Below are 110,668 nucleotides of genomic sequence, written 5' to 3' on the forward strand. Positions count from 1 at the left end.
CGGCGCCGTGCCGGCGCCGCAGCAAAACCAGGAGTAATCTCCTTCAACCCAGCGGATTCCTCAAATCGACTGGTACGGGTTCTTGGGGCAGGTCAACCTGGCCGGCGCCCTGGTGATCGGCGGCATCCACCAGAACGACCACCCCGCCCCCCAGCACCGACCCCAACACGACCGTCACCGTCTACCCGGACGGCGCCACGGTCAGCCACGACCACGCCGCGCACGCCCTGGCCATCACCGTGCCCGCCAGCGGCACGGCCGACATCACCGTCCCCGACCGCATCACCGTCCACTGCACGACGGCCGACGTGACGGCCAGCGACAGCGCCACGGTGCACTCCCAGCAGATCACCCTCGACGCGCCGCAGACCACCACCACCGGCCACCTCACGGTCATGGGCCTGACCACCATGCTGGGCGGTTTCAGCGCTTCCGGCACCTCGGCCGTGCCCGGCGCGCAGAGCGTGGGCCGCATGAGCATCCCACTGCTCTCCAACCGCGAGATCGAGACCACCAGCACCGTGCAGGCCGACACCGACGTGCGCAGCGGCCCCATCAGCCTGCGCGGCCATACCCACGACAAGGTGCAGGAAGGCGCCGACCTGTACGGCCTGCCGCATTGATGTCCGTCAGCGCGAGCGAAGCGCAAGCCAATCGACTGCGCTTTATCGCGGCCAAGGTTGGCCATCATGGGGTGGGAGCCGCGCGCACAGGCGGGCGAGATCGGCGTACCAAACCCAGGTCCTGCTGGGGCACGCGACGGAGGGGATGACGGCGACCTACATGCGGCGCGAGGCGGGCCGGCGCGTGATGCCGATTCGGTGATTTGCGGAACAGTGTTCCGCAAACATCACCTTTGAGGGGTGCAGCTTGCTACAACGAATGTAGCGCTAAAGCGTTGTGGCAGCTGTAGAAATGGGTGGTAGGACGTGCAGGATTCGAACCTGCGACCAACGGATTAAAAGTCCGCTGCTCTACCAACTGAGCTAACGTCCCGCTTCACGTTCGCACTGCGGTGCGATGTGCAGCAAAGCCTATGAGTATAGCGTGGATTTCTGTGAAATCCTGTCGATCAGCCACCCAGCTGCGCACAGACCGAAGGTGGCGGTGACGCTGACCATCGAGCCGTAGCCGTGGCAGTTGAGCGAGCCGTCGCCCTCGATGGCGCAGGACGCATCGGGCGGCGCCACCGGCTCGCGGCTGAAGACACAGGTCAAGCCGATCGGCTTGCCGTCGCGCCGCGCACCGTGATGCTTGCGCAGCCGCTGCCGCAACTGCGCCATCAGCGGATCGTGGGTGGCCAGGGCGAGGTCCTCGACCTCGACGCGCTGCGCGTGCCGCTTGCCGCCGGCCGCGCCGACGGTGATGAACAACACCCGCCGCCCCTGAGCCAGGGCCCACGCCGCCATGCTCGTCTTGGCCGACATCTGGTCGCAGGCGTCCAGCACGGCGGTGACGGGGCCGAGCGCCTGCCCGGCCTGCTCGATCAGCGGCAACCAGTTGTCCGCCGTCACGAACTCATCCACGGGCGCCACGCGGCAATGCGGATGGATGTGACGGATGCGATCCTGCATGGCCAGCACCTTGGCTTGGCCGACGGTGTCGTCGAGCGCATGGATCTGGCGGTTGATGTTGGACTCGGCCACATGGTCCATGTCGATGAGCGTCAGCGCACCGACGCCGCTTCGGGCAAGCGCCTCAGCCGCCCAGGAGCCAACGCCGCCGATGCCAACCACCACCACATGGGCCTGGCGCACCGCCGCGGCGCCCTGGACGCCGTAGAGCCGCTCCATGCCGCCAAAGCGCCGGGCAATGTCCGGCTCGGGCACCATGGTGTCCTCTGTCAGGGACGGCGGCGGAGTCACAACCCCGCTCAACGCAGGCGCGACAGGCGTTCGCGTGCCGCCGTGGCTGCTTCCGACTGCGGATAGGCCTTGACCAGGTCTTCCAGCGTGCGGCGAGCAGCGCGCGTGTCCTTCAGCTCGATCTGGCAATTGGCGATGGACAGCACGGCCTCCGGGGCCTTGGCGTGGTCCGGTGCCAGCGAGAGCATGGAGCGGAAGTTGGCCACGGCCTCGGTGTAGTTGCGGGTCGCGTACTGCGCGTTGCCGAGCCAAAAGAGCGCGGACGGGTTGTAGCCGCTGCGCGGATAGCGCTTCACGAAGTCGGCAAAGGCCGTCTGGGCCTGGGCGAATTGCCCGGAGCGGAAGACGCCCAGCGCGGCTTCGAAGTCGGCCTTCTCGCGCGGATCGGCCATGAACTCCTTGCCGTCGACCGACACCTGCTGCGGCTCGTTCTGCTTCAGGCGGTCGTCGATGGTGGTCTGGCGCTGCTGCAGCTCGGTCAGCGTGCGAGTGAGCTGCTCGTTCTGGCCCGTCATGCGCGCCAGGTCGCCGCGCAGGTTGTCGATCTGCTGCTGCAGGTCGACGAGGCTGCGACGCAGCTGGCCGTTCTCGTCGGCCAGGCGCTGCGTGGTGTTCTCGGACTGCTGGCGCACGGTTTCGACACGCTGGCGCAGGTCGAGGATGGCGCGGCGCGCCTCGTCATCCTCGAACAGCGCCGCGTGGGACGCCGCAGACACGCACAGAAAAGCGGCCGCAAGGGCCGCCGGACGCACGAGGTGCTGCAGTCGCTGCATCAGCGGTACACGATTTCAGCGCGACGGTTCTGGGCGCGGGCGTCTTCGCTCGTGCCTTGGACCGCAGGCTTTTCCTTGCCGAAGCTGACGGCCTCGATCTGGCTGTCGTTCACGCCCAGCAGCGTGAGCGCACGGCGCACAGCCTCGGAACGCTTCTGACCCAGGGCCAGGTTGTACTCGCTGCCGCCGAGGTCATCGGTGTGACCTTCGATGGAGATGCGGCGCGAGGGATTGGCCTTCAGGAAGCGCGCATGACCATCGATGAGTTGCTGGAACTCAGGCTTGATCGTGTAGCTGTCGAAGTCGAAGTAGATGACCCGGGCCACGCCCACCGGACCCTGGCGCGTCTGCGCGTTCGGGTCGATGGTGACAGGCGCCACGCCGCTGGCCGCGCCGGAACCTGCGCCACCGCCGGTTCCGCCAGCGGTGCTGACCGGCGTTTCATTCAGCTTGGTACCCGACGAGCAACCCGCCACCAGGGCGACGAAGGCAAGGGCAAAAATCGATTTCTTCAACATACGAACACTCCTCAGTGCGGACAAAAAATCATTGCTTCTGGAAGGGACCCCAATCCGGTTCCCGGATGTCCCCCGCCTTCCCCGCCAGTCGCGCCTTGATCTTTCCGTCAAGGGTCGTGGTCATCAGCGCTTCTCTTCCCTGAATCTGGGTGGAATAGACGATCAGCTTGCCGTTGGGAGCGAAGCTGGGGCTTTCGTCTGCCGCGGTGTCGGTGATGGCCGTGGCATTGCCAGTGGCGAGTTCCATCACGTGGAGCTTGAAGGCTCCGCCGACGCGCGAGATGTAGGCCAACCACCGCCCGTCGGGGCTGATGGCCGGAGAAATGTTGTAGGACCCCGAGAAGGTCACCCGCACTGGTGCGCCGCCGCTGGCGGGCATCTTGTAGATCTGCGGTGCGCCGCCGCGGTCGCTCACGAAGTAGATGGAACTGCCGTCGGCGGTGTATGTCGGCTCGGTGTCGATGCTGCTGCTCTGCGTGAGCCGGCGGGGTTCGCCCCCGGTGGCCGGAATGGTGTAGAGCTGCGAGCCGCCATCGCGGCTGAGCGTCACGGCCAGGCTGCGGCCGTCGGGCGACCAGGCAGGCGCGCTGTTGGAGCCGCGGAAGTTGGCCACCAGGCGGCGCTGGCCGGTGGCGACGGTGTGCACGTAGACCACGGGCTTGCGCGACTCGAAGGACACGTAGGCCAGCTCGCCGCCGCTGGGCGACCACACGGGGGAGATGATCGGCTCGGGGCTGGCGAGTGCCGCCTGCGCGTTCTCGCCGTCTGCGTCGGCCACCCACAGCGTGTAGCGGCCCGAGGCCCGCGTGACATAGGCGATGCGGGTCGAGAACACCCCCTTGTCGCCCGTCAGCTTCTCGTAGACGTAGTCGGCGATCCGGTGGGAGGCAAGGCGGAGGTCGGCCTCGGGCACGGTGTAGCTCTGGCCACCCAGGTCCTGGCCGCGCACCACGTCCCACAGACGGAAGCGCACATCCCAGCGGCCATCGGCCAGCCGGGTGACGCTGCCCGCCACGAGCGAGTCGGCCGTGCGCTGGCGCCACAGGGCCAGGTCGGGACGGCTGTTCTCGTCGAGGGATTGGCCGGATGCATCGACGCCGCGGAATTGCCCGCTACGCTCGAGATCGGCCTGGACGATGGCGGAAATCTTCTGGGGAGAGGCATCTTCGCCGCGGAAGGGCACCAGTGCGATGGGCAACTGGGTGAGTCCCACACCGGAGACTTCGACGCGGAACTGGGCCAGGGCGGGAAGGACCGGGGCCGCGGCAAACGCGGTGATCAGCGTACGGCGGGCCAGGGTCGGGAACACGGAGGAAGACTGCGACGGCGACGAAGTATTCATGCAGCTCGGAGAAATTTACGCCTGGAAAGTTTCAGATCCGGGTCGCTCTTCCAGGCGCGGAGCCGGCGATGTTACACCTTGCCTCTACGCGCAAACCCGGGCTTGCGTTCCGATTTCGCCGCTGTCCTACAGCCGCCAGAGGCGCGCCAGGCGGCACCCGTAGAATCCGCCGCCATGTCGACCTCCCCTGCCGACGCGCCTGCGCGAGCGCCCTTGACTCGCCGGCTCGCCCGGCTCATGACGTGGTTCGGCGGTTCGCGTCGCTGGTGGGTTCTGGCCCTGGTGATGTCCGTCGTGGCCGCCGTCACCGAACCCCTGATGCCCGCCCTACTCAAGCCCCTGCTCGACCGGGGCTTCGCGCGTGGCCAGCTCGCGCTGTGGATGGTGCCCACGGCCATCATCCTGCTCTTCGCGGTGCGCGGCGTGGCGCAGTTCGTGTCGCAGTACGCGCTGGCGCGTATCGCCAACGAAGGCATGCAGCGCATGCGCAGCGTGCTGTTCGAGCGCATGCTGGCGGCGGACCTGGGGCTGTTCTCGCGCCAGTCGGCGAGCACGCTGTCCAACACCATCGTCTACGAGGTGCAGACCGGTGCCATGCTGCTCGTGCAGGCGTTGCTCAGCATCTCGCGCGACGGCTTCACCGTGGTGGCGCTGCTGTTCTACCTGCTCTACCTGAACTGGAAGCTCACTCTGGTCGTCGCCGTGCTGGTGCCCGGGGTCTCCTGGATCATGAAGGCGCTGTCGCGCCGCCTGTACAGCCTGACGCTGATGGGCCAGCAGGCCACCGACGAACTGGCCTATGTGGTGGAAGAGAACGTGCTCGCCCACCGCATGGTTCGGCTGCACGGTGCGCAGGCCGGCCAGTCGGCGCGCTTCGACCGGCTCAGCCACAGCCTGAACCGGCTGGCGGTCAAGTCCACCATCGCCTCGGCTGCGATGACGCCGCTGACGCAACTCTTCGCGGCGGTGGCCCTGTCGGTCGTGGTGATGATCGCCCTCTGGCAAAGCGGCGACCGCGGCCTGACGGTCGGCAGCTTCGTGGCGTACATCACGGCCATGCTGATGCTGATCGCGCCCATACGGCGCCTGGCCGACATGGCCAATCCCATCACCCGCGGGCTCGCGGCGCTCGAACGGGGATTGGGCCTGATGGACGGCACGCAGGTCGAGGCCGAAGGCCGCTTCGAGATGGCCCGCGCCGAGGGCCGCGTGGAACTGCGCGGCGTGCAGGTGCGCTACCGCGAGGACGCGGGCATGGCGCTGGAGGACATCGATCTGCGCATCGCCCCCGGCGAGATCGTGGCGCTGGTGGGCCCTTCCGGCTCCGGCAAGACGACGCTGGTCAACCTGCTGCCCCGCTTCGTGCGGCCCACTGCCGGGCAGGTGATGCTGGACGGCCACGACGTGGCCGACTGGACGCTGGAGAGCCTTCGCCAGCAGTTCGCCCTGGTGAGCCAGGACGTGGTCATGCTCAACGACACGCTCGCGGCCAACGTCGCACTGGGCACCGCGCAGATCGACCGGGCGCGCGTGCTGCGGTGCGTGGAGGCCGCCAACCTCGCGCCCCATGTGGAGCGCCTGCCCCAGGGCATCGACACCGTGCTGGGCCACAACGCGACCGAGCTCTCCGGCGGCCAGCGCCAGCGCCTGGCCATCGCGCGCGCGCTCTATCGCGACGCACCGGTACTGCTGCTGGACGAAGCCACGTCCGCGCTGGACACGGAGTCGGAGCGACTGGTGCAGGATGCCCTGCAACGCCTGATGCAGGGGCGCACGACCCTGATCGTCGCGCACCGGCTGTCGACCATTCAACACGCCGATCGCATCGTGGTGATGGATCGGGGCTGCATCGTCGAGCAAGGCAGCCATGCGGAGTTGATGGCCCGGGACGGTCTCTACGCCCGTTTGCAGGCACCACGGGTAGCGCCGGCCGATGCATGAGGGATCCAGGGGCCACCCCTTCCTGGGTCCGTGCCTGGCCTGATCGCCTTTTGCTCAAGCCGCTGACGCGCGCCGGATTCACGCGCAGGCTGAAGAACTGAGCCGGCTGCAGGCCGCTTCCGGCCGTTGCGCCACTGCCGCATGCACTGCGGAGTTGTCCTACAGCTCCGCCAAACGGTTGAGCGCGAACGCTCAGGTGATCTACGAAGTGCCCGAAACTTAACAGAATGTTAATCTGAGATATCAGCAACAGCCGCTCAGCACGGGCGAACGAAGAGAGACGAAGGATTGGCAATGCAGCTCCCAGCAGCAGCACCTGCCGGTGACTCGACGGCCCTCGGCGGGGCAAGCGAACAGGACGAAGGTGCAGAGGGGATCCAGGGCGTTCTGACGGCGGTGCGTCGACACCTGGGCATGGACGTGGCGTTCATCTCGCACTTCGAGACGAGTGAGAGAGTCTTCGAGTACGTGGACTGCGCGCCGGGCGGGCCGCTGCGCCCCTTGCAGCGCCTGTCCATGAACGAAGGCTACTGCCTCAAGGTCGTGCGCGGCGAACTGCCGGAATGCATTCCCGACACCTCCAAGCTGGAGGCTGCGCGCCAGATCCCGCAGACCACGGCGGTGCCCATCGGCTCGCACCTGAGCGTTCCGGTGCGGCTCAGGGACGGCAGCATCTACGGCACGCTGTGCTGCTTCAGCTATCTGCCGAATCCCGCGCTCGGTGAACGCGAGATGCGGCTCATGCACGCTTTTGCCGAAGTGGTCGGCCTGCGCATGGACGAGCGCTCCGCCGGCCAGCGGGCCCGGGAGAGCGCCGCCCGCGAGGTTCACGCTGCCATGGCGAAGGGGGCCCCGCGCATCGTCTTCCAGCCGGTCTACAGCATCACGCAACGTGCGGTGCGAAGCTTTGAATGCCTCTCGCGCTTCGACGTCGCGCCGCAGCGGCCACCGGACGAATGGTTCCGCATCGCCGACGAGGCCGGCGTGGGCCTGCCGCTGGAGCTGTGCGCCATCGAGAAGGCCTTGCAGAGCCTCGACGCCTTTCCCGCGACCTGCTCGCTCAGCGTCAACTGCTCGCCCAGCCTGATCCTTTCGGGCCGGCTGGAGCCGGTCCTCTCGGCGGTCCGCGCTCCTTCCCGCGTAACGCTGGAGATCACCGAGCACGCCATCGTGCAGGACTACGCGGCGCTCGCCGCCTCCTTGGCGCCGCTGCGGGCGCTGGGCGCGGGGCTGGCGGTGGACGACGCCGGCGCCGGCTATGCCAGCATGCGGCACATCCTCAATCTGGCGCCGGACATCATCAAGCTCGACATGAGCCTGACCCGCAACATCCACGAGGACGGCAAGCGCCGTGCACTGGCCAAGGGCCTGACCAGCTTCGCGCACGAGATCGACAGCCTGGTGATCGCCGAAGGCGTGGAGTCCGGCGACGAACTCGAGATGCTGCAGCGGCTCGACGTGGACTGCGCGCAGGGCTACTTCCTGGCCAGGCCGCTGGGCCTGAAGGAAGCCCTGGCCTTCAGCGCGACCCACTAGGGTCGTGCGCTCGACGCCGGGACACCCGCCGGCGTCACAGCAGCACGATGTCGTACTGCCCCTGCCCCATGGCCGACTCGGCCTGCAGCGAGATCGGCTTGCCGATGAAGTCCGACAGCCCCGCCAGGTGCTGGCTCTCCTCGTCGAGGAAAAGCTCGATCACCGCCGGCGAGGAGACGATGCGGAACTCGCGGGGCGTGAACTGACGGGCCTCGCGCAGGATTTCGCGCAGCACCTCGTACGCCACCGTGCGCGCGGTCTTGACGATGCCCTGGCCGCCGCAGGCCACGCACGGCTCGCACAGCATGTGCGCCAGCGATTCGCGCGTGCGCTTGCGCGTCATCTCCACCAGGCCGAGCTGCGAGAAGCCGCTGGCCGTCGTCTTGACCCGGTCGCGGCCCAACTGCTTGCGCAGTTCGGCCAGCACCTGTTCCCGGTGGTCGGTGCGGCTCATGTCGATGAAGTCGACGATCACGATGCCGCCCATGTTGCGCAAGCGCAGCTGTCTTGCGATGGCCAGGGCCGCTTCCAGGTTGGTCTTGAAGACCGTGTCGTCGAAGTTGCGCGCCCCGACGAAGGCGCCGGTGTTGACATCGATGGTCGTCAGCGCCTCGGTCTGGTCGATCACCAGGTAGCCGCCGGACTTGAGGTCCACCCGCCGGCCGAGCGCGCGCACGATGTCCTCGTCGATGTTGAACAGGTCGAAGATCGGGCGCTCGCCCGTGTACAGGGCCAGCTTCTCGGCCGCCTTGGGCATGAACTCGCGGCCGAAGCTCAGCAGCTTGTCGAACTGCTCGCGCGAATCGATGCGGATGGTGGTCGTGTGGTCGTCCACCAGGTCGCGCAGCACGCGCTGCAGCAGGCTCAGGTCCTGGTGCAGCAGCGACACCGGCGGCATCTTGCCGGCGCGCTCGTGGATGCGGGTCCAGGTCTTGCGCAGGTAGGCGATGTCGTCGGCCAGTTCGGCGTCGCTGGCGTCCTCGCCGTTCGTGCGCAGGATGTAGCCCCCGTGATCGCGCGACGGGGCGCCCTGCCCTGCAGTCGCCTGGATGGCGGCCTCCGCCAGCGTCTGCACACGGCGGCGCAGCGTATCCCGCTGCTCGGGCGGGATCTTCTGCGAGACGCCGATGTGGTTGTCCTGCGGCAGGAAGACGAGCATGCGCCCCGCAATGCTGATCTGCGTGGACAGCCGCGCTCCCTTGGAGCCGATCGGGTCCTTGATGACCTGAACCAGAAGCGACTGGCCTTCGAACACCTGGCGCTCGATGGGCACCACGGGCTGCTGGGAGCGGCCCCCCTCCCCGCCGGCCGCCGCGCGTGCCTCGGGCATCGGCGCGGCCCGCGAGCCAGGCGTGAATGGCGCCACCAGGTCGGCGACGTGCAGGAAGGCCGTGCGCTCCAGCCCGATGTCGATGAAGGCCGACTGCATGCCCGGCAGCACGCGCGACACCTTGCCCAGGTAGACGTTGCCGACGAGGCCGCGTTCCAGCGTGCGCTCCACGTGCAGTTCCTGCACGGCGCCGTGCTCGACCACCGCGACACGCGTCTCCTGGGGAGCCCAGTTGATGAGGATTTCTTGCATGGACTTGGCCGTTCAGGGGATATGCCAGCCCGCCTGGCGCAGCAGTTGCGCCGTCTCGAACACCGGCAGGCCCATGATGCCCGAATGGCTGCCCGCGATGTGCGCGACCAGGGCGCTGCCCAGTCCCTGGATGGCATAGGCGCCGGCTTTGCCCATGGGCTCGCCCGTGGCCACGTAGGCCTCGATCTGCCTGCGGGTGAGTTCGGCAAAGCGCACCCGCGAGACGCTGAGCGCCTGCAACCGGCGGCGTCCCGCCTGCACGGCCACGGCCGTCATCACGCGGTGCGTGCGCCCTGACAGCGCAGCCAGCATGGCGTGCGCATCGGCCGCGTCGGCCGGCTTGCCGAGGATGCGGCCGCCCAGCGCCACGGTGGTGTCCGCGCACAGCACCGGCGCTGCGGGCAATCCGCGCCGGCGCAGGCGGGCGACGGCCGCGTCGAGCTTGAGCCCGGTCACACGCTGCACATAGGTGGCGGCAGCCTCGCGCGGCAGCGTCACCTCCAGCGCCTCGGCGTCCTCGTCGGCCTCGGCCAGCAACGGCTGGTGACGGACTTGGAGCAGGTCGAGCAACTGGGCCCGGCGCGGGCTCTGCGAGGCCAGATAGACGAAGTCCGGGCGAGGTTTATTCACGGTGGTAAGGATGGCCGGCGTTGACCGACCACGCCCTGTAGAGCTGTTCGACCAGCAGCACGCGCGCCATGGCATGCGGCAGCGTCAGGTCGGAGAGGCGGATGCGCTCGTGCGCGGCCGCCTTGAATGCCGGCTCCAGCCCGTCGGGCCCGCCGATGACCAGCGCCACGTCGTCGCCCTCCCCCTGCCAGTAGGACAGGCGGGCGGCCAGCGCCTTGGTGGTCAGCGCGGTGCCGCGCTCGTCGAGGGCGACGACGCGGGTACCGCGGGGAATGGCCGCCTCGATGCGCTCGCGCTCGGCCGCATACAGCGTCTCGAGCGACTTGGAGCCGCGGGGTTCGGTCTTGACGGCCTTGAGCTCGAGCTTGAGCTCCGGCGGGAAGCGCTTGGCGTAGTCGTCCCAGGCGGTCTGCGCCCAGTCGGGCATGCGCTGCCCGACGGCGACCACCAGCAACTTCATGCCTTCTTGCGGGCCGGCGCCTTCTTGACTGCCACCTTGCGGGCCGGCGTGCCGACCACGACCTTCTTGGGCGCAGCCTTTTTCGCAGCGGGCTTGCGGGCGGGCTTGGCCGCCGCGCTGCCGGCGGCCTTGCGTGCGGGCGCCTTGGGCGCAGCGGGCTTGGCGGCTGCCTTCTTGGCTGCAGGTTTGCGGGCCGGGGGCGCGGCCGATTCGGCAGGGGCACCGGCACGCTTGCGCGGCGCCTTCTTGGCCGGTGCCGCGGGTTCGTCGGAAGAGACGCGGGCCGAAGGCTTGGGCGCACCGAACTTCACGCGCACCGGCTTGTCGCCCCAGATCTCTTCGAGGTGGTAGTAGGCGCGGATGTTGGGCTGCATGATGTGGGCCACGGCGGGGCCGCAGTCCACGATGATCCATTCGCCGTTGTCCTCGCCTTCGATGCGCGGCTTGTTGAAGCCGGCCTCCTTGACGGCCTCGCGCACGCTGGCGGCGAGTGCCTTGGTCTGGCGGTTGGAGGAGCCGGAGGCAACGATCACCCGCTCGAACAGCGGGGACAGGTGCTCCGTGTTGAAGACCTGGATGTCCTGGGCCTTGACGTCCTCCAGGCCATCGACGATGGCCCGCTGGAGTTTCTGGATGTCTTTCTTGGCGGAGGCGTCAGTGCTCATCAGGCGGGCTGTAGAGGTGGTGTTGTTCAATATAGCGTGCAACGGCAGGAGGAACCAGCGCCGCCACCTCCAGCCCCTGCGCGGCGCGCTGGCGGATCAGGGTGGCACTGGTGTCCTCCGGCGCAATGCGAAGGGATTCGAAACGGGCTTCGGCCGGCAGCCCAGGGAGGCTGCGCGGATCGAAGACGATGGGCTGGCCCGCATCGTCGATGCGTTCGGCCACCACCACCGTGGCGATCTGCAGGATCTGCTGCCAGCCATGCCAGGTGGGCAGTGCCGCCGCCTGGTCGGTGCCGAGCATCAGCACCCACTCGACTTCGGGCTGTTCGAGCCGCAATTCTCGCAGGGTATCGAGCGTGTAGGTCGGACCACTGCGAAGTGTCTCCCGCGCATCGACCATCACGGCACCCAGCGGCTCGAAAGCGAGCCGTGCCATGGCCACCCGATCGGCAGCGTCGCTGAGCGTACGCGCCTTGTGCCAGGCATGGCCGGTGGGCAGCACGCGCAACTCGCGCAGACGCAACTGCGAGAGGGCCGCGCGCGCCAACGCCACATGTGTGTTGTGCGGTGGATCGAAGGCACCGCCGAACACGCCCACGCGGGGTTTCAGAGCCATTCGCGGCGGGGCAGGAAGTCGGTGTAGAGCCGCGCCTCGGCCGAGCCGGGTGCTTCTTCGCGCCGATAGGCCCAACTGGCCTGCGGCGGCATCGACAGCAGGATGGATTCGGTGCGACCGCCCGACTGCAGGCCGAAGTGCGTGCCGCGGTCCCACACCAGGTTGAACTCGACGTAGCGCCCCCGGCGGTACAACTGGAAGTCGCGCTCTCGTTCGCCCCAGGGCAGACTGCGGCGACGCTCCACGATGGGCATGTAGGCCGACAGGAAGGCATCGCCGACCGACTGCAGCATGCAGAAGCTGCGCTCGAAGCCCAACTCTGAGAAGTCGTCGAAGAAGATGCCGCCGATGCCGCGCTGTTCGCCCCGGTGCTTCAGACAGAAATACTCGTCGCACCAGGCCTTGAAGCGGGGGTATTTGTCCTCACCGAACGGGGCAAGCGCATCGCGGCAACTGCGGTGGAAATGCACCGCGTCGTCCTCGAAGCCGTAGTAGGGCGTGAGGTCCATGCCGCCGCCGAACCAGCACACCGGTTCGGCGTCCGCAGGGAGCGCCGCGATCATGCGCACGTTCATGTGCACGGTCGGCACGTAGGGATTGCGCGGGTGGAAGACCAGCGAGACCCCCATGGCCTCGAAGGGCGCGCCGGCCAGTTCGGGGCGGTGCTGCGTCGCGGACGGCGGCAGCCGAGGCCCCCTCACCTGCGAGAAGCCGCAGCCTGCGCGCTCGAACAGATCGCCGCCTTCCAGGATGCAGGTCAGTCCCTCGCCCTGCAACGGCTCGCCAGGCGCCTTGTGCCAGGCGTCGCGCACGGCGCGCGCGCCGTCGGCGCCCTCGACCGCTTCGACGATGCGCGCCTGCAAGCCGCGTAGCCAGTCGCCGACCGCCTGCGGCTGCGCCTGCATCAGGCGCCCTGCCCGCGCGCAGGCATCGCGCGATGGCCGATGTCCTTGCGGTACTGGACCCCATCGAAGCGCACCTGCGCCGCCACTTCGTAGGCGCGCTGCTGGGCCAGCTTGACGTTGTCGGCCAGCACCGTCACGCACATCACGCGGCCGCCGCTGGTGAGCAGCTTGCCGTCCTGCAGCGTGGTGCCGGCATGGAAGACCACGGCATCGGCAGCCTCTGCCGGTACGCCGCTGATGGCGTCGCCCTTGCGCGGATCCAGCGGATAGCCGTGCGCAGCCAGGACCACGCCGAGCGCGGTACGCCGGTCCCATTCGAGTTCCACCTGGTCCAGGGTGCCATCCGTGGCGTGCCAGAGCAGATCGAACAGGTCGGACTTCAGGCGCATCATGATCGGCTGCGTCTCGGGGTCACCCATGCGGCAGTTGAATTCGAGCGTCTTGGGATGGCCGGCCGCGTCGATCATCAGTCCGGCGTAGAGGAAGCCGGTGTAGGGAATGCCGTCGCGCTCCATGCCGCGGATCGTCGGCAGGATGATCTCGCGCATCACGCGGGCATGCACCTCGGCCGTCACCACGGGCGCCGGCGAATAGGCGCCCATGCCGCCGGTGTTCGGGCCCTGGTCGCCATCGAGCAGACGCTTGTGGTCCTGGCTGGTGGCGAGGGCCGCGACGTTCTTGCCATCGCACAGCACGATGAAGCTCGCTTCCTCACCCGCCAGGAACTCCTCGATCACCACGCGGGCACCGCCCTCGTTGTGGCTGATGCCCAGCTTGTTGTCGAGCAGCATGAAGTCGATGGCCTCGTGCGCCTCGGCCAGCGATGTCGCCACGACCACGCCCTTGCCCGCCGCCAGACCATCGGCCTTGATGACGATGGGCGCGCCCTTGGCGTCCACATAGGCATGGGCGGCCGAGGCATCGGTGAAGGTCTCGTATTCCGCGGTGGGAATCTTGTGCCGCTTCATGAAGGCCTTGGAGAAGGCCTTGGAGCTTTCGAGCTGCGCGGCCGCCTTGGTGGGACCGAAGATGCGCAGGCCGTGGTCGCGGAATTCGTCGACCACGCCCGCCGCCAGCGGGCCTTCCGGGCCGACCACGGTCAGCGCGACTTTTTCCTGCTGCGCCCATTCGCGCACCGCTGCGGGATCGGTGTGGGGGACTTGCACGAATCGCTTGTCCAGCGCCGTGCCGCCGTTGCCGGGCGCCACGTAGACCCGCGTGACGCGCTCGGAATGCGCCAGGCGCCACGCCAGCGCGTGCTCGCGGCCACCCCCGCCGATGACCAGGACCTTCATCAGGAGGCCTCCGCGATGGACGCGTTGTGGTAGACCTCCTGAACGTCGTCCAGGTCCTCGATCATGTCCAGCAGCTTCTGCATGCGGGCGCCGTCCTCCCCACCGAGTTCGATGGTGTTCTCGGCACGCATCGTGACCTCGGCCAGTTCGGCCTTCAGGCCGGCAGCCTCCAGCGCGTTCTTGACGGCTTCGAAATCGCCGGGCGCGGTGATCACCTCGATGGCCCCGTCGTCGTCCGTCACCACGTCCTCGGCGCCGGCTTCCAGTGCCACTTCCATGACCTTGTCCTCGTCCGTGCCCGGCGCGAACAGGATCTGGCCGCAATGCTTGAACTGGAAGGCCACCGAGCCCTCGGTGCCCATGTTGCCGCCGTACTTGGAGAACACGTGCCGCACTTCGGCGACCGTGCGCACACGGTTGTCGGTCATGGTGTCCACGATGATGGCCGCGCCGCCGATGCCGTAGCCCTCGTAGCGGATTTCCTCGTACTGCACGCCTTCGAGGTTGCCGGTGGCCTTGTCGATGTTGCGCTTGATGGTGTCGGCCGGCATGTTGGCGGCCTTGGCCTTGTCGACCGCCAGGCGCAGGCGGGGGTTGGCCGTGAGGTCACCGCCACCCGTGCGCGCGGCCACCATGATTTCGCGGATGACGCGCGTCCAGATCTTGCCGCGCTTCTCGTCCTGCCGGCCTTTTCTGTGTTGAATGTTTGCCCACTTGCTGTGTCCGGCCATGACCTGATGCTCGCGTTTCTTGTCTGTCGTTACGGGTGGGCAATTTTACCGTCCGCAACGAAGCTTCCCCTCGGCGGGACGGCATACTCCGCCTTTTTCACAATCCTCCACCGTCCCATGACCCCCGATTCCTCCAGCGCCGGCATGTCGACCCCAGACTCGGACAGCTGCGATGTCTTCGTGATCGGCGGCGGCCCGGCCGGGGCCACGGCCGCCGCGTTGCTGGCGCGCCAGGGCCGGCGGGTGGTGATGGCCGAGAAGGCGCATCACCCGCGCTTCCACATCGGCGAATCCCTGCTGCCTGCCAATGTGGAGCTGTTCGACCGGCTGGGCGTTCGCGAACAGGTCGAGCGCGTCGGCATGGCCAAGTGGGGCGCCGAGTTCGTCTCGCAGGAGCACGGACGCAGTGTCCGCCTCGGCTTTGGCGAGGGATGGGACAAGAAGCTCACCCACGCTTGGCAGGTTCGCCGGTCCGACCTGGATGAGATCCTGTTCCGCCATGCGGCGAAGGAAGGCGCGACCGCACTCGAAGGCTGCCGGGTACGCGAGGTCGCCTTCGACGATCAGGGCGCGACCATCCATGCCACGCTCGACGACGGCAGTTCGCGCCAGTGGCGCGCGCGCTTCGTGGTCGACGCCTCCGGCCGCGACACCTTCATGGCCAACCGCCTGAAGTCCAAGCTCAAGAACCCGCGCCACAACAGTTCGGCTCTGTTCGGCCACTTCCGCAACGCGTGGCGGGCAGAAGGCATGTACGAGGGCTACATCACCATCTTCTGGTTCAAGCACGGCTGGTTCTGGTACATCCCGCTGGCGGACGGCACGGTGAGCGTGGGCGCAGTGTGCTGGCCCTATTACCTGAAGTCGCGCGACAAGCCACTCAAGGAGTTCTTCGCCGACACCATCGCCATGAGCCCCGAGCTTGCCGAGCGGCTCAAGGGCGCGGAACTGGTCGACGACGCGGTATATGCCACCGGCAACTATTCCTACAGCGGCACACATTGCACCGGCCAGCGCTACCTGATGCTGGGCGATGCCTTCGCCTTCATCGATCCGGTGTTCTCGTCGGGTGTGTACCTGGCCATGCACAGTGCCTTCGAGGGTGCCGAACTCGTGGCCACCACGCTGGACCAGCCCAGCCGCGCCCCCGCCGCGCGGCGCGCCTTCGAGCGGTACATGCGCAAGGGCCCGAAGGAGTTCTCCTGGTTCATCTTCCGCGTCACCAACCCGACGATGCGCGAGTTCTTCATGTACCCGCAGAACCCCTTCCGCGTGAAGGAGGCGCTGATGTCGCTGCTCGCGGGGGACATCCACAACGGCACGCCGATCTGGCGCTCGCTGCGCATCCTCAAGACCATCTACTACGCGGTGTCCGCGGCCAATCCACGGCGAACCTGGCATGCCTGGCAGCGGCGCCGGCGCAACATCCGAGACCTGGGACCGCTGGCCGGCGAGAACGTGCTCGAGCGGCAATGAGTGCAGCCTCGCCCATCACCACCGGCGCCCGCGCCGCGGACGCTGCCGCCGTCGTACCCGCTTCGACCTTTCAGCGCTGGCCCCTGAGCGATGCCGCCCGGGTCGAATCCGGACGCATCCTGGGTGGACTGGTCTATGGCTGGATGGAGGACGGCGCGGCGCTGCCTGACGGCCTGACTGCAGTGCCGGCCCCGATGCTTGTGCAGCAGCAGGTGCGCGCCGATGTGTGGCTTGCCAGCGGGCCGGTCGAGGCCGGCCAGACCGGCAATGTGCGCTGGCGCCACGACGGCCGGCACCTGTTCGGCGCCATCGACCTGCCGGAAGACGGCTCCGGCCTGGAGGCGCTTGCCCGGCGGGCCTATGGCGACCTCTTCGCCTGCCTCGCCCGGACGGGCTTTGCCCATTTGCACAGGCTCTGGAACTACCTGCCGCGCATCAACGAGGATGGCGGCGGGCTGGAACGGTACCGCCAGTTCAATGCCGGGCGGCAGCAGGCATTCCTCGATGCCGGCCAGGCCGCGTTCGAAGGCGCCCCCGCAGCCTGCGCGCTCGGCCTGCACAGGGGTGGCCTGATCCTGCGCTTCCTCGCCGCCAGGGTGCCGCCACAGCCCATCGAGAACCCGCGCCAGACGCCAGCCTGGCGCTACCCGGCCGACTACGGCCCACGCGCGCCGACCTTCTCGCGGGCGGCCGTGGTGTGCCAGCCTGACGGAACGAAGCATCTGTTCGTCTCGGGCACGGCCAGCATCGTCGGCCATGCGACCGTCCATGTGGACGACCTGCAGGCCCAACTCGAAGAGACACTGCGCAACCTCGACGCCGTGCTGGCCGAGGCGAACCACCACGGTGGCGGCGGATTCACCCTTGGCGGGAGCGACGCCGTGGTTTACGTCCGCCGTCCCGAGGACGCGCCGGTGCTGCGCGACCAGTTGGCCGCGGCATTGGGCGCGCAGAGTCCTTTCCTCCGTCGCGCACTGTTCCTGCACGCTGACATCTGCCGTCGCGATCTGCTGCTAGAAATCGAAACCCACATGAGCATTGCCGACCGTCCTGCAGCCGCTGTCGCGCCGCCTCCCGAGGCCGCCGAAACGCGCCGCACCACGTCGCTCCCGGATCTGGATGACCTCACGCGCTGACCGCCACCGCCCCCAACCTCGCCTGGATTGCGCGCAGCCATGAGGCCGATCCTGCGGTTCGCCAAGGCGGTTCTTCTTGCGCCGCCGCTCTACCTGCTGCTGTTGGGGCTGGGGCTCATGTCGCTGGCATGGAACATGGCCGCCATGGTGCTTTATCCCTTGCTGCCCCCGGACAGGGGGCGTGACGTAGGGCGAGGAGCCATCGCGCATGGCTATCGCCTCTTCTGGACCGTGGCCAGCGCCTGCGGAATGATGCGCATCGATGCCCGCTGCCTGTCCGCCCTGCGCGACGAGCGGGGACTCGTGATCATCGCCAACCACCCGACGATGCTCGACGCCCTGGTGCTGGTGGCGCACCTGCCGCACAGCGCCTGCATCATGAAGGCATCGCTGATGAGGAACGTGTTCCTGGGTGCAGGCGCCCGGCTGGCGCGCTACATACGCAATGATTCGGCCCGGACCATGGTGCGGCTTGCGGTCGACGACCTGCGCGATGGCGGCCAGCTCGTCGTCTTCCCAGAAGGCACCCGCACGACCGGCGGGCGGCTCAATGCCTTCCGCCCCGGCGTCACGTTGATCGCGCGGCTGGCGCAGGCCCCGATCCAGACCGTGTTCATCGACACCGACTCGCCGTACCTCGGCAAGGGCTGGCCGATCTGGCGGGTCCCCCCGCTGCCGATCGTGTTCCAGCTGCGGCTGGGCGAACGCTTCACACCAATGGCGGACAGCAACGCCCTCACGGCACGCCTCGAACAATACTTCCAACAACATCTGACGCCCGGGCCCGCGCCCGAGGCGGCCGCTGCCGAATGCCAGAGTCCTCGCGCACCCACCTTGTCCTGATCCCCAGCTACAACACCGGGCCGAAAGTCTTCGAGACGGTGCGCGAAGCCCGGGCCCAGTGGAACCCCGTGTGGGTGGTGGTGGACGGCAGCACCGACGGCACGGCCGAGCAACTTCAGCAGATGGCGCGGGCGGACGCCGGCCTGCGCGTGTGGGTGCTGCCCCAGAACCGGGGCAAGGGCGCCGCCGTGATGCAGGGTTTGGGAACCGCCGCCGCCGAAGGATTCACGCACGCGCTCACGATGGATTCCGACGGGCAGCATCCTTCGGCGCTCATCCCCGCGTTCATGGCAGCGTCGATCCAGCGGCCGGAGACGATGGTGCTCGGCCGGCCGGTGTTCGACGCCAGTGCCCCGCTGCTGCGTGTGCGCGGGCGCCGTGTCTCCAACGGATGGACCCAACTGGAGACCCTGTTCGCCGGGATCGGCGACTCGCTGTATGGCTTCCGGGTCTACCCCATCGACGACCTGCTCGCGATCATGGACCGGCAACCCTGGATGCGACGCTTCGATTTCGACACCGAGGCGGTGGTGCGACTGGCCTGGCGCGGCGTGAAGCCCGTCAACATCGACGCGCCCGTCAAGTACCTGAGCGCCGACGAAGGCGGCGTCTCCCATTTCCGTTATGGCCGCGACAACGTGCTGCTGACGTGGATGCACACGCGGCTGATGATCGAGTTCGTCCTGCGCCTGCCTTCCCTGGCCTGGCGACGTCTGCGGGGAGCGCCACCCTTCCAGCGCTGAATTCAGGCCGCGGGCAGTGCGATGCCCGCCGAGCGGGACCGCAGGAAGGCGGGGATCACCCGTGCGACGCGCTGCATCATGGCGAATTCGCCGTCGCTCAATTCTTTGCTGTCCTGATCGAAGTGGCACAGCGAGCCGAAGAGCTGGCCGGCGTCGTCCAGCACCGGGACGCCGTGATAGCTCAGCAACACGCCTTGGTAGACATGGCCGTCGAGGCGACGGTCAGCGCCGGTGTCTCCACTTTGGAAGCCGCCGTCGCGCAGCACGTACTGGCAGAAGCTGTCCTTGAAGGGCACCGCGGCCAGATGCTCGGGCCGCGCTTCACCCGCCTTGTCCACCAGCGCAAGGTTGCGCATGAGGTCGCCCTCGAAGCGGTAGACGCCGGTATAGCGGTGGGGAACACGGGCGTTGAGCTCGCGCAGAGCCGCTTCGAGGCCATCGATCTGGCAGACACGCACGAACCACTGGATCTCGTTCATCAGGACACTTTCGCAGAAGGTGCGATTGTCGTGGAGCCCGCCGCGGGCCCACCAGGGTGAGCGGACATTCAGGGCTCCGGCCACCGCTGCGGCACGCGCCGCAGCTTGGTGGTGTCGTAGCCCAGCGACCGCAGACGGGCGACGGCCGCGTCGTAGCGTTGTTCCGGGATGGCGGGTTGCCTCGCCATGATCCAGGCGTAGTCCCGGGCGCTGCGACCGATGATGGTCAGCGAATAGGCCGGGTCCACGTCGACGATCACGTACTCGGCCTTGATCGGCCAGATGAACTGCATCCCCCAGACGGCATTGCCCGTGCCTTCCACCACGGTACCCACCGGGTTCATCGTCCGCAGAGGCCCGTCGAAGGCACCCTCGCGGTACCGAAAGCGCGTGCGGATGCGGCCCTCGTCGTCCAGCCGGTAGGACTCGACGGCGTTGTAGGCATCGCGCTCGGGCGGGGTGGGGATGTTGCCGATGACATACCAATCGCCCATGAATCGGCGCAGGTCGACCGCTGCCTCGCGTTCGATGGTGGGGGTGGAGACCGCGCATCCGGACACTGCGGATCCAGCGAGCACGACGCCGCCCACGATCAAGGATCGGCGCGAGAGGGAAACCGAGGACGATGCAGGTCTCACGATGGCATTCCAGACGTGGGTAGAGGTACGAGAAAGTACCTCAGCGGCTTTGAGGGCAACGTCGGACAAGAACGACAGCGCTGTGCATGGTCGACCAGCTACCCGAGCGGGTCACCGCGCTTGCGGACGAACAGCGGGAAGGCGCGCTGAAGCAGCGGGCAGCGGGCACTCGTGGGCGCCGCCGGCCTCTCGGCAGGCTTGAAGCGGGCCAAGGGTAGTTGGTAGGCGATGCGCGCACCCTGCCCGCGCAGCCCGAGCCTTCAGGGACGCTTGAGGCCGAAGGCGCCAAGCACCTGGTCTGCGTTCTTCTGCATCTGCTCCTGCATCTGCTGGAAGGCGGATTTGGACTGTTCGACGTAGCTTCCCATCAACCCCTGAAGCACGGGCGACTGCATCGTCATGAAGCGGGACCACATCTCGGGCGTGAAGCTCTGGGCCTTGTCGGCCATCTGGGTCTGCACCTCGACCATGGCCTGGATGTTCTTCTCGAGGTAGGGCGCCATGAAGCCCTGCATGGCGTGGCCGTAGAAGCGGATGATGCTGGCCAGCACCTGCTCGGTGAACATTGGCGCGCCACCGGCCTCTTCTTCCAGGATGATCTGCAGAAGGATGCTGCGGGTGATGTCTTCGCCCGTCTTGGCATCGCGGACCACGAAGGTCGCCTGGTCCATCACCAGTTGCTTGACGTCCGCAAGTGTGATGTAGGCCGAAGAGTCGGTGTCGTAGAGCCTGCGGTTCGGGTACTTCTTGATCACCCGTTCAGACGACTTGGCCGCCGCCTTCTTGCCCTGCACTGGAGATTCCTTCAAACCACACACCTCGCATTCCACGAGCAACCCATTCTAGGGAGGCGACTGGAAGCGCATTCCAAGGTTTACCCTGCCCAGCCGCCAAGCCTCAGGGATTGGGGTACTCGGCACCGCAACTGCCGCAGCGTGCGAGTTCATGGCCCTCCTCCATGCGCTGGAACGAGAGAGGCGTGCGCGTGCTGGCGAAAACCCAGCATCGCGGGCAATGCTCGCGGCCTTCCATCGGCAGGTAGGAGCGGGCACGCTGCTGGACGCGCTCCCGGGTCACCAGCACACCCATGCCTTCGGCGCGCGCCACGTCCTGCGCCGCCATCGTGCCGACGCGCCCACTGGCCCGGTCATTGATGCCATAGACGGCACGAGCAAATTCCAGCGGGGCCTGATGCAGCAGCATGGCAATGCGGCGCCGCGAAGCAAGGTCATCAGGAAGGACGGAAGTCGAGTTCATCAGGATTCCCCGAAGGCGCAAAGTGATTGTTATGTGCGAGCCAAGTTATCACACGCCGCAACCAATTGCATCTGACGTTCAGCCAGGAAGGTCAGCCGGCGTGCTGCCTGAAGACAGGGCGAACCGACATCGAGGCGGAGGAATGATTCGACGGCTTGCGGCCCAGCGAGTCGGACTGTTTCCGCAAGATTCGGCAGGGGGCTTCCCAACTCCGAAAGTACCGTGCTATACTCTACCCTCTCGAACAAACACAGGCGCGTAGCTCAGCTGGTTAGAGCACCACCTTGACATGGTGGGGGTCGTTGGTTCGAGTCCAATCGCGCCTACCAAACGCTGTGTGTCAACCAGGCACACACCAAAAATAGCCCCGTAAGGGGCTATTTTTTTGCCTGTTCGTGGGTTACGCAAGGCAAAGAGTTCCATTCGTCGAACGACTTTGCCTTGGAACGAGCAGCACGGAAAGCCGGAGGCTCCGCGCGCCGCCCCTTGGGCGAAAGCTCAGCGGCGCCGGGCCGAGCGCACGCCAGACACCGAGGCCACGATGCCCAGCACGTGGGTCAGCCGCGCTGCATCGGCGATCTCGATGGTGAAGGTCATCCAGGCCGTCCCCCGCACCGACTGGGTCTGGACGCCGATCACGTTCATCTTCTCGCGCGCGAAGACGTCCGAGATGTCGCGAAGCAATCCCTGGCGGTCGGCCGCCTCCACCGCCACGTCCACGGCATAGACCATGTCGCTGCCGCTCCGCGGCGTTCCCCATTCCACGTCGATCACGCGGCCGGTGTCCTTCGCCGCCATCATCCTGAAGTTGCTGCAGTCCGCGCGGTGCACGCTCACGCCGTGGCCGCGTGTCACGAAACCCCGGATCGCATCTGGCGGCGCAGGTCGGCAGCACTTGGCCAGCTGGGTCATGAGCGAGGAGACGCCCACCACCAGCACGCCGCCCTTGCCGGAACCATCGGTGGCCCGGGGCTTGCGGATGAGCGGCGCTTCGTCGGCCGCGGGCTGAGCCTCCTGCGGTCGCAACAGGTTCTCGATGTTGCGCAGGGAGAACTCGTCCTTGCCCACCACTTCGAACAGATGGTCGGCGCTGCGAAAGCCCAGCTGGGTGGCCAGGTCCTCCAGGCGCAATGCCGTCTTGCCCTCGCGCTGAAGCAGCTTCTCGACCGCCTCGCGACCCCGCGCCACGGTCTCGTGCGTGGCCTGGGCATTGAACCAGGCACGCACCTTCGCACGCGCCCGATGGCTGGCGAGATAACCGAGATCGGTGTTGAGCCAGTCACGCGAGGGCCCGCCTTCCTTCGTGGCGATCACCTCGACGGTCTGGCCGTTCTGCAGCGGCGTGTTGAGCGGCACCATGGCGCCGTCCACGCGCGCGCCCCGGCACCGGTGGCCCAGCTGCGTGTGCACCGTGTACGCGAAATCCACTGGTGTGGAGCCCTGGGGCAGCTCCACGATGGCGGCATCGGGCGTCAGCACGTAGATGCGGTCGTCGAAGAGGCCGCTGCCCTGGTCACCACCGGACAGGTCGCGCTCCCAGGCCAGCAACTGCCGCAGCACCGCGATCTTCGCGTCGTACTCGCCGCCGGCCCACACACCGGCATAGCCCTTGGGGCCGGCTTCCTTGTAGGCCCAGTGCGCCGCCACGCCGTGCTCGGCATGCTCGTGCATCTGCGCGGTGCGGATCTGGATCTCGATGGGCTTGTCGGGCCGGCCGCCCGCCACGTCGCGCACCACCGTGTGCAGTGACTGGTAGCCATTGGGCTTGGGCCGGGCGATGTAGTCGTCGAACTCCTCCACGATCGGCTGGAAGTGCGAATGCACCCAGGCCAGCACCGCATAGCAGTCCTTCACGTCACCCACGATCACGCGCAGGGCCAGGATGTCGAACACCTGGCCGAAGTCGAGCGACTTGCCGCGCATCTTCTTGACGATGCTGTAGATGTTCTTGGGCCGACCCTGCACCTTCGCCTCGATGCCCTGGCTGGCAAGGTCCCGCTCGAGCCGCGCGCGCAGTTGCTCGACATAGACCTCGCGCTCCGCCCGCTTCTCATCGAGCAGCTGGGCAATCAGCTTGTAGGTGTCCGGCTCCAGGAAACGGAAAGAGAGGTCCTCGATCTCCCACTTGACCTGCCAGATGCCGAGCCGGTTGGCCAGCGGCGCGAACACCTGGAGCGACTCGCGCGCCATGCTCTCGGGCACCGGCTGCTTGACGGCCGCCGCATGCCGAAGCGTCTGCAGCCGCGAGGCCAGGCGCAGCATCACCACCCGCAGGTCCCGCGAGAAGGCGAGCAGCATCTTGCGCACCGTCTCGGTCTGCGCGCCGCTGCCGTCGGCCATCTGCACGACGCCGCGCGTCTGCTTCTGGACCTGGACCAGCTTGGTCGTCTCCAGCGCGAGGGAGGCGTAGTTGTCGCCGAAGACCTTGGAAATGACCTCGTGCGGCCGGTTGAGGTGCGGGCAGGCGTAGACGAGATAGCTGGCTGCCTGCATGGCCTCGGAGCCGCCCATCGAGGCCACGATGGCGGCTACCGCATCGGCGTGCGCCAGCGTGTTCTCGCCGGTGTCGAGCGTCTCGCCCTCGATCAGCGGTGCTGCGAAGGCGCGGGCGCGGGCCAGCATGTCCTCCATGCCCGGCGCCACCTGGGCAGTGGCGGCGGACAGGGCATGTTCAACGACGGCTGGCTCTGACACTGACAACTCTCAATCGCAAATTCTGGATGTGCACTCAACGCGCGAACAGGAAGGACGCCACGACGGACGACTGCGCCGGATCGACCAGCGTGGGCGCATGCCCGACGTTGGCGAACTCGACGAGCGAAGCCCTGGGCCCCCGCTGCGTCATCGCCTGCGCCGTGCTGCGCGACAGCAGATCGGAATCCGCGCCGCGCAGCAGCAAGGTCGGCGCCGTCACGGCATCGTAGGCCGCCCACACCACCGCTTCGCCCTGCGCCGCCTGCTCGCGCGTCAGCGCCCGCAGGCCCACGGACAAGGCCGGGTCGTAATGCAGCCGGTAAGGGCCGACATCGGTGCTGCCCTGCGTCGGCGCCTGCCGTTGCCGGCCGTCGGCGCTGCGTTCGCTGGCCGGGACCAGCATCGGCACCGTCAGCGCACGCCACTGCTCGGGGGTGTGCGGACCGAAGCCCGCGGAGATCCCGAGCAGCACCTGCGCCGCCTCTTCGACCGTGGCATAGACGCCGCCCTGCCCCACGTAGCCCGAAATGCGGGCGATCGCATCGAATTCAACCGCCGGACCGACATCGTTGAGCACGAGGCGCCGCACAGGCACGGGCGCCAAGGTTGGCTGGGCGGCCAGGAAGATGCCGATGAGGCCGCCCATGCTGGTGCCGACATGGTCAAACTGCACGATCGGCGCGCGCGCATGCAGGTGCGCGAGCAGCGCCATCATGTCGGCGACGTACTGCGGGAACTGGTAGTGCGCTGGCTCCGCCAGCCAGTCGCTTCGACCGCGGCCCACGACGTCCGGGCAAACGATGCGCACCGGCTGCGGCGCCTCGGCCATCAGCACTTTCGCCAGCGCGTCGAAGTCCCGCCCCTGGCGCGTGAGTCCATGCACGCACAGCACCACATGGCTGGCCTGCGGGTCACCCCACTGCCAATAGGCCATGCGATGACCGCCGCCCGCATCCGCGCAGTCCACGAAATCAAGGATGGGCTCTGTCATGCAAACGTCTCCGTGGCGCTGGCGATATGCTCGCGTCCATCCTAATTGATCGCGGAGAACAGCCCATCATGCTTCAAGGCAAAACAGCGCTCGTCACAGGCTCGACCAGCGGCATCGGACTCGGCATCGCCAGGGCGCTGGCACAGCAGGGCGCCAACCTCGTGCTCAACGGCTTCGGCGACGCGGATGGCGCGCTGGCCGAGATCCGCGCCCTCGGGGTGAAGGCCGAGTACCACGGCGCCGACATGAGCAAGGCCAGCCAGATCGAGGACATGATGGCCTTTGCGGCGAGCAAGTTCGGCCGCGTGGACGTGCTGGTCAACAACGCCGGGATCCAGCATGTGGCGAAGGTCGAGGACTTCCCGCCCGAGAAGTGGGACGCGATCATCGCCATCAACCTCAGCAGCGCCTTCCACACCACCCGGCTGGCCATCCCGGCCATGCGCGAAGCCAACTGGGGGCGCATCGTCAACATCGCCTCGGCGCATGGCCTGGTTGCCTCGGCGCAAAAGTCGGCCTACGTGGCGGCCAAGCACGGCATCGTGGGGCTGACCAAGGCCGTGGCGCTGGAGACCGCGACCACCGGCGTGACCTGCAATGCCATCTGCCCCGGCTGGGTGCTGACGCCCCTGGTGCAAAAGCAGATCGATGATCGTGCCGCACGCGAAGGCATCACAGTCGAGAAGGCGAACAACGACCTGCTGGGCGAGAAGCAGCCCTCGCTTCAGTTCACCACCGTCGAGCAGTTGGGCGGCCTGGCGGTCTTCCTGTGCTCGCCTGCGGCAGACCAGGTGCGGGGCGTGGCGTGGGCCATGGATGGGGGCTGGACGGCGCAATAGTCCTGCCCGTGGCGCCGCCGGAAGCGCCGTGTTCCCTACTTCAGCTGCACCGACCCGGACACATTGACCGTCACGGTGGTCTTGCCCGCCTCCACGGGCACGGGTGCGGCATCCGCCTTGAAGGCCATTGCCTCGGCCGCCATCATGCGCGGCCGAGCCGTGAAGTCCTGCGGACCATTGACCGACACCTGCCGCAGCGTGTAGCCGGAGAAGCCGAAGTTCTGTGCCAACGCGGCTGCCTTCTGGCGGAAGCTTTCGATGGCGCGGGCCTGCGCTTCGGCCTCGACCTTGCGTGTCTGCTCCCGGCTGAGGCTGAACCCAACGTTCGCCACGGTCAGGCTGTCGATGCGGCCAGCCACCTGTGTGATTCGGGGAAAGTCGCGACCCTCCAGCACCACCTCGGCGCTCCCCTGCCAACCGTTGATCTTGCCCTCACGGCTGTAGCGCGGCGATAGGCTGAAGTTGCCCGTGCGCACGTCCAGTTCACCGGGCTGCGCCTGCGTCCGCGCTGCGGCAAGCGCCGCATCCACGGCCGCCTTCAACTGGCCCTGGACTGCGGCGGCCGAGGTTCCGTCGCGCGTGGTCGACAGCGTCATCGTCAACATGTCCTGCTGGGCATCGACGGAGCCCGATGCCGACAGCTGGAGCACGTTCTGCGGGGGCGACCACATCGGGCCCTCTTGAGCCAGCACGGGCAGCGAAAGGACGGCGAAAGCCACGGGGGCGGCAACGCGGAGCAGGGGGCGAAGGATGGTCAAGCAGTTCCTCTTTGGGATGGGTTGAAGACGGACGCGCGGCACCGGTCAGTGCCGCGGGTCGCGCCAGGGAAAGGGAAGGTTCCAGCCGCGTCGCGGCGGAGAACCATCGGCGCGTGCCGCAGCGGGATCAGCGCCACCGCCGTCGGCCGGGTGCCGGGCATTCCATTCGCTGCGAAGCTGCTCGCGCAGCTCGGCGCGCTGCGCTGGCGACAGCTGCCGCATGGCAGCCTCGGTGGCGGCATCCTCCTGCGGCATCGCCCGCTGGTGCGCGGCCTGCGCCTGCCAGCGAGGGCCTTCGGCGGCCCACGCGGCGGGCACCAACGTGGCGCCGGCCGCGGCCATGACCACCGCCAGGCCGAAGCCGGGGGTGGATCGCAGGAAGCAGCACGCAGTCGTCATGGCCCGTACTCTGCCACCGCTTCAATGCGAGAACTTTGCTGTCACGCGAGCGGGCGCAAGTTGTGTAACGTCGTGTCATCCGGAGCGATGGGGTCGAAGAATCGGTGAACTCGACCTCCACAATCGGCTCTGTTACAAATCTGCTCCCGAGGAATGTCGTACCTATGACTCAAAACCAGACCCGTACCGACAAGATCGTGATCGTCGACGACGACGCCCGCATCCGCGACCTGCTGCGCCGCTACCTGACGCAGGAAGGTTTCGAGGTGATCGTTGCGGAGGACAGCAAGGCGCTCAACCGCATCCTGCTGCGCGACACGGTCGACCTGATCGTCCTCGATCTGATGATGCCGGGCGAGGACGGCCTGTCGGTATGCCGTCGGCTGCGTGCGGCCAACGACCGCACGCCCATCATCATGCTCACCGCCAAGGGCGAGGACGTGGACCGCATCGTCGGCCTGGAGGTGGGTGCCGACGACTACCTCGGCAAGCCCTTCAACCCGCGCGAACTGCTGGCCCGCGTGCATGCCGTGCTGCGCCGCCGGCCGCCGCAGGAGGCGCCCGGCGCACCATCTTCCGAGAACGAGATGGTGTCCTTCGGCCCCTTCGAGTTCGACCTGGGCTCGCGCACGCTGCGCAAGGACGGCGAGGAACTGTCGCTGACGACCGGCGAGTTCGCCATGCTCAAGGCGCTGGTGCGCCACCCGCGGCAGCCGCTGTCGCGCGAGAAGCTGGCCCAGTTGGCCCGCGGCCGCGAGTTCGAGCCCTTCGACCGCAGCCTCGACGTGCAGATCTCGCGTCTGCGCAAGCTCATCGAGTCCGATGCCGCCGCACCGCGCTACATCCAGACGGTCTGGGGCGTGGGCTACGTCTTCGTGCCGGACGGCAACGCCTGACCGTGCCCCCTGCGGCCCCAGCCAGCCCCGCTTCGGGGCGGGCGCTTCCCCCGCCCGATTCCATCCAGGGCACCCTGCCCTCCCCGCTCGAGATGTCCGAGCGGGTGCGCGCGCAGACGCGCTTCCGCCTCGGCTTCAGCCTGTTCTGGCGCACTTTCTTCCTGCTGGTGCTGCTGCTGCTCGGCTGCATCTATGGCTGGCTGCAGACCTTCCGTGCCTTCGAGGACGAACCTCGGACGGTCCAGACCGCGCACCAGATCGCCTCGCTCGTCAACCTGACGCGCGCGGCGCTGGTCTATTCCGACGCCATCACCCGCGTCTCCCTGATCAAGACCCTGGCCGACCAGGAGGGCGTGCGCATCGTTCCGCGCGAGCCGCGCGACCGCTACGAGGGCTACACCGACCGCGCGCTCGACCGCCGCGTGCGCGACGAGCTGATCCGCCGCCTCGGCGAAGGCACCACCATCGCGAGCGAGGTCAACGGCGAGCCGGGGCTGTGGATCGGCTTCGGGATCGACGGCGACCAGTATTGGCTGCTGCTCGACCCGGCCCGCTTCTCGCGCGTCGGCGGCCGGACCTGGCTGGCCTGGTTCATCACCGCCGGCATGATGTCGCTGGCGGGCTCGGCGCTGATCACGCGGCTGATCAACCGGCCGCTCAAGCAGCTGTCGCGGGCGACGACCCAGGTGCGCGAAGGCGAGTACGAGGCCCATCGCCTCGACGAGCATGCCCGCACCAACGAGATCCGGGCCGTCAACATCGGCTTCAACCGCATGGCCGACCAGCTCGCCAAGATCGAGCAGGACCGCGCCGTGATGCTGGCCGGCATCTCCCACGACCTGCGCACGCCGCTCGCCCGCCTGCGGCTGGAGACCGAGATGAGCGTGGCCGACGAGGACGCCCGTGCCCACATGGCGGCCGACATCGCGCAGCTCGACGGCATCATCGACAAGTTCCTCGACTATGCGCGGCCCGACCATGTGCGGCTGCAGCCGCTGCGGCTGCGCGACGTGGTGGCCGACAGCGTGTTCCCGGTGCGCGACCAGGACGATGTCGAGATCCAGATCAACGTGCCCGACGACGCCATGGTCATGGCCGACGAGGTGGAGCTCAAGCGCGTGCTGTCGAACCTGCTGGAGAACGCGCGCCGCTATGGCCGCACGCCCGGCATGAACGTCACGCAGATCGACATCCAGGCGCAGACCCAGCCGACGGCGGTGCTCATCAAGGTGCGCGACCACGGGCCCGGCGTGGCGCCGGTGATGCTCGCGCAGCTGACCAAGCCCTTCTTCCGCGGAGACACGGCGCGCACCTCCGCGGCGGGTGCGGGCCTGGGCCTGTCGATCGTGGCCAAGAACATCGAGCGCATGGGGGGCACCTTCGCCCTCACCAGCACCCCGGGTCGCGGCTTCGCGGCCCATATCCGGCTGCTGCGTGCCCAGGGCACGCCGGCGGCCGCCAGCGACCGGCGCCCCGCGCCTCCTTCTTCCACTGTCCAGACATGAACTTGCGCCCACTCGGCCATTCCGGCCTCCAGGTCTCCCCGCTCGCCTTCGGCGGCAACGTCTTCGGCTGGACCGTGGACGAGGCCACCTCCTTCCGCCTGCTCGACGCCTGGGTCGACGCCGGCTTCAACTTCATCGACACAGCGGACGTCTATTCGATCTGGGCGCCGGGCCACACCGGCGGCGAGTCGGAGACCATCATCGGCAAGTGGCTGCGCGCTACCGGCAAGCGCGACCGCATCGTGCTGGCCACCAAGGTCGGCAAGCCCATGGGCGAGGGCAAGAAGGGCCTGTCGCCGCGCTTCATCCGCGAGGCGGTGGAGGCATCGCTGCGTCGGCTGCAGTGCGACTGCATCGACCTGTACCAGTCGCACGACGACGACGCCGAGACGCCCTTCGAGGACACGCTCGGCGCCTATGCCGAGCTGATCAAGGCAGGCAAGGTGCGTGCCATCGGTGCCTCCAACCATACGGCACCGCGGCTGGCCGAGGCGCTGGCCGTCTCTGAACGCCTGGGCCTGCCGCGCTACGAGAGCCTGCAGCCGCTCTACAACCTCTACGACCGCGCCGTGTACGAGGCAGAACTGGAACCGCTGTGCCAGTCGCAGCAACTCGGCGTCATCAACTTCTTCGCGCTGGCGATGGGCTTCCTGACGGGCAAGTACCGCAGCGCGGCCGATGCCTCACGCAGCACGCGCGGCGAGCGTGCCGTGGCGGCCTACCTCAACGACCGCGGCCGGCGCATCCTCGCGGCCCTGGACGAGGTGGCAGCCGAGACCGGCGCCAAGCCTGGCCAGGTCGCGCTTGCCTGGCAGATTGCCCGGCCGTCGATCACGGCGCCCATCGCCAGCGCGACCTCGCTGGACCAGCTGCAGCAGCTGGTGGCCGCGGCGCAGCTCAAGCTGGACCCGACCCAGATCGCCCGGCTCGACGCCGCCAGCGCCGAGCAGGCCTGAACGGACGAGGGCGTGGGCGCGGCGCTCAGCGCGCTGCGACGGCGCCCTCGCCCGCCTCCAGCATCAGAGCGAAGAGTTCGCTCCTGAAATGGATGCCCAGTCGCGCAAAGGCCCGGTTGCGATAGGTCTTGACGGTCGGCAGCGCCAGCCCGAGGTCGGCGGCGATGCCTTCCTGGGTCATGCCACGCAACAGGCGGAGACAAACCTCCAGCTCCCGCGACGTCAGCTCGGGGCAATGGGCCAGCAGCCGCTGCGCCTGCCCGGCTGACTCCTGCGGCGGCGACGCCAGCACCACATGCTTGCGCGCCAAGGCCATCAACAGGGCCCCGGCCTCGCCGAAATCAGCCAGTTGCCCATCGGCCAGGGGCCGCTGCCCTTCGTGCCGATAGAAGTTGACGGCAAAGAGCGCACCGTCGGCCGACGGCTCGCGCTCCACCACCGACACCCGTTCGCGCACGCCATGCGCGTCGTACACCTTGGCCCGGTGCTCGGGGGGCACCTCGCCGGCCGTGATGTGGCACATGCGCAGCGGCGCGGTCTCGCCGTCGCGGAAGGTGCGGTCGTATTGAACGGGGCCCGACAGGTAGGCCCGCCAGCAGTCGCGCGTGGTGTCGGGCACGCCCAGGCTGCCGCTGATGAAGATGGCGGGCCGGGCCCCGGTGCGGTAGATGGAGAAGGAGGCGACCGGCAGCGTCGCCGCCACCGCTTGCAGCAGCCGCGGGCCGAAGGCCGCGTCGCCCAGCGCTGGCACCACCTCGGGCATGCGCGCCGCCAGCAGCGCATGGGCGCTCTCGCCAGCAGGCAGGGCGGGGCTCCAGGTTCTCATGGCAGGCGGGACAGCGGCGGCATTGGGGGAAGTCCGTCATCTTCTGGGATGACGAGGCGCCGCCGCCACGGGACTTACGCTAGACAAATGATGATGTCCGACAACGATCCCCTGTCCCCGCCCTCCCTGGCGCACTTCGCCGACGTGGCGGTGGACGTGGGCCAGCCGCTGGTGCTCGGCCGTGGCGCGCAGGGTCTGCGCAGGGTGGTGCCGATCCTTGGCGGCACCGCCCGCGGTGATGGCTGGACAGCGCGGGTGCTGCCCGGCGGCGCCGACTTCCAGCTCTTCGCCAGCGAGGGCTGCTCGGTGCTCGATGCGCGCTACGGCATGGAGACCGACGCCGGCGACCTGATCTACGTGCAGAACCATGCCGTGCGCGCCGCCGCGCCCGAAGTGATGGCCCGCCTGATGTGCGGCGAGCCGGTGCAGCCGTCGGAGGTGTACTTCCGCTGCACGCCGAGCTTCGAGACCGATTCGCCCGCGCTGCGCTGGATCACCGAGCGGCTGTTCGTCGGCAGCGGCGTGCGGCATCCGGCCCAGGTCGCCATGCGCTTCTTCGTGCTGACGTGAACCACCCCCCATGCCGCTTCGCGGCGCCCCCCTCTCTCGCGCCTTCGGCTTGGAGGGGGGCGCACCCCGCGGCCTGGCCGAGCCAGTTCCGCGGGTGCCCTGGACTGGCCTGCTCGACACGCTCGCGTCGCAGCATTGGCTTCGCCGCCGCCCTCCCGCCCTCACCCAGAACACTTCCAAGGAGACTCCCATGACCCGATTCCGCACGTCCTTCCGCCTGCTCGCCGCCACGGCCGCCCTGGCCGCCGCCTGGACCGGCGCCCAAGCCCAGACTGGCGCCTACCCCAGCCGGCCGGTGCGGCTGATCGTGGGGTTCCCGGCCGGCACCGGCCCGGACATCGTCGCGCGCCTGCTGGCCCAGAAGCTCTCCGAGGGCTGGAACGGCGTCGGCGTGGTGGTGGACAACAAGCCCGGCGCCGGCGGCACCATCGCCGCCAGCGAGGCCGCGCGCGCCCAACCCGACGGCTACACCATCATGCTCGGCGAGACAGGCCAGCTCTCCATCGCGCCCAGCAGCTACACCAAGCTGCCCTACGACCCGAAGAAGGACTTCGCCCCAGTGAGCCAGGTCGTCACCAGCAACTTCATGCTGGTGGTCAACCCGCAGAAGGTACCGGCGCGTGACGTCAAGCAGTTCGTGGACTGGAGCCGCCAGCAGAAGGGCCTGTTCATGGGCACCTTCGGCGCCGGCACGCCGGGCCACTTCGGCGCGTACATCTTCGGCGACGCCATCGGCGTGAAGCCTGAGGCGGTGCACTACCGCAACACCGGCGACGCGCTGGCCGGCCTGATGAGCGGCGACGTGTCCGGCGCCTTCGCCAGCGTCGGCCTGGCCGCGCCCAACGTCAAGGCGGGCAAGCTGGTGGCCCTGGCCGCCAGCGGCGAGACCCGCGCCGCGCTGCTGCCCGACGTGCCCACCTTCAAGGAACAGGGCTACGGCCAGTTGGTGTTCCAGTCCTGGTTCGGCATCGTGGCGCCCAGCCGCACGCCGCCCGAGGTGCTGGCCAAGCTGGAAGCCGACATCCGCCGCGCCATGCAGTCCGCCGACGGCAAGCAGCGCATGGAAGACGCCGGCTTCAGCGTGACCGGCACCACGGCCAAGGAGTTCGGCAACATCATCGCGGCCGACACCGTGACCTGGGGCAAGGCCGTGCAGGCGACCGGCTTCAAGGCGGACTGAGCCATGCGCCGCACTGTCGGATTTGGCGTGGCGGCTGCGGGCGCCGCGCTGCTGAGCGCCTGCACCAGCCCGGGCGACGCACCACCCGCGGCACAAGCAGCGACGACGCCGCTGGCCTGCGCCCAGCTTGCGCGGGCTACGCCACCCGGCGCCCGCCTCACCCTGACAGAGGAGGTCGCCGCCGGCACCATCAACCTCACCGGCATCCAGCCCGGCGCCCCCGGCTCCACCGCGCCGGTGCCCGCGCATTGCCATGTGCAGGGCAGGATCGCCGAGCGCACCGGCCTGGACGGCAAGCCCTACGCCATCGGCTTCGACCTGCGCCTGCCGGCCCAGTGGAACGGCCGCTTCTTCTTCCAGGGCGGCGGCGGCACCGACGGCGTGCTGCGCGATGCCATCGGCGTGCTCACCGGCGGCGGCAACACCAGCAATGCGCTGATGCAGGGCTACGCGGTGGTCTTCACCGACACCGGCCACCTCAACGAACCCGGCCCCAGCGGCCCCTACCAGTTCGGGCTGGACCCACAGGCCCGTGCCGACAACGGCTACAACTCGATGGCGCAGACGGCGCGCGTGGCCAAGACGCTGATCCGCGCACACTACGGCCAGGCGCCGCAGCGCTCGTACTTCGTGGGCTGCTCCAACGGCGGGCGGCAGGCCATGATGATGACGCAGCGTTATCCGGAGATGTTCGACGGCGTCATCGCCTCCGCGCCGGCCTACCGCGTGCCGCTGGCCTCGGTGCAGGCGGTGTACGACACGCAGCTCTATGCCCGTGCCGCCGCCGAGCAGGCACCGCCCGGCCCCGACGGCCGGCCGGTGCTGTCCAAGGCCTTCTCGCCAGGCGACATGAAGTTGCTCACGCGCGAAGTGCTGCGCCAATGCGATGCACTGGACGGCCTCGCCGACGGCATGGTCAACAACTGGCCGGCCTGCCAGTTCAAGCCCGAGGTGCTGCGCTGCACCGGCGCCAAGACGGACGCCTGCCTGGGCCCGGCGCAGGTCGAGGCGCTGCAACGCTCCTTCGCCGGTGCACGCGACGCGCAGGGCAAGCCCGTCTATTCGGACTGGGTGTTCGACGCCGGCCTGCATTCGGCCGACTGGACGCGCTGGAAGTTCGGCGACGCCACCAGCGGCCCGGCCAATGCCCGCAACCTCACGCTGATGACCGGCGGGCTGGCCATGTTCTTCACCACGCCGCCCACGGTCACGAGCGACTTCTGGGCCTACGCCATGGGCTTCGACCCGCAGCGCGACACGGCCAAGGTCCATGCCACCGACGGCGCCTTCCGCGAGTCCGCCATGCGCATGGTGGCGGCCGACTCGCCCGACGTGGACGCCTATGCCCGCCATGGCGGCAAGATCCTGTTCTTCCATGGCGTGAGCGACCCGGTGTTCTCGGTGACCGACACCGTGCGCTACCTCGGCCAGCTGCGACAGCGCTACGGCACAGCCACCGACGGCATGGCCCGGCTGTTCACCGTGCCCAACATGGCCCACTGCAGCGGCGGTCCGGCCACCGACCAGTACGACGGCCTGACGGCGCTGGTGAACTGGGTCGAGAAGGGCCAGCCGCCGGAGCGCATCGTGGCCCGCGCACGGCCCGAGAACCCGGACGTGACCTGGCCCGGCCGCACGCGCCCGCTGTGCGCCTACCCGAAGCAGGCGCGCTACAACGGCAGCGGCAGCATCGAAGACGCGGCGAACTTCAGCTGCCGCTGATTCCGGCAGTCGTGGCTGGCGCGCGGTAGAGCATCACCGCCGCCCGCGCCTCCATCGCCCGGCCCTCGCCCACCGGGCCCAGCTTCTCGGCCGTCTTGGCCTTCACGTTCACCTGGCCCAGGGCCAGCGCCAGCACTTCGGCGATGCGCGCGCACATGGCCGGGATGTGCGGCGCCAGCTTGGGCGCCTGGGCCACGATGGTGCTGTCCACGTTGCCGATGGCCCAGCCGCGCTCGCGCACGCGCCGGGCGGCCTCGGCCAGCAGCACGGTCGAATCGGCGCCGCGGAACTGCGGGTCCGTGTCCGGAAAGTGCCGGCCGATGTCGCCCAGCGCCGCCGCGCCCAGCAGCGCGTCGGTGATGGCATGCAGCAGCACGTCGGCGTCGGAATGGCCCAGGAGGCCGACGGTGTGGGGCACCTCCACGCCGCCCAGGATGAGCTTGCGGCCGGCGGCGAGCTGGTGCACGTCCCAGCCCTCGCCGATGCGGAAGGGAAAGTCGGAGTCGGCGGCGTGGGTCATCGGATGGGTGCTCGTCATGGCATGGCCGTGCCGCTGCGGGCCACCAGCACCGCTGCCGCCACGGCAAAGTCTTCGGGAAAGGTCACCTTGAAGTTCTGGGCGCTGCCCGGCACCAGCCGCGGCGTCAGGCCCAGGCCTTCGATGGCGCTGGATTCGTCGGTGACCGCGTCGCCCATGCGCGCCAGCGCTTCCTGCAGCAGGCCGATGCGGAACATCTGGGGCGTCTGGGCCAGCCACTTGTCGGCGCGGGTCACGGTGCCGGCCACGCGGCCGTCGGCCGTGGCGGCCTTGAGCGTGTCCGGCAGCGGCAGCGCCAGCAGGCCGCCGACGGCGTCGTGCTCGCAGGCGCCGATGAGCGCATCGACCTGCGTGGGCTGCAGCAGGCAGCGGGCGGCGTCGTGCACCAGCACCCAGTCGTGCGGCAGGGCGCCGGCCTGCTCGCGCAGGGCGCCCAGGCCCTGGGCCACGCTCTGCGCGCGCGTGGCGCCGCCGGCGCGCAGCAGCCATTCGCCGGGGCCCGGAAAGCCCGGCAGCACCTGCGCGATGCGCTCGTCCTGCGGCGCCACCACCAGCGCGATGGCCGCCAGCCGGTCGCCCAGGGCACGGAAGACGTCCAGCGTGTGCGCCACCAGCGGCCGTCCTGCCAGCGGCTCGTACTGCTTGGGGCCGGCGGCGCCGGAGCGGGAGCCCGTCCCGGCGCAGGGGATGAGCACGAACAGGCGCGGCGGCGGCAAGGGCATGGGCGAGGCGGGCGGGAACGGGACGGGCAACAGTGGGATGGGGCGCCGCAGGCACGGCACGTGGACAAGCTCAGCGCGAACCGGATGGGGGGAGTCGACCGGTTCTGCGCGGACGGAACGGCGACCGGGCCGGCCCCGTCCAGGGGAAAAGCCCCGCATTCTAAAATTGCGCGCTTCGCCCTCCCCGCCGTTGCGGCCGGGAGGGTCTGCCTTTGGTGCCGCCCCCGCATGGACCTGCCCGCCCTCTCCCCCGGCAAACGCTTCACCCTTCCCCGTCCGCCCTCCTCCAGCGATGCACTGCTGCTCGCTCGGCTGGCACTGCGCGAAAAGTCGGCCGGTCGCACGACCGCCATCTTCACGGCGGACGCCACCGACACCCAGCGCCTGACGGACGAACTGGCCTTCTTCGCGCCAGAGCTGCGCTGCGCCGTCTTCCCGGACTGGGAGACGCTGCCCTACGACAGCTTCTCGCCGCACCAGGACCTGATCAGCGAACGCCTGGCGACGCTGTGGCGCATCCTGCAGAAGGAGGTGGACGTGGTGCTGGTGCCGGCGACCACGGCGCTCTACCGCCTGGCGCCGCCGGGCTTCATGGCCGGCTACACCTTCCACTTCCGCACCAAGCAGAAGCTGGACGAGGCGCGCCTGAAGGCCCAGCTCACGCTGGCGGGCTACAGCCATGTGACGCAGGTGGTGAGCCCCGGCGAATATGCGGTGCGCGGCGGGCTGATCGACCTGTTCCCGATGGGCTCGCCGCAGCCCTTCCGCGTCGACCTGTTCGACGACGAGATCGACTCCATCCGCACCTTCGATCCCGACAGCCAGCGCAGCCTGTACCCCGTGCCCGAGGTGCGCCTGCTGCCCGGCCGCGAGTTCCCGATGGACGACGACGCCCGGGCGCATTTCCGCAGCCGCTGGCGCGAACTGCTCGAAGGCGACCCGACCAAGAGCCGCATCTACAAGGACATGGGCAACGGCGTGGCGACCGCCGGCATCGAGTACTACCTGCCCCTGTTCTTCGACCAGACGGCGACGGTGTTCGACTATCTGGCGGGCGCCGGCACGGAAGGCCGGGATGGCGAGGCGTCCTCCTCCGTCACGCTGGTGCTGCACGGCGACCTGGAGGCGGCCTTCCAGCATTTCTGGCAGGACACGCGCGAGCGCTACCGCCTGGCCCACGGCGACCCGGAGCGGCCGGTGCTGCCGCCCGAGGCGCTGTTCCTCAATGCCGAGCAGTTCTACGGCCAGACCAAGCCGCATCGCCAACTGTCGCTGCGGCCTGCATCCGCTCAGGCGGAGCCTGTCGAAGCCTTCCCCGAATTCGCGCTGCTGCCTCCGATGGCCGCCGTGCGCGGCGCCGACGACCCGCTCGCCCGGCTGAAAGAACACATCCAGGCCACGCGCCACCGCGTGCTGCTGCTGGCAGAGACCGCCGGCCGCCGCGAGAGCCTGCTGGACTTCCTGCGCGCCAGCGGCGTCAGCCCGCCGGCCTTCGACACCCTGGCCGAATTCGAGGCCGAGGCGAGCGAGAAGATCGGCATCGCCACCGCCGCGCTGGCGGCGGGCTTCGCCTGGAACGAGGCCGGCATCGACTTCGTCACCGAGACCGAGCTCTTCTCCACCGGCACCGGCAGCGGCCGCCGCCGCAACAAGCGGCAGGAAGCGACCAGCGACGTCGACGCGCTGATCAAGGACCTCTCTGAACTCGCCCTGGGCGACCCGGTCGTGCACAGCGCCCACGGCATCGGCCGCTACCAGGGCCTGGTCAACATGGACCTGGGCCAGGGCGTGGGGCCGGACGGCAAGCCGCTGCTGCAGGAATTCCTGCACCTGGAGTACGCCGACAAGGCCACGCTCTACGTGCCGGTGAGCCAGCTGCACCTGATCAGCCGCTACACCGGCGTCAGCGCCGACGAGGCGCCGCTGCACAAGCTGGGCAGCGGCCAATGGGACAAAGCCAAGCGCAAGGCGGCCGAGCAGGTGCGCGATGCCGCGGCCGAGCTGCTCAACATCTACGCGCGTCGCGCCGCGCGTGAGGGCCATGCCTTCCGCTTCCAGGCGGCCGACTACGAGGTCTTCGCCAACGACTTCGGCTTCGAGGAGACGGCCGACCAGAAGGCGGCGATCCATGCCGTCATCCAGGACATGATTTCGCCTCAGCCCATGGACCGACTCGTTTGCGGCGACGTGGGCTTCGGCAAGACCGAAGTGGCGCTGCGGGCCGCCTTCGTGGCCATCACCGGCGGCAAGCAGGTGGCCTTCCTGGCGCCGACCACGCTGCTGGCCGAACAGCACTACCAGACGCTGGTGGACCGCTTCTCCAAATGGCCGGTCAAGGTGGCCGAGATGAGCCGCTTCCGCTCCGCCAAGGAGATCACCGCCGCCGCCAAGGGCCTGGCCGACGGCAGCGTGGACATCGTGGTCGGCACGCACAAGCTGCTCAGCGAGAGCGTCAAGTTCAAGAACCTGGGCCTTCTGATCATCGACGAGGAGCACCGCTTCGGCGTGCGCCACAAGGAGGCGATGAAGGCCATGCGCGCCGAGGTGGACGTGCTCACGCTCACCGCCACGCCCATTCCGCGGACGCTGGGCATGGCGCTGGAAGGCCTGCGCGACCTTTCGGTCATCGCCACTGCGCCGCAGCGGCGCCTGGCCATCAAGACCTTCGTGCGCAACGAGGGCACCGGCGTGATCCGCGAGGCGGTGCTGCGCGAGCTCAAGCGCGGCGGGCAGGTGTACTTCCTGCACAACGAGGTGGAGACCATCGAGAACCGGCGCCAGAAGCTGCAGGAGATCCTGCCCGAGGCGCGCATCGCCGTCGCCCACGGCCAGATGCCCGAGCGCGAGCTGGAGCGCGTGATGCGCGACTTCGTGGCCCAGCGCTTCAACCTGCTGCTGTGCTCGACCATCATCGAGACCGGCATCGACGTGCCCAGCGCCAACACCATCGTCATCAGCCGGGCCGACAAGTTCGGCCTGGCGCAGTTGCACCAGCTGCGCGGGCGCGTGGGCCGCAGCCACCACCAGGCCTATGCCTACCTCATGGTGCCGGACATCGAGGGCCTGACCAAGCAGGCAGCCCAGCGGCTGGACGCCATCCAGGCCATGGAAGAGCTGGGCTCCGGCTTCTACCTGGCCATGCACGACCTGGAGATCCGTGGCGCCGGCGAAGTGCTGGGCGAGCACCAGAGCGGCAACATGATGGAGATCGGCTTCCAGCTCTACAACGAGATGCTGGCCGAGGCCGTGGCCTCGCTCAAGGCCGGCAAGGAACCCGACCTGCTGGCGCCGCTGTCGGCCACCACCGAGATCAACCTGCACGCCCCCGCCCTGCTGCCCGACGACTACTGCGGCGACGTGCACCTGCGCCTGTCCTTCTACAAGAAGCTGGCCACGGCCAAGACGACGGACCAGATCGACACCCTGCTCGAAGAGCTGGTCGACCGCTTCGGCAAGCTGCCGCCGCAGACGCAGACGCTGATCGACGTGCACCGCCTGCGCGTGCTGGCACGGCCCTACGGCGTCACCAAGGTGGACGCGGCGCCGGGCGTGATCAACATCAGCTTCAAGCCCAACCCGCCCATCGACCCGATGGCCATCATCGGGCTGATCCAGAAGAACAAGCACATCAAGCTGGCCGGCAACGACAAGCTGCGCATCGAGCGCGAGCTGAAGGACCCGAAGGACCGGGCACAGATGGTGCGCGACGTGCTGCGCTCGCTGGGGCAGCCGAAGACCGAGCCGGTGGCGGCCTGAGGGGCGCTTGGGCCGCTGCCCAGATCGTGCTCACGGGCACCCTGTGAGCACGGCAGCAGAACCTCAATCCGGCGTGACCAGGGCCACGGTGGGAAAGTAGCTCGCGTAGCGGCTGGCGTCACGTGTCAGCACGGGCCAGCGCGCCACGGCCGCATGCGCCCCGATGAAGAAGTCGGGCAGCACGTTGGCCTTGGTTCCGCCACGTCGACGGTATTGGGCGAAGGCCTTGCCGGCCAGGAACAGTGCCGGGCGGGGCAACTCGATCACCGGGAGCCGAAGCGAATCGAGCACCTCGTCCAGCGCCTCGAAGGTGCTGAAGGTCAGCGACAGTTCCGCGTAGATGACCGGGTTGATGCACAGCTTGTGCAACTGCGACTGGGCACGCAACTGGGCCACGGACCAGTCGGCCCACTCCGGGTCATCCTCCAGCAGATCCACCAGCACGTTGGTGTCGACCAGCATGTCGATCAGCCCCTCAGCAAGGCCATCAGGTCCTTGGTGCGCCACTTCACGTCGGCTTTGCCCCGGGCAGCCTCGAAACGGTCGGCCCGGCGCGCTGCCGTGCCCCGGCTGGCTTCCGCCTTCTGCAGCACCACCTGGCCATCGCGGTTGATGGCGAAATCCACCGCAGTGCCCGGCGTGAGACCCAGGGCGTCGCGCACTTGCTTGGGGATGGTGACCTGACCTTTGACGGTGAGCGTGGTGGGCATGGAGAGCTCCTTCAGGAAAGTGTTACCGATTCTATAGACGTAATACTTCGCCAGGCCGACCTGCTCTGACGGCCTTGCACCCCATGCGCCATGAGTTGGCCCGCAGCGGGCATCGGCACAGGGCTTGCTAAAACTCACCGTTCCAAAATACAACGGAGAGAGAAGCGATGCACACCCGACGACAAGCCCTGATGTTCACGGGCGCACTGGGGACGCTGGCCGCCAGCGGCCGGGCGTTCGCGCAGGCCAGGTACCCTGAGCGCCCGGTCAAGGTCATCGTGGGCCTGCCCGCCGGTGGCAGTGCGGACATGATCGCGCGCGAGCTGAGCCAGAAGCTCGGCGCGGCGCTCGGCCAGCCCTTCGTCGTGGACAACCGCGCCGGCGCGTCGGGGCAGATCGGCATGCCCGCGGTGGCCCGCGCGGCGCCGGACGGCTACACGCTCACCGTCTCTCCCGCCTCTTTCCTCACGACCAACAAGAGCGTCTTCAAGACCCTGCCCTACGACCCCGAGGCCGACTTCGCGCCGATCTCACGACTCGTGAACCAGCCCATGGTGCTGATCGTGAAGGACAAGGCCAAGTACCCGACGGTCGCGGCATTCCTCGCCGCAGCCAGGGCGGAGCCGGGCAAGCTCACCTACGCGTCGTCGGGCGACGGCAGCCCCCAGCACCTGGGTGCGCTCATGTTCGAGACGCGCAGCGGCGCGAAGATGCTCCACGTGCCCTACAAGGGTGGCGCGCCCGCCATCAACGACACGCTGGCCGGCAGCGTGGACGGCATGTTCGCCGTCATGCCCGAAGCCCTGCCGCACGTGCAGGCGGGCAAGCTGTTCGCACTGGGTGTGCTGAGCCCGCAGCGCTCGCCCGTGCTGCCCAATGTGCCGACCATGGGCGAAAGCGGCATCCCGGACCTGAACCTCTCGGCCTGGGTGGGCATCCTGGCACCGGCCCGCACGCCCAAGCCCATCATCGACCAGCTCAACGCAGCCGTGCGTGCCGCACTGGATGCAGACCTCAAGGCCAAGCTGGCCACCAACGGCATCGAGGTCGCCCCCAGCTCGCCCGAGGAGCTGCAGCGCATCATCGCCGCGGACATCAAGCTGCACGCGCAGCTGGTGAAGGCAGCGGGATTGGTGCCGCAGTAAGCCGCCACGTCCTGCAGCATCGCGGCGAGGCCCGTCGCAGCCCGTTGTGACGCCGGCCCGGCGCCCACGGATCGCGATGAGAAAATCGGCGCCATGACTGTCGCCGTTTCCACGCCATCCATCTCGCCAGGCCTTGTCGTCCGGCACATCCCCGGCCCGCTGAAGCTGGCCGACTTCGGCCTGATCGCCTTCGACATGGACTCGACGCTGATCACCATCGAATGCATCGACGAGATCGCGGATGCGGTGGGCAAGAAGGCGGAGGTCGCGGCCATCACCGAGGCCACCATGCGCGGCGAGATCAAGGATTTCAAGGAAAGCCTGCGCCGCCGCGTCGCCCTGCTCGAAGGCGTGCCGGTGGGTGCGCTGCAGGAGGTCTACGACCAACGGCTGCACCTGTCGCCCGGTGCGCCCGAGTTGGTGGGCGCCTGCCGTGAGGCAGGACTGAAGGTGCTGCTGGTGTCCGGCGGCTTCACCTTCTTTGCCGACCGCGTGAAGGCGCGGCTGGGCATCGACTTTGCGCGCTCGAACCTGCTGGAGGAAGACGGCGGCCGGCTCACGGGCCGCGTGCGCGCGCAGGACTGGGGCGACATCTGCGACGGCGCCGAGAAGCGGCGGACGCTGCTGGAAGTCGCCTCGCTGCTTCGCCTGTCACCCGCCCAGACCATTGCCGTGGGCGATGGCGCCAACGACCTGCCGATGATGGGCGAGGCCGGCCTGTCAGTGGCCTTCCACGCCAAGCCCAAGGTGCGCGAGCAGGCGATGGTGGCCATCGATGAAGGCGGGCTGGATCGGCTGCTGGACGTCGTTCGGCCCGGCTAACATGCCGCAGCGGCCGCCGGCCCGCGGCCTGCGCGCCAATGCTTGTCAGTTGAACGAAGACCGTTCGGGCCGAGCTTGTCGAAGCCTGGGCACAAGCCCTTTTCACCCCACCCTCCATGAACCGTACAGACGACATCGGCAAGTTCCTCCTGCGCGCCACGCTCGGCGTGCTGATCCTGCTGCACGGCATCGCCAAGCTGCCCAAGGGGGTGGACGGCATCGGCCACATGCTGGCCTCGCACGGCGTGCCCTCGGTGCTGGCCTACCTGGTCTTCGTGGGCGAGATCGTCGCGCCGGTGCTGCTGATCGTCGGCTTCTTCACCCGGCCCGCGGCACTCGTGGTGGCCATCAACATGGTGGTGGCGATCTGGCTGGTGCACATGGGCGACCTGGGCAAGTTCAACGGCACCGGGGGCTGGGCGCTGGAACTGCAGGGCATGTTCCTGGTGGCGGCGTTGGCCATCGCCATGATCGGCGGCGGCCGCATCGGCGCCGGAGGCCGCTTCAACTGAGCGGCCGGACCGCACGACTCAATCGTCGTCGGCCGCGTCAAGTCCGCGGAACAGCACCTCGGTGAAGCCGAAGCGGGTGAAGTCCCGTACGCGCATCGGGTAGAGCTTGCCGATCAGGTGGTCGCATTCATGCTGGACCACCCGGGCATGGAAGCCCTCGGCCACGCGGTCGATGGGATCGCCGTAGGGATCGAAGCCGCTGTAGCGGATGCGCTGCCAGCGCGGTACCACGCCGCGCAGGCCCGGCACGGACAGGCAGCCCTCCCAGCCCTCTTCCTCTTCGTCGCCGAGTGGCTCGATCACGGGATTGAGCAGCACGGTACGGGGGACGACTGGCGCCTCGGGATAACGGGGATTGGGGCGGTCGGTGCCGAAGATCACCAGTTGCAGGTCCACCCCGATCTGCGGGGCCGCCAGGCCGGCGCCGTTGACGGCATGCATGGTCTCGAACATGTCGCGCACCAGCAGGTGCAGTTCGTCGGTGTCGAAGGCGCCAACGGGTTGCGCGACGCGCAACAGCCGGGGATCGCCCATCTTCAGGATTTCGCGGATCGTCATCCGCCCATTGTGGACGCGCCCCGCGGCCCAAAGCCCGCGGCGCGCGACGCTCAGGGCGTGTTGCCCGAATCCTGCTTCGGCGGGGGGATGATCGTGCCGGTGCCGACACGCGGGTCGCCGAAGGGGACGGCCTGGGGTCCGCCGGGCCGACCGGCACCGGGACCGCGTGGCGGCACCACCGGGACGACGCCGGGCAGCTGCGCCTGCGGCGGTGCACCCCGCCAACCGCGTCCTCGGTCATGGTCCCTGTCCCGGTCGTTCCACCCCGGGCGCCCGTAGGCTGGTGGGTAGGGATAAGGGGCCACCGGCCGACGATCCCAGTAGCGGGGACCGGGGTCGCGGTAGACGTCCACACCCACGTAACCCCCGGGAACCACCGCGGGTGGGCCGTAGTAGGGCTGTGCCGGGTAGGTGGAGTAGCCGGGGTAGGTCGGGTAGGTGGCATAGCCCGGCTCTTCGTAGGCGGCACAGCCGCCCAGCACCAGGGCCGCGCCCGCCACCAGCAGGGCCGCCCCTCCACGTCTGAATGTCGTCGTCATCGAGTTTTCCTCCTGGCCGAAGCCATGGGTACACAACGCGGTTGGAGCGCGGGTGCCGACGCCAGGGTCCCCGCCCGGGCGTAACACGCCGTAAGAGTCAGCGCGTCGTCAGTGCCACCCCAAGCCCTCAGCCAGCCGCCAGCAGCGCCAGCATGCCCGCCTCGTCCAGCACCTCGACGCCCAGCTCACGCGCCTTGTCGAGCTTGCTGCCGGCCGCCTCGCCGGCCACCACATAGTGCGTCTTCTTGCTGACCGAGCCGGCCACCTTGGCGCCAGCCGCCTCCAGTTTTTCCTTCGCGTCCTCGCGGGAGAGCGTAGGCAGCGTGCCTGTGATGACGAAGGTCTTGCCCGCCAGCGGCAGCGCCGCGCGCGGGGCGGGATCGCCCTCCGGCCACTGCACGCCACAGGCCCGCAGCTGCTCGATCACCTCGCGGTTGTGGGGCTGGGCGAAGAAGGTGTGGATGGCCTCGGCCACGATGGGGCCGACGTCATTGACCTCCAGCAGCTGCTCCACGCTCGCGTCCATGATGCCGTCCAGCCGGCCAAAGTGGCGGGCCAGGTCCTTCGCCGTGGTCTCGCCCACATGCCGGATGCCCAGCCCGTACAAAAAGCGCGGCAGCGTCGTCGTCTTGGACGCCTCCAGCCCTTCCAGCACGTTCTGGGCGGACTTCTCGGCCATGCGGTCCAGCGCCGCCAGCGCTGTCAGCCCGATGCGGTAGAGGTCGGGCAGCGTCTTGACGATGCCGGCATCCACCAGCTGGTCGACCAGCTTCTCGCCCAGGCCCTCGATGTCCACGGCGCGGCGCTGCGCGTAGTGCAGGATGGCCTGCTTGCGCTGCGCACCGCAGAAGAGGCCGCCTGAGCAGCGGTGGTTGACCTCGCCCTTCTCCCGCACCACCGCGCTGCCGCAGATGGGGCACGCCCGCGGCATGCGGAAGTTGGGCACGTAAGGGTCGCGCGGCGGCAGGCGGTGGCTTTCGCCCTCGCCCACTGCCTGGTCGATGGCGGCCTCGCTGGCCGTGCCTTCGGCGCGCGCCACCGCAACACCGGCAGGCGGCACGCGCCCCACCACTTCAGGGATCACGTCGCCCGCGCGGCGGATGACGACCATGTCCCCCACGCGCAGTTCCTTGCGCCGCAGCTCGAACAGGTTGTGCAGCGTGGCGTTGGACACCGTGGTGCCGCCCACGAACACCGGGTCCAGCCGCGCCACCGGCGTCAGCTTGCCGGTGCGGCCGACCTGCACGTCGATGTCCAGCATGCGGGTCATCTGTTCCTGCGCCGGATACTTGTGGGCCACGGCCCAGCGCGGCTCGCGCGAGACGAAGCCCAGTTGCCGCTGCAGCGCCAGGCTGTTGACCTTGTAGACCACGCCGTCGATGTCGAAGGGCAACTGATCGCGCAGCGCACCGACCTGACGGTGGAACTCGGCCAGCTCCTGCGGACCGTTGCAGACCTGTGTGCGGTCCGACACCGGAAAGCCCCAGGAACGCAGCGTCAGCAGCGCCTGGTACTGCGTGCCGAAGTCCGGGCCGCCCTGCTCCTCCGGCGTCACCTCGCCCCAGCCGTAGGCGAAGAAGGACAGCGGGCGCTGCCGCGCGATGGCCGGATCGAGCTGGCGCACCGCGCCGGCCGCCGCATTGCGCGGATTGACGTAGGTCTTCTCGTTCTTCTGGCCGGCCTCGATCTTTTGGCGCTGCCGCTCGTTCAGGCGGTCGAAGTCGGCCCGCTTCATGTAGACCTCGCCGCGCACTTCCAGCACGGGCGGCGCGTCCTTCGGCAGCTTCAAAGGAATCTGGCCGATGGTGCGGATGTTCTGCGTCACGTCCTCGCCCACCTCGCCGTCGCCGCGGGTGGCGGCCTGCACCAGCGTGCCGTTCTCGTAGCGCAGGTTGATGGCCAGGCCGTCGAACTTGAGTTCGGCCACGTATTCGATGGCCGGCGCATCGGCGGCCAGGCCCAGTTCGCGGCGCACGCGGGCGTCGAAGGCTTCGGCGCCGGTGGCCTCGATGTCGGTCTCGGTGCGGATGGACAACATCGGCACCTGATGCCGCACCTTGGCGAAGAAAGGGAGCACCGCCCCGCCCACGCGCTGCGTCGGCGAATCGGGCGTGCGCAGCGCGGGATGCGCCTCTTCGAGCTCGGACAGGCGGCGGAACAGCCGGTCGTATTCGGCGTCCGGGATCTGCGGCGCGTCCAGCACGTAGTACTGGTGCGCGTGATGGTTGAGGGCAATGCGCAGCTCGGCGGCCTCCTGGGCCACCGCTGCGGGAACGGTGTCGGTCATCGCGGTCGGTGTGCGGTAGCAGCGCGGATCAGGAGAACAGCCGGCGCGCCAGCGCCGAGCCGGCGGACAGCTCGCGGCCGTCCAGCGTGTCGTAGAGCTGCTCCAGATCCTGGCCGATGGCGTCCAGCGTCTCGGTGCGCAGGGGCTGGCCGTCGCTGTCGGTGACCACGCCGTCCATTTCGCGGGCCAGGGCCTCGGCGATCTCACGCATGCGGGCGAAGGGCTCCAGCGCGCGGTCGACCTGCGGCACGTCCAGGCTCAGCATCAGCTCGCGGATGGCGGACTGGGCCGGGTCGTCGGCCAGCGCGGCCTGGGTGTCGAACACCAGGCCCAGCACCGGCGGCGCACCGGCGTCGGTGTTGGGCAGCACCATGCGCCCGGGCAGCATGCCGGGCACGAAGCCCAGGCGCGCGGCGTTCTGTTGCACGTAGCCGGGGCTCCAGGCGGCGTGACGGGCGCGCAGCACGAAGGCCAGCTGCGCGTCGTGCGCGCTGGCGAACTGGTCCAGCTCGCGGGCACGGGCGACCTCGTCCAGCATCTCGGGGAACTCGGGCGCGCCATTGAGCGCGTCGGCGAAGGCCTGGGCCTTGACCACGAATTCCGAATACTCGATCTCATTGAGGGCGCCGGTGCGGTTGGCCAGCTGCACGCCGATCTGAAGCGCGCGGTACCGGGCGCTGGCGACGGGCGGCTCCCATTCGGCGGCACCGTCGCGCAGGCCCTCGACGGCAATGGGCTTGCTGCCCGCGCGGCGCGTCGCCGGCGTGGCCGCCAGCACGGCAGCGCCCGAGACCAGGCCTTCCAGCGCCACGGGGGCGATCACGTCGATCAGCGGATCGAGCCCGCCACGGCGGCTGCCCAGCAGCGCGGCGGCACCGGGCTGGCCAGTGGGCGGCGGCAGGTCGGGGTCGAACAGCGGCTCGTGCCGATCGGCCGAATGCACGTCGTTTGGGTCCGCATGCAGCACCGGATCGTCCGGCCCGCCCTGCGCGCCATCGAGCGGCGCCAGGCCGGAGTGCAGGCCGTCGCCTTCGGGCTGGCGCGGGGCGTTGCGGCGCAGCGTCCAGGTGTTGTAGGCGATCAGGGCCGCCAGCACCAGGCCGCCGGCGATGGCCACGGCGATCGTGAGATTGCTCATTGGGATTGCTCTTCCGTGTTCTTGTTGTAATGCGCGCGGGCGTGGCCGCGCGTCAGCCGACTTCGGCCATGCCGGCGGCGGATTCCATGTCCACCGCCACGATGCGCGAGACGCCCTGCTCCTGCATGGTCACGCCGATCAGCTGCTGGGCCATCTCCATGGCGATCTTGTTGTGGCTGATGAAAAGGAACTGCGTCCCGCGGCTCATGGCCGACACCAGCCGCGCATAGCGCTCGGTGTTGGCGTCGTCCAGCGGCGCATCCACCTCGTCCAGCAGGCAGAAGGGCGCGGGGTTGAGCTGGAAGATGGCGAACACCAGCGCGATGGCCGTCAGCGCCTTCTCGCCGCCCGAGAGCAGGTGGATGGTCTGGTTCTTCTTGCCGGGCGGCTGGGCCATGACCTGCACGCCGGCGTCCAGGATCTCGTCGCCGGTCATGATCAGCCGCGCATTGCCGCCGCCGAAGAGCTCCGGGAACATGCGGCTGAAGTGCTCGTTGACGGTGTTGAAGGTGCCGCCCAGCAGTTCGCGCGTCTCGCCGTCGATCTTGCGGATGGCGTCCTCCAGCGTGGTGATGGCCTCGTTCAGGTCGGCCGACTGGGCGTCGAGGAAGGTCTTGCGCTCGCGGGCGCTGGTGAGTTCATCGAGCGCCGCCAGGTTGACGGCGCCCAGGCCCGCCACCTCGCGGTGCAGGCGATCGATCTCGCCCTGCAGGCCGGTCAGGCGCACCTTGTCGGCCTCGATGGAGGCGGCGATGGCCTCGCGGTCCGCCTGGGCGTCGGTCAGCAGCTGTTCGTACTGCTCCAGGCCCAGGCGGGCGGCCTGCTCCTTGAGCTGCATCTCGGTGATGCGCTGGCGCAGCGGGTCGAGCGCACGCTCGATCTGCAGCCGCCGCTCGTCGCTGGCGCGCAGCTTCTGCGTCAGGTCGTCGTACTGGCTGCGCATGGCGCCCAGCGCAGCCTCGCGCTCGGCCTTGAGGTTGAGCGCGTCCTGCAGGCCGGCCTGCGCGGCGGCGTCGGACAGGCGGGCCAATTCGCCCTCGGCCCGCTCGCGCTCGTCGGCCAGGGCCACGGTCTGCTGGCGGGCGGTGTCGATGGCGCGGCCGAGTTCGGCGCGGCGGGCCTCCAGCGTGCGTTGCGAGAAGGTCGATTCCTGCACCTGCCGTTCCAGGCTGCGGTGCTGCTCGCGGGCGGCGTCCAGCTTGCGGCTGGCCGCGATGACGCGCTCTTCCAGCTCTGCATGGCGCTCCTGGCTGTCGGCCAGTTGCAGGTCCAGTTCTTCGAAGCGGGCCTCGGCGGCGACGCGGCGCTCCTGCAGTTCTTCGAGCTGGGCCTCGACCTCGCCCAGGTCGGCATTGAGTTGCTCGCTGCGGGCGCGGGCCTGCTCGGCCTGCTGCGACAGGCGCAGCGTCTCGACCTGCAGTTCGTGGGCACGGGCGCGGGTCTGGTCGGCCTCGCGCCGGGCGCCGACCAGTCGGCCAGCGGCTTCGGCATAGGCCGACTCGGCGCGCACAAGGGCCGTGCGGGCCTCTTCGGCGATCAGGGCCTGGGCGCGCAGCTCGCGCTCCAGGTTTTCCATTTCCTGCTGGCGGGCCAGCAGCCCGGACTGCTCGGAGTCCTGCGCATAGAGGCCGACGCTGTGGCGCGTGACGACATGGCCGGCGGCCACGTAGATGGCCTCGCCGGGCTGCAGGCGCTCGCGGGCGGCCAGCGCTTCGTCCAGGCTGGCGGCGGTGAAGCAGCCGTGCAGCCAGTCGGCCATCAGCGACTGCAGGCCGGCGTCGTGCAGGCGCAGCAGGTCGGCCAGACGGGGCATGGCGCCCGCACCGGCCGCAACCGGCGCGGCGGGCGGCGTATAGAAGCTGAGCTTGGCCGGCGGCGCGTCATTGGCGAAGGCGCGGGCCATTTCGAGGCGGGAGATCTCCAGCGCGCCCATGCGATCGCGCAACGCGGCTTCGAGCGCGGCCTCCCAGCCGGGCTCCACATGCAGACGGCTCCAGAGGCCCTGCAGGCCGTCCAGCCCGTGCTTGGCGAGCCAGGGGCGCAGCTTGCCGTCCGTCTTGACCTTCTCCTGCAGCGCACGCAGCGCCTCCAGCCGTGCCGACAGTTCGGCCTGGCGGGCGCCCTCGGTGTTGACGGCCTGCTGGCGGGCGCGGCGGTCGTCGTCGAGTTGCGGCACGCGCTCCTGCAGGTCCATCAGGCGCGCCTCGGATTCGCTGGCCGCCTCTTCGGCCATGGCGAATTCCTCGCGCAGCGCTTCCAGCTTGGCCTCGTCGGGTGCATTCAGCGCCTGGCGGTCGGCGCGCAGCCGGTCGCTGCGCTGGCTGAGCTGGCGCACCTGGTCGTCGATGTTGCGCTGATCGGCGGCCAGCACCTGGATCTGCTGCTGCACCTGCACCACGGCGCCGCGCTGGCCGTTGGCCGTCTCCTGCGCGCGCTGGCGGGCGTCCTCCAGCTCGGGCAGGCGGGCCTCCTGCTCTTCGAGCTGGGCGGCGAGTATGGCGGCCTGCTCCTCGGCGTCGATCCCCGCACCGGCCAGGTTCTCCAGCTCGACCTCGGCGTCGCCGCGGCGAGTGTCCCATTGCTGGATCTGCTCGGCCAGTTGCGCCAGGCGCTGCTGCACGCGCTGGCGGCCTTCGACCACGTAGCGGATCTCGCCCTCCAGCCGGCCCACCTCGGCGCTGGCCTCGTAGAGCTTGCCCTGGGCCTGGTTGACCTGGTCGCCGGCACCGTAGTGGGCCTGGCGGATGGTCTCGAGCTCGGCCTCGATGTGGCGCAGGTCGGCCATGCGCGATTCGAGGTCGTTGATGGCCTGGCGGCCCTCGGCCTGCACGCGGACCTGGTCGGCCTCGGCATCGGCGCGCTTGAGGAACCATAGCTGGTGCTGCTTGCGCGTGGCCTCGGCCTGCAACTGGTTGTAGCGCGCGGCCACCTCGGCCTGCTTCTCCAGCTTCTCGAGGTTGGCGTTGAGCTCGCGCAGGATGTCCTCGACCCGGGTCAGGTTCTCGCGCGTGTCCGACAGGCGGTTCTCGGTCTCGCGGCGGCGCTCCTTGTACTTGGAGACGCCGGCGGCCTCTTCGAGGAACAGCCGCAGTTCCTCGGGCTTGGACTCGATGATCCGGCTGATCGTCCCCTGGCCGATGATGGCGTAGGCCCGCGGGCCCAGGCCGGTACCCAGGAACACGTCCTGCACGTCGCGGCGGCGCACCGGCTGGTTGTTGATGAAGTAGCTGCTGTTGCCGTCGCGCGTGAGCACGCGCTTGACCGCAATCTCGGTGAACTGGCTCCACTGGCCGCCCGCGCGGTGGTCGGCGTTGTCGAACACCAGCTCGACGCTCGCACGGCTGGCCTGCTTGCGGCTGGTGGTGCCGTTGAAGATCACGTCCTGCATGGACTCGCCGCGCAGCTCGGAGGCGCGCGACTCGCCCAGCACCCAGCGCACCGCGTCCATGATGTTGGACTTGCCACAGCCGTTGGGCCCCACCACACCCACCAGCTGGCCCGGGAGCATGAAGTTGGTCGGCTCAGCGAAGGACTTGAACCCGGAAAGCTTGATGGAGTTGAGACGCACCGCAGACGGGCAGCAAGGCCAAGATGTTGATATTCAAGGAGAAAGTGCGCAGGCCGTGCCTTGCCGCGCAAGGGCAGGATGATAACGTGCGCCCAATGCGCCTTCCCCTGCTCGCTTCCCTCGCGCCCGTGCGCGTGCAGCACCTGCTGCTGCCCGCCCTGATCGGCGCCTGTGCCCTGCTCGCCGGCTGCGGCATGTTCCATGACACCAAGCGGGCCGAGCCCTACACCCAGGGCGAATGGATGGAGTCCGGCGCCAATCGCGTGGCCAACCTGGCACTGCGCGACAACCTGGAATCGGTGCGCCGCGTGCAACTGTCGCTGTACCGCCGTAATCCGCGCGAATGGCACAAATGGGCCGCCAGCGCCGACGACGCCGTGGCCCGCACCTGGCAGGCCATCGAGCAGGGCCCGCCGCTGCCCTGGCTCCGCGGCGCCACCGGCATCGAGGCCGTGCGCCTGGCCTTCGCGCCGCCCGAGACCTACGCCGGCGACCGTGTGGCGGCGCTGGTCACCGGCTGGGCCGCCATGCTCAAGCAGGCCAACGGCGACACCTGGCGGCAGACCATGATCGACGGCGTCAGCGCCGAGAACGCCTTCCGCGCCGCACGCAACTTCGAGATCTCGCTGTGGCTGCTGAGTTCGCGCACCGGCGCCGACGGCCAGCCGCTGCTGCTGTCCACCGAGATCAGCGAGCGGGGCCGCAATCTGGTGGTGGACCGGGAACTGTCGAAGGTGGTGGCGCGGCTCGATCTGCTGGCCGCCCAGGCCGACGAGAAGTACCGCCGCGCCGCACTGGACTTCAGCCAGAACTGGCTGATGGGCAACCTGGGGCCGCTGCTGGCGATGGTGCCGCGCTGAGCGCGGGTGCGGTGCCGACCCTTCGCGCCGGCCGTCTTTGCACACCATCGACACAGACCGCTTTCTAGAATGCGCCGCGCAACCCGTGCAAACCCGGCCTCCGCGCCGCGCGGCGCGCATCTTCTCCACCACCTCCCCTCCTGCACATGAGCACCCTGAACTTCATCGGTGGCGAAAAAGGCGGCGTCGGCAAGTCCGTCACCTCGCGCCTGCTGGCCCAGTACTTCATCGACCGCAGCCGCCCCTTCATCGGCTTCGACACCGACCGTTCGCACAACTCCTTCACCCGCTTCTACGAAGGCTTCGCCTCGCCGGTGGCGGTGGACAGCTTCGAAGGCCTGGACACGGTGGTCAACGGCTTCGAGGAGCACCCCGAGCGCAGCGTGATCGTCGACCTGGCCGCGCAGACCCAGGCGCCGCTGGCGCGCTGGATCGACGAATCGCAGCTCTTCGACGTGTTCGACGAACTGGAGATCCCGGTCGTGTTCTGGCACGTGATGGACGACGGCCGGGACTCCACCGACATGCTGGGCCGCCTGGTCGACACCTACGGCACCCGCGCCCGCTATGTGGTGGTGCAGAACCAGGGCCGCGGCAGCGACTTCTCGACGCTGGACGGCTCCCCCGCCCAGATCAAGGCCCGCGAGCACGGCGCCCAGTTCATCACCCTGCCCCGCCTGCAGGAAGCGACGATGCGCAAGATCGACGCCAACAACACGAGCTTCTGGAAGGCCGTCAACGACAAGACCGGCCCCGAGGCCCTGGGCCTGCTGGAGCGTCAGCGCGTCAAGGGCTGGCTGGTGCAGGTCTACACGCAGTTCGACACGCTGGGGCTCTGACCCGGCCCCTGCTCGCCGGCGTGCCCGCCCTCAGTCCCAAGGGCCGGCACGCTGCGGTGCGAGCAGGATCGACGCATCCACGTCATCGATGTGCGTGCGGCCGCAGAAGGCCATGGTCAGGTCCAGTTCGCGCCGGATGATCTGCAGCACCCGCGTGACGCCCGCCTCGCCGAAGGCACCCAGCCCGTAGAGGAAGGCGCGGCCGATCATGGTGCCGCGCGCCCCCAGGGCCCGGGCCTTGAGCACGTCCTGGCCGCTGCGCACGCCGCTGTCGAGCCAGACCTCGGTCTCCCGCCCCACGGCATCGGCAATGGCCGGCAGCGCGCGGATGGCGGAGGGCGCGCCGTCCAGCTGCCGGCCGCCATGGTTGGAGACCACGATCGCATCCGCGCCGCAATCCACGGCCCGGCGCGCGTCCTGCGCATCGAGGATGCCCTTGAGCACCAGCGGCCCACCCCAGCGGCGCTTGATCCATTCCACGTCCGCCCACGACAGCGTGGGATCGAACTGGGCATTGGTCCAGGCGGCCAGCGAGGCCATGTCGTCCACGCCCTTCACATGGCCCACGATGTTGCCGAAGCTGCGCCGCCGCGTGCCCAGCATGCCTAGGCACCAGCGCGTGCGCAGCGCCAGGTCCAGCAGGTTGCGCAGCGTGGGCCGCGGCGGCACCGACAGGCCGTTGCGGATGTCGGCATGGCGCTGACCCATCACCGGCAGGTCGAGCGTGAGCTGGAGCGCGCTGCAGTTGGCCGCCCTCGCGCGCTCGATCAGCGACTCGATGAACGTACGGTCGCGCATCACGTAGAGCTGGAACCAGAAGGGATGCCGCCCCGTGTGCGCGGCCACGTCCTCCAGCGAGCAGATGCTCATGGTCGAGAGCGTGAAGGGCACGCCGAAGTCGCGTGCCGCCCGCGCAGCCAGGATCTCGCCATCGGCATGCTGCATGCCCGTGAGGCCCGTCGGCGCCAGCGCCACCGGCATGGCCACGTGATGGCCGAGCATCGTGGTGGCAACGGTGCGCTGCGAGATGTCCCGCGCCACGCGCTGGCGCAGCAGCAATTGCTGGAAGTCGCGCTCATTGGCGCGGTAGGTCGATTCGCGCCAGGAGCCCGAATCGACGTACTCGTAGAACATGCGCGGCACCCGCGCGCGGGCCACCTGGCGCAGATCTTCCACGCAGGTCATGCGCGCCAGTGCGGCCGGCGCACTCATGCGCACGCCCTGCGCGCCAACCCGCTCGGCGACGGTGCAAGGGGGCTCATTGGGCGACGATGTTCTGCTCGCGGATCAGCTGGCCCCAGCGCTGCGACTCCTGCACGAGGCTGCGGCCCAGTTCGGCCGGCGGCTCGAAGGCCGGCACGGCGCCCTGCTGCGCGGCGACCTGGGCCAGGTCGGGCGCAGCCATCACCGTGCGCACGGCGCTGCCCAGCCGCTCGACCACCGCATCGGGCGTACCCGCCGGTGCCAGCAGGAACACGCGCGGCGCGGCATCGAAGCCCGGCACGGCGGCAGCCAGCGGCGCCACGTCCTCGGCGCCCGCCAGCTTGACCGGGCTCATCACCGCCAGCGCCTTGAGCCGTCCGCCCTTGGCCTGCGCCAGGGCCGAGGTGGCGCTGACGACGCCCAGCGGCACCTGACCGCTGATCACGTCCGGCACGATCTGCGCCGCGCCGCGGTAGGGGATGTGCGTGACGAAGGTGCCGGTCTTGCCCTTGAACAGCTCGAAGCCCAGGTGCTGCACCGTGCCCACGCCCGAGGTGGCGAAGGAATAGTGGCCGGGCCTGGCCTTGAGGGCGGCCACCAGCTCCTGCGGCGTCTTCGCCGGGAAGTCGTTGCCCGCCACGACGATCAGCGGCAGCGTGAACAGACCGGCGACCGGCACGAAGCTCTTGATCGGGTCGAAGGACATCTTCGGCTGCATGTACTGCGCGATCAGCGTGGAACTGTCGCCCATCAGCAGTGTGTAGCCGTCGGCGGGCGCCTTGGCCGCCAGGTCGCCGGCGATCAGGCCGGCGGCGCCCGCGCGGTTCTCGACCACGACCTGCTGGCCCAGCAACGTGGACAGGCGCGGCGTGAGCAGGCGGGCCATGGCGTCCACGCCGCCGCCGGCCGAATAGCCGACCAGCAGGCGGATCGGGCGCTCGGGATACGTGCCGGACTGCGCCTGCACGGCCGGCGCGGCGGCCAGCATCGCGGCGGCCAGGGCGAGCGCGTGGCGGCGGGTGAAGTGAGGGGGCGTCATCGTTGTCTCCTTTTCTTGTGGGGGCGCGGACTGGCGCTGCGCGCCGTTGTGTCGATGGGCGCCAGGGGCCGCCCGCCTCGGGGGATTACTCCCTCTCCCCTCGCGGGAGAGGGAGTGAAGCCCGTCATGCCTTGCCGGCGCCGCGCGAACCCGGGCGCTTGGCCAGCTCGCGCAGCCGCTCGCGGTTGGGCGCGAATCCCAGGCCCGGCGCCTGCGGCAGGTCGAGCACGCCGGCCTGCGGCTCGGGCAGGCCGTCGAACACCTGCTTGCAGCATTCGACCGCCACCGAGTGGTACTCGACCAGCGAGCCGTTGGCCAGGCCCGCATGCAGGTGCATGTTGTGGTGCGGCCAGGCGCCGCCGTTGGCAAAGCGCGTGTTGAAGGCCGCGGCCATGCCCGCGATGCGCGCGCACTGCGTGAAGCCACCCGTGATGCAGGCATTGGGCTGCACCACGTCCACCGCCTGCGCCACCAGCATGTCGCGGAAGCGGCTGGCATGGCCCTCGTTCTGGCCGGCCGCCAGCGGGATCGCCGTCTTGGCCCGCAGCTTGGCCAGGTTGGGAATGTCGTTCTGTGTCACCGGCTCCTCGAAGAAGGCGATGTCGTAGGCCTCCACCCGGCGCGCCAGCGACAGCGCGTGGAAGTAGTCCAGGCTGCAGTTGGCGTCGATGTAGATCTGCACGTCGGGCCCTACCGCCTCGCGCACGGCGCGGATGCGCTGCACGTCCTCGGCGATCAGCGTGTCGAGCGGGCGCGGCTCGTCGCGACGGGCCAGGCCGTGGTGACCCACCGTCATCTTCAGGCGGGTGAAGCCGCGACCCACCCAGTCGCGCGCAGCCTGGGCCAGCTCGTCGCGGTCGTAGAAGGCGAAGCCGAAGGTGGCATACACCGGCACCTGGGCACGCGCGCCGCCCAGCAGCTTCCAGCAGGGCTGGCCCAGGGCCTGGCCCTTGAGGTCCCACAGCGCGAGGTCGATGGCGGCGATGGCGTGGCTGGCATAGCCCGACTGGCCGCGCGGCGTGAGCAGCCAGTACAGCCGGTCCCACACCTGCTCGTGGTTCAGCGGGTCCAGCCCCTCCAGGTGATGGGCGGCCACCTCGTTGACGATGGCGGCGATGGCCTCCTCCTCGGTGATGGCGGTCATGCCGGTGCCGATGCGGCCGTCGTCGGTCTCGATGTCGACCAGGCACAGCGAGAGCGAAGTGGTCTTGGTGCGGCCGCCATGGCCGACGCTGACCGGCAGGTTCAGCGGCGTGGCGTGGACGCGGGCAATCTTCATGGGGCGGTGTCTCCTGGCTTCGGGTCTTCGGGGGAACGCGGCCAGTCTAGGAAGCCGCCCCCGCCCGCCACAACGCCGCGGCGCGAAGGCCGCTTTCGCGATCCGCGAAGACGAGGGTTTACGCGGGGCGCGGCGCGCGGCCGGCCAGCACGTCGAACAGCGTGCGCGCGGGCGGCGCCAGCTCCACGCCCTCGCGCACGGCGATGCGGTGCGTGCGCACGGCCCAGGCGTCCGTCAACGGCACGGCGCGGATGGGCAGGCTGGCCAGTTGCGGCGCCACGGCCTCGCGCGGCAGCACCGCCACGCCCAGGCCGCCGGCCACCATGCGGCAGACCACGTCGAAGCTGCGCATCTGCATGCGGATCTTGAGCAGGCGGCCCGCCACCGACGCGGCGGCGGCCAGCCGGCTGGAGAGCGCGGTGCCGTCGCCCAGGGAGATGAAGTCCTCATCCAGCGCCTCCGCCAGCGCCGCGGCCTCGCGCATGGCCAGTGCGTGCCCCTGCGGCACCACCAGCACCAGCGTGTCGACGAAGCAATCGGTCAGCGCGATGCCGTGCGGCGGATGCGCCATGTGCACGATGCCCAGGTCGGCGCGCCCTTCCAGCAGCAGCAGCGGAATGTCGAGGCTGCCGTGCTCTTCCACGTCGATGCGGATCAGCGGATGGGCGCGGGCCATGTGCTGCAGGTGGGCGGGCATCACCTCCACCAGCGCCGAGGTGTTGGCCGCCAGGCGCACATGGCCCTGCAGGCCGCGGGCATGGTCGTGCAGGTCGAGCGACAGGCGGTCGGCATCGGCCAGCAGCTCGCGCCCGCGGCGCACCAGCATCTGACCCGCCGGCGTGAGCCGCACGCCCCGCGACGAGCGCTCGAAGATGCGCAGGCCCAGCGATTCCTCCAGCGCGCTGATGCGGGCGCTGGCGGCGGCGATGGCCAGGTTCAGACGGTCGCTCGCGGCGCTGATCGAGCCCAGTTCGGCTGCCGTGACCACGACTCGCAGCGTGGCCAGGTCCAGTTGAAGGCCCTCAGGCATCGAAGAGGCGGCCGTGGCCGGGCGAGGCAGCATCCAGGCCGGCGGTGCGCATCAGGTCCCAGAAGCCGGCCGGCGAACTGGACGTGACGGGCAGGCCCAGTTCGCGCTCCAGGCGCGGATGCAGGTCCAGGGTGCGCAGGCCGCCGCAGGAGATGAGCAGGCCGTCGGGCCGGCCATCGGCGCAGACCCTGCGGGCCAGCTCGACCAGCGTCCCGGCCTCGACCTGGCCGACGGCCTCCACGCCGGTCATGGCCAGGCCGCGGACGGCCGTGACCTCGAAGCCCTCGCCCTCCAGGTAGCGGGCCAGGCGCTCGTTGAGCGTGTCGATGTAGGCGGTGGCCACCGCCACGCGGCGCACGCCCATCTGGCGCAGGCTGCGCACGATGGCGTGGCTCATGGTCGTGCACGGCAGGTCGGTCGCTGCCGCCATGCGGGCGCGCAGGTCCTCGGTGAAGGTTGCGCCGCGGTAGAAGCTGAGCGAGGTGCCCATCAGCGAGAGTGCCTGGGCGCCGGCCGCCTTCAGCGCGCGGGCCAGGTCGACGATGCGCCCTTCCACCGCGTCGAAGCCCTCGGGATGGATGGCCGCCAGTGCGAGGCCCCGGGCGATGAAGCGCACCCGGCCGTCGTAGAGCGCAGGCCCTTCGGGAGGCACCTGGCCATCGGCCGGCGGCACGATCAGCCCGAGCACGGGCAAGGCGGAATCGGTCATCGCAGCTCCTGGGGCAAAGCTGCGAATTGTGCGGCGCCCGCCGTGGGCGCCACGGGCCGGCGCTCAGAGCCTGATGCCCGCGCCCTTCACCGTCGGCCCCAGCACGGCCACCTGCTCACGCACGAAGCCCTCGAAGCGCGCCGTGCTCTCGGGCTGGGCCACGATGCCCAGGTCGACCATCTTCTTCTGCACCTCGGGCATGGCCAGCACCTCGTTGGCGGCGTCGTGCAGGCGGGCGACCGTGTCGGTCGGCAGCTTGGCCGGGCCGGAGATGCCGAAAAAGTTCTCCAGCACCAGCTTGGGCTGGCCCAGCTCGACCATGGTCGGCACCTCGGGCATCAGCGGCGAGCGCGTGGTGCCGGTGACGGCCAGCGGCACCAGCTGGCCGGTCTTGAAGTACTGCACGTAGGCCGTGATCACGTCGATGCCCACGGGCACGATGTTGGCCAGCAGATCGGTGGTCATGGGCGCGCCACCGCGGTAGGGCACGTGCACCATGTTGGCGCCCGTCACGCGCTTGATCAGCTCGCCATGGATGTGGCCGACCGAGCCCGGGCCGCCGGAGCCGAAGTCCAGCCGGCCTTCCTTCCTGGCGCGCGCCTCCAGATCGGCCCAGCTCTTGATGCCGGACTCCTTGCTGGCCATGACCACCAGCGGCGCCGAGCCCAGATAGGCCACATGGCTGAAGGCCGCCACCGGGTCGTAGGGCTGCTTGTCCAGCGTGAAGGGGCCCAGGGCGATGGGCGTGGTGTTGGAGAGCATCAGCGTGTAGCCGTCCGGCGCCGCCGTGGCCACCACTTGGCCACCGATGGTGCCGCCCGCGCCGGGGCGGTTGTCCACCACCACCGGCTGGCCCAGTTTGCGCCCCAGCTGCTCGGCCACCACGCGCGCCAGGATGTCGCTGGCGCCGCCGGGCGCGAAGGTGACAACGATCTTGATCGGCCGCTCGGGCCACTGGGCGAAGGCCGGCAGGGCGCCCGCCGCTGCCCCGACCGCCATCAGGCGCAGGACGCCTCGGCGGTGAAGGCGCGGCAGGGACGAGGACGAGGTAGGCAGAAAGGATTCGGACATGGTGGGCGCCGCAAGCAATGGGAATGCCCGCATTGTTCGAAGCACCCTCCGGCACGCCAATTGCCAAGACCGAATGCACCGTATCAGCCGCAAGGCGCTGGCGGCCCGCCATTCCGACGGCGAGGCACCAAGGCGGTGCAGCCAACCACCGCATGTCCCGACCCGACGACCCTTTCGACACCTACCTGCTGCGCGTCTTCCACACCTTGATGGCGGAATGCAGCGTCTCGCGCACCGCCGCGCGCATGAACCAGTCGCAGCCCGCCATCAGCAGCGCCCTCAAGCGCCTGCGCGAGATCTTCGGCGACCCGCTGCTCATCAAGGACAAGCAGCGCATGGTGCCCACCGAGCGGGCGATGCAGCTGCATGCCTCGGTGCGGCTGGTGCTGGGCGAGCTCGACGCGCTGCTGGCGCCCGAGGCCGGCTTCGACCCCGCCACCACGCGGCAGGTCTTCCGCATCGGCACGCCGGACTATCTGGCCCCGCCCCTGATGGCCGCCGTGGCGCAGTACATGCGCGAGACCGCGCCCGCGGCCCGGCTGGTGCTGCAGCCGCTGGGCCCCGACTACGACTTCGAGGCCGCGCTGGCCGAAGGCGAGCTGGACGTGGTCATCGGCAACTGGCCCCAGCCGCCGGAACACCTGCGCACCACGCTGCTGCTGGAGGACGAGATCGTCTGCCTGGTCGACGAACGCCACCCCTGCGCCGCCCGCATGACGCTGGCCGACTACCTGCAGGGCTCGCACGTGGTGCCGCTGCTGTACAGCGTGACCCAGCGCGGCGTGGTCGAGACCGCCCTCGCCTCCCAGCGCATGAGCCGCACCGGCACGGTCACCGTGCCCTACTTCGGCCTGGCGCCGCACCTGCTGCCCGGAACCGACCTGATCTTCACCACCAGCCGGCACTTTGCGCAGTACTACGCCGGCCTGCTGCCCCTCGCCATCGTGCCCGCGCCGGTGGACTTTCCGCCGATGCGCTTCTATCAGTTGTGGCATGGGCGCACGCAATTGGCGCCGGGGCATGTGTGGTTTCGGTCGCTGCTGTCGGCGGTGGTAAGGACGGTGGGGGCGACGAGGTATTTACTGGACGGCGAGCGCGGGGACTCATCTAAACAAAAACCGTTTTAGACCTAATAACTGGAAATACGGTTAGCCAGCTGGCATTGATCATATTACTCCCGATTTTTCTTAAAAATTAACCGGAGTTTTTACAGTCCCAAGCGAACCTTTTAACGCAATTATCTGCCGAGCCTAGGCCATCTAGCCTGTAATTTTAATGAATTCTCTCATCGAATTTATTGACTCTTTTAATTCTTGGAAGCTAAAAGTACGATTATTAATATTTTCAGGATGATGTATTTGATTCCGAATATACTCAGTAAGAACAATCTCTTTTGTCTCAATACTCCCGTCTCTACGAATTTTCTTATAAGGGAGCAACTCCCTTCCGTGCCTGTATTGAGCTAGCTTTCCTTCTGCTTCGATGTAGCCGTAAAGTTCGTTGTGGTATTCAAAACTCGCCTCGCCAAAAGCAGCAAAATTCACTTCATTAAGGCTTGGATAGGGTAACTCGTGTTTGAGAATAGCCGACACCTTTTCAGGAGTACGGTCGGAAACCAGAATAATATCTTCAAAACGAAGTTTCTTAACAATTTCTGGGCTATGTGTGGTCAGCAGTACCTGGGTACTTTTCGCCTTCGAAAGCGAAATTAATGCGTCTGTTAGAGCGCGCTGATGATCTGGGTGCTGCGACGTTTCTGGCTCTTCGATCGCATACACAATGTTCGGCAAGCTTGCCTCCGACTGGCGCCTCTCAGCCTCTTCGCGAAAGAAGCTGATCAGCACAAGGCGTTTCACGCCGCTACCTCGCTTATTGATCGGAATGTCGTTATCTCCCGATATCGACACGTTTTTAAAGACATCGATCCATTTGAGGCTGCTCGTGTCCGGAATCTTAGGCGACAACGATTCGGCGATAGAAGAATTTAGCTCTTTCAGCTTTTCGAGCGTTCGCCCCGCCACCAAATCAAGGCGCATCTTTACGGTGTCCGCCACGGAGGCGAGCGTTTTCTGAATTTCAGGATCGCCTAATATCTCTCTAACCGCGATCCTCATTGGATCTTGAACCTCATCATCAGTGTCCGTGTTTTTTCTGTCGGACTGAAATAACGTATAGAACGGCATGTGGAGTTTCAACTGTTCCCACACGTTCTTTGCATCGATCTTAGCTACTTCAATTTCACACTCTCTCAACTGAAGATCGACCTGCCCATCCCAAATTGATCTTCTGAGTGAAGCACTTTTTGTTTTGTCTGGACACTCCAGCTTTTGTTCTTCAAGAAGCGCTCGAAGGTCTTGAATTTTCTTTTGGAGTAAATCTTTGCAGCTCACGGCGGTCGGATGGAGCGCTCTAATGAATACCTTTTCTTTGCCTGCGGCCGGATACCTCTTAATTACATGCAATGTACCCTCTGGGGTTACCAGGAACTCATCTTGGAGGGATGTTTTGTTCGAAACGTCTAGCAGTATTTCTTCCGGCAGTTCTGAGAACTCGACCTCAATCTCTATACAGTCCTCGCCATTTTTCAAGCAGCTTTTATTTATATCGTCTTTGTCAAGTTTGACACACCCCTTCCCCTCGTTAAAAAAAATATCTAACGCTTCGAGTAAGGTCGATTTGCCGCGATCATTCTGACCAACCAAAACACATAAACTATTAATTTCGATCCTAACTGCGGTTTCATAACCCCGAAACCGATTGACGGTGACTGCCTTAATTTTCATTATTTCTACAAATTAGTTTAATTTGATCAGAAACCCCCAATTTTCAAAACTTTAAAGGCGTTGATATTGCAGTGAGCTTTAATATCTCTCACGTCACGTTACTTGGCAAGTGCCATGTCCCTAAATTTTCCATCCGATTGGATGATTGACTGGTTAGCCAACCTTTAATAGGAACAGGCTCGGCCTTTCGTTACCTGGAACCTTCAATTGCCGAACGTATCCTTTAGATTGACTTTGGTCAACTCCAGCGACGCAGGTCCCTTTTCTTTTATCGGCGTAGATCGCGGCCCTATTCAAGCTTGACGGATGCGCTCCATCAGAAATTGCCTGATACGGATCAATTCCTCGCACGAAGCGCGTTGAAGAAACTGATCAGGGGGCCCCGAAGAGTCCAGCTGACATAGCCTCACGGCGCCTCCGCGTCCGCCCGCCTCAGCATTCGCCCACCCGATCACCCGATCCCCCCACAGCATCGGCAACGCGTAATACCCGAATTGCCGCTGCGCCGGCGGCGTGTACGCCTCGAACTTGTACGTCCAGCCCCAGAACAGCGTGAAGCGGCGGCGGTCCCAGACGATGGGGTCGAAGGGGGCGAGCAGGCGCAGCTGGTCATCGACGACCCAGCGGCGCGAGCGCGGGTTCTCGTCGGCCGGCCAGTACCACGTCGTACCGTCGAGGGTGGCGCCAGCGAGGTGTTGACGCGCAAGGCGCAGCGCAGCCTGCGTCTGGGCGCTCAGGTGCGGCGCGCCGTAGCCAAGCAGGCGCACGAGGTAGGTCAGGCTGGCCGCCGGCAAGGGGGCATAGGTCCGCACCACCAGATCGATCAGCGCGGCGGCGCGGCGGGCACGGCCGGCCGGGGTTTCGTCGGCCGGCGGGTGCGCAGCGACTTCGTACACGCGCGTGCCGCTGTCGCGGCGTTTCACGCGCAGCAGGCCGCGGTAATGCAGGCCGTCGAGCAGGTGGGTAGCCAGGTTGCCGGCCCCGCCCCAGGGGTTCTGCCTCCGGCCATGCGCGAAGTGCAGTTCGACCTCCCGCGGATGCACGATGCGGCGCTCACGAACGAAGGCCAGCACATCGTCGGCCTTGCGCTGCGTCTCGGCATCCCAGGGGCGCCTGGGCTCGCGCGGGTGCATCAGCGCCAGGTGCTCGCGCGGCAGAAAGCCGTAATTGACCAGGCAGTCCTCGTCGATCTGCAGCCGCGGGTAGCGCGCTTCCAGGTCGCCGGCGCGGTAGTCGGTGACGCGGTGGCGCAGGATCAGGTCCTGCGCACGGGCCGGCGCGCGGATCGGGTCGGCCTGCACGAAGCCCAGCCGCCGGATGGCCGCCGGCAGCGTGGTCGGCGTGAACAGCGTGCGCGCGACGGCATAGCGGCGAAGATGGTCGAGACTGAGGGCGGCGGCAGGCATCCGGCAGATTCCAGCACACCGCCTCGGGTGTGCGCTGGAGCGCGACATGCCATCCGGGCGGGCCTGCCGCCGAGGGAGAATCAGCCGCCACCCGGCGGCACGCGGAAGTTGGCGCTGATGCGGGCCTCGGCGCGCTCCAGCAGGTCCACCAGCGCGTCGAGCAAGCGGCGCCCTGTGCGCGGCGCGTCAGCGATCTCCTCGCCAACCTTTTCCGCCCCGCTCTTCCAGGCGACCTGCGAGTGCACGGCGCCTGTGCCGACCGTGGCCCTCGTCGGGGAATTGGGCTGTGCGTCGGTGGGGTATTCAGCGGGGTGGGCAGCATCAGGAATCGACATGCCCGGATGCTCCCGCTCCGCCAACCTTGCGTAAAGTTGAATTTACTGAGCATTCACTTCATCATTGCTGATGCGTCAACTCAACCTCGACCAGCTGCAGACGCTGATCGCCATTGCCGACCTGGGCACCTTCGCCGCCGCCGCGCAGGCGCTGCACCTGGCGCCGCCCACGGTCAGCCTGCATGTGAAGGAGCTGGAAAGCTGGCTCGACACCCTGCTCGTCGTCCGTGGCCGCCGTCAGGCGGAGCTGACGCCGGCCGGCGCCGTGCTGGTGCAGGAGGGCCGCAAGCTGCTGGCCGCGGGCGACGACCTGGTCGACCGGGTGCGCCGTCGCGCAGCCGGCCGTGCAGGCATGGTGCGGGTGGCCGTCTCGGCGGGCGTGAGCACCCAGTTGCTGCCGCTGATGCTGCAGCAGCTCAATGCCCAGAGCCCGGATATCGAACTGCGGCTGGAAGCCGTCGGCTCCGCCGAAGCCATGCGGCGGCTGAAGGCCGGCACGCTGGACGTCGCGATCGTCGCCAGCCCCCAGCCGGCCGCGCCCGAGGTGCGGCTGCAGCCCTGGCGGCAAGATGCGATGGTGGTGCTGTTGCCCGCTGCCTGGGCACCACCGGAGGCCATCACGCCCGAATGGCTGGCCGGCCGGCGCTGGGCCAGCTTCACGCCGGCCACGCAGATGCACGGGCTGATCGCCGGCTGGTTCGGGCAGGCGGGCCTGAGCCCACGGCCCTACCTTGCGCTGAGCTATCCCGGTGCCCTCAAGAGCCTGGCCGCCGCCGCCCAGGCCGCGGCCATCCTCCCTTTCGAGGAAGTGGCCGACCTGGCGGACGCGCCCGAGGTGTGCATCCGCCCGATGGCGCCGCCGCTGATGCGGCCGATGGCGGTGGCCAGCCGGCATGCTGGCATGGCCGATCCGGCGGTGACGGCGGTGCTGAACGTGATCGACCGGTTCAAGTCCTAGCCGCCGTCACGCGCGCCAAGAGGCGGGGCGTGCCCACGGCTCCAGTCCTCGCCACCTTCAGCGACGCCGGACCAGCCAGACCATCGCCAGGCCGAGCAACGCACTGCCCAGCCACTGGCGCGGCGCCATGGCCTCGCCCGAAAGCCATGCGGCCAGCAGCGCAGCCACCAGCGGCTCGACCAGGGTGCCGACGACGGTGGCGGTCGGCGTCAGCCGCCGTGCCGCCCAGGCGAACAGCAGGTAGCCGGCCGAGGTGGCCAGCACGCCGGTGTAGACCAGCCCCAGCCAGCGGCCCGCCGTGACGGGCCAGGCCAGTCCGGCCGCCACGGCCAGCACGGCGGCGCATGCCGTCGCCATCGTCATGCTCCAGGCCGACGCCGCCACAGCCGGCACCTCGGCTGGCATACGGGCGTTGCCCATCACCACCAGCGCATAGAGGAAAGCCGAAGCGAAGGACCAGGCCAGGCCCACAGCCCAGCCAGTCGGCATCTGCGTCTGCGCCGGCATCACCAGCAGGCCGACGCCCACGAGCGCCAGGGCCAGGCCGACCGTCAGGGCGACCGTCAGCCGCTCGTGGCCGCGCAGCACTGCCATCGCCGCGACCAGCACCGGTGCGCAACAAATCGACACCACGGTCGGCACGGCCGCGCCCAGGTGGGCGATGCCTGCAAACCAGCAACCGACATTGAGCGCCATCGCCGCGCCGGTGGCCAGGATGCCGCCCCGCTGCGCCCACGGCAACCGTTGCCACAGGCCTGCGGGCGATCGCCGCCAATGCCACCACCACAGCAGCGGCAGCCCGAAGCCGAAGCGGGCCAGGGCCAGCGTCCAGGGCGACACGCCGCCCTCGATCAACCATTGCGCCAGCCATGCGCCTATGCCCCACAGGGCGCCCGCCGCCCACACGCCGCCCCACGCCAGGGCGGCAGAACTCGTCGTCTTGTTCATCACGATGCATCCGATGCGCCGGCATCGGGCGGAGCGGGACCGCCTTCGGGTCCGTCCGCGTGCGTGCCGGCAGGAAAGATCCGGCCGCCCGCGCACGCGAAAGCCGCTGTCTCAGGACGAGGCAGCGGCTGCGGTGCGGGAAGGACGGCCCCCGTTCAGGCGCGGACGGCGGGAGGGGGCGAGCGGTGGATGCGGATCATGGCGGCCCGGATCATAGGCCGGCGCCGAGGCGCTGCGAGGCTCAGCGCGGCCGGCGCGCTGCGCGCGGTCCGGGCGCGGCAGCCGGGCTGCGCGGTGCGCCCGGCTTGCCGGCGCCCTTGCCGGCCATGGCGCGACTGCCCGTTTCCCGCGGCGGCAGGCCGGTGTGCTGGGTCAGCACGGTGCCCGGCCGCGGCGCTGCGCCGACGCGGCGGGCGCTGGAGGGCACGGACGCCGACGGCGCCGGCGTCGAGTTCTTGCGCCGCGCGCTCTGGTAGCCACCATCGGTCGCCGGCTGGAAGGTCGGGATCAGGTGGTGCTTGCCGTTGCCGATCAGGTCGGCGCGGCCCATGGCCTTGAGGGCCTCGCGCAGCAGCGGCCAGTTGTTCGGGTCGTGGTAGCGCAGGAAGGCCTTGTGCAGGCGGCGGCGCTTCTCGCCGCGCACGATGTCCACCGACTCCTCGGCCTCGTCGCGCATGGTGCGGCGCACCTTGGTGAGCGTGTTGCGGCCCGAGTGGTACATGGCCGTGGCGGTGGCCATGGGGCTGGGGTAGAAGGTCTGCACCTGGTCGGCGCGAAAGCCGTTCTTCTTCAGCCACAGTGCCAGGTTCATCATGTCCTCGTCGCGCGTGCCCGGGTGCGCGGCGATGAAATACGGGATGAGGTATTGCTTCTTGCCCGCCTCGGCGCTGTACTTCTCGAACATGCTCTTGAAGCGGTCGTAGCTGCCGATGCCCGGTTTCATCATCTTGGAGAGCGGGCCCTCCTCGGTGTGCTCGGGCGCGATCTTGAGGTAGCCGCCGACGTGGTGCTGCACCAGCTCCTTGACGTACTCGGGCGACTTCACGGCCAGGTCGTAGCGCAGGCCCGAGCCGATCAGGATCTTCTTGATGCCGCGCAGCGCCCGCGCCCGGCGGTAGATCTGGATCAGCGGGCCGTGGTCGGTGGTGAGGTTCGGGCAGATGCCGGGGTACACGCAGCTGGGCTTGCGGCAGGCGGCCTCGATCTCGGGGCTGCGGCAGCCGAGGCGGTACATGTTGGCGGTGGGCCCGCCCAGGTCGGAGATGACGCCGGTGAAGCCCTCGACCTTGTCGCGGATGTCCTCCACCTCGCGAATGATCGAGTCCTCGCTGCGGCTCTGGATGATGCGGCCCTCGTGCTCGGTGATGGAGCAGAAGGTGCAGCCGCCGAAGCAGCCGCGCATGATGTTCACGCTGAAGCGGATCATCTCCCAGGCCGGGATCTTGGTCGCGCCGTCGTGGCGACCGTGCTCGTCGGCATAGCGCGGATGCGGGCTGCGGGCGTAGGGCAGGTCGAACACGTAGTCCATCTCGGCCGTGGTCAGCGGGATGGGCGGCGGGTTGATCCACACGTCGCGGGCGGTGTTGCCTTCGCCATGGGCCTGCACCAGGGCGCGGGCGTTGCCGGGGTTGGTCTCCAGGTGCAGCACGCGGTTGGCGTGGGCGTAGAGGATGGGGTCGGCCTTGACCTGCTCGTAGCTGGGCAGGCGGATCACGGTCTTCTCGCGCGGCGGGGCCTTGGCTTTCGCGCCCTCGCCCGCTGGGGGAGGGTTGGGGCGGGGGCCCGCGACCTTCGCGGCGAGCGCAGGGTTGGGCACGAAGACCAGCGGCTTCGCCGCACCCCCACCCCTGCCCTCCCCCAGAGGGGGAGGGAGAGGAGTCCCACTGTCGCCAGTGGCCGGGGAGCGTGAGGCGTTCGCCGCGTCGGCCACCGCATTCGCCTCATCCTCGCGCGCACAGGTCTGCCCCTGGGCCTTGGCCTGCTCCGACACCATCAGGTAGGGATTCAGGTGCGCATCCACGCGCCCGGGCTGGTCGACCTCGGTGGAGTCGAGCTCGAACCAGCCCTCGGGCGTCTCGCGGCGTACGAAGGCGGTACCGCGCACGTCGGTGATCTGCTGCACCGGCTCGCGCGCGGCCAGTCGGTGGGCCACCTCGACGATGGCGCGCTCGGCGTTGCCGTACAGCAGCAGGTCGCACTTGCTGTCCACAACGATCGAGCGGCGGACCTTGTCGCTCCAGTAGTCGTAGTGGGCGATGCGGCGCAGGCTGCCTTCGATGCCGCCGAGCACGATGGGCACGTCCGGAAAGGCCTCGCGGCAGCGCTGGCTGTAGACGATGGCGGCGCGGTCGGGGCGCTTGCCGCCGACGTCGCCGGGGGTGTAGGCATCGTCGCTGCGGATCTTCCGGTCGGCGGTGTACCGGTTGATCATCGAATCCATGTTGCCGCTGGTGACGCCCCAGAACAGGTTGGGCTTGCCCAGCGCGCGGAAGGGCTCGGCGCTCTGCCAGTCGGGCTGGGCGATGATGCCGACGCGAAAGCCCTGCGCTTCCAGCGTGCGGCCGATGACGGACATGCCGAAGCTCGGATGGTCCACGTACGCGTCGCCCGTCACCACGATGATGTCGCAGCTGTCCCAGCCCAGGGCGGCCATCTCCTCGCGCGAGGTCGGCAGGAACTTCGCCGTGCCGAAGCGCTGCGCCCAGTACTTGCGGTAGCTGGTGATCGGCTTGGCGGCGCGCGCAAAGAAGGAGACGTCGACGGGTGCGTTCATGCGTGGGATGGGTCGGGCGCCGCGGGAGGGCGGCGCTGCGCTGCGATGCTGCGTTCGGGAACCGCGCTGGCGCCCGGGCGGAAAGAAGGCGACGATTTTAAGGGCCGGGGCCTTCTCCCCTCATCCCGAAGGGAAGCCGCGCGAGCGGGACACGGGTCACCCCTAGAATCCGCGCCCGTCGTGCGCCGCCTTTTCTTCATCCTCCTGCTGGTCTTGATGCCGCTTCAGTTCAGCGTTGCTGCGCTGAAGGCCTACTGCCAGCATGAGGCCGGCGGCACGGCGCACCTGGGCCACCACGAGCACCAGCATTTCGACGTCGCCGACAACGACGACGAGCCGGGCACGCCACCCGCGCTGGGCCACCTGGACTGCGGCCACTGCCACGCACACTGCGTCGCGCTGGCCACCGCGATCGCACCCGAGGCCCCGGCCATTCCCAAGGCCGAACTGCGCGAAGGCGCCGCCGCCCCGCTGGCGGTGCGCGCGCTGGCCCCACCCGAACGGCCCCAATGGCCTGGCCTTGCCTGACCGGCAAGGCCTGCAGCTTCACCCCCTTCCCTTCCGCCTGACGCGCCTGGCGCGCCAGTGACACGCTGCATGCGCGCGCCCCCCCGCCGGGGGCGCGTGCGGCCTGCCGGTCTCCCTCGCACATCGATTTGCCTTGGAGAACTGGAATGCCCTTCACACCCCCTTGGCCGTGGCGTTTGTCGCCCCGGCCCCACCCTGCCTGGCGGCCGTGGCTCGCGCTGACGCTTGGGCTTCTGCTGGCGCCCTCGGCGCTGGCCCAACCGCCGGCGCTGCCGGCCCCCGTCGCCCCCGCGGCACCCGGTCCGCTGCGGCAGGCCTTCGAACAGGCCTGGGCGCGTCAGCCCGAAGCCCGTGCGCTGGCGGCGCGCCAGCAGGCGGCCGAGGCCGGCCAGCGCGCCGCGTCGGCCTGGACGCCCGAGCCGATGGCGCTCGAATTCACCCACCGCACCGACCGCGCCAACGCCAACGACGGCCAGCGCGAGTGGGAGGCCGGCCTGGCGATTCCGCTCTGGCGGCCGGGCGAGCGCAGCCGCGGCCAGGCCGTGGCGCAGGCCGAGGCGGCTGCCGTGTCCCTGCGCGAGCAGGCTGCACGGCTACGGCTGGCCGGCGCGCTGCGCGAGGCCTGGTGGCCCTGGGCCCGCGCCCGCATCGAGCAGCAGGTGGCCGATGCCCAACTCGCGCATGCCCGCACCCTGGCCGCCGACGTGGAACGCCGCTGGCGCGCCGGCGACCTGGCCCGCAGCGACCTGCTGCAGGCACAGGGCACGGTGGCCGCGGCCCGCGCAGCGCAGGCCGAGGCCGCGCGCGCGGCGGTGGAAGCCGCGCTCCGTTGGCAGGCGCTGACGGGCGCAACCGCAGGCGCTTCCGGCGCAGCGTTACCGCAGGCCGGTATGGGACGGGCGGCCATCCCCGCCGAATCGGCTCCGGCCGACCGGCGAGGCGAGGTGGCGTCCAGTTCCAAGCCGACCGGCGGCACCGCCGGGTCCGAAGCTGGGCCTGCGCGCCAAGTCGACGACATCGGCGCCGAGGCAGAGCCCGAGCCGCTTGCAGGAGCCCAGCCGGCCACCGCCGCCCACCCCGCCCTGGCCGAACTCGCCCAGCGCCTCGCCATCGCCCGTGCCCAGGCCGAGCTGGCGGCCCGCCAGGGCGCCGGCAACCCGGAGCTGACGCTGGGCACCACCCGCGAGCGCGGCAGCGCCAGCGAGCCGGCGCGCAGCACCCTCAACGTGGGCCTGCGCATTCCCTTCGGCGCAAGCGCGCGGCAGGAGGCTCGCCAGGCCACGGCCCTGGCCGAGGCCATCGAGCTGGAGGCGCAGTGGCGGCTGGAGGAAAGCCGCCTCGCCGCCGAACAGCAGGCCGCCCGGGCCCGCGTGGACGCGGCCCGCATCCGCCTGGCCGCCGCCGAGGAGCGCGACGCCCTCGCCAGCCAGACCCTGGGCCTGATCGAGAAGTCCTTCCGCCTCGGCGAATCCGACCTGCCCACGCGCCTGCGCACCACGCAGGAAGCCGGCGACGCCGCCCGCCAGCTGGCCGCCAGCCGCATCGAGCTGGCGGCCGCCATCTCGCAATGGCGCCAGGCCCTGGGCCTGCTGCCCGAATGACAACCCGACACCCAACCCTCCCATGAACTTCCAATTCCTTGCAGGCACCGCGCTGGCCCTGGCCGCCGCCATCTTCCTGCCCGCCGCGCTGGCCGACGAAGGCCACAGCCACGACGCGGCCCCCGCCGCACCGGCCGCAGCGGCCCTGCCCCGCTTCGCCCTCGAATCCGAGGCCTTCGAGCTGGTCGGCGTGCGCCAGGGCCATGAACTCACGCTCTACCTGGACCGCCATGGCGACAACCAGCCTGTGAACGACGCCCGCATCGCGCTGCGCATCGGTGAGAAGGACTTCGTCGCCAAGCCGCACGGCGAAGGCACGTACGAAGCCGAACTGGACGAGGCCACGGCCGAGGCCACCGGTGAACTGCCGCTGCTCGCCCGCCTGAGCGTGGGCGACACGCGCGACGAGTTGCATGGCGAATGGCACATCGAGGCCGCCGATGGCCATGGCCACGACGCCGACGCCACCCCCGCCTGGCGCCACCTGCTGCCCTGGGGCGCCGCAGCCCTCGTCATCCTCCTCGCCGCAGCCGCCTGGCTGCTGCGCCGCCGTCCCGCCCACGGAGCCGCTGCATGAACCGCTTTCCTTCTTCTACCCCGCGGCAGCTCACCGCCACGCTCGCCCTCCTTTTTTCCCTGGCCCTGCCCACGGGCGCCCTGGCCGACGCTGGCCACGACCACGGCGGCGCACCGCCGGCCGCAGCCGCCAATGGCCCACAGCGCCTGCCGGACGGCAGCGTCTTCCTGCCCAAGCCCAGCCAGCGCCAGCTGGCGGTGCGCACCGTCTTCACCACCCTCGCCGCCCTGCCGCGCAGCATCGAGCTTGACGGCCGCGTGGTCAGCGATCCGCAGAGCGGCGGCAAGGTACAGGCCCTGGTCGCCGGCCGCATCGTGCCCGGCCCGCGCGGCCTGCCCGAGCCCGGCCAGGCCGTGCGCAAGGGCGAGGTGCTGGCCTGGGTGCAACCGGCCGCCGCGCCACTGGAGCGGGCCGCGCAGGCCGCCCAGCTGGCCGAGCTGCGGGCCGCCGGTGCACTCGCCGAAAAGCGCCTGGCGCGCCTGCGCGAGCTGGCCGACACCGTGCCCCGCAAGGAGATCGAGGCGCTCGAAAGCGAAGTGGCGGCCGCCCGCGAGCGGGCCGGTGCCATCGGCACCGGACTGTCGGGCCGCGATGCGCTGGTCGCGCCGACCACGGGCGTCATCGCGTCCTCCTCCGTCGTAGCTGGCCAGGTGGTCGACGCGCGCGAGCTGGTGTTCGAGATCGTCGACCCGGCGCGCCTGCGCATCGAGGCCCTGGCCTACGACCCGGCGCTCACCAGCGACATCGGCGGCGCCTCGCTCGCCGTCGGCGGCACGCAGGTGCCGCTGCAGTTCGTGGGCGCCGCCCGCGCGCTGCGCGACCAGGCCCTGCCGCTGGCCTTCCGCGCCCAGGGCGCCGCGTTGTCGACGCTGGCCGTGGGCCAGCCGGTGCGACTGCAGGTGCACAGCCGCAGCACGCACGAGGCCATCGCCGTACCGCGCGCCGCGCTGATGCGCAACGCCGCCAACGAGACCATTGTCTGGGTCAAGACGGCGCCGGAGCGCTTCGCCCCGCGCACCGTCACCACCGCGCCGCTGGACGGCCTGCGCGTGGCCCTGAGCTCGGGCGTCGCGCCCGGCGAGCGCGTCGTCACCGACGGCGCCACGCTCATCAACCAGATCCGCTGAGGCCGCACCCACCATGTTCAAGTGGCTCCTCGAACGCAGCCTGGGCAACCGGCTGCTGGTGATCGTGCTCGCCCTCGCGGCGATGGCCTATGGCGCGTACACGCTGACGCGCACGTCGGTGGACGTGTTCCCCGACCTCAACAAGCCCACGGTGACGGTCATGACCGAAGCCGGCGGCATGGCCCCGGAAGAGGTGGAGCAGCTCATCACCTTTCCGCTGGAGACCGCCATGAGCGGCCTGCCCGGCGTGGAGACGGTGCGCTCGGTGTCCTCGGCCGGCCTGTCCTTCCTGTACGTGACCTTCGACTGGCGCACCGAGATCTTCCGCGCCCGGCAACTGGTGTCCGAACGCCTGTCGGCCATGGAGGAAGGCCTGCCCGCCGGCACCGTGCCGCGCATGGGCCCGGTCAGCTCGGTGATGGGCGAGATCATGCAGATCGCCATTCCGGTCGATCCACGGCGGATCTCGCCCATGCTGGTGCGCGAGTACGCCGACTGGGTGTTGCGGCCGCGGCTGATGTCGGTGCCGGGTGTGGCGCAGGTCATTCCCATCGGCGGCGAGGTGCGGCAGTTCCAGGTGCAGCCCGACGCGGCGCGCATGGCGCAGCTGGGCATCTCGGCCGAGGCGCTGGCCACCGCGCTGCGCGGCTTCGCGGCCAACACCTCGGGCGGCTTCCTGTCGCTCAACGGCCGCGAGTACCTGATCCGCCACCTGGGCCGCACCGCGCGGCTGGACGACCTGCGCCGCCTGGCGCTGGGCGCGCGCAACGGTCAGCCGATATTGCTGCAGCAGGTGGCGCAGGTGGATTTCGCGCCCGCCATCCGCCGCGGCGACGCCGGCTTCGAAGGCCGGCCCGCCGTCATCCTGGGCGTGCAGAAGCAGCCGGCGGCCGACACCATCGCGCTCACGCGGCAGATCGAGTCGGCGCTGGACGGCCTGGCCGCCGCGCTGCCGCCCGGCATGGAAAAGCCGCGCGTCACTTTCCGCCAGGCCAGCTTCATCGAGGCCTCCATCGACACGCTGCAGGGCAAGCTGGTGGGCGCGGCGGTGTTCGTGGCGCTGATCCTGTTCTTCTTCCTGGGCACGCTGCGGCCCACACTCATCGCGCTGGTGGCCATTCCGGTCTCCATCCTGGCGACAGCGCTGGTGTTCCGCGCCTTCGGGCTGTCGATCAACACCATGACGCTGGGCGGCCTGGCCATCGCCATCGGCGGGCTGGTGGACGACGCGGTGGTGGACGTGGAGAACATCATGCGGCGCCTGAAGGAGAACCGCGCCCGGCCCGAGGCCGAGCGGCTGGGCGTGCTCATGGTGGTGACGCGCGCCTCGATGGAGGTGCGCTCGGCCATCCTCTATGCCACGGTGATCATCGTCCTGGTCTTCGTGCCGCTGTTCGCGCTGCCGGGGCTGGAGGGCCGGCTCTTCGTGCCGCTGGGCATCGCCTTCATCGTCTCCACGCTGGCCTCGCTGCTGGTGTCGGTGACGGTGACGCCGGTGCTGAGCTACTGGCTGCTGCCGCGCATGAAGCGGCTGGAGCACGGCGACACGCGGCTGCTGGCCTGGCTCAAGGCCCGCTATGCGCGCGGCCTGGAGGCGGTGCTGCGCCGGCCCCGCATCGCGGTGGCCGCGGCGGCCGTGGCGGTGACGGCCGCGGCCGTGGCCGTGCCCTTCTTCCCGACCACCTTCCTGCCGCCCTTCAACGAGGGCACGCTGCTCGTCGGCCTGCGGCTGAACCCGGGCGTGACGCTGGAGGAAAGCAGCGCTCTCGCCCGCCAGGCCGAGCGTCTGGTGCGCCAGGTGCCGGAGGTGACGCACGTCGGCCGCCGCAGCGGCCGGGCCGAGCTGGACGAGCATGCCGAGGGCGTGCACGTGAGCGAGCTGGACGTGGGCCTCAAACCCGCCAGCGAACTCACGCGCCCCATGGCCGCCATCACCGCGGACATCCGCCAGCGGCTGGCCCCGCTGCCGGCCGCCATCGGCATCGGCCAGCCGATCTCGCACCGCATCGACCACATGCTCTCGGGCGTGCGGGCGCAGATCGCCATCAAGGTCTTCGGCGAAGACCTGGACGTGCTGCGCGGCCAGGCCGAGCTGCTGCGTGCCCGGCTGGCCGCCATCCCCGGCGTGGCCGACCTGGAGGTCGAGAAGCAGGTGCTGGCGCCGCAGATCAAGGTGCGCGTGGACTACGACCGCGCCGCCCAATACGGCGTGCCGGCGCCGCAGGTGCTGCAGACGCTCGAACGCATGGTCGAGGGCGAGAAGCTGTCGCAGATCGTGGAGGACGGCCGCCGCTTCGCGCTGGTGCTGCGCCTGCCCGAGCCGGCGCGCTCCGTCGACGGCCTGGGCCGGCTGCTGATCGACACGCCGCTGGGCCCCGTGCCGCTGTCGCGCCTGGCGACCATCGAGGAGGGCGACGGGCCCAACCAGGTCAGCCGCGACGACGGCCGGCGGCGCATCGTGCTCTCGGCCAACGCCTCGGGCCGGCCGCTGTCCGACGTGGTGGCCGACATGCGGGCGGCGGTGGCGCAGACGCCGCTGCCGGCCGGCTACTTCATCACCCTGGGGGGGCAGTTCCAGGCGCAGGAGGAGGCATCGCGGCTGGTCGGGCTGCTGTCGCTGGTCTCGCTGGCGCTGATGTTCGTGGTGCTGTACAGCCGCTACCGCTCGGCGGTGCTGTCGGTGCTCATCATGGCCAACATCCCGCTGGCGCTGGTGGGGGCGGTGGCGGGCCTGGCCCTGTCGGGGCAGCCGCTGTCGGTGGCGGCGCTGGTGGGCTTCATCACGCTGGCGGGCATCTCGGTGCGCAACGGCATCCTTAAGGTGAGCCACTACGTCAACCTGATGCGCTTCGAGGGCGAGGCCTTCGGGCCGCGCATGATCGCGCGCGGCTCGCTGGAGCGGCTGTCGCCGGTGCTGATGACGGCGCTGGTGACGGCCTTCGCGCTGGCACCGCTGCTGTTCGAGGCCGAGCGGCCCGGCACCGAGGTGCTGCATCCGGTGGCGGTGGTGATCTTCTCGGGACTGGTGAGCGCCACGCTGCTCGACACCTTCCTGACGCCGGCGCTGTTCTGGCTGTTCGGCCGCCGGAGCGCCGAGCGGCTGGCGGCGGATGGGGACACGCAAGCGCTTTGAGGACGCGCGAGGCAAAGCAAAGGCGGATTTTGTTGCTTTAGTCAACTTTATTGGTTGACAATGGCACGCATGCCTGAGTTGCCCGCTTCTACCTCGTCGGCCGCCGCCTCTGCCGTCCCGGTGGATGCCGTCAAGGCCCTGCGCCGTTTCAACCGCTTCTTCACCCAGCGCATCGGCGTGCTGGAGCCCTACCTCGGCAGCGAGCTCTCGCTGACCGAGGTGCGGGTGCTCTACGAGCTGGCGCACCAGCCCGGCCTCACCGCCCGCGAGCTGGCCCAGGCGCTGAGCCTGGATGCGGGCTACCTCAGCCGCCTGCTCAAGCGTTTCGAATCGCTGGGCTGGCTGGCCCGCGCCACCGATGCGCGTGACGCGCGGCAGCAGCGGCTGTCGCTCACCGAGGCGGGCCATGTGGCCTTCTCACCGCTGCAGCAGCGCTCGCGCGATGCCGCGGCCGCCCTGCTGGCGCCGCTCGCGCCGGCCGCGCGCGACGAACTGGTCCAAGCACTTGCACGGGTGGAGACCCTGTTTGAAGCCAAGCCCGCGCCCCTTCGCACCGCCGTGCTGCGCGACCCTGCCCCGGGCGACTTGGGCTGGGTGGTGCAGCAGCACGGCGAGGTCTATGCCCGCGAGTACGGCTGGGACGGCCGCTTCGAGGCCGCCGTCGCCGACATCGCCGCCCAATGGCTGCGCACCCACGACCCGGCATGGGAGAAGGGCTGGATCGCCGAGCTGGACGGCCAGCGCGTGGGCGCCGTCTTCGTAATCCGCCACCGCCCTGGGGTGGCGCAGCTGCGCCTGCTGGTGCTGAAACCCGAAGCGCGCGGCCTGGGCCTGGGCGGCAAGCTGGTCGACGAATGCATCGCCTTCGCGCGCGCCCGTGGCTACAAGCAGATGATCCTGTGGACCCACAGCTGCCTCGAAGCCGCCCGCGCCCTGTATGCCGCGCGCGGCTTTGCGCTCGACACCAGCGAGCCGCACGAGGGCTACGGCAGCGGCCCGCTGGTGGCCGAGCGCTGGTCGATGACGCTCACTGCATGAACCAGCCGTGGCTGACCACCAGCGACTGGCCGGTCAGCGCATTGCTCGGGAAGGCCGCGAACAGCAGCGCCACCCGCGCCACGTCGTCGGTCGTGGTGAACTCGCCGTCCACCGTCTCCTTGAGCATCACGTTCTTCACCACCTCCTCCTCGGAGATGCCGAGGGTCTTGGCCTGCTCGGGAATCTGCTTTTCCACCAGCGGCGTGCGCACGAAGCCGGGGCAGATCACGTTGGCCCGCACGCCGTGCTTGGCGCCTTCCTTGGCCACCGTCTTGGCCAGGCCGATCAGCCCGTGCTTGGCCGTGACGTAGGGCGCCTTGAGCATCGAGGCCTCCTTGGAGTGCACCGAGCCCATGTAGATCACGCTGCCGCCACGGCCCTGCGCATACATGTGCTTGAGGCAGGCGCGGGTGGTGAGGAAGGCGCCGTCCAGGTGGATGGCCAGCATCTTCTTCCAGTCGGCAAAGCCGAATTCCTCGACGGGGTGCACGATCTGGATGCCAGCATTGCTGACCAGGATGTCGATGCCGCCGAAGGCCTTGACGGCTTCTTCGACGGACGCATCGACCTGCTGCTCGTCGGTGACGTCCACCGCCACGCCGATGGCCTGGGCGCCCGTCGCCTTCAGTTCGGCGGCCGTCGCCTCCGCTACCTGCTTGTTCAGGTCGGCGATGACGATCTTGGCGCCCTCCTGCGCGAAGAGCGTCGCGATCTCCTTGCCGATGCCGCTGGCCGAGCCGGTGATGTAGGCGACCTTGTCCTTGAGTTGCATGGGGGTTCCTTTCGATGCGAGGTTGAAGAAATGGGAAAGGGGCTCGAGGCCCGGCGCGTGGCCGACTACTTCAGATAGTCGAGTTCGACGGTACCCAGCGCCAGCGTCATATCGGCGATGTAGTGCACGGTGGACAGCACCTCCAGGACGGGCAGCTGGGCGACCGGCGCCAGCGCATGCGGATGCAGCTCCAGCGAGCCGGGGCCCGTCCAGGCGCCCTTGAGCTGGACATCGACCATGTGGTAGCGCACCAGCTCACAGATCCGGGCGGTGCCATCCACATGCGGAATGATCTTGAGCAGGAAGTTGGGCTGCGCAATGGCGTCGAGGATCGGCCCGTGTTCCAGCGTGCGGTGCTTGAAGCCCATCGTGGCGGTGGCCACGCGCACGGCGCCGTAGTCGAGCGTGCCGACGATCACATCGGTTTCGTAGCCGAATCGGGGCGTGGCCAGCTTCTTCGGAAAGCCCCACAGCTCCCGCCCGCCGGCGATCGGCGGATGGTCGTTCAGGTACATGGCATGCACGTACGCGCCCTTCTCCAGGCCCTTCGCTGTGCGCAGCTGGACTGGAATCACCTGGCCCGACTCGGTGTAGTCGCCGAAGCCGGTGGAATCGGGCATGCGGATGAATTCGTACTTGACCACCGGCTCTGCAATTTCCAGCGGTTCCGGCACCACGGCGCGCAAGGCGTCGGGATCGGTGCGGTAGGTGACGACGATGAACTCCCGGTCGACGAAGCGGTAAGGGCCAGGCGGAAAGGCCGGGCTGGAGAAGGGCATCGCGAAGGCGCGTTCGCGCAGGTCCGAGGCTTTCATGGGGTACGGGGGCAAAGTGGATGGTGAGTATTCATGCTGCGTCGCACAACTTAGCGCAAGCTGAAGTCGCCAGCGTGGCGACGCGAAAGCGGCGCCGTCCTACGCCCACGCCCCGGGCGCGCAGGTGACCACGTTGCGCGGGCCCGGCCACCGGCTGCGCTCTGCCGGCAGAAAAAGAGCCGACCGGCGCGCACGGCACCGGTCGGCTCCTGTGGAACATGGCCGCGGAGGAAGCGCCGGTGCTCGGGCGCTTCCTCCGGGCCCGGTGCCCGTCAGCCGATGCGCACCGGCACGAAGATCTTCTCGTCGCCGCGCTGGATCAGCAGGGCCACCGACTTGTCGGACTTGGCGACGGCTTCGCGCACCTGGTCCACGCTCCGGGCGGGCGTGCCGTTGATGGCCAGCAGCACGTCGCCCTGCTGGATGCCGGCACTGGCGGCGGGGCCGCGTGCGTCCTCGATCAGCAGGCCGCCGTTGGTGCCGGCCTCCTTCTGCTCCTGGGGCTGCAGTGGGCGCAGCGCCAGACCCAGCTTGCCCTTGCCGACGGTCTCGTCGGCCTTGGCCACCTTGGTCTTTTCGCTGGCGTTGCCCAGCTGGGCCGTCAGTTCCTTGGCACCGCCATCGCGCCAGACCTCGATCCTGGCCTTCTGGCCCGGCGACATCTGGCCGATGATGGCCGGCAGGTCGCCCGAGGTGGTGATCGGCGCGCCGTCCACCTTCAGGATCACGTCGCCCGACTGGAGGCCGGCCTTGTCGGCAGGCCCGCCCTTCTCCACGTTCGACACCAGCGCGCCCTGCGGCTTGTCGAGCTTGAAGGAATCGGCAAAGGCCTGGTTCACCTCCTGCACGGCCACGCCCAGCTTGGCATGGTCGGCATGGCCGGTGGCGACGATCTGGTCCTTCACGCGCATGGCGATGTCGATCGGGATCGAGAACGAGACGCCCTGGTAGCCGCCGCTGCGGCTGTAGATCTGCGAGTTGATGCCCACCACCTCGCCGCGCGCATTGAACAGCGGGCCGCCCGAGTTGCCGGGGTTGATCGGCACGTCGGTCTGGATGAAGGGCGTGAAGCCGTCGTCGGGCAGCGAGCGGCCCTTGGCGCTGACCACGCCGGCCGTCACGCTGTTCTCGAAGCCGAAGGGCGAGCCGATGGCCAGCACCCATTCGCCCACCTTCAGGTCCTTGGGGCTGCCGAGCTTGACCGTGGGCAGGTCCTTGGCATTGATCTTGAGCACCGCCACGTCGGTCTTGGGATCGGCGCCCAGCACCTTGGCCTGGTATTCCCGGCGGTCGGTGAGCTTGACCGTCACTTCCTTGGCGCCATCGACCACGTGGGCATTGGTGAGGATGAGGCCGTCCGGGCTCAGGATGAAGCCCGAGCCTTCGGCCCGCGTCGGCACCGAGCGCTGGGGCCCCTGGCGATGGCCGGGCACGCCGCCGAACTGGCGGAAGAACTGATAGAACGGATCGTTGGGCGACATGCCGGGTGGCATGGCGGCGCTGCCGCTGTCGTCGTCGTCACCGCTGGTGTCCAGCGCCGTCTTGGTCATGCCCGAGACGCTGATGTTGACCACCGCCGGGCCCTGCTGGGCCGTGATGACCGAGAAGTCGGGCGCGGCGATGGGCGCCACCATCGGTGCGGCGGCCACAACGGGCGGCTGGGGCGCGGAGCCCAGGGCATGGGCGCTGGTGTAGGCCCCGCCGGCCGCGGCGCCGAGCACGCCTGCGGCAGCAAGGGCGATCACCAGCCGCTTGGGCGATTGCAGGATCGTCTGGGTATTCATGGTGAGCCTCCTGGCTGCGTGTCGAGTTGCGATGGCGTGACTGTGGAAGCCATCGCTTAGGCACGACTTAAACCCCCAGGCCAGCCTTGCAGGCCGCCCCGGTCAACGCCGCGGCAGGGGCAGCGCGGTCTTGTAGCGAACCTGCTTCAACGCAAAGCTGGAGCGGATCTTCTCGACACCGGGGATCGGCGTGAGCTGCTCCAGGATGAAGCGCTCCAGCGCGGCCATGTCGGCCACGGCGACGCGGATCAGGTAGTCGCTGTCGCCCGTCATGAGGTAGCACTCCATCACCTCGTCATGCTCGGCGATGCGGCGTTCGAAGGACGCCAGCGCCTCCTTGCTCTGCGTGCGCAGGCTGATGGAGATGAACACGTTCAGGCCCAGGCCGAGCGCCGGCGCGCTGCACAGGGCGACGTAGCGGGCGATGACGCCCGCCGCCTCCAGCGCCTTCACGCGCGCCAGACACGGCGAGGGCGACAGATGCACGCGCCGGGCCAGCTCCACGTTCGACAGGCTGCCGTCGCGCTGCAACTCGTCGAGGATGCGCAGGTCCGTGGTGTCGAGCGGGAAGTTGTTCATGCGGCATCCAAGCAGTTCAGCGGCAGTTTATGCCGCAGCCTCCGGGTCGACGCGCCCGATTCCGACAGCACATTTGCCGACTGCCTGCCTAAAGTGCCGAGCATGAATGCCTCCATCCCCGCCGCGCAATTGCTGACCCTCGCCGCCGCCGACTCCAGTGCCGCCGACGCCGACCCCGTCGAGACCGCCGAATGGCGCGAGGCCTTCGTCGCGCTGGTGCATGCCCATGGCCCCGAGCGCGCCCGCTGGATGCTGGATGAGCTGGCCCGCCTGGCGCGCGCCCAGCGCATCGGCTGGCAACCGGAGCTGGCCACGCCCTATGCCAACACCGTGCCGGTGGATCGCCAGCCGCCCTTCCCCGGCGACCTGGCCGTCGAGGAGCGCATCGGCTCACTGATGCGCTGGAACGCGCTGGCCATGGTGGTGCGGGCCAACCAGGCCTATGGCGAGCTGGGCGGCCACATCGCCAGCTATGCCAGCGCGGCCGATCTTTTCGAGACGGGCTTCCACCACTTCTTCCACGGCCGGACCGACGTGCACGGGGGCGACCTGGTGTTCTTCCAGCCGCACAGCGCGCCCGGCGTGTATGCCCGCGCCTTCCTCGAAGGCCGCCTGAGCGAAAACGACCTGGCCCACTACCGCCAGGAGATCACCGCGCCGATCAATGGCGCCCGGGGCCTGTCGAGCTATCCGCACCCGTGGCTGATGCCGGACTTCTGGCAGTTCCCAACCGGCTCCATGGGCATCGGGCCGATCAGCGCCATCTACCACGCGCGCTTCATGCGCTATCTCACGCACCGCGGGTTGCTGGACTGCGAGGGCCGCAAGGTCTGGGGCTTCTTCGGCGACGGCGAAATGGACGAGCCGGAGTCGATGAGCGCGCTGACGCTGGCTGCGCGCGAGAGGCTGGACAATCTCGTCTGGGTGGTCAACTGCAACCTGCAGCGCCTGGACGGCCCGGTGCGCGGCAACGGCCGCATCATCGACGAGCTGGAAAAGCTCTTCGCCGGCGCCGGTTGGAACGTGGTCAAGCTGGTCTGGGGCAGCGACTGGGACGGCCTGTTCGCCCGCGACACCGACGGCGCCCTGCTGCGCGCCTTCGCCGAGACGGTGGACGGCCAGATGCAGACCTTCGCCGCCAAGGACGGCCGCTTCAACCGCGACCACTTCTTCGGCCAGAACGAAGCGCTGCAGCGCCTGGCCCAGGGCATGACGGACGAGCAGATCGACCGCCTCAAGCGCGGCGGCCACGACCTGGTGAAGATCCACGCCGCCTATGCCGCGGCTGCCGCCCACCGCGGCCAGCCCACGGTGATCCTGGCCCACACCAAGAAGGGCTACGGCATGGGTACCGCCGGCCAGGGCAGGATGACCACGCACTCGCAGAAGAAGCTGGACGAGGCCGACCTGATCGGCTTCCGCAACCGCTTCAACCTGCCCTTGAGCGATGAACAGGCCACCTCGCTGGCCTTCTACAAGCCGGCCGAAGACAGCCCCGAGATGCGCTACCTGCGCGAGCGCCGTGCCGCATTGGGCGGCGCCCTGCCCCAGCGCCGCACCGACTGCGCCACGCTGCCGGTGCCGCCGCTCGAAAGCTACGCCCGCTTCGCCACCGAGGCCGCCGGCAAGGAGATGAGCACCACCATGGCCTTCGTGCGCCTGCTGGGCAACCTGCTTAAGGACGGCGAGCTGGGCCCGCGCATCGTGCCCATCGTGGCCGACGAGGCGCGCACCTTCGGCATGGCCAACCTGTTCAAGCAGGTGGGCATCTACAGCAGCGTGGGCCAGCGCTATGCGCCGGAGGACATCGGCTCGGTGCTGAGCTACCGCGAGGCCATCGACGGCCAGATCCTGGAGGAAGGCATCAGCGAGGCCGGCGCCATCGCCAGCTGGACGGCCGCGGCCACCAGCTACAGCGTGCACGGCCTGGCCATGCTGCCCTTCTACATCTACTACTCGATGTTCGGCTTCCAGCGCGTGGGCGATGCCATCTGGGCCGCGGCCGACCAGCGGGCGCGTGGCTTCCTGCTGGGTGCCACCTCGGGCCGCACGACGCTGGGCGGCGAAGGCCTGCAGCACCAGGACGGCAGCAGCCACCTGGTGGCCGCCACCATTCCCAACTGCCGTGCGTGGGACCCGGCCTTCGCCGGCGAGATGGCCGTCATCGTCGATGCCGGCATGCGCGAGATGCTGGTGGAGCAGCGGGACGTCTTCCACTACATCACGCTGATGAACGAGAACTACGCCCAGCCCGACGTGCCCGAGAGTGCGCACGAGGACCTGCTGCGCGGCGGCTGGCGGTACGACGGCTGGCAGCGGCCCGACGGCGCACCGGTGGCCACGCAGCGCGTCACGCTGCTGGGCTCCGGAGCCATCCTCACCGAGGTGGTCAAGGCGGCGCAGGCGCTTGCCATGGAAGGCATCGAGGCCACGGTGTTCAGCATCACCAGTTGGAGCGAGCTGTCGCGCGAGGGCCTGGCCTGCGAGGCGCGCCTGCTGACCAGCGAGGCCGCGGCCGTGCGCATCGAGCCCTTCATCACCCGCCTGCTGGCCGCCAGCGAAGGCCCGGTGATCGCCGCCACCGACTACGTTCGCGCGGTGCCGGAGTCCATCCGCGCCTACGTGCCCGAGGGCCGGCGCTACCTCACGCTGGGCACCGATGGCTTCGGCCGCAGCGACACGCGGGCCGCGCTGCGCGATTTCTTCGGCGTGGACGCCGCGGCCATCACGACGGCGGCGCGGCGGCTGCTGGCCGCGGCCGGCACCTGAGACAGGCGCTGCTGGGGGCGCCGCGGCTCAGCGCGTGTGGACGATCTCGTCCAGCGGCGCCGGGCGACAAAGGTGATAGCCCTGCATCAGCGGGCATTGCAGCGCCCGCAGGGCCATCAGTTCCTCCACCCGCTCCACGCCCTCGGCCACCACGTCGATGCCCAGCGAGCGCCCCATCTGCAGGATGGTGCCCACCAGCAGGCGGTTGTCGCGCGAGGCATCCAGGCCCGAGATGAAGCTGCGGTCGATCTTGACCTGCCGCACATGGTCGCCGCGCAGCGAGGCCAGCGAGGAATAGCCGACGCCGAAGTCGTCGATGGAAATCGCCACCCCTGCGGCGGCCAGCCGCGCGAGCTTGCCCTGCGTGCTCTCGGCGTTGAGGGCCACCTCCTCGGTGATCTCCAGCTGCAGGCGCCGCGGCGGCACGCCATGGCGCTGCAGCGTGTCGAGCACCAGGTCGTCCACGTCCAGGTGCGCCATCTCGCGCGGCGAGACGTTCACCGCCAGCGGCAGATGGCCCATGCCGGCGGCATCGAGCTGGCGCGCGGCCAGGCACACTTGGGTGAGCACATGGTTCAGCAGCCGCCGCGCCAGGCCCGTGGCCGCCGCGGCATGCACGATCTGCTCGGGCGAGACCCAGCCGTGGCGCGGATGCAGCCAGCGCAGCAGGGCCTCGAAGCTGTGCAGCTCGCCGCCCGCCGTGAAGATCGGCTGGTACCACAGCACGATGCCACCGCTCTCCAGTCCCAGGGCCAGGTCACGCTCGACGTCGCGGCGCACCATCAAGGCCTGCTGCAGCCCGTGGTCGAAGAAGCGGAAGCTGTCGCCACCCGCGCGCTTGGCGCTGTAGAGCGCCTCGTCCGCGAAGCTCAGCATGTCCATCACCCCCAGGCCGCGCCCCACGCACAGGCCCACGCTCACGCCCAGTTGGCCGCCTTCCATCACGCTGGCCTGTGGGATCTGCTGCGTCAGCAGCCGGGCCAGTTGCTCGGGCGCTTGCGCGGAGCCGGGCACCTCGTAGAGCACCACGAACTCGTCGCCCCCCCAGCGTCCCACCACCGCATCGAGCCGCTCCAGCTCGCGGCTGAGCCAGGCGCCCACGTCCTGAAGCACGCGATCGCCCACCACATGGCCGAACACGTCGTTGATGGCCTTGAAACCATCCAGGTCCAGCATCAGCAGGCACTGCTCGCGCTCGCCGGCCGCTTCGAGGCGACGGCCGGCGGTATCGGCGAAGCCGTCGCGGTTGAACAGCCGCGTGAGCGGGTCGTGCATGGCGCGGAACTCCAGTTCCCGCGCCGCGGCCTGCGAGGCCTCGTGGGCCTGGCGAAGGCGATCGGCCATGGCAGTGGCCTCGTTCTTGAGCCGGCTGCCGCGTTTGAACCCGGCTTCGCTCTGCACACCGCTGCGGATCAGCGCGCCCAGGTAGACGAACACCATCAGCGCGAGCATCTGCCGCTCGAAGCCACCGGCCACCAACAGGCAGGCCGCCACCGACAGCAACGCCGGCGTGATGAAGAAGATGGGCACCCACGCATACGCAATGCCATAGGTGACCGAGCCTGCGGTGATGCCGCACACCACCGTGAGGTAGAAGAGGGTCTGCGGCGAGGTGTAGCCGTCGCACAGCAGCGGGACCATGGCCCAAACCAGGCCCGAGCACAGCCCCAGCAGCGTCGCGGCGCGCAGGTGCCATTCGACGCTGCGCGTGCGCCACCAGCGCCCGCTCAGCGCGGGCGCCGCTGGTTCGCCCGATGGTGCGTCCTGGGGCCCGCGGTAGGGCAGGCGACACACGATGGCGCGCGTGATGTTGACCAGGGCAGACAGCATCGCCCACACCACGCCCATGGCCAGCTCGCCACCGCTGTAGGCCATGAGCAACGCTGCCACGGTCAGCACGGCATTGATGGGAATGGCGGCCAGCACGCTGTGGCGCACGGCGACCATCTGGTCGTGCCGCACCATCCGACGCAACTCGGCCGCGTCGAGGTGCTCGGCATGCATGGCCGGAGCAGAGACGGAAAGGGAACTCATAGACACTGGACGGCGGCCCCACGCCCGGGCCGCAGGACAGGGCGACATCGTGGCGGCACGGCCGTCAAGCCGCACGCCCGATGTCACCTTGAAACGGGACGTTACGCGGGCATTGGGCCATCGCTTGCCGCACGCTTGCAAGCACTTTCGAACGGGGCTTGTCAGCCCGGCGAAGCGTTGAATCCGAAAGTTCTAGGAGCGGCCTTTCACCACTTGCCGGCGCCCGCCGGACGGGGCTTGAGTTGCTGCGCGCGAGTAAGCATTTCGACCGCGTCGGGACGGTTGCCCCGCTTGGCGAAGTCCAGCGCGGTCATGCCCAGCTGGTTCTTCATGGCGATGTCGGCACCCTCGTCCAGCAGCAGCTTCACGGCCTCGGCAGAGCCGTACATGGCGGCCATCATGAGCGGCGTGGTGCCGTTGGGCGACTGCGCGTCGATGAAGGCATGCTGCTCCAGCAGCTGCTTCATGATCGAGATGTGGCCGTTGGTGGCCGCGTAGTGCAGCGGCGCCCAGCCCGGCTTGTTGACGGCCGCGTCGCGGGCCAGCAGCAGGTCGACGTACTCCTTCTGGCCCTTGAGGGCCGCCATCATCAGCGGCGTCTCGTCGCTGGCGTTGGTGGCGTCGACGTTGACGCGCGGCGAAGCGATGAGCACCTTGGCGACGCGCGGCGAAGGCTCGCGCAGCGCCAGGAGCAGGCCGGTCTGGCCCTTGGGGTCGCGGCCGTTCGGGTCGAAGCCCTGCTTGAGCAGCCGCTCCACCGCGCCGGGGTTGTCGCTGATGACGGCGCGGAAGAAGTCATCGCTGGGGCTGGCCGTGGCGCAGGAGGCCGCGGCAAGGGCCGCCGCGAAGGCGAACAGGGTGCGGCGAGCGATGGAGGCGCGGGCAGGAAGGCTCATTGGGCGTGGACCTTGAAAAGCTGTTCGAAGTTGCGGCTGGTGACCTCGGCGACCGCTTCGACCGTCATGCCGCGCAGCTCGGCGATCTGCTTGGCCACGTAGGGCACGTACGACGGGTTGTTGGTCTTGCCGCGATAGGGCACGGGCGCCAGGTAGGGGCTGTCGGTCTCGATCAGCACGCGGTCCATGGGCACGAAGGCGGCCACATCGCGCAGGTGCTGGGCGTTCTTGAAGGTCAGGATGCCCGAGAAGGAGATGTAGAAGCCCAGGTCGAGCGCGGCGCGGGCCACCTCGGCCGTCTCGGTGAAGCAATGGAAGACGCCGCCGGCGGCGCCCTCGCGGCCGTCCTCGCCTTCCTCGCGCAGGATGGCCAGCGTGTCCACCGAGGCTTCGCGCGTGTGGATCACCAGAGGCTTGGCCACCCGCTGCGCGGCGCGGATGTGCACACGGAAGCGCTCGCGCTGCCAGTCCAGGTCGGCCACGGTGCGGCCGCCCTTGCGGGCGTCCATCTGGTAGTAGTCCAGGCCGGTCTCGCCGATGGCCACCACCTTGGGCTGCGCCGACAGCGCGACCAGCAGGTCCACGTCGGGCTCGCGCACGTCCTCGTTGTCCGGATGCACGCCCACGCTGGCCCAGAAGTTGTCGAAGCGCGCGGCCAGGCCCTGCACGGCCTCGAACTCCTCCAGCGTGGTGCAGATGCACAGCGCGCGGTCGACCTGCGCCTGCGCCATGTCGGCGCGGATGCGGTCGATGTCGGGCAGCAGCGAGGGCTCGGTGAGGTGGCAGTGGGAGTCGACGAACATGGGCGAAGCGAAGAAGAAGGCAAGGGACGCGGCGCCTCGTGCGAGGCCGGCACGTCAGAGGGTCTGGGTGGGCCGGTCGGAGGCCAGGCTGGCGCCGAGGATCTCCTCGATGCGGGCCTTGAGCTGGCGCGACTTCTCGTCGCCCGGAAAGCGGATGCCGATGCCCGGCGAGCGGTTGCCCGCAGCCTGTGGCGGCGTGATCCACGCCACCTTGCCGGCCACCGGGTAGCGCTGCGGATCCTCCGGCAGGGTCAGCAGCACGTAGACGTCGTCGCCGAGGCGGTATTCGCGCGCGGTGGGAATGAAGATGCCGCCATCGGCGAACAGCGGGATGTAGGCCGCGTACAGCGCGCCCTTCTCCTTGATGGCCAGCTGGATGACGCTGGGCCGCGGGATCGGGGCGGACGGGGCGGCGGTCGCGTTCATGGGCGTTCGGGGCTGCGGGAGTTTAGGGCGGCCTGCGCCTCGCTCACCAGGGCCTCGATCATCAGCCCCGCGTTGAACGGATGCTCGGCCGTGCGGGCCGCCTTGAGCAGCGACGCCGACCAGCGCGCCAGCACCGGCGCCGACGGCGGTGCCGGCAGCGAGGCGGCCTCGAAGAAACGGGGCTGCCCGCCGCCGGCCACGGCCATGAGGTCGTGGCAGAGCTTCTGCAGCGTGTCGATGGCGGCGGGCGGTGGCTGGTCCGCCAGCGCCGTGACGTCACCGCGGCGCATGGCCTGCGGCAGCAGCGACCAGGCCTTGGCCGAGGTGCCGCCACGCGCCAGGCGCAGCGCGTCGGAGGGCCGGCCGCCTGCCGCCCGCAGGAGCGCATGGGCCTCGGCCGCCGGCACGCCCTGCATCGCCAGCCAGGCTTCCGATTCGCCTTCGGCCGGCCAGGGCAGCGTGAAGGCCTGGCAGCGGCTGCGGATGGTGGGCAGCAGTTGCCAGGCGGCCTCGGTGGCGAGCACGAAGCGCACGTCGCCGACGGGTTCCTCCAGCGTCTTGAGCAGCGCATTGGCCGAGATGGCATTCATGCGCTCGGCCGGATAGACCAGTACCACCTTGCCGCGCCCGCGCCCGCTGGTGCGCTGGACAAAGCCCACGGCGTCGCGCATGGCCTCGACGCGGATCTCGCGGCTGGGCTTGCGCTTCTTGTCGTCGATCTCGGCCTGGGCCTTTTCGTCGATGGGCCAGCCCAGCTCCATCATGGCGACCTCGGGCATCAGCACCGCGAGGTCGGCATGGGTGCGCACGGCGATGGCATGGCAGCTCGGGCAGTGGCCGCAGGCGCCCTCCACCGCGGGCTGCTCACACAGCCACGCGGCGGCCAGGGCCAGCGCCAGGTCGTACTGGCCGAGGCCCGACGGCCCCTGCAGCAGCAGCGCATGGCCGCGCTGGCGCAGCAGCTGGTCGCGGGCGCGGGCCAGCCAGGGCGAGAGCGCGGGCGCCTCGTTCAGTTCAGCCATCCGCGCTCCTGCAGGGCGGCTTCGACCTGCACCCATACCGCCTCGCGATCCCTGTCGGCGTCGATGCGGGCGAAGCGGCCGGGCTCTTCCGCGGCGCGCCTTGCGTAGCCCTCGCGCACGCGGCGGAAGAACTCGGCCGGCTGGGCCTCGAAGCGGTCGGGCATGCGGGCGCCGGCCAGGCGCTCCGCGGCGACCTCGGGCGCCAGGTCGAACCACAGCGTGAGCCCGGGCTGCAGCAGTGCCGACCCGGCCTCCTGCTGCTGCACCCAGCGCTCCAGCGTCTGCAGCACCGCGAGGTCGAAGCCGCGGCCCGCGCCCTGGTAGGCGAAGGTGGCATCGGTGAAGCGGTCGCACAGCACCACGGCACCGCGCGCCAGGGCCGGCTGGATCACCTGCACGACATGGTCGCGCCGGGCCGCAAAGACCAGCAGCGACTCGGTGAGCGGGTCCATGGCTTCGTTCAGCACCAGCGCGCGCAGCGACTCGGCCAGCGGCGTGCCGCCGGGCTCGCGCGTGCGCACGACCTCGCGGCCGGCCGCAGCGAACAGCCGCTCGATCGCATCGAGGTGGCTGGACTTGCCGGCACCGTCGATGCCCTCCAGGCTGATGAACTGCCCCCGGCCCGCCTGCTGATCCATGCTCACCGCCCTCCCCGCTGGTATTGGTTGACCGCGCGGTTGTGCGCGTCGAGCGTCTCGCTGAACTGGCTGGTGCCGTCGCCGCGCGACACGAAGTACAGCGACTTGGTGCGTGCCGGCTGCACGGCCGCCAGCAGCGAGGCCTTGCCCGGCATCGCGATGGGCGTGGGCGGCAGGCCCTGGCGCGTGTAGGTGTTCCAGGGCGTGTCGGTCTGCAGGTCGCGCTTGCGCAGGTTGCCGTCGAAGGCGTCGCCCAGGCCGTAGATGACGGTGGGATCGGTCTGCAGCGGCATGCCGATGCGCAGCCGGTTGATGAAGACGCCGGCCACCTCGGCGCGGTCGCTGGCCTTGCCGGTTTCCTTCTCGACGATGCTGGCGAGGATCAGCGCGTCCTCGGGCGACTTGAGCGGCAGGTCGGGCGCGCGGGCGGCCCAGGCAGCCTCGAGCTTGCGGTCCATGGCGCGCAGGGCGCGCTGCAGCAGCGCCACGTCCGTCGAGTTCTTGGAATAGGTGTACGTGTCGGGGAAGAAGCGGCCTTCCGGATGCTGGCCGGGCCGGCCCAGGCGCGCCATCAGGTCGGCGTCGGAGAGCGCGGCGGTCTCGGGCTTGAGCATCTCGGCCTTGGCCAACGCGGCGCGCACCTGGCGGATGTTCCAGCCCTCCACCAGCACCACGCTGCGGGTGGCCTCGCGGCCGCGCACCAGGATCTCGAGCAGCAGGCGCGGCGTGACGCCGGCATCCATCTCGTAGCTGCCGGCGCGGATCTGCCGATCCTTGCCCGAGACACGGAACCAGGCATAGAGCAGCCGCGGATCGACCGCCACGCCGGCATCGGCCACGGCCTGTGCCACGCCGCGCGGGGTGGTGCCGGGCTCGACCGAGAGGTCGACGCTGACCGCTGGCAGACGCAGGGGCTGGTGCAGCCACCAGAGCGCCCAGCCGCCCACGGCCAGCACCGACAGCAAGACCAGCAGGAACAGGGAGGCGAAAAAACGACGCACGGCGGATGGGTGGATCGGGAACGGCCGAAGGGCGGGATCGGCGGGCCGCCGGGGCCGGCGGCGCGGGCTGGAGCGAGTGTCCCGCGCAAGGCGCCGCCAAAAGCCGGCCATGATAATTCAGGCATGACCTCTCCCCTTTTTCAAGGTGTGACGCCCCCGCTTGCGGCGCTGGGTGTGATCCGCGCGGAGGGCGCCGATGCGGCGGCCTTCCTACATGGCCAGCTCACGCAGGACTTCCTGCTCCTCAAGGACGACACGGCCCGCCTGGCGGCGCTGTGCTCGCCCAAGGGCCGCATGCTGGCCAGTTTCGTCGCCTGGCGGCAGGCGCCGGAGCAGTTCCTGCTGGTCTGTGCGCGCGACCTGCTGGCACCCACGCTCAAGCGGCTGTCGATGTTCGTGCTGCGCGCCAAGGTCAAGCTGAGCGACGCCACGGCCGACTTCGACGTGCGCGGCCTGGCCGGCGCGGCCATCGCGGCGGCCGGCGCCGATCCTGCCGCGGCGCCCGGCCAGCGCCTGGCGCCCGCCGAGGGCCTGAGCGTCGTGGCCCTGCACGGCTGCGAAGGCGTGCCGCGTGCCCTGTGGCTGGCCCCGGCGGGCACGCCCGCCCCGGCCGGCAGCACGTTGAGCCCCGAGACCTGGGCCTGGAGCGAGGTGATGAGCGGCGTGGTGGCCATCAGCGCGCCCGTCGCCGACGCCTTCGTGCCGCAGATGCTCAATTACGAGTCCGTGGGCGGCGTCAACTTCAAGAAGGGCTGCTACCCCGGCCAGGAGGTGGTCGCCCGCAGCCAGTTTCGCGGCACGCTCAAGCGGCGCGGCTATGTGATGACGGCCGAGGCGCCCCTGGCCGCCGGCCAGGAGGTATTCGGCGCCGACCCCGAGCAGCCCGTCGGCACCGTGGCGGCGGCGGCCCCGGCACCGGGCGGCGGCTGGGTGGCGTTCGTGTCGATGCAGACCGCGGCCCTGGAAGCCGGCGGCCTGCGCGCGGGCGAGGCGCCGCTGACCGTCCAGCCCCTGCCCTATCCGCTGCTGGAAGACATCTGAAAAGGTGAACGGGCCGGATGCGGGCCCGTGCGCCGCCGTGCGTGAATGGACTACAGGGCCCGCTGCATCGTGATGTGCGCTATCCCCGCCTCCTCGAAGGGCTCGCCCACGGGCTCGTAGCCCAAGCGCGCATAGAAACGCTCGGCGCTGCGCTGGGCATGCAGCGCCACCGCCTTGTCGCCGCGGGCACGGGCGGCGGCCTCGAGCGCGCGCAGCACCCGTTCGCCATGGCCCTGGCCGCGCAGCACGCGCTCGACGGCCATGCGGCCGATGCGCGCGACGCCCTGCGCATCCGCCGGCAGCAGCCGGCCGGTCGCGATCGCGTGGCCCAGGCGATTGCGCGCCAGGCCGTGGAGGCTGGTGGCGTCGTCGTCGTCCCATTCGAGCGCCTCGGGAATGCCCTGTTCCTGCACGAAGACCGCGCGGCGCAGCGCGCCGGCCGCCTCGCCGAGCGTGGCCCAGTCGCCGGTGAGCACCTCGGACATGGACTCGCCGGCCTCGTAGCCCATCAGCACCGCCCGCAGCGCAGCCGGCACCGGCCTGGAGGTCTGCGTCGCCGGGTCGGCATACACATAGACCAGCTCGCAGCCGACCAGGTACTGGTCCTGGCGGAACAGCGCGCCCTCGAACACGAGGGACGAATTGCCGATGCGTACGCACTTCATGGCCACGTCGACCACGTCGTCCACCCGCGCCGAGGCGCGGTAGTCGACCGTGGCCTTGCGCACGTACAGGTCGCCGCCGAGCGCATGCATCGACGACTCGTAGGCCATGGCCAGCGCCCGCCAGTAGTCGGCGATGGCCGTGTCGAAGTACATCAGGTAGTGGGCGTTGAAGACGATCTTCTGCATGTCCACCTCGGCCCAGCGCACGCGCAGGCGGTGGAAGAAGCGGAAGTCGGCGCGGCGGGGCAATGTCTCGGTGCTCATGGTCTTGGAATGGGAAGGTCCGGCCGGGCCGGCATGGGGATCAGGGCTGCAGCGCGGCCGCCAGGGCATGCGCGGCATCGGCATGGGCCTGCTGCGCCTCGGGGATGGCGCGGCCCATCTTGATGAACTCGTGGATGACGCCGCGGTAGATCTCGAGCGAGACCGGCACGCCCGCCAACCGCAGCCGGTCGGCATAGGCCACACCCTCGTCGACCACGGGGTCGTGCTCGGCCAGCCCGATCCAGGCCGGCGCGACGCCGTCCAGGTCTTCGGCCAGCAGCGGCGCGAAGCGCCAGTCGCGGCGGTCCGCGGCGTCGATGTACTGGGCGAAGAACCAGTCCACCAGCGCCTTGGTGAGCACCGGCCCGTCGGCGAAGCGGCGGTACGAATCGGTGTCGGCGGACGGCCCGGTGCCCGGGTAGAAGAGCAGTTGCAGGGCCAGCGGCAGCCCCGCGTCACGGGCCAGGATGGCGCACACCGCGGCCAGTGTGCCGCCGGCGCTGTCGCCGCCCACGGCCAGGCGCGCGCCGTCCAGGCCCAGGGCCTCGGCGCCATGGCCGGCGATGTACTGGAAGGCGTCCCAGGCATCGTTCGCGGCGGTGGGAAAGCGGTGTTCCGGCGCCAGGCGGTAGTCGACCGACAGCACCGCGCAGCCCGAGCGCTGCGCCAGCACGCGGCACAGCGTGTCGTGGGTGGCGACGCTGCCGACCACGAAGCCGCCCCCATGGAAGTACAGCAGCACCGGCAGGCGCCCCGCGGAGGGCGCATACAGCCGTGCGGGCAGCAGCGTGCCGTCGCGTGCGGGGATGTGCAGGTCTTCGATGCGGGCCAGCTCGGGCCGGGGCACTTCGAGCACGGCCGCGCCCTTTTCGTAGGCCTGCTTGGCCTGGGCGGGTGTGAGGGCGTTGAGGGGCGGATGGCCGGCGCGGGCCATGCGCTCGACCACGCCCGCCATGCGGGGCGTGAGTCCGGCCATGGCCGAGGATTCAGGAGGCATGCGAAGCGGGGGAAAGGGTCAGCGGAACGGTGCGCCATCGTAGTGGACGGTCGCGCGCAGCCCCGGTCGCGGGGGCAACAGCGCGCAGCGATGGGGCCGAGGGCATGCAGGCTGTCTCCGGGTTGAATGGCCGCGGCGGGGCTTCGCCTTAGGATGCGGGCGAATCCTCAACGCGGAGACACCCGACGATGGCGCTCATCAACTACCTCACCCAGATCCAGTTCGAGTTCGGCGCGCTGCGCCTGCTGGCCGACGAATGCCGGCGCATCGGCATCGAAAGGCCGCTGGTCGTGACCGACGCTGGCGTGCGTGCCGCCGGCCTGCTGGACAGGACACTCGCCGCCCTGGGCGATCTGCAGGCCTCGGTCTTCGACCAGACGCCCTCCAACCCCACCGAGGCTGCCGTGCGTGCCGCCGTCGAGGTGTACCGCCAGGGCCGCTGCGACGGACTGATCGCCGTGGGTGGCGGCTCGGCCATCGACTGTGCCAAAGGCGTGGCCATCGCCGCCACGCACGAGGGACCGCTCAAGACCTACGCCACCATCGAAGGCGGCTCGCCGAAGATCACCGAGCAGGTGGCGCCCCTGATCGCCGTGCCCACCACGGCGGGCACCGGCAGCGAGGTGGCGCGGGGCGCCATCATCATCGTGGACGACCACCGCAAGCTGGGCTTCCACAGCTGGCACCTGATGCCCAAGGCCGCCATCTGCGACCCCGAACTCACCCTCGGCCTGCCCGCCAGGCTGACCGCCGCCACCGGCATGGACGCCATCGCCCACTGCATGGAGACCTTCATGGCCGGCGCCTTCAATCCGCCGGCCGACGGCATCGCACTCGACGGCCTGGAGCGGGCCTGGAACCACATCGAGCGCGCCACCAAGGACGGCAGCGACCGCGAAGCCCGCCTGAACCTCATGAGCGCCTCGATGCAGGGCGCGATGGCCTTCCAGAAGGGCCTGGGCTGCGTGCACAGCCTGAGCCACAGCCTGGGCGGCGTGGACCCGCGCCTGCACCACGGCACCCTCAACGCCCTCTTCCTGCCCGCCGTGGTGCGCTTCAACGCGGGCGCCGAGTCGGTCCAGAAGGAACTGCGCCTGCAGCGCATGGCCCGCGCCATGCACCTCGACCAGCCGGGCGACATCGGCGAGGCCATCCGCGACATGAATGCCCGCCTCGGCCTGCCCAAGGGCCTGGCCGAGGTCGGCGTCACCGAGGCGATGTTCGACAAGGTCATCGACGGCGCCATGGCCGACCACTGCCACAAGACCAATCCGCGGCTGGCGACGCGCGAGGATTACCGGGAGATGCTGGCCATGTCGATGTGAGGCGCGGCACCGGCCGGGCAGGTCGCGCGCCCGGGCGATCGGCCGCGCGGCGCCCGGCTCCTTCTCGCAGGCGCAGGCGCCGGACGGGGCAGGCTCAGACGCCCAGTTGCTCGGCCCAGCCCAGGGCCTCGACATGCATGGCCAGCAGCCGGTCCACCGGCACGCGGTAGCGCTGCGAGACGATCTCCAGCAGCCCGGCGTCCGCGCTCTCGCAGGCCTTGGCCAGCTCCAGCAGGCCGGCGAACGGCCCGCTGCCCTGCACGATGGCCTCGCGCACCGCGTCGGGCAGCGGCATGAGCGCCAGGGCCTCGCGCAGCGGCGTGGACATCAGCACGTCGAGCATCGAGAACAGGCCGGTCATGAAGGCCTGGTCGGCATCGCCCGGCGACATCTCCTGCAACGCCAGCAACTCCATCAGGCGCCCGCGCACGACCGCCGTGGTGCCGGCCGCGGGTGCCACGCTGCCGGGCGCGCTGCCCGCCAGCAGCAGGGCCGACCAGCGCAGCAGCGGCTTCATGCCGACGGCCATCACGGCATGGCGGAAGGACTCGATCTTGTGGCCGAAGCCGATGCCGGCCGTGTTGAGGTGGCTCAGCAGCTTGTAGGCCAGCGTGGGCTCGTGCTTGAGCAGGGCCTCGATTTCGAAGACCTCGGCCTCGCGCGCCACCAGGTTCAGCAGCTTGATGAGCGAGGCATAGGACAGCTGCACGCTGCGGTCGGCGACGGTGGGCGGCTGCAGGTACCAGCGCCCCTCGAACAGGCGCACGCCGGCGGCGGCCAGTTGCTTGAACTGCACCGGCGTGCGCACATGCACCGCCAGCGGAATGGCCTGCGTGGTCTTCTGGATGGCCCGCGCCATCATCGAGGCCAGGTCCAGCGGCAGCACGCCCATCTCCAGGATGACGTAGGAGGCCAGCGGCACCGAGGCCTCGTATTCCTTGAGCAGCCGCACGTCGAAGGCGAGCTTGAAGCCGCGCGCACGGGCGGCCTGCAGCAGATCGGTGTCGAGGCCACGCTGCGTCCCACCGCCGGCGATCTGCAGCACGACATGCTCGGTGTCCAGGCCGTCGAGCGCACCCGCGGCGATGTCGTCGCAGCTGCAGGCGAGGAAGGTGGGGCTCTTGAGCGCCGGCATCGAGCCGTCATGCGGCTCCCGCAGGCTCGGGTCCATCAGCCGTTCGGAAGGCCGGCCGCGCAGCGGCACCGCCTGGTAGCCGCCCAGACGCCGGTGCGCATCGACGATCACGCGCCGGCCCAGCGAAGGCCTTGCACCGTCCTGCGCCAGGGCGCCGGTTTCGTCACCGGGCACGGGCAGCGAGGGCGATTGGGTGTTGAGCATGGCAAGCCTTCCATGGGACTGATCCCTTAGCGCGATATCGGCAGCGTCACCCCCGTCTTTAGCTTTTTCAAGAAAAATCTTCTTGATTTAACACAGTGCCGGACAAATTTCGGCATTTATTAAATCCAAAGGATTCAATTTCGCAGTAGTCCTCCACGACGCGGCGCGCCGCCCGCGCGGCATGAACTTACGCGGTGGGAAGGATCGAGTGGCCGCGGAGCAGGCCAGGCGCCGCCGGCCAGGAGCTACAGCGGCAGGAGCCGGGCCGGATCGGGCCGGCGCAGCCATTGCGCCCATTCATCGGCCAGCCGGCGCGCCTCGGCCACGGCGGTGCCCCAGGCCCGCATGCGCGCGGCCGGGTCCAGCTGGAGGTCGGTGAAATCGGTGCGGTCGGGCAGCTTGCCGCGCGGCAGGCTGCGCACCCAGTCCGGATCGGGCGCGATCAGCACCATGCGGTCGAGCGCGGGCGTGGACCGATGCCGCCACTTGAGGCCCTTGTCCAGCCAGCCCGGCACCACCGCCTGCTGGAAATGCGGATAGAGCACGAGGCCGTCGTCGGCCCGGTAGCGCAGGTGCAGGTGATAGTCGGTGATGCCGCCATCCCAGTAGGCACCCGGCGGCGCGCCCGGGATGTCGTGCACAGCCTTGAGCACGAAGGGGATGGAGCAGGAGGCCTGCAGCGCGGGATGGAAGTTGGCCGCGTCCAGCGGCACCCGCCGGGTGCGGAAGTCCTGGGCGTCGAAGGGCAGTTCGGCACCGCCGGCCGAGAACACGCAGCGCTCCAGCCAGGCGCCCAGTCCGCGCCGGTGCACGCCGTTGGCGACGAAGGCGCCCAGGTAGCCGGCCACCGTGCGCGCGCCGCCCTCGCGGCCCAGCAGATGGCGGCCGCGCGCGGTGACGACATGCAGCCGGTAGCGGGGATGGGCCAGCACCTCGGCGGCCCGCGGGCCGAAGAAGCCGCACAGGTCGGCATTGAAGCGCTCGCTGATCTGCTGCGGCGTCATGCGGCGCGCGCCCGCTGGCGGATCGAAACGCTGGGCGATGTAGTCGCGCTCGAAGCGGGCGAAGGCCTCGGCCGGGTCGTGGAGGCAGGCGGTGGCGAGGCGCCAGGCGCCAATGGAGGCGCCGACCAAGTCCACCGGCTGGCCGGACTGCGGCAGCCATTCGCCGAAGATGAAGCGGTCGAGCGGCCCGAGGATCAGTCCCTTGGGCCCGCCGGCCGCGCCGGGGATCACGCGGATGTGCTCGGGCGCGAGGCCGTGCTTCTCGATGTGGGCGCGGGCCGCGGGGCCGGCGTGGATGCGCAGGGCTTTCATGGGATCGGGAAAGGCGGCGGTTTGTGCGGGGCCGGTGTTGCGTCCTTCGGCAAGCGGGGCGTGGCGGCGCCGGCAGGGATGGCGGACATTCAGGCCCGTTCGGCGAGCGGCCGCAGCGCCTGCGCATGCTCGCCGCAGAGCGCCCGGAAGCCCTCGCTGATGCGCGGGTCGGCTGCGGCGGCCTCCCAGAAACCGAGCGCTGCGGTGCAGGCTTCGTGCCACGCGGTTCGCTCCTCGGGCAGCGGCAGGGCGAATTCGGGGGTGCGCACCGGCAACTCGCCGCCAGCCAGCGGCGCCAGCCGCATGGGCAGCATGTCGTAGGCCGGCGCGAGCGTCAGGCGCCCCTCGTGCGGCGCGAAGGCCAGGTTGCCGGTGTGCATGTCGCTGTTGGCGATGAGGCGGCCGAACCACCAGAGCCGCTGCACCGCGGGCGCGACGCCCTCGGCGAGCAGGCCCAGGCCGTCCAGCGCGGCCGTCAACGCCGGCCATTGGCTGCCGCCGCGGCCCAGGAAGGCGGCGTCCAGTACGTCGAGCGCGCACAAGGCGCTGCGGCCGGCGTCGCCGTGCCGGTCGAAGCGCTCGACTTCCAGGAAGGTGCGCCCGCCGCCGGCCAGAATGCGGCTGCGTGCGGCCCGCAGGCCCGGCAGCGTGGCCGCCGCTTCGAGCGCCAGGTGCTCGCAGACCAGCAGGTCTGCCCAGCGGCGCACGGTGGTGGAATCGTCCGCGCCCGAGAACTTGACGATGACATGCGGCGTGGCCGCGCCCGCCAGCGCCCGCGCCGCCGTGAACTTGGGGAACTCGCCCGCCGCGCTGGAGCCCGCCACGCCCGCCGCCACGGCCTCGTCGGCACGCTGCAGGTAGTGCGCCACGTGCTCCGCCTCGGCCATGGGTGCCTGGGGCTGCGCCCGCTCGGCCAGCCATTGCTGGCAGGCGGCCTCGCCCACGATCAGGTTGCCGCTCAGGTCGCTGCCGGCCACGCTCATGACGAAGAGCGCGTCGTCGTCGCTCCAGCGGGTCACATCCTCGGGCACCTGCAGCCGGCGGTGGGACAGGCGCGCGAACTGCCGGCCCATGTAGCCTTGCGGCCGCATCTGGTGAAGGGGGTACGGCAGGCCGGGCCACCAGCCGTCGCGTGCCTCTTCAGGCACGGGCCAGCCGGCATCCGCCAGCAGAAGGTGGCTGCCCTCGGGCTGGGTGAGCGTGAGCGGGCCGACGGCCTGCAGCCGGCCCTCCCGGCCGACGGCAAACACGGGCAACTGCGAGGGGCCACCCCGCAGCCGGCGCGCGAGGGCATGCCGCGTGCGCCGGGCCCGCCCCGCGCTGATGACCTCGCCCGCCGGCAGACGGGCCATCTGCCGATGCAGGGTCGGGACGCTGACGCCGAGCGCCGCCGCCAGCTCGGGTGCCGCCTGCGCCGGCCGGAGCGCCAGCTGTTGCCGCAAGGCTTCCGGGCTGAGTTGAACGGGTCGCATGGTTATGAAACGATTTCTGAAATGATTTTATTCAGAAATTCCCTTTTCAATCAACCACTTGGAAACCTTCAGGCCCGTTTTTCGAGAAGATTCCCAAAATGGTCAACGCTTGAGGCTTTGCAGCTTGGCAAACGCCGCGGCCATCTGCCCGCCGGCCTGCGGCGCGGAGTCGCGCCGAGGCCCCTGCCCCCGGCCAGCAGGCTCGAAGCGGTTGCCGTCCCGCGCGCCATCGCGACGGCCGCCCGTGGACGCATCCAGCTTCATGGTCAGGCCGATGCGCTTGCGCACCACGTCCACTTCCATCACCTTCACGCGCACGATGTCGCCGGTCTTGACGACCTCGCGCGCGTCGTTGACGAACTTGTGCGAGAGCTGGCTGACGTGCACCAGGCCGTCCTGGTGGACGCCCAGGTCCACGAAGGCGCCGAACTGGGCCACATTGCTGACCGTGCCTTCGAGCACCATGCCTTCCTTGAGGTCGGCGATGTCCTCGACGCCCTCGTTGAAGCGGGCCACCTTGAAATCAGGGCGTGGGTCGCGGCCGGGCTTCTCCAGCTCGGACAGGATGTCCTTGACCGTGATGACGCCGAACTTCTCGTTGGCGAAGAGCTCCGGCCGCAGCGTCTTGAGCATGTCGGCCCGGCCCATCAGTTCGGCCACCGGCTTGCCGGTCTTCTCCATGATCTTCTGCACCAGCGGATAGGTTTCCGGGTGCACGCCGGTCATGTCCAGCGGATCGGCGCCGCCACGGATCCGCAGAAAGCCCGCGCTCTGCTCGAAGGCCTTGGGCCCGAAGCCGCTGACTTCCAGCAGTTGCCGGCGCGTGGAGAAGGCGCCGTTGGCCTCGCGCCAGCGCACCACCGCCTTGGCGACGCTGGGCGTCAGGCCCGACACGCGGCTGAGCAGCGGCACGCTGGCCGTGTTCAGGTCCACGCCCACGCCGTTCACGCAGTCCTCGACCACGGCGCTCAGCGTGCGGGCCAGCTCGCTCTGATTGACGTCATGCTGGTACTGGCCCACGCCGATGCTCTTGGGGTCGATCTTCACCAGCTCGGCCAGCGGGTCCTGCAGCCGGCGGGCGATGCTGGCGGCGCCGCGCAGGCTCACGTCCACGTCGGGCATCTCCTGGCTGGCGTATTCGCTGGCGCTGTAGACCGAGGCGCCGGCCTCGCTGACCACCACCTTCTCCACATGCGGCGCGGGCGCGCCGGCCTGCTCGCTCATCTTGCCCAGCAGCTTGATCAGGTCGGCCGCCAGCTTGTCCGTCTCGCGGCTGGCGGTGCCGTTGCCGATGGCGATCAGGTTGACGCCGTGCTTGGCGCACAGCTTGCCCAGCGTGTGCAGCGAGCCTTCCCAGTCCTTGCGCGGCTCGTGCGGGAATACGGTGGCGGTGTCCACCAGCTTGCCGGTGGCGTCGACCACGGCCACCTTCACGCCGGTGCGGATGCCCGGGTCCAGCCCCATCACCACGCGGGGGCCCGCCGGCGCGGCCAGCAGCAGGTCGCGCAGGTTGTCGGCGAAGACCTTGATGGCGACCTTCTCGGCTTCTTCCCGCAGGCGGGAGAACAGGTCGCGCTCGCTGGACAGGCTCAGCTTGACGCGCCAGGTCCAGGCCACGCACTTGCGGATCAGGTCGTCGGCCTTGCGGCCCTGGTGGCTCCAGCCCAGATGCAGGGCGATGCGGCCTTCGGCGATGCTGGGCTTGCCCGGCTCGGGCTCGACGGGCAGCACCAGCTTGGCGTCCAGCACCTCCAACTGCCGGCCGCGAAACACGGCCAGCGCCCGGTGCGAGGGCACGCGGCCGATGGGCTCGTCGTACTCGAAGTAGTCGCGAAACTTGGCGACCTCGGGGTCATTCTCGTTCTTGCCCCCCACCAGTGAGGACTTGAGCAGGCCCTCGGCCCACAGCCATTCGCGCAGCGACTGCACCAGCGCCGGGTCTTCGGCCCAGCGCTCGGACAGGATGTCGCGCACGCCGTCGAGCACCGCCATGGTGGTCGAGAAATCGGGGCCCGGCTTGCCGTCGTCCAGCGTGGTCGGCGGCTTCAGGAAGGCCTGGGCCTCGGCCACCGGGTCCAGCGTGGGGTCGGCCAGCAGCTTGTCGGCCAGCGGCTCGATGCCGAATTCCCGGGCGATCTGCCCCTTGGTGCGGCGCTTCTGCTTGAAGGGCAGGTAGATGTCTTCCAGCTCCTGCTTGGTCGGCGCACTGGCGATGGCCAGGCGCAGGGCGTCGGTCAGCTTGCCCTGCTCGTCGATGGCCTTGAGCACCGCGCCGCGGCGGTCCTCCAGCTCGCGCAGGTAGGTCAGGCGCACTTCCAGTTCGCGCAGTTGCGCATCGTCCAGGCCGCCGGTGGCCTCCTTGCGGTAGCGGGCGATGAACGGCACCGTGGCGCCGCCGTCCAGCAGGTCGGTCGCAGCCTGGACCTGGTGCTCGCCCACCTTCAGCTCGGCGGCGATCTGGCGAATGATCTTCTGCATGCTTGCTTGGTTCTACCCAGGGAAAAAGGGCGGCAGTTTGCCATAGAGGGCCGGTATTTCTGGCAAGGCCGGGCTGCGCGGCCAACGGACCTGCCTACCATCGGCCGCGGCTGCAGCCCACGGCGCAGCCGATTTGTCATAAGGGAGGAATCATGTTCGACAAGAAGCACCACGGCGTGCGCGCAAGCACGCTCGTCCTGGCCGCCATCGCGGCCACCATAGCCGCCTGCGGAGGGGGAAACGATTCCCCGACCTTCGCGCCACTGGCCAACGCACCCGCGCCCGCACCAGCACCCGCAGACCCGCCTGCAGCGGATCAGGGCTCCGGGCCCTGCACCAACGAAGCGGACTACCGGGAAGGCACGACCGTCTCGTTCAAGGCCACGATCGCCGACACGCCGGGCAGCGCAGCTGGATTTCAGCGACGCAGCGTGACGGGGCCGCGCGAAAGTTTCGCCAATGCCAATCCGGTGGGCTTCGTATTGGCCGCCGATGTCCGCCAGAGCACCATGACCGGCGCCGATCCCAACGCGAGCATCACGCTCACGACGACGGATGTGCGCAAGGAGTACCGCGAACTGGCCGGCGGCAAGGTTCTCATCTACGGGGACAAGTCCGTCGCGGAAACCGTGTTCTCCAATGCGACGTCCGGGGCTGTTGGCGGCACGACGACCGCAACGACCCAACGCACCTTCGACCCACCCCTGGCCTACCCAGCCAACATGCAACCGGGCGAGGTGGCCAGCCAGCGCACGATCCGGACGACCACCCGGCTCACCACAGGCGTGCTGTCCGCTCCGGCCTCCACTTCCACGGACGAGGGAAGGTTCGACCTGACCTACCAGGGCCGCGAGCGCATCAGCACACCCCTGGGCACGTTCGACAGCTGCAAGTTCACGTACCAGTTGACAGCGGCCCAGTCCGGCGCATCCCTGCAGACGAGCCAGGACACTTGGGTCGCTGCCGAAGGGCCTTACCGCGGCCAACTGCTCCGCCAAAAGAAGAGCGGTGCCATCTGGGATGTGGTGACGCTGGACTATTCGCCAAGCTAAGCCCCTGCAGCGGCAGTCCTTGTCGCTGCTGATCGTTGAACCGGCCCGCGCACTGCGCGGGCCTTTTTACTGGAATCCAAAAAGCGCCGTTCGATCAGCCGAGCGCCGCCCACTATTGATAACGTACAATCGTTATCGTGTTCTCCCCGCTTCGTGACGCCATCTCAACCCGGGCCCCTTCGCCCGCCAGCCTGCTGAGCCTCGGCGCAGGCGTGCGTCTGGCGCTGGCCGCGCTCCTCATGGCGGCGCTGGCACTGGCCGCCTGGTGGGCGATGCTGGAATGAGCGCGCTCCGCCCTTCCGCCGCGTCGAGCACGCAAACCGCGGCGTCGCCCGTGCAGGCGGTCCAGACCTGTCCCATCCGCCTTCAGGACCTGACGGTGGCGTACCGGGGCCATCCGGCGGTGCACCATGTGTCGGGCGATTTCACGGCCGGTGCGCTGACCGCCATCGTCGGCCCCAACGGCGCCGGCAAGACCACCCTGCTCAACGCCATCATGGGCCGGCTGCGCCCGAGCACCGGCCGCGTGGAGCTGGCCGCGCACTGCGCCGGCCGCATCGCATGGCTGCCGCAGCAGGCCGAGATCGACCGCGCCTTTCCGCTGCAGGTCTTCGACCTGGTGGCGATGGGGCTGTGGCGGCAGATCGGCAGCTTCGGCCGCCTGCGCCCCGGGCACCGCGACGCGATCCTGTCCGCGCTCCAGACCGTCGGCCTGGGCGGCTTCGAGCGGCGCAACATCGGCGAGCTTTCGGCAGGCCAGTTCCAGCGCGTGCTCTTCGCCCGCACGCTGCTGCAGGACGCGCCGGTCATCCTGCTGGACGAGCCCTTCAACGCCGTGGACGCCCGAACCACCGACGACCTGCTCGCCGTGGTCCAGGGCTGGCGGGCCGAGGGCCGCACGGTCATCGCCGTGCTGCACGACATCGCCCAGGTCCGGGCGCATTTCGACGAGGCGCTGCTGCTGGCCCGGCGCTGCGTGGCCTGGGGGCCCGTGGGCGAGGTGCTGCAGCCCGCGCACCTGGCCTCGGCGCGGCACATGGCCCAGGCCTGGGACGAACAGGCGCCGGTGTGCGAAGGCGCGCCAGCGCTGCATCGGGTCGGGAGCGCCACGCCATGACGCTGCATGAGCTGCTGATCCAGCCCTTCGTCGATTTTGGCTTCATGCGCCGGGCGCTGGTCGGCGCCCTGGCGCTGGCCCTGGGCAGCGCGCCCATGGGCACGCTGCTGGTGCTGCGCCGCATGAGCCTGATGGGCGACGCCACCGGCCACGCGCTGCTGCCGGGCGCGGCCCTGGGCTTTCTGATCGCCGGCCCATCGCTCGCGGCCATGAGCATCGGCAGCTTCCTGGCCGCCATCGGCGTGGCGCTGGGTGCCGGCGTGGTGGCGCGGGCCACCGCGCAGCGCGAGGACGCCAGCTTCGCCGCCTTCTACCTCATCGCCCTGGCGCTCGGCGTGATGCTGGTGTCGCTGCGGGGCACCAGCGTCGACCTGATGCACCTGCTCTTCGGCACCATCCTCGCGGTGGACGATGGCGCGCTGCTGCTGATCTGCGGCACGACCTGCGTCACGCTGGCGGTGCTGGCCCTGCTCTGGCGCCCGCTGATCGCCGAATGCGTGGACCCCGGCTTCCTGCGCAGCGTGGGCGGGCCGGGCCGCTGGGTCCACCTGGCCTTCCTGGTGCTCACTGTGGCCAACCTGGTGGCCGGCTTCCAGGCCATGGGCACGCTGATGGCGGTGGGGCTCATGATGCTGCCCGCCACCGCCGCCCGCTTCTGGGTGGGCCAGGTCGGCGGTCTGATCGCCGTTGCGGCGCTGATCGCCGCCTTCTCCGGCTTCGCCGGCCTGCTTCTGTCGTACCACGCGCAGTGGCCGTCCGGCCCGGCCATCGTGCTGGTGGCCGGCGCCATCTACCTGCTGTCGCTGTTCGTCGGCAGCCGCGAGGGCCTGCTGTGGCAGCGGCTACGGCGTCCGCACCGGCTGGCATGAGCGCGCGAACCGGCGCCGGAGCCATGCGATCCCGCACCACGACCCCAACCGTTCGCCCTGAGCCCGTCGAAGGGCAGAACAGCGCGCAGGCGTCACCGCGGCGCGAACCGGGCGCCTCGTTCGCATTCCATTCACCCTCGCTTCGTCCCGAAACATGCCGTCCCTGCTGATCTCCCGCCGTCCCTTTCTGATCGGCCTGCTCGCCGTCGCTGCCCTCGCTAGCAGCACCGCCCATGCCCAGGACAAGCCCCTCCAGGTCGTGGCCAGCTTCTCGATCCTGGCCGACATGGTGCGTGAAGTCGGCGGCCCGGACGTGCAGGTCCAGGCGCTGGTCGGGCCGAATGCCGACGCGCATGTCTTCCAGCCCACGCCTGCCGACGCCCGCGCCCTGGCCGCCGCGGACCTGGTGGTGGTCAACGGCCTGGGCTTCGAAGGCTGGATCGACCGGCTGGTGAAGACCTCCGGCTACCGTGGCAGCGTGGTGGTCGCCAGCGCCGGGGTCACGCCGCGCAAGGCCGACGACGACGAGGCCGAACACGGCCACGACCATGGTCACGGCGAGGGCACCGATCCCCACGCCTGGCAGGACCTGCGCAACGCCGTGCGCTACGTCGCCAACATCCGCGACGCGCTGGCCCAGTTGCGCCCGGCCCATGCCGCCGCCATCGGCGAACGGGCGGCCGCCTACACCGCCAAGCTCCAGGCGCTGGACCGCGAGGTCCGCGCGCGCTTCGCCGCCATCCCGGCTCAGCGCCGCCGCATCCTCACCTCGCACGACGCCTTCGGCTACTTCGGCGCGGCCTACGGCGTGACGCTGCTGTCGCCGCAGGGCATCAACACCGATGCCGAGCCCTCGGCCGCCGGCGTGGCACAACTCATCCGGCAGATCCGCAAGGGCCAGGTGAGTGCCGTGTTCATGGAGAACATCTCCAGCCCGCGCCTGGTGGAGCGGATCGCCCGCGAATCGGGTGTGGCCGTGGGCGGCAAGCTGTACTCGGACGCCCTGTCTGCACCGGGCACCGAGGCCGCCAGCTACCTGCAGCTGTTCCGCTTCAATGCCGACGCCATCGCGACGGCGCTGACCGCCAGGGCGCGGTGAAGGCGGTGCCATCCTGCGCCGGGCCGGCCGACCGACTCGATAGACTGCCCGCCATGAGCGCCGCCCATCGCCATTCGCATGACCACGAGGACAACGCCCCCGCGTCCGACGAAGGCATGGTGCCGGAGGGCGCCATCGGCACGCGCGGCACCCGCCAGCGGGCGGCCATCCGGCGGGTGATCGACGAATCGCCCCGGCCGCTGCTGCCAGCCGAGATCCTGGCCGTGGCCCAGCAGGATGTACCGGCGCTGGGCATGGCCACCATCTACCGCAACCTCAAGCTGCTGCTGGAAAGCGGCGCCATCCGCACCGTCGAACTGCCTGGCGCCGTGGCTCGCTACGAATCGGCACGGCATGCGCACCACCACCACTTCCAGTGCCGACGCTGCGACCGGGTCTTCGACATCCATGCCTGCCCCGGGGACCTGTCGGGCCTGGCACCGACGGGCTTTGCGGTCGAGGCGCATGAGCTGACGCTGTACGGCGTGTGCGCCGACTGCGGCGCCGCAACCCGCTGAGCCACCGTCGCCCGTGTGCGGCGTGATGGCGTCGCGCGGCGCGGTCAGCCCGCCCGGCCTGGAGACAGCGCCGATTCCCTCAACGCCTTCGACGCCATCAGGAAGGCGGCCGCATTCCAGCTCTGCCCGGCCATGCCCATGGGCGCCAGCGTCTTGCCGTGGAACCACTCGGTGAAGCGCCAGTCGTCGTGCGCGTTCGCCCGGGCCAGCTTCACCAGCTCGGCGTTCGCCTGGTCGTGCAGTCCGAGCTGCGCCAGCACCATCACCCAGAAGCCGCCGACGAAGGGCCAGATGCCGCCGTTGTGGTACTGGTGAAGGTAGTTCTGCTGGTGACGCCCCATGTAGGGCCGCCACAGCGGATGCTGCTGCGACAGCGGATGCAGCACCACCCGCACCGGCCAGGGCTCACTGGCCCGCGCCTCGCCGATGCGCTGAACGATGCTGGCCGCCATGTCCGCATCGGCCAGCCCGCTCTGCACGGCGAGCACGTTGCCGAACACATCGCCCTCGTCGCCCACGAAGGACAGGTTGACGAAGCTCAGGTACATGCCCGGATCGCGCCGGCCCCGCCGCGCATAGTGGCGCAGCAGGCGGGCACGGTGGTACTCGGGCAGGTCGCGCTGGAACGGGTTGAAGAGGTGGTTGAAGTGGTGCTTCGTCTCGTCCGCATTGGCCAGGCCGAAGCGGCGCTTGACCTCGTACCACAGCGCATTGGTGTAGAGCACGAAGCCCGAGCGGGGCATGATGTCCGCCCAGTCGCTGGCCTCGTTCTGCTGCAGCAGGCGGAAGTGCTGGTGCTCCTGCGCCAGCAGCCACTGGATGGCCAGCGCTTCGCCCGCTGCCCACCGGCCGCCCGGTACGCGGCCCAGGCCGCGCAGGTGGTCGATGGCGATCAGCCACCACAGCGTCGCGTCGATGCAGCCCAGGTACCAGAAATCGGCGTCCTGGCCTTCGGGGTCCACGTACTTCGGGATCTGCCCGTTGGCCGCCTGCTGGTCGGCCAGGGCCTGCACGCTGGCGACGGCGCCTTCCTCCAGCGCCGGCACGCCGCTGCCGGCCATGGCCATGATGCAGATGGCCGCGTCGCGGCCGAAGATGCGGGTGTAGCGCCGCGCCACCGCCGCCTCGGTGCGGCTGGCCGCCAGGATGCCGTGCGGCGAGAGGTTGCGCACCAGCAGGTCGAGCGAGGCCTGCTCGCACTGGGCAATGAGGGCGCGGTCGTCGGGGCTCAGGTCCTTCATCGGCAAGGGGGCATGCAGGTTCAGTGCCCGCGCAGTTGCTGGAGCATCTGCTGGGTGGGATAGCCGTCGGCCGGCTGGCCGCTGCTGCGCTGCCAGGCGCGGATGGCGCCGCGGGTGGCGGGGCCGAGCAGGCCGTCCGGCGTTCCGGGGTCGAATCCGCGCGCGGCCAGGGCCTGCTGCAGCGCCAGCATGTCGCTGCGGCCCAGCGGCTGCAGGTCGCGCGGCCATTCGGCGATCACGCCGGGCCCGCCTGCGATGCGCTGGGCCAGCAGGCCGACGCCCAGCGCGTAGCTAGTCGCGTTGTTGTAGCGCAGCAGCGCACGGAAGTTGGGGCCGACCAGGAAGGCGGGGCCACGCGCTCCAGCTGGCAGCAGCAGGTACGCGTCACTTAGCTCGGGCAGCGGGCCGCCCGTCGCGGCACTCACGCCCTCGGCCGCCCACTGCGCGGGAGACTGCCGAACCGCGGGGTCCGCCCGCGCCAGGTCGAAGCCGGCCGGCAGCCGCACCTCCGCGCCCCAGGTCTGGCCGCGCTGCCAGCCTTCGCGCATCAGGAAATTGCCGGTGGAGGCCATCACGTCGGCCATGCTGCCCCAGATGTCGCGCCGGCCATCGCCGTCGGCATCGACCGCGTAGGCGAGGAAGTTGGTCGGCAGGAACTGGGTCTGCCCCATGGCACCGGCCCAGGAGCCGATCATGTGGGCGGCGTCGATGTCGCCGTTCTGCACGATGCGCAGCGAGGCGATCAGCTGCTGGCGCGCCCAGTCGGCACGCCGGCCGTCGAAGCCCAGGGTCGCCAGCGCATCGATGGTGGCGATGTCGCCGTACTTGCTGCCGAAGTTGCTTTCCATGCCCCAGACGGCCACCAGCACCTCGGCCGGCACGCCATAGCGGACTGCGGCGGCATCGGCGGCGGCCGCCGCTTCCTGCCGCTTGGCCTGGCCGCGCGTCACGCGCTGGGGCGAGACGGCACTGTCCAGGTAGTCCCACACGCTGCGGGTGAATTCGGGCTGGCTGCGGTCGCGCTCGACCACGGCCGGCAGGTAGTGCGCGCCGTCGAGCGCGGCACGGAGCGTGGACTCCTGGATGCCGGCCGCCAGCGCCTGCTGGCGGAACTGCGACAACCACGCCGCAAATGCCGGCCCTCGGTCATCGGCCAGGGCCGATGCGGCACGGCCCGGCGCGGGCGGGGCCACGGTGGCCTGCGACGTCGCCGCGCTCGCCCCGGGCGCCCGGGGCAGGCCGGGCGTCGTAGGCGCTGGCACGGTCGAGGGCGCCGACGCACAGCCGGCCAGGAGAAGGGCACCCACCAGCGCGCAGGTGCGGGGGGCATGGCGGTTCGAGAGGCGCAGGAGCATCCGGACCATTGTCCACAGCCGCCCGTTGCCCACCCTCTGCAAATCCAAAAGCCCGCAGCCTGCGTACAGACGGACACACCCGCTTTCGTCCCACCGCGACACGAACACCGCCATGCCCCGAGACAACACCGCCACCGCCATCCGCTGGGTCGAACAGGGCTATGTGCCTGACAGCGTGATCCGCCTCGGCATCCGCCGTCTGCTGCGCGAGCGCATCGAGGAGCTGCAATGCGGCAACGCCGAGGCCGTGGCCCGACAGACCCGCGACTTCCTCGCCAGCATGCGCACCGCCCCGCTCGCGCCGCTGCCCGAGAAGGCCAACGAGCAGCACTACGAAGTGCCGGCCGATTTCTTCGGCGGCGTGCTGGGCCCTCACCGCAAGTACAGCTGTTGCGAATGGGGCCCGGGCATCGAGGACCTGGACGCCGCCGAGGCCGCCGCCCTGGCCACCACCTGCGAGCGCGCCGGGCTGGTCAACGGCCAGCGCATCCTGGAACTGGGCTGTGGCTGGGGCTCGCTGTCGCTGTGGATGGCGGCGCGCTATCCGGCCAGCCCGATCACCGTGGTCTCCAACTCGCACTCGCAGCGCGCCTACATCGAGGCACAGGCCGAGCGGCGCCATCTGTGCAACCTGAAGGTCATCACCTGCGACGTCAATGCCTTCGACACCGACGAGCGCTTCGACCGCATCGTGTCGGTGGAGATGTTCGAGCACCTGCGCAACTGGCCGGCCGCCTTTGCCCGCGTGGCCAACTGGCTGTCGCCGGAAGGCCGCTTCTTCATGCATGTGTTCGTGCACAAGGATGCGCCCTACCCCTTCGTCGAGCGCGACGCCAGCGACTGGATGACGCGCTACTTCTTCGCCGGCGGCATGATGCCCAGCGACGACCTCGCCATGCAGTGCCAGGACGACCTTCGGCTGGTCGATCGCTGGCGCTGGGACGGCCGGCACTACGCCCGCACTGCCCGCGCCTGGCTGGACAACATGGACGCCCACCGGCCCGAGTTGCTGCCCGTCATCGCATCCGCCTATGGCGCCAACGAGGCCGACCGCTGGTGGATGCGCTGGCGCCTGTTCTTCCTCTCGGTCGAGGAGCTGTTCGGCTGGGACGAAGGCCAGCGCTGGTGGGTAGGCCACTACCTGTTCCAGAAGCGCTGAGGATCGGACCATGCTCCACGCCGCGCTCCTGGGCCTTCTGGTGTCGCTGCCGATCGCGCTGGCCGGCTGGCTGGCCAGCCTGTGGAAGCGCGACGCCAGCCTGGCCGACCGCATCTGGCCCTGGCTGATCACGGTGCCGGCCCTGGCCTATGCCGTGGGCACGCCGGCCGCCGACCCGACCCGCCGCCTCGTAATGTTGGGCCTGGCCCTGGCCTGGGCGCTGCGGCTGTGCGTCTACATCAGCTGGCGCAACTGGGGCCATGGCGAGGATCGCCGCTATGCCGAGATGCGCGAGCGCCATGGCCCGGCCTTCGCATGGAAGAGCCTGGTCATCGTGTTCGGCCTGCAGTGGGTGCTGGGCTGGATCATCTCGGCCCCCCTGCTGGCCGGCATGGCAGGCAGCCGCCCCTTTGGCGCGCTCGACCTGCTGGGCGCGGCGCTGGCGCTGTTCGGCATCGTGTTCGAGGCGGTGGCGGATGCGCAGATGGCCGGCTTCCGCGCGAAGCGTCGCGGCGGCCATGCCGTCATGGACCAGGGCCTGTGGCACTACACCCGCCATCCCAACTACTTCGGCGAGAGCTGCGTGTGGTGGGGCCTGGCGCTGATGACGCTGGAGGCCGGCGGCGCAGGCGCGCTCTGGTGCTTCGTCTCGCCGGTGCTGATCACCTTCATGCTGCTGCGCGTATCGGGCGTGACGCTGCTCGAAAAGGACCTGAGCGCTCGGCGTCCGGCCTACCGCGACTACGTGGCGCGCACCAGCGCCTTCATTCCCTGGCCGCCCCGGCGGCGTACGGCATGAACCCGGCGATGGCCGCAGCGGATCGCACCCGTCCCGCACGCAGCGGCGGCGGCGGCGGCGGCGCATCCTTGCCCAATCGCGCGGCGCTGGCAGGGCTGCTGGCCCTCGTCCTGCCCCTGGGCGCCTGGGCGCAGCAGGTCTGGTCCTTCGAAGCCTCCCTCGACGGCAAGCCCATCGGCCAGCATGTCTTCACGCTGGAGACGCAGGACGGCGGCGCCCGCAGCCTGCGCAGCGACGCCCGCTTCGACGTCAAGCTGCTGGGCATCACCGTCTACCGCTACCGCCATCAGGCGCAGGAGCGCTGGCAGGGCGACTGCCTGAAGTCCCTCACCGCCGACACCGACGACAACGGCGACAAGCTCGCCGTGCGGCTGGAGCCCGGCGACCCGCTGCTGGCCGGCTGCGCCATGAGCTTCGCCTACTGGAACCGCGCGATCCTGAAGCAGCGCGAGCTGCTCAATGCCCAGACCGGAAAGCTGGAGGCGGTGCGCATCGAGCCGCTGCCCACCGCCAGCATCGACGTGCGCGGCCAGTCGGTCGAAGCCCAGCGCTGGCGCATCGTGGCGCTCAAGCAGCGCATCGACCTCTGGTACGACGGCAGCGGCCGCTGGGTGGGCCTGGACGGCACGCTCGAAGGCGGCAAGCTGCTGAGCTATCGCCTGCGCTGAGCGCGGCCCTCATTCATCCACCCTGACCCGCCGGAACGACCATGGCCCTGCCCTTC

At 69.6% G+C, this 110,668-nt stretch carries 101 protein-coding genes and 2 tRNA genes (1 of these 103 cut by a window edge); 42 read left to right on the top strand and 61 right to left on the bottom strand.

Going from position 1 to position 110,668, the window contains the following annotated elements; genetic code table 11:
* Positions 1–239 precede the first annotated feature (239 nt).
* Positions 240–623, top strand: coding sequence for a hypothetical protein (locus ABIC63_RS15965; protein ID WP_354320470.1), 384 nt, complete (start codon positions 240–242; stop codon positions 621–623).
* A 297-nt stretch (positions 624–920) separates the two neighbouring features.
* On the opposite strand, the gene ABIC63_RS15970 is transcribed toward ABIC63_RS15965, so the two are convergent.
* From ABIC63_RS15970 to tolB, 5 genes are all read right to left on the bottom strand, one after another.
* A tRNA-Lys gene (locus tag ABIC63_RS15970) sits at positions 921–996 on the bottom strand.
* A gap of 38 nt (positions 997–1,034) precedes the next feature.
* Positions 1,035–1,832, bottom strand: coding sequence for a tRNA threonylcarbamoyladenosine dehydratase (locus tag ABIC63_RS15975; protein WP_354320471.1), 798 nt, complete (start codon positions 1,830–1,832; stop codon positions 1,035–1,037).
* Between the two features lie 41 nt (positions 1,833–1,873).
* Positions 1,874–2,638 carry a tol-pal system protein YbgF gene (gene ybgF, locus ABIC63_RS15980; RefSeq protein ID WP_114804751.1) on the bottom strand — a complete coding sequence of 255 codons (765 nt, stop codon included), beginning with the start codon at positions 2,636–2,638 and terminating at the stop codon, positions 1,874–1,876.
* A complete protein-coding gene (gene pal / locus ABIC63_RS15985; protein ID WP_294365969.1) occupies positions 2,638–3,156 on the bottom strand; it encodes a peptidoglycan-associated lipoprotein Pal in 519 nt (172 codons plus the stop codon). The genes ybgF and pal overlap by 1 nt, the downstream gene beginning before the upstream one ends.
* 28 nt (positions 3,157–3,184) lie before the next feature.
* Positions 3,185–4,498 (bottom strand): Tol-Pal system beta propeller repeat protein TolB, encoded by a 1,314-nt coding sequence (tolB, locus tag ABIC63_RS15990; protein WP_354320472.1) that lies wholly within the window; start codon positions 4,496–4,498, stop codon positions 3,185–3,187.
* A gap of 174 nt (positions 4,499–4,672) precedes the next feature.
* On the opposite strand from tolB, the gene msbA reads away from it, so the two are divergent.
* Both msbA and ABIC63_RS16000 read left to right on the top strand, forming a co-directional pair.
* The gene (gene msbA / locus ABIC63_RS15995; RefSeq protein WP_354320473.1) at positions 4,673–6,439 is read left to right on the top strand and encodes a lipid A export permease/ATP-binding protein MsbA; all 1,767 of its coding nucleotides are present in this window, start codon (positions 4,673–4,675) and stop codon (positions 6,437–6,439) included.
* Between the two features lie 294 nt (positions 6,440–6,733).
* Positions 6,734–7,975 (top strand): sensor domain-containing phosphodiesterase, encoded by a 1,242-nt coding sequence (locus ABIC63_RS16000; protein WP_354320474.1) that lies wholly within the window; start codon positions 6,734–6,736, stop codon positions 7,973–7,975.
* Between the two features lie 34 nt (positions 7,976–8,009).
* Here the strand turns inward: ABIC63_RS16000 and rng are convergent, their stop codons facing one another.
* From rng to ABIC63_RS16040, 8 genes are read right to left on the bottom strand one after another with little or no spacing between them, the layout of a single operon-like run.
* Complete coding sequence (gene rng, locus ABIC63_RS16005) at positions 8,010–9,557, bottom strand: ribonuclease G (RefSeq protein ID WP_354320475.1); 1,548 nt, start codon at positions 9,555–9,557, stop codon at positions 8,010–8,012.
* A gap of 12 nt (positions 9,558–9,569) precedes the next feature.
* Positions 9,570–10,187 carry a Maf family protein gene (locus tag ABIC63_RS16010; protein WP_354320476.1) on the bottom strand — a complete coding sequence of 206 codons (618 nt, stop codon included), beginning with the start codon at positions 10,185–10,187 and terminating at the stop codon, positions 9,570–9,572.
* A complete protein-coding gene (gene rlmH / locus ABIC63_RS16015; RefSeq protein WP_294365625.1) occupies positions 10,180–10,647 on the bottom strand; it encodes a 23S rRNA (pseudouridine(1915)-N(3))-methyltransferase RlmH in 468 nt (155 codons plus the stop codon). The genes ABIC63_RS16010 and rlmH overlap by 8 nt, the downstream gene beginning before the upstream one ends.
* Positions 10,644–11,312, bottom strand: a complete 669-nt coding sequence (gene rsfS, locus ABIC63_RS16020) for a ribosome silencing factor (RefSeq protein ID WP_354320477.1) — start codon at positions 11,310–11,312, stop codon at positions 10,644–10,646. The genes rlmH and rsfS overlap by 4 nt, the downstream gene beginning before the upstream one ends.
* Complete coding sequence (gene nadD, locus ABIC63_RS16025) at positions 11,302–11,928, bottom strand: nicotinate (nicotinamide) nucleotide adenylyltransferase (RefSeq protein ID WP_354320478.1); 627 nt, start codon at positions 11,926–11,928, stop codon at positions 11,302–11,304. The genes rsfS and nadD overlap by 11 nt, the downstream gene beginning before the upstream one ends.
* Positions 11,919–12,833 carry an oxygen-dependent coproporphyrinogen oxidase gene (hemF, locus tag ABIC63_RS16030; RefSeq protein ID WP_354320479.1) on the bottom strand — a complete coding sequence of 305 codons (915 nt, stop codon included), beginning with the start codon at positions 12,831–12,833 and terminating at the stop codon, positions 11,919–11,921. The genes nadD and hemF overlap by 10 nt, the downstream gene beginning before the upstream one ends.
* Complete coding sequence (gene purD, locus ABIC63_RS16035) at positions 12,833–14,128, bottom strand: phosphoribosylamine--glycine ligase (protein ID WP_354320480.1); 1,296 nt, start codon at positions 14,126–14,128, stop codon at positions 12,833–12,835. The genes hemF and purD overlap by 1 nt, the downstream gene beginning before the upstream one ends.
* Positions 14,128–14,859, bottom strand: a complete 732-nt coding sequence (locus ABIC63_RS16040) for a YebC/PmpR family DNA-binding transcriptional regulator (RefSeq protein WP_294365617.1) — start codon at positions 14,857–14,859, stop codon at positions 14,128–14,130. Before ABIC63_RS16040 ends, purD begins: the two co-directional genes overlap by 1 nt.
* A 117-nt stretch (positions 14,860–14,976) precedes the next feature.
* Between ABIC63_RS16040 and ABIC63_RS16045 the strand changes: the two genes are divergently transcribed.
* From ABIC63_RS16045 to ABIC63_RS16060, 4 genes are read left to right on the top strand one after another with little or no spacing between them, the layout of a single operon-like run.
* Positions 14,977–16,335 (top strand): NAD(P)/FAD-dependent oxidoreductase, encoded by a 1,359-nt coding sequence (locus ABIC63_RS16045; RefSeq protein WP_354320481.1) that lies wholly within the window; start codon positions 14,977–14,979, stop codon positions 16,333–16,335.
* Positions 16,332–17,471: a chorismate transformation FkbO/Hyg5 family protein gene (locus ABIC63_RS16050; RefSeq protein WP_354320482.1), complete on the top strand. Its 1,140-nt coding sequence runs from the start codon at positions 16,332–16,334 to the stop codon at positions 17,469–17,471. The genes ABIC63_RS16045 and ABIC63_RS16050 overlap by 4 nt, the downstream gene beginning before the upstream one ends.
* Positions 17,472–17,510: 39 nt before the next feature.
* Complete coding sequence (locus ABIC63_RS16055; protein WP_354320483.1) at positions 17,511–18,314, top strand: lysophospholipid acyltransferase family protein; 804 nt, start codon at positions 17,511–17,513, stop codon at positions 18,312–18,314.
* Positions 18,281–19,057, top strand: a complete 777-nt coding sequence (locus ABIC63_RS16060) for a glycosyltransferase family 2 protein (protein WP_354320484.1) — start codon at positions 18,281–18,283, stop codon at positions 19,055–19,057. Before ABIC63_RS16055 ends, ABIC63_RS16060 begins: the two co-directional genes overlap by 34 nt.
* 2 nt (positions 19,058–19,059) lie before the next feature.
* On the opposite strand, the gene ABIC63_RS16065 is transcribed toward ABIC63_RS16060, so the two are convergent.
* From ABIC63_RS16065 to ABIC63_RS16080, 4 genes are all read right to left on the bottom strand, one after another.
* A complete protein-coding gene (locus ABIC63_RS16065) occupies positions 19,060–19,536 on the bottom strand; it encodes a GAF domain-containing protein (RefSeq protein ID WP_354320485.1) in 477 nt (158 codons plus the stop codon).
* A gap of 68 nt (positions 19,537–19,604) precedes the next feature.
* Entirely contained in the window at positions 19,605–20,096 is a 492-nt protein-coding gene (locus ABIC63_RS16070; protein ID WP_354320486.1) for a lipocalin family protein, read from the bottom strand.
* 338 nt (positions 20,097–20,434) lie between these two features.
* The gene (gene phaR, locus ABIC63_RS16075) at positions 20,435–20,983 is read right to left on the bottom strand and encodes a polyhydroxyalkanoate synthesis repressor PhaR (protein WP_234191855.1); all 549 of its coding nucleotides are present in this window, start codon (positions 20,981–20,983) and stop codon (positions 20,435–20,437) included.
* Between the two features lie 88 nt (positions 20,984–21,071).
* Positions 21,072–21,431, bottom strand: a complete 360-nt coding sequence (locus ABIC63_RS16080) for a hypothetical protein (protein WP_354320487.1) — start codon at positions 21,429–21,431, stop codon at positions 21,072–21,074.
* Between the two features lie 252 nt (positions 21,432–21,683).
* Between ABIC63_RS16080 and ABIC63_RS16085 the strand changes: the two genes are divergently transcribed.
* A tRNA-Val gene (locus tag ABIC63_RS16085) sits at positions 21,684–21,760 on the top strand.
* 169 nt (positions 21,761–21,929) lie between these two features.
* Here the strand turns inward: ABIC63_RS16085 and ABIC63_RS16090 are convergent.
* Positions 21,930–24,062 (bottom strand): RelA/SpoT family protein, encoded by a 2,133-nt coding sequence (locus ABIC63_RS16090; protein WP_502935882.1) that lies wholly within the window; start codon positions 24,060–24,062, stop codon positions 21,930–21,932.
* A gap of 97 nt (positions 24,063–24,159) precedes the next feature.
* Positions 24,160–25,116, bottom strand: coding sequence for an alpha/beta fold hydrolase (locus tag ABIC63_RS16095; protein WP_354320488.1), 957 nt, complete (start codon positions 25,114–25,116; stop codon positions 24,160–24,162).
* 65 nt (positions 25,117–25,181) lie between these two features.
* On the opposite strand from ABIC63_RS16095, the gene ABIC63_RS16100 reads away from it, so the two are divergent.
* Positions 25,182–25,955, top strand: a complete 774-nt coding sequence (locus tag ABIC63_RS16100; protein ID WP_294365961.1) for a 3-hydroxybutyrate dehydrogenase — start codon at positions 25,182–25,184, stop codon at positions 25,953–25,955.
* A gap of 35 nt (positions 25,956–25,990) precedes the next feature.
* Here ABIC63_RS16100 and ABIC63_RS16105 read toward each other — a convergent pair whose 3' ends face one another.
* On the bottom strand, positions 25,991–26,626 hold the full coding sequence (locus tag ABIC63_RS16105; RefSeq protein WP_294365959.1) for an SIMPL domain-containing protein: 636 nt from the start codon (positions 26,624–26,626) through the stop codon (positions 25,991–25,993).
* A 132-nt stretch (positions 26,627–26,758) separates the two neighbouring features.
* Positions 26,759–27,112, bottom strand: coding sequence for a hypothetical protein (locus ABIC63_RS16110; protein ID WP_294365598.1), 354 nt, complete (start codon positions 27,110–27,112; stop codon positions 26,759–26,761).
* A gap of 164 nt (positions 27,113–27,276) precedes the next feature.
* On the opposite strand from ABIC63_RS16110, the gene ompR reads away from it, so the two are divergent.
* The 3 genes from ompR (at position 27,277) to ABIC63_RS16125 (ending at position 30,469) form a co-directional block, all read left to right on the top strand.
* A complete protein-coding gene (ompR, locus tag ABIC63_RS16115; protein ID WP_017759953.1) occupies positions 27,277–28,008 on the top strand; it encodes an osmolarity response regulator transcription factor OmpR in 732 nt (243 codons plus the stop codon).
* 92 nt (positions 28,009–28,100) lie between these two features.
* Complete coding sequence (locus tag ABIC63_RS16120) at positions 28,101–29,513, top strand: sensor histidine kinase family protein (protein ID WP_234191850.1); 1,413 nt, start codon at positions 28,101–28,103, stop codon at positions 29,511–29,513.
* The gene (locus ABIC63_RS16125; protein ID WP_354320489.1) at positions 29,510–30,469 is read left to right on the top strand and encodes an aldo/keto reductase; all 960 of its coding nucleotides are present in this window, start codon (positions 29,510–29,512) and stop codon (positions 30,467–30,469) included. Before ABIC63_RS16120 ends, ABIC63_RS16125 begins: the two co-directional genes overlap by 4 nt.
* 25 nt (positions 30,470–30,494) lie before the next feature.
* Here the strand turns inward: ABIC63_RS16125 and ABIC63_RS16130 are convergent, their stop codons facing one another.
* The gene (locus ABIC63_RS16130; RefSeq protein WP_354320490.1) at positions 30,495–31,295 is read right to left on the bottom strand and encodes a helix-turn-helix transcriptional regulator; all 801 of its coding nucleotides are present in this window, start codon (positions 31,293–31,295) and stop codon (positions 30,495–30,497) included.
* A 93-nt stretch (positions 31,296–31,388) separates the two neighbouring features.
* Between ABIC63_RS16130 and ABIC63_RS16135 the strand changes: the two genes are divergently transcribed.
* The 3 genes from ABIC63_RS16135 (at position 31,389) to ABIC63_RS16145 (ending at position 34,767) form a co-directional block, all read left to right on the top strand.
* Complete coding sequence (locus ABIC63_RS16135; protein WP_354320491.1) at positions 31,389–31,865, top strand: DUF3237 domain-containing protein; 477 nt, start codon at positions 31,389–31,391, stop codon at positions 31,863–31,865.
* A gap of 190 nt (positions 31,866–32,055) precedes the next feature.
* Positions 32,056–33,045 (top strand): Bug family tripartite tricarboxylate transporter substrate binding protein, encoded by a 990-nt coding sequence (locus tag ABIC63_RS16140; protein ID WP_354320492.1) that lies wholly within the window; start codon positions 32,056–32,058, stop codon positions 33,043–33,045.
* A gap of 3 nt (positions 33,046–33,048) precedes the next feature.
* On the top strand, positions 33,049–34,767 hold the full coding sequence (locus ABIC63_RS16145; RefSeq protein WP_354320493.1) for a tannase/feruloyl esterase family alpha/beta hydrolase: 1,719 nt from the start codon (positions 33,049–33,051) through the stop codon (positions 34,765–34,767).
* Here ABIC63_RS16145 and ispF read toward each other — a convergent pair.
* Both ispF and ispD read right to left on the bottom strand, forming a co-directional pair.
* Positions 34,754–35,287: a 2-C-methyl-D-erythritol 2,4-cyclodiphosphate synthase gene (gene ispF / locus ABIC63_RS16150; RefSeq protein ID WP_294365589.1), complete on the bottom strand. Its 534-nt coding sequence runs from the start codon at positions 35,285–35,287 to the stop codon at positions 34,754–34,756. The two genes, ABIC63_RS16145 and ispF, sit on opposite strands and share 14 nt — an antisense overlap.
* A gap of 14 nt (positions 35,288–35,301) precedes the next feature.
* Complete coding sequence (ispD, locus tag ABIC63_RS16155) at positions 35,302–36,027, bottom strand: 2-C-methyl-D-erythritol 4-phosphate cytidylyltransferase (protein WP_114804735.1); 726 nt, start codon at positions 36,025–36,027, stop codon at positions 35,302–35,304.
* Positions 36,028–36,255: 228 nt separating this feature from the next.
* Here ispD and mfd point away from each other — a divergent pair, with 228 nt between their 5' ends.
* Positions 36,256–39,783: a transcription-repair coupling factor gene (gene mfd / locus ABIC63_RS16160; protein WP_354320494.1), complete on the top strand. Its 3,528-nt coding sequence runs from the start codon at positions 36,256–36,258 to the stop codon at positions 39,781–39,783.
* A 63-nt stretch (positions 39,784–39,846) separates the two neighbouring features.
* Here mfd and ABIC63_RS16165 read toward each other — a convergent pair whose 3' ends face one another.
* Together ABIC63_RS16165 and ABIC63_RS16170 are read right to left on the bottom strand one after the other, a co-directional pair.
* Entirely contained in the window at positions 39,847–40,245 is a 399-nt protein-coding gene (locus ABIC63_RS16165; RefSeq protein WP_017762342.1) for a type II toxin-antitoxin system VapC family toxin, read from the bottom strand.
* Between the two features lie 5 nt (positions 40,246–40,250).
* The gene (locus ABIC63_RS16170) at positions 40,251–40,493 is read right to left on the bottom strand and encodes an AbrB/MazE/SpoVT family DNA-binding domain-containing protein (RefSeq protein ID WP_017762341.1); all 243 of its coding nucleotides are present in this window, start codon (positions 40,491–40,493) and stop codon (positions 40,251–40,253) included.
* Positions 40,494–40,660: 167 nt separating this feature from the next.
* On the opposite strand from ABIC63_RS16170, the gene ABIC63_RS16175 reads away from it, so the two are divergent.
* The 3 genes from ABIC63_RS16175 (at position 40,661) to ABIC63_RS16185 (ending at position 42,972) form a co-directional block, all read left to right on the top strand.
* Positions 40,661–41,638: a Bug family tripartite tricarboxylate transporter substrate binding protein gene (locus tag ABIC63_RS16175; RefSeq protein WP_354320495.1), complete on the top strand. Its 978-nt coding sequence runs from the start codon at positions 40,661–40,663 to the stop codon at positions 41,636–41,638.
* A gap of 93 nt (positions 41,639–41,731) precedes the next feature.
* Positions 41,732–42,460: a phosphoserine phosphatase SerB gene (gene serB / locus ABIC63_RS16180; protein ID WP_294365579.1), complete on the top strand. Its 729-nt coding sequence runs from the start codon at positions 41,732–41,734 to the stop codon at positions 42,458–42,460.
* 116 nt (positions 42,461–42,576) lie between these two features.
* On the top strand, positions 42,577–42,972 hold the full coding sequence (locus tag ABIC63_RS16185; protein WP_294365577.1) for a DoxX family protein: 396 nt from the start codon (positions 42,577–42,579) through the stop codon (positions 42,970–42,972).
* 18 nt (positions 42,973–42,990) lie between these two features.
* Here ABIC63_RS16185 and def read toward each other — a convergent pair whose 3' ends face one another.
* From def to smc, 5 genes are all read right to left on the bottom strand, one after another.
* Positions 42,991–43,530 (bottom strand): peptide deformylase, encoded by a 540-nt coding sequence (def, locus tag ABIC63_RS16190; protein ID WP_354320496.1) that lies wholly within the window; start codon positions 43,528–43,530, stop codon positions 42,991–42,993.
* Positions 43,531–43,580: 50 nt separating this feature from the next.
* Positions 43,581–44,069 carry a hypothetical protein gene (locus tag ABIC63_RS16195; protein WP_354320497.1) on the bottom strand — a complete coding sequence of 163 codons (489 nt, stop codon included), beginning with the start codon at positions 44,067–44,069 and terminating at the stop codon, positions 43,581–43,583.
* A 127-nt stretch (positions 44,070–44,196) separates the two neighbouring features.
* Positions 44,197–46,356, bottom strand: a complete 2,160-nt coding sequence (gene ligA, locus ABIC63_RS16200) for an NAD-dependent DNA ligase LigA (protein WP_354320498.1) — start codon at positions 46,354–46,356, stop codon at positions 44,197–44,199.
* 28 nt (positions 46,357–46,384) lie between these two features.
* Positions 46,385–47,494 (bottom strand): cell division protein ZipA C-terminal FtsZ-binding domain-containing protein, encoded by a 1,110-nt coding sequence (locus ABIC63_RS16205; RefSeq protein ID WP_294365568.1) that lies wholly within the window; start codon positions 47,492–47,494, stop codon positions 46,385–46,387.
* A 52-nt stretch (positions 47,495–47,546) separates the two neighbouring features.
* Positions 47,547–51,062, bottom strand: a complete 3,516-nt coding sequence (gene smc, locus ABIC63_RS16210; protein ID WP_354320499.1) for a chromosome segregation protein SMC — start codon at positions 51,060–51,062, stop codon at positions 47,547–47,549.
* Between the two features lie 95 nt (positions 51,063–51,157).
* Between smc and ABIC63_RS16215 the strand changes: the two genes are divergently transcribed.
* Both ABIC63_RS16215 and ABIC63_RS16220 read left to right on the top strand, forming a co-directional pair.
* Positions 51,158–51,922: a hypothetical protein gene (locus ABIC63_RS16215; protein ID WP_294365564.1), complete on the top strand. Its 765-nt coding sequence runs from the start codon at positions 51,158–51,160 to the stop codon at positions 51,920–51,922.
* Positions 51,923–52,068: 146 nt separating this feature from the next.
* A complete protein-coding gene (locus tag ABIC63_RS16220) occupies positions 52,069–52,761 on the top strand; it encodes a P-loop NTPase family protein (protein ID WP_294365562.1) in 693 nt (230 codons plus the stop codon).
* A gap of 30 nt (positions 52,762–52,791) precedes the next feature.
* On the opposite strand, the gene ABIC63_RS16225 is transcribed toward ABIC63_RS16220, so the two are convergent.
* From ABIC63_RS16225 to ABIC63_RS16250, 6 genes are all read right to left on the bottom strand, one after another.
* Complete coding sequence (locus ABIC63_RS16225; protein ID WP_354320500.1) at positions 52,792–53,973, bottom strand: alpha-hydroxy acid oxidase; 1,182 nt, start codon at positions 53,971–53,973, stop codon at positions 52,792–52,794.
* Positions 53,974–54,019: 46 nt separating this feature from the next.
* Positions 54,020–55,003, bottom strand: a complete 984-nt coding sequence (locus ABIC63_RS16230) for a Bug family tripartite tricarboxylate transporter substrate binding protein (protein WP_294365558.1) — start codon at positions 55,001–55,003, stop codon at positions 54,020–54,022.
* Positions 55,004–55,127: 124 nt separating this feature from the next.
* Positions 55,128–56,282 (bottom strand): mandelate racemase/muconate lactonizing enzyme family protein, encoded by a 1,155-nt coding sequence (locus tag ABIC63_RS16235; protein WP_294365557.1) that lies wholly within the window; start codon positions 56,280–56,282, stop codon positions 55,128–55,130.
* Between the two features lie 118 nt (positions 56,283–56,400).
* Complete coding sequence (locus ABIC63_RS16240; RefSeq protein ID WP_354320501.1) at positions 56,401–57,312, bottom strand: LysR substrate-binding domain-containing protein; 912 nt, start codon at positions 57,310–57,312, stop codon at positions 56,401–56,403.
* Entirely contained in the window at positions 57,305–58,021 is a 717-nt protein-coding gene (locus ABIC63_RS16245) for an arylmalonate decarboxylase (RefSeq protein ID WP_354320502.1), read from the bottom strand. The genes ABIC63_RS16240 and ABIC63_RS16245 overlap by 8 nt, the downstream gene beginning before the upstream one ends.
* Before the next feature lie 63 nt (positions 58,022–58,084).
* Positions 58,085–59,092 (bottom strand): Bug family tripartite tricarboxylate transporter substrate binding protein, encoded by a 1,008-nt coding sequence (locus tag ABIC63_RS16250; protein WP_502935881.1) that lies wholly within the window; start codon positions 59,090–59,092, stop codon positions 58,085–58,087.
* Between the two features lie 152 nt (positions 59,093–59,244).
* On the opposite strand from ABIC63_RS16250, the gene ABIC63_RS16255 reads away from it, so the two are divergent.
* On the top strand, positions 59,245–60,219 hold the full coding sequence (locus ABIC63_RS16255) for a LysR family transcriptional regulator (protein WP_354320503.1): 975 nt from the start codon (positions 59,245–59,247) through the stop codon (positions 60,217–60,219).
* A gap of 132 nt (positions 60,220–60,351) precedes the next feature.
* Here the strand turns inward: ABIC63_RS16255 and ABIC63_RS16260 are convergent, their stop codons facing one another.
* From ABIC63_RS16260 to ABIC63_RS16270, 3 genes are all read right to left on the bottom strand, one after another.
* Positions 60,352–61,875, bottom strand: a complete 1,524-nt coding sequence (locus tag ABIC63_RS16260) for an AAA family ATPase (protein ID WP_354320504.1) — start codon at positions 61,873–61,875, stop codon at positions 60,352–60,354.
* Between the two features lie 293 nt (positions 61,876–62,168).
* Complete coding sequence (locus tag ABIC63_RS16265; protein ID WP_354320505.1) at positions 62,169–63,281, bottom strand: DNA glycosylase AlkZ-like family protein; 1,113 nt, start codon at positions 63,279–63,281, stop codon at positions 62,169–62,171.
* A gap of 80 nt (positions 63,282–63,361) precedes the next feature.
* Positions 63,362–63,616 (bottom strand): hypothetical protein, encoded by a 255-nt coding sequence (locus ABIC63_RS16270; protein ID WP_294365547.1) that lies wholly within the window; start codon positions 63,614–63,616, stop codon positions 63,362–63,364.
* A 70-nt stretch (positions 63,617–63,686) separates the two neighbouring features.
* On the opposite strand from ABIC63_RS16270, the gene ABIC63_RS16275 reads away from it, so the two are divergent.
* Positions 63,687–64,574 (top strand): LysR family transcriptional regulator, encoded by an 888-nt coding sequence (locus ABIC63_RS16275; protein WP_354320506.1) that lies wholly within the window; start codon positions 63,687–63,689, stop codon positions 64,572–64,574.
* Positions 64,575–64,631: 57 nt separating this feature from the next.
* Here ABIC63_RS16275 and ABIC63_RS16280 read toward each other — a convergent pair whose 3' ends face one another.
* Together ABIC63_RS16280 and ABIC63_RS16285 are read right to left on the bottom strand one after the other, a co-directional pair.
* On the bottom strand, positions 64,632–65,522 hold the full coding sequence (locus ABIC63_RS16280; protein WP_354320507.1) for a DMT family transporter: 891 nt from the start codon (positions 65,520–65,522) through the stop codon (positions 64,632–64,634).
* A gap of 241 nt (positions 65,523–65,763) precedes the next feature.
* Positions 65,764–68,295 carry a YgiQ family radical SAM protein gene (locus tag ABIC63_RS16285; protein WP_354320508.1) on the bottom strand — a complete coding sequence of 844 codons (2,532 nt, stop codon included), beginning with the start codon at positions 68,293–68,295 and terminating at the stop codon, positions 65,764–65,766.
* A 180-nt stretch (positions 68,296–68,475) separates the two neighbouring features.
* Here ABIC63_RS16285 and ABIC63_RS16290 point away from each other — a divergent pair, with 180 nt between their 5' ends.
* From ABIC63_RS16290 to ABIC63_RS16315, 6 genes are all read left to right on the top strand, one after another.
* A complete protein-coding gene (locus ABIC63_RS16290; protein ID WP_294365540.1) occupies positions 68,476–68,823 on the top strand; it encodes a hypothetical protein in 348 nt (115 codons plus the stop codon).
* A gap of 146 nt (positions 68,824–68,969) precedes the next feature.
* Positions 68,970–70,424 (top strand): TolC family protein, encoded by a 1,455-nt coding sequence (locus ABIC63_RS16295; RefSeq protein ID WP_354320509.1) that lies wholly within the window; start codon positions 68,970–68,972, stop codon positions 70,422–70,424.
* 22 nt (positions 70,425–70,446) lie between these two features.
* The gene (locus ABIC63_RS16300) at positions 70,447–71,001 is read left to right on the top strand and encodes a hypothetical protein (protein ID WP_354320510.1); all 555 of its coding nucleotides are present in this window, start codon (positions 70,447–70,449) and stop codon (positions 70,999–71,001) included.
* Positions 70,998–72,128 carry an efflux RND transporter periplasmic adaptor subunit gene (locus ABIC63_RS16305; protein ID WP_354320511.1) on the top strand — a complete coding sequence of 377 codons (1,131 nt, stop codon included), beginning with the start codon at positions 70,998–71,000 and terminating at the stop codon, positions 72,126–72,128. The genes ABIC63_RS16300 and ABIC63_RS16305 overlap by 4 nt, the downstream gene beginning before the upstream one ends.
* 13 nt (positions 72,129–72,141) lie before the next feature.
* A complete protein-coding gene (locus tag ABIC63_RS16310; RefSeq protein ID WP_354320512.1) occupies positions 72,142–75,261 on the top strand; it encodes an efflux RND transporter permease subunit in 3,120 nt (1,039 codons plus the stop codon).
* A 69-nt stretch (positions 75,262–75,330) separates the two neighbouring features.
* Positions 75,331–76,299: a bifunctional helix-turn-helix transcriptional regulator/GNAT family N-acetyltransferase gene (locus ABIC63_RS16315; RefSeq protein ID WP_354320513.1), complete on the top strand. Its 969-nt coding sequence runs from the start codon at positions 75,331–75,333 to the stop codon at positions 76,297–76,299.
* Here ABIC63_RS16315 and ABIC63_RS16320 read toward each other — a convergent pair.
* The 4 genes from ABIC63_RS16320 to ABIC63_RS16335 all read right to left on the bottom strand — a co-directional run bounded on the left by ABIC63_RS16320 (position 76,289) and on the right by ABIC63_RS16335 (position 80,249).
* Positions 76,289–77,071, bottom strand: a complete 783-nt coding sequence (locus tag ABIC63_RS16320) for a 3-hydroxybutyrate dehydrogenase (RefSeq protein ID WP_354320514.1) — start codon at positions 77,069–77,071, stop codon at positions 76,289–76,291. The two genes, ABIC63_RS16315 and ABIC63_RS16320, sit on opposite strands and share 11 nt — an antisense overlap.
* 65 nt (positions 77,072–77,136) lie before the next feature.
* Positions 77,137–77,886: an acetoacetate decarboxylase gene (locus ABIC63_RS16325; protein ID WP_354320515.1), complete on the bottom strand. Its 750-nt coding sequence runs from the start codon at positions 77,884–77,886 to the stop codon at positions 77,137–77,139.
* 272 nt (positions 77,887–78,158) lie between these two features.
* Entirely contained in the window at positions 78,159–79,670 is a 1,512-nt protein-coding gene (locus ABIC63_RS16330; protein ID WP_354320516.1) for a DegQ family serine endoprotease, read from the bottom strand.
* Positions 79,671–79,772: 102 nt separating this feature from the next.
* Positions 79,773–80,249 carry an Lrp/AsnC family transcriptional regulator gene (locus tag ABIC63_RS16335; protein ID WP_354320517.1) on the bottom strand — a complete coding sequence of 159 codons (477 nt, stop codon included), beginning with the start codon at positions 80,247–80,249 and terminating at the stop codon, positions 79,773–79,775.
* Between the two features lie 102 nt (positions 80,250–80,351).
* Here ABIC63_RS16335 and mdeB point away from each other — a divergent pair, with 102 nt between their 5' ends.
* Positions 80,352–83,018: an alpha-ketoglutarate dehydrogenase gene (gene mdeB, locus ABIC63_RS16340; RefSeq protein WP_354320518.1), complete on the top strand. Its 2,667-nt coding sequence runs from the start codon at positions 80,352–80,354 to the stop codon at positions 83,016–83,018.
* 27 nt (positions 83,019–83,045) lie between these two features.
* Here mdeB and ABIC63_RS16345 read toward each other — a convergent pair whose 3' ends face one another.
* From ABIC63_RS16345 to mltG, 7 genes are all read right to left on the bottom strand, one after another.
* On the bottom strand, positions 83,046–85,052 hold the full coding sequence (locus ABIC63_RS16345; RefSeq protein WP_354320519.1) for a putative bifunctional diguanylate cyclase/phosphodiesterase: 2,007 nt from the start codon (positions 85,050–85,052) through the stop codon (positions 83,046–83,048).
* A gap of 206 nt (positions 85,053–85,258) precedes the next feature.
* Complete coding sequence (locus ABIC63_RS16350) at positions 85,259–85,948, bottom strand: ankyrin repeat domain-containing protein (protein ID WP_234191811.1); 690 nt, start codon at positions 85,946–85,948, stop codon at positions 85,259–85,261.
* A complete protein-coding gene (locus ABIC63_RS16355) occupies positions 85,945–86,751 on the bottom strand; it encodes a TatD family hydrolase (RefSeq protein WP_354320520.1) in 807 nt (268 codons plus the stop codon). The genes ABIC63_RS16350 and ABIC63_RS16355 overlap by 4 nt, the downstream gene beginning before the upstream one ends.
* 54 nt (positions 86,752–86,805) lie before the next feature.
* Positions 86,806–87,177: a PilZ domain-containing protein gene (locus ABIC63_RS16360; protein WP_234191809.1), complete on the bottom strand. Its 372-nt coding sequence runs from the start codon at positions 87,175–87,177 to the stop codon at positions 86,806–86,808.
* Complete coding sequence (locus ABIC63_RS16365) at positions 87,174–88,199, bottom strand: DNA polymerase III delta subunit-related protein (RefSeq protein ID WP_354320521.1); 1,026 nt, start codon at positions 88,197–88,199, stop codon at positions 87,174–87,176. The genes ABIC63_RS16360 and ABIC63_RS16365 overlap by 4 nt, the downstream gene beginning before the upstream one ends.
* A complete protein-coding gene (gene tmk, locus ABIC63_RS16370; protein WP_294365519.1) occupies positions 88,187–88,837 on the bottom strand; it encodes a dTMP kinase in 651 nt (216 codons plus the stop codon). The genes ABIC63_RS16365 and tmk overlap by 13 nt, the downstream gene beginning before the upstream one ends.
* Positions 88,838–88,839: 2 nt before the next feature.
* The gene (gene mltG, locus ABIC63_RS16375; protein WP_354320522.1) at positions 88,840–89,838 is read right to left on the bottom strand and encodes an endolytic transglycosylase MltG; all 999 of its coding nucleotides are present in this window, start codon (positions 89,836–89,838) and stop codon (positions 88,840–88,842) included.
* A gap of 123 nt (positions 89,839–89,961) precedes the next feature.
* On the opposite strand from mltG, the gene ygfZ reads away from it, so the two are divergent.
* Positions 89,962–90,879, top strand: a complete 918-nt coding sequence (ygfZ, locus tag ABIC63_RS16380) for a CAF17-like 4Fe-4S cluster assembly/insertion protein YgfZ (protein WP_354320523.1) — start codon at positions 89,962–89,964, stop codon at positions 90,877–90,879.
* A 50-nt stretch (positions 90,880–90,929) separates the two neighbouring features.
* Here ygfZ and ABIC63_RS16385 read toward each other — a convergent pair whose 3' ends face one another.
* Positions 90,930–91,808 carry a YbgC/FadM family acyl-CoA thioesterase gene (locus ABIC63_RS16385; RefSeq protein ID WP_354320524.1) on the bottom strand — a complete coding sequence of 293 codons (879 nt, stop codon included), beginning with the start codon at positions 91,806–91,808 and terminating at the stop codon, positions 90,930–90,932.
* A gap of 40 nt (positions 91,809–91,848) precedes the next feature.
* Complete coding sequence (locus tag ABIC63_RS16390; RefSeq protein WP_354320525.1) at positions 91,849–92,805, bottom strand: alpha/beta hydrolase; 957 nt, start codon at positions 92,803–92,805, stop codon at positions 91,849–91,851.
* Between the two features lie 188 nt (positions 92,806–92,993).
* Here ABIC63_RS16390 and gbd point away from each other — a divergent pair, with 188 nt between their 5' ends.
* Positions 92,994–94,130 (top strand): 4-hydroxybutyrate dehydrogenase, encoded by a 1,137-nt coding sequence (gbd, locus tag ABIC63_RS16395; RefSeq protein WP_294365508.1) that lies wholly within the window; start codon positions 92,994–92,996, stop codon positions 94,128–94,130.
* 94 nt (positions 94,131–94,224) lie between these two features.
* Here gbd and ABIC63_RS16400 read toward each other — a convergent pair whose 3' ends face one another.
* From ABIC63_RS16400 to ABIC63_RS16415, 4 genes are all read right to left on the bottom strand, one after another.
* A complete protein-coding gene (locus tag ABIC63_RS16400; protein WP_294365507.1) occupies positions 94,225–95,469 on the bottom strand; it encodes an EAL and HDOD domain-containing protein in 1,245 nt (414 codons plus the stop codon).
* A 245-nt stretch (positions 95,470–95,714) separates the two neighbouring features.
* Positions 95,715–96,785 carry a patatin-like phospholipase family protein gene (locus ABIC63_RS16405; protein WP_354320526.1) on the bottom strand — a complete coding sequence of 357 codons (1,071 nt, stop codon included), beginning with the start codon at positions 96,783–96,785 and terminating at the stop codon, positions 95,715–95,717.
* An 89-nt stretch (positions 96,786–96,874) separates the two neighbouring features.
* Complete coding sequence (gene yjjJ, locus ABIC63_RS16410; RefSeq protein ID WP_354320527.1) at positions 96,875–98,257, bottom strand: type II toxin-antitoxin system HipA family toxin YjjJ; 1,383 nt, start codon at positions 98,255–98,257, stop codon at positions 96,875–96,877.
* Positions 98,258–98,359: 102 nt separating this feature from the next.
* Entirely contained in the window at positions 98,360–100,735 is a 2,376-nt protein-coding gene (locus ABIC63_RS16415; protein WP_354320528.1) for a Tex family protein, read from the bottom strand.
* Between the two features lie 152 nt (positions 100,736–100,887).
* Between ABIC63_RS16415 and ABIC63_RS16420 the strand changes: the two genes are divergently transcribed.
* From ABIC63_RS16420 to ABIC63_RS16445, 6 genes are all read left to right on the top strand, one after another.
* Positions 100,888–101,787 (top strand): hypothetical protein, encoded by a 900-nt coding sequence (locus ABIC63_RS16420; RefSeq protein ID WP_354320529.1) that lies wholly within the window; start codon positions 100,888–100,890, stop codon positions 101,785–101,787.
* 137 nt (positions 101,788–101,924) lie between these two features.
* Positions 101,925–102,071 carry a hypothetical protein gene (locus ABIC63_RS16425; RefSeq protein ID WP_354320530.1) on the top strand — a complete coding sequence of 49 codons (147 nt, stop codon included), beginning with the start codon at positions 101,925–101,927 and terminating at the stop codon, positions 102,069–102,071.
* On the top strand, positions 102,068–102,904 hold the full coding sequence (locus tag ABIC63_RS16430) for a metal ABC transporter ATP-binding protein (RefSeq protein WP_354320531.1): 837 nt from the start codon (positions 102,068–102,070) through the stop codon (positions 102,902–102,904). Before ABIC63_RS16425 ends, ABIC63_RS16430 begins: the two co-directional genes overlap by 4 nt.
* Positions 102,901–103,773: a metal ABC transporter permease gene (locus tag ABIC63_RS16435; protein WP_354320532.1), complete on the top strand. Its 873-nt coding sequence runs from the start codon at positions 102,901–102,903 to the stop codon at positions 103,771–103,773. The genes ABIC63_RS16430 and ABIC63_RS16435 overlap by 4 nt, the downstream gene beginning before the upstream one ends.
* Before the next feature lie 154 nt (positions 103,774–103,927).
* Entirely contained in the window at positions 103,928–104,872 is a 945-nt protein-coding gene (locus tag ABIC63_RS16440; protein WP_354320533.1) for a metal ABC transporter solute-binding protein, Zn/Mn family, read from the top strand.
* 116 nt (positions 104,873–104,988) lie between these two features.
* Positions 104,989–105,390, top strand: a complete 402-nt coding sequence (locus ABIC63_RS16445) for a Fur family transcriptional regulator (protein ID WP_354320636.1) — start codon at positions 104,989–104,991, stop codon at positions 105,388–105,390.
* Between the two features lie 44 nt (positions 105,391–105,434).
* Here ABIC63_RS16445 and ABIC63_RS16450 read toward each other — a convergent pair whose 3' ends face one another.
* Positions 105,435–106,631, bottom strand: a complete 1,197-nt coding sequence (locus ABIC63_RS16450) for an amylo-alpha-1,6-glucosidase (protein ID WP_354320534.1) — start codon at positions 106,629–106,631, stop codon at positions 105,435–105,437.
* A 20-nt stretch (positions 106,632–106,651) separates the two neighbouring features.
* Positions 106,652–107,986 carry a lytic murein transglycosylase gene (locus tag ABIC63_RS16455; protein WP_354320535.1) on the bottom strand — a complete coding sequence of 445 codons (1,335 nt, stop codon included), beginning with the start codon at positions 107,984–107,986 and terminating at the stop codon, positions 106,652–106,654.
* A 112-nt stretch (positions 107,987–108,098) separates the two neighbouring features.
* Here ABIC63_RS16455 and ABIC63_RS16460 point away from each other — a divergent pair, with 112 nt between their 5' ends.
* The 4 genes in view from ABIC63_RS16460 to ABIC63_RS16475 are tightly spaced (at most 41 nt apart) and all read left to right on the top strand, a layout consistent with a single transcriptional unit that may run on beyond the window.
* Complete coding sequence (locus ABIC63_RS16460) at positions 108,099–109,145, top strand: SAM-dependent methyltransferase (protein WP_354320536.1); 1,047 nt, start codon at positions 108,099–108,101, stop codon at positions 109,143–109,145.
* A 10-nt stretch (positions 109,146–109,155) separates the two neighbouring features.
* Entirely contained in the window at positions 109,156–109,944 is a 789-nt protein-coding gene (locus ABIC63_RS16465) for a DUF1295 domain-containing protein (protein ID WP_354320537.1), read from the top strand.
* 8 nt (positions 109,945–109,952) lie between these two features.
* Complete coding sequence (locus tag ABIC63_RS16470; RefSeq protein ID WP_354320538.1) at positions 109,953–110,612, top strand: DUF6134 family protein; 660 nt, start codon at positions 109,953–109,955, stop codon at positions 110,610–110,612.
* A 41-nt stretch (positions 110,613–110,653) separates the two neighbouring features.
* Positions 110,654–110,668, top strand: the start of a protein-coding gene (locus ABIC63_RS16475) for a DUF2177 family protein (protein WP_294365486.1). It continues 402 nt past the right edge of the window; 15 of the gene's 417 nt are visible here — the first part of the coding sequence; the start codon lies at positions 110,654–110,656; its stop codon lies off the right edge, out of view.

The organism is Pseudacidovorax sp. 1753 (genome assembly GCF_040544975.1).
GTDB lineage: Bacteria > Pseudomonadota > Gammaproteobacteria > Burkholderiales > Burkholderiaceae_C > Xenophilus.

What these genes read in the sequence shown, in the direction of transcription:
- ABIC63_RS16345 (WP_354320519.1), bottom strand. Translation starts at nt 85,052, where the DNA reads ATGAGTTCCCTTTCCGTCTCTGCTCCGGCCATGCATGCCGAGCACCTC.
- ABIC63_RS16315 (WP_354320513.1), top strand. Translation starts at nt 75,331, where the DNA reads ATGCCTGAGTTGCCCGCTTCTACCTCGTCGGCCGCCGCCTCTGCCGTC.
- nadD (WP_354320478.1), bottom strand. Translation starts at nt 11,928, where the DNA reads ATGGCTCTGAAACCCCGCGTGGGCGTGTTCGGCGGTGCCTTCGATCCA.
- ABIC63_RS16390 (WP_354320525.1), bottom strand. Translation starts at nt 92,805, where the DNA reads ATGCCTCCTGAATCCTCGGCCATGGCCGGACTCACGCCCCGCATGGCG.
- ABIC63_RS16245 (WP_354320502.1), bottom strand. Translation starts at nt 58,021, where the DNA reads ATGACCGATTCCGCCTTGCCCGTGCTCGGGCTGATCGTGCCGCCGGCC.
- ABIC63_RS16140 (WP_354320492.1), top strand. Translation starts at nt 32,056, where the DNA reads ATGACCCGATTCCGCACGTCCTTCCGCCTGCTCGCCGCCACGGCCGCC.
- ABIC63_RS16420 (WP_354320529.1), top strand. Translation starts at nt 100,888, where the DNA reads ATGTTCGACAAGAAGCACCACGGCGTGCGCGCAAGCACGCTCGTCCTG.
- ABIC63_RS16330 (WP_354320516.1), bottom strand. Translation starts at nt 79,670, where the DNA reads ATGAATACCCAGACGATCCTGCAATCGCCCAAGCGGCTGGTGATCGCC.
- hemF (WP_354320479.1), bottom strand. Translation starts at nt 12,833, where the DNA reads ATGCAGGCGCAGCCGCAGGCGGTCGGCGACTGGCTACGCGGCTTGCAG.
- ABIC63_RS16000 (WP_354320474.1), top strand. Translation starts at nt 6,734, where the DNA reads ATGCAGCTCCCAGCAGCAGCACCTGCCGGTGACTCGACGGCCCTCGGC.
- ABIC63_RS16125 (WP_354320489.1), top strand. Translation starts at nt 29,510, where the DNA reads ATGAACTTGCGCCCACTCGGCCATTCCGGCCTCCAGGTCTCCCCGCTC.
- ABIC63_RS16060 (WP_354320484.1), top strand. Translation starts at nt 18,281, where the DNA reads ATGCCAGAGTCCTCGCGCACCCACCTTGTCCTGATCCCCAGCTACAAC.
- tmk (WP_294365519.1), bottom strand. Translation starts at nt 88,837, where the DNA reads ATGGATCAGCAGGCGGGCCGGGGGCAGTTCATCAGCCTGGAGGGCATC.
- ABIC63_RS15975 (WP_354320471.1), bottom strand. Translation starts at nt 1,832, where the DNA reads ATGGTGCCCGAGCCGGACATTGCCCGGCGCTTTGGCGGCATGGAGCGG.
- ABIC63_RS16430 (WP_354320531.1), top strand. Translation starts at nt 102,068, where the DNA reads ATGAGCGCGCTCCGCCCTTCCGCCGCGTCGAGCACGCAAACCGCGGCG.
- ABIC63_RS16350 (WP_234191811.1), bottom strand. Translation starts at nt 85,948, where the DNA reads ATGAGCCTTCCTGCCCGCGCCTCCATCGCTCGCCGCACCCTGTTCGCC.
- ABIC63_RS16300 (WP_354320510.1), top strand. Translation starts at nt 70,447, where the DNA reads ATGAACTTCCAATTCCTTGCAGGCACCGCGCTGGCCCTGGCCGCCGCC.
- ABIC63_RS16320 (WP_354320514.1), bottom strand. Translation starts at nt 77,071, where the DNA reads ATGCAACTCAAGGACAAGGTCGCCTACATCACCGGCTCGGCCAGCGGC.
- ABIC63_RS16405 (WP_354320526.1), bottom strand. Translation starts at nt 96,785, where the DNA reads ATGAAAGCCCTGCGCATCCACGCCGGCCCCGCGGCCCGCGCCCACATC.
- ABIC63_RS16040 (WP_294365617.1), bottom strand. Translation starts at nt 14,859, where the DNA reads ATGGCCGGACACAGCAAGTGGGCAAACATTCAACACAGAAAAGGCCGG.
- ABIC63_RS16260 (WP_354320504.1), bottom strand. Translation starts at nt 61,875, where the DNA reads ATGAAAATTAAGGCAGTCACCGTCAATCGGTTTCGGGGTTATGAAACC.
- ABIC63_RS16230 (WP_294365558.1), bottom strand. Translation starts at nt 55,003, where the DNA reads ATGACGCCCCCTCACTTCACCCGCCGCCACGCGCTCGCCCTGGCCGCC.
- ABIC63_RS16095 (WP_354320488.1), bottom strand. Translation starts at nt 25,116, where the DNA reads ATGACAGAGCCCATCCTTGATTTCGTGGACTGCGCGGATGCGGGCGGC.
- ABIC63_RS16135 (WP_354320491.1), top strand. Translation starts at nt 31,389, where the DNA reads ATGTCCGACAACGATCCCCTGTCCCCGCCCTCCCTGGCGCACTTCGCC.
- ABIC63_RS16265 (WP_354320505.1), bottom strand. Translation starts at nt 63,281, where the DNA reads ATGCCTGCCGCCGCCCTCAGTCTCGACCATCTTCGCCGCTATGCCGTC.
- ispF (WP_294365589.1), bottom strand. Translation starts at nt 35,287, where the DNA reads ATGACCCACGCCGCCGACTCCGACTTTCCCTTCCGCATCGGCGAGGGC.
- ABIC63_RS16470 (WP_354320538.1), top strand. Translation starts at nt 109,953, where the DNA reads ATGGCCGCAGCGGATCGCACCCGTCCCGCACGCAGCGGCGGCGGCGGC.
- ABIC63_RS16360 (WP_234191809.1), bottom strand. Translation starts at nt 87,177, where the DNA reads ATGAACGCGACCGCCGCCCCGTCCGCCCCGATCCCGCGGCCCAGCGTC.
- ABIC63_RS16195 (WP_354320497.1), bottom strand. Translation starts at nt 44,069, where the DNA reads ATGACGACGACATTCAGACGTGGAGGGGCGGCCCTGCTGGTGGCGGGC.
- rlmH (WP_294365625.1), bottom strand. Translation starts at nt 10,647, where the DNA reads ATGAAGTTGCTGGTGGTCGCCGTCGGGCAGCGCATGCCCGACTGGGCG.
- ABIC63_RS16220 (WP_294365562.1), top strand. Translation starts at nt 52,069, where the DNA reads ATGAGCACCCTGAACTTCATCGGTGGCGAAAAAGGCGGCGTCGGCAAG.
- ABIC63_RS16050 (WP_354320482.1), top strand. Translation starts at nt 16,332, where the DNA reads ATGAGTGCAGCCTCGCCCATCACCACCGGCGCCCGCGCCGCGGACGCT.
- ABIC63_RS16365 (WP_354320521.1), bottom strand. Translation starts at nt 88,199, where the DNA reads ATGGCTGAACTGAACGAGGCGCCCGCGCTCTCGCCCTGGCTGGCCCGC.
- msbA (WP_354320473.1), top strand. Translation starts at nt 4,673, where the DNA reads ATGTCGACCTCCCCTGCCGACGCGCCTGCGCGAGCGCCCTTGACTCGC.
- ABIC63_RS16065 (WP_354320485.1), bottom strand. Translation starts at nt 19,536, where the DNA reads ATGAACGAGATCCAGTGGTTCGTGCGTGTCTGCCAGATCGATGGCCTC.
- ABIC63_RS16110 (WP_294365598.1), bottom strand. Translation starts at nt 27,112, where the DNA reads ATGACGACTGCGTGCTGCTTCCTGCGATCCACCCCCGGCTTCGGCCTG.
- ABIC63_RS16460 (WP_354320536.1), top strand. Translation starts at nt 108,099, where the DNA reads ATGCCCCGAGACAACACCGCCACCGCCATCCGCTGGGTCGAACAGGGC.
- ABIC63_RS16385 (WP_354320524.1), bottom strand. Translation starts at nt 91,808, where the DNA reads ATGAGCACCGAGACATTGCCCCGCCGCGCCGACTTCCGCTTCTTCCAC.
- ABIC63_RS16445 (WP_354320636.1), top strand. Translation starts at nt 104,989, where the DNA reads ATGGTGCCGGAGGGCGCCATCGGCACGCGCGGCACCCGCCAGCGGGCG.
- ABIC63_RS16270 (WP_294365547.1), bottom strand. Translation starts at nt 63,616, where the DNA reads ATGTCGATTCCTGATGCTGCCCACCCCGCTGAATACCCCACCGACGCA.
- ABIC63_RS16185 (WP_294365577.1), top strand. Translation starts at nt 42,577, where the DNA reads ATGAACCGTACAGACGACATCGGCAAGTTCCTCCTGCGCGCCACGCTC.
- mdeB (WP_354320518.1), top strand. Translation starts at nt 80,352, where the DNA reads ATGAATGCCTCCATCCCCGCCGCGCAATTGCTGACCCTCGCCGCCGCC.
- ABIC63_RS16440 (WP_354320533.1), top strand. Translation starts at nt 103,928, where the DNA reads ATGCCGTCCCTGCTGATCTCCCGCCGTCCCTTTCTGATCGGCCTGCTC.
- ABIC63_RS16250 (WP_502935881.1), bottom strand. Translation starts at nt 59,092, where the DNA reads ATGTCCGAATCCTTTCTGCCTACCTCGTCCTCGTCCCTGCCGCGCCTT.
- ABIC63_RS16105 (WP_294365959.1), bottom strand. Translation starts at nt 26,626, where the DNA reads ATGTGGTCGCCCCCGCAGAACGTGCTCCAGCTGTCGGCATCGGGCTCC.
- ligA (WP_354320498.1), bottom strand. Translation starts at nt 46,356, where the DNA reads ATGACCGACACCGTTCCCGCAGCGGTGGCCCAGGAGGCCGCCGAGCTG.
- pal (WP_294365969.1), bottom strand. Translation starts at nt 3,156, where the DNA reads ATGTTGAAGAAATCGATTTTTGCCCTTGCCTTCGTCGCCCTGGTGGCG.
- tolB (WP_354320472.1), bottom strand. Translation starts at nt 4,498, where the DNA reads ATGAATACTTCGTCGCCGTCGCAGTCTTCCTCCGTGTTCCCGACCCTG.
- ABIC63_RS16145 (WP_354320493.1), top strand. Translation starts at nt 33,049, where the DNA reads ATGCGCCGCACTGTCGGATTTGGCGTGGCGGCTGCGGGCGCCGCGCTG.
- ABIC63_RS16295 (WP_354320509.1), top strand. Translation starts at nt 68,970, where the DNA reads ATGCCCTTCACACCCCCTTGGCCGTGGCGTTTGTCGCCCCGGCCCCAC.
- def (WP_354320496.1), bottom strand. Translation starts at nt 43,530, where the DNA reads ATGACGATCCGCGAAATCCTGAAGATGGGCGATCCCCGGCTGTTGCGC.
- ABIC63_RS16465 (WP_354320537.1), top strand. Translation starts at nt 109,156, where the DNA reads ATGCTCCACGCCGCGCTCCTGGGCCTTCTGGTGTCGCTGCCGATCGCG.
- ABIC63_RS16205 (WP_294365568.1), bottom strand. Translation starts at nt 47,494, where the DNA reads ATGAGCAATCTCACGATCGCCGTGGCCATCGCCGGCGGCCTGGTGCTG.
- ABIC63_RS16335 (WP_354320517.1), bottom strand. Translation starts at nt 80,249, where the DNA reads ATGAACAACTTCCCGCTCGACACCACGGACCTGCGCATCCTCGACGAG.
- ABIC63_RS16235 (WP_294365557.1), bottom strand. Translation starts at nt 56,282, where the DNA reads ATGAAGATTGCCCGCGTCCACGCCACGCCGCTGAACCTGCCGGTCAGC.
- purD (WP_354320480.1), bottom strand. Translation starts at nt 14,128, where the DNA reads ATGAAGGTCCTGGTCATCGGCGGGGGTGGCCGCGAGCACGCGCTGGCG.
- yjjJ (WP_354320527.1), bottom strand. Translation starts at nt 98,257, where the DNA reads ATGCGACCCGTTCAACTCAGCCCGGAAGCCTTGCGGCAACAGCTGGCG.
- ybgF (WP_114804751.1), bottom strand. Translation starts at nt 2,638, where the DNA reads ATGCAGCGACTGCAGCACCTCGTGCGTCCGGCGGCCCTTGCGGCCGCT.
- ABIC63_RS16275 (WP_354320506.1), top strand. Translation starts at nt 63,687, where the DNA reads ATGCGTCAACTCAACCTCGACCAGCTGCAGACGCTGATCGCCATTGCC.
- ABIC63_RS16355 (WP_354320520.1), bottom strand. Translation starts at nt 86,751, where the DNA reads ATGTTCGTCGACTCCCACTGCCACCTCACCGAGCCCTCGCTGCTGCCC.
- ABIC63_RS16175 (WP_354320495.1), top strand. Translation starts at nt 40,661, where the DNA reads ATGCACACCCGACGACAAGCCCTGATGTTCACGGGCGCACTGGGGACG.
- ABIC63_RS16455 (WP_354320535.1), bottom strand. Translation starts at nt 107,986, where the DNA reads ATGCTCCTGCGCCTCTCGAACCGCCATGCCCCCCGCACCTGCGCGCTG.
- ABIC63_RS16120 (WP_234191850.1), top strand. Translation starts at nt 28,101, where the DNA reads ATGTCCGAGCGGGTGCGCGCGCAGACGCGCTTCCGCCTCGGCTTCAGC.
- ygfZ (WP_354320523.1), top strand. Translation starts at nt 89,962, where the DNA reads ATGACCTCTCCCCTTTTTCAAGGTGTGACGCCCCCGCTTGCGGCGCTG.
- ompR (WP_017759953.1), top strand. Translation starts at nt 27,277, where the DNA reads ATGACTCAAAACCAGACCCGTACCGACAAGATCGTGATCGTCGACGAC.
- ABIC63_RS16305 (WP_354320511.1), top strand. Translation starts at nt 70,998, where the DNA reads ATGAACCGCTTTCCTTCTTCTACCCCGCGGCAGCTCACCGCCACGCTC.
- ABIC63_RS16400 (WP_294365507.1), bottom strand. Translation starts at nt 95,469, where the DNA reads ATGCTCAACACCCAATCGCCCTCGCTGCCCGTGCCCGGTGACGAAACC.
- ABIC63_RS16415 (WP_354320528.1), bottom strand. Translation starts at nt 100,735, where the DNA reads ATGCAGAAGATCATTCGCCAGATCGCCGCCGAGCTGAAGGTGGGCGAG.
- ABIC63_RS16090 (WP_502935882.1), bottom strand. Translation starts at nt 24,062, where the DNA reads ATGGAGGACATGCTGGCCCGCGCCCGCGCCTTCGCAGCACCGCTGATC.
- mfd (WP_354320494.1), top strand. Translation starts at nt 36,256, where the DNA reads ATGGACCTGCCCGCCCTCTCCCCCGGCAAACGCTTCACCCTTCCCCGT.
- ABIC63_RS16325 (WP_354320515.1), bottom strand. Translation starts at nt 77,886, where the DNA reads ATGAAAGCCTCGGACCTGCGCGAACGCGCCTTCGCGATGCCCTTCTCC.
- gbd (WP_294365508.1), top strand. Translation starts at nt 92,994, where the DNA reads ATGGCGCTCATCAACTACCTCACCCAGATCCAGTTCGAGTTCGGCGCG.
- ABIC63_RS16285 (WP_354320508.1), bottom strand. Translation starts at nt 68,295, where the DNA reads ATGAACGCACCCGTCGACGTCTCCTTCTTTGCGCGCGCCGCCAAGCCG.
- ABIC63_RS16310 (WP_354320512.1), top strand. Translation starts at nt 72,142, where the DNA reads ATGTTCAAGTGGCTCCTCGAACGCAGCCTGGGCAACCGGCTGCTGGTG.
- ABIC63_RS16080 (WP_354320487.1), bottom strand. Translation starts at nt 21,431, where the DNA reads ATGAACTCGACTTCCGTCCTTCCTGATGACCTTGCTTCGCGGCGCCGC.
- rng (WP_354320475.1), bottom strand. Translation starts at nt 9,557, where the DNA reads ATGCAAGAAATCCTCATCAACTGGGCTCCCCAGGAGACGCGTGTCGCG.
- ispD (WP_114804735.1), bottom strand. Translation starts at nt 36,027, where the DNA reads ATGCCCTTGCCGCCGCCGCGCCTGTTCGTGCTCATCCCCTGCGCCGGG.
- ABIC63_RS16055 (WP_354320483.1), top strand. Translation starts at nt 17,511, where the DNA reads ATGAGGCCGATCCTGCGGTTCGCCAAGGCGGTTCTTCTTGCGCCGCCG.
- ABIC63_RS16130 (WP_354320490.1), bottom strand. Translation starts at nt 31,295, where the DNA reads ATGAGAACCTGGAGCCCCGCCCTGCCTGCTGGCGAGAGCGCCCATGCG.
- ABIC63_RS16170 (WP_017762341.1), bottom strand. Translation starts at nt 40,493, where the DNA reads ATGCCCACCACGCTCACCGTCAAAGGTCAGGTCACCATCCCCAAGCAA.
- ABIC63_RS16045 (WP_354320481.1), top strand. Translation starts at nt 14,977, where the DNA reads ATGACCCCCGATTCCTCCAGCGCCGGCATGTCGACCCCAGACTCGGAC.
- ABIC63_RS16215 (WP_294365564.1), top strand. Translation starts at nt 51,158, where the DNA reads ATGCGCCTTCCCCTGCTCGCTTCCCTCGCGCCCGTGCGCGTGCAGCAC.
- ABIC63_RS16240 (WP_354320501.1), bottom strand. Translation starts at nt 57,312, where the DNA reads ATGCCTGAGGGCCTTCAACTGGACCTGGCCACGCTGCGAGTCGTGGTC.
- ABIC63_RS16450 (WP_354320534.1), bottom strand. Translation starts at nt 106,631, where the DNA reads ATGAAGGACCTGAGCCCCGACGACCGCGCCCTCATTGCCCAGTGCGAG.
- ABIC63_RS16435 (WP_354320532.1), top strand. Translation starts at nt 102,901, where the DNA reads ATGACGCTGCATGAGCTGCTGATCCAGCCCTTCGTCGATTTTGGCTTC.
- ABIC63_RS16225 (WP_354320500.1), bottom strand. Translation starts at nt 53,973, where the DNA reads ATGAGTGCGCCGGCCGCACTGGCGCGCATGACCTGCGTGGAAGATCTG.
- ABIC63_RS16280 (WP_354320507.1), bottom strand. Translation starts at nt 65,522, where the DNA reads ATGAACAAGACGACGAGTTCTGCCGCCCTGGCGTGGGGCGGCGTGTGG.
- rsfS (WP_354320477.1), bottom strand. Translation starts at nt 11,312, where the DNA reads ATGAGCACTGACGCCTCCGCCAAGAAAGACATCCAGAAACTCCAGCGG.
- serB (WP_294365579.1), top strand. Translation starts at nt 41,732, where the DNA reads ATGACTGTCGCCGTTTCCACGCCATCCATCTCGCCAGGCCTTGTCGTC.
- ABIC63_RS16255 (WP_354320503.1), top strand. Translation starts at nt 59,245, where the DNA reads ATGTCCCGACCCGACGACCCTTTCGACACCTACCTGCTGCGCGTCTTC.
- ABIC63_RS16165 (WP_017762342.1), bottom strand. Translation starts at nt 40,245, where the DNA reads ATGCTGGTCGACACCAACGTGCTGGTGGATCTGCTGGAGGATGACCCG.